Origin of the sequence: Enterobacter sp. LM3, assembly GCF_046622475.1 — a bacterium.
In the GTDB taxonomy this organism is placed as follows: domain Bacteria; phylum Pseudomonadota; class Gammaproteobacteria; order Enterobacterales; family Enterobacteriaceae; genus Enterobacter; species Enterobacter cloacae_P.
The window spans coordinates 1-105,935 of sequence record NZ_JBJURN010000007.1 but is presented as its reverse complement, the minus strand read 5'-3'; the positions used below and the strand labels follow the sequence as shown (position 1 = coordinate 105,935).

Genomic DNA, 105,935 nt, shown 5'->3' with positions numbered 1-105,935 from the left:
GCGTATTGTCAACCCTTGATTTCAGAATTTCGCGGCAAATCGTTATCATAGAGTTTTCGGATGTTTTCAACCTGTGATGGGAAGTGCTTTGAGCGATACCACTTACGCCGTAATTTACGATTTACACAGCCACACTCAGGCTTCTGATGGTCTGCTGACGCCTGAAGCGTTAGTCCATCGTGCCGTTGAAATGCGTGTTGGCACGCTGGCGATAACCGATCACGATACGACAGATGCCATTCCGGCGGCGCGCGCTGAGATCGCCCGCAGTGGGTTAGCGCTGAATCTGATCTCCGGTGTCGAAATCTCGACCGTCTGGGAAAACCACGAAATTCATATCGTTGGCCTGAACATCGATATAGAACATCCGGCAATGTGCGCATTTTTGCAAGAACAAAAAACACGTCGTCACCAGCGCGCGGAGATGATTGGCGATCGACTGGAAAAGGCGCATATTCCGGGCGCGCTGGAGGGTGCGCAAAAACTGGCGAACGGCGGGGCGGTGACGCGTGGTCACTTTGCCCGTTTTCTGGTTGAGGCGGGCAAGGCGACGACGATGGCGGATGTCTTTAAAAAGTATCTGGCACGCGGGAAAACCGGATACGTTCCTCCACAGTGGTGTACAATAAAACAAGCTATTGATGTGATTCATCATTCTGGCGGTAAGGCCGTGCTGGCCCATCCTGGGCGGTATAATCTTTCTGCTAAATGGCTGAAAAGACTGTTGGCACACTTTGCCGAGTGCGGCGGTGAGGCGATGGAAGTCGCTCAGTGCCAGCAGGCTCCCAATGAGCGAGCACAGCTCGCGACTTACGCCCGTCAGTATGGTCTGCTTGCGTCGCAGGGGTCTGATTTCCATCAGCCTTGTGCATGGATTGAACTGGGGCGTAAGCTCTGGTTGCCCGCAGGCGTTGAACCGGTCTGGCAGCTCTGGGAACAGCCACAGCAAATTGAAGAGAGGGAAGTATGAGTCAGTTTTTCTATATCCATCCGGATAACCCGCAGCCGCGCTTGATCAATCAGGCCGTGGAGATCGTCCGTAAAGGTGGCGTTATTGTCTACCCGACCGATTCCGGCTACGCGCTGGGCTGTAAAATTGAAGATAAAGGGGCAATGGAGCGTATTTGCCGCATTCGCCAGCTGCCGGACGGACACAACTTTACCCTGATGTGCCGCGACCTTTCCGAACTGTCCACCTATGCTTATGTCGACAACGTGGCGTTCCGACTTATCAAGAACAACACGCCGGGCAACTACACGTTCATCCTGAAAGGGACGAAAGAGGTGCCGCGTCGCCTGTTACAGGAAAAGCGTAAAACTATCGGGATGCGCGTGCCGTCTAACCCGATTGCACAAGCACTACTGGAAACCCTCGGCGAGCCAATGCTTTCTACCTCGTTGATGCTACCCGGCAGTGAATTTACTGAGTCTGATCCGGAAGAGATCAAAGATCGCCTGGAGAAGGTGGTCGAGCTGATTATCCACGGCGGTTATCTCGGTCAGCAGCCAACAACCGTGGTCGACCTGACCGAAGATGCTCCGGAAGTGATTCGTGAAGGCGTGGGCGATGTTAAGCCTTTCTTGTAAAGGTGTAAGCAGATATACTACGCGGCCATCAAAGCAGGGCTGAGCCCTCTTTTGACCTGATTCGACGCCTGTGAAGGCGTACAGGGAAAAATTAATATCATTATAAATCAATGTATTGCTCTGTTAGCATAAAGGGCAATCATCGTTTTGTGTGACAGCTTTAATTGCACTCAGAATCCCATTTTTTATGCACATCGTTTTCCCCCTTGCTCCATTCAGATTTAACTTAAATGGAGATATACATATACTCGTGCATACACCGGTATCTTTGCCTAATAATCATTATTGTCTCAAAGATTATTTGAGAACAATTCTCAATTGAGAGGTTTTATGATAAAATATTATTCTTGATAAATTGACTCAAAGAGAGTGAATATTGCTTACAGGGTCCATTTTGCCTTCGTTTACCCCCCCATTAAGTGATGAGTATAACCGGATGGCTATTATCCTGAAGTCAGCAGGATTAACACTGACAACTTCACGTATAAATATTTCGCACCACCTTACTCAAACGTCTATTCCTAGCTCAGCATTAGAACTTTCAAAGCTCCTGAACATCCCGCTTTCAACAACACACCGTAATCTTTCATCCTTGGCCTATGCTGGTTTAGCCAATAACATCATTGACCGCTCAGGGATATCTCGTTGGTTTTGGTTAGTTGCGGGAAAGGTCAATTTTTGTCCATGCTGCAATCAGGAATTCACGACCTACAGTTAGAAAATCTTGCTGAACACAAAAGACAGTGGTAAGCTGATAGAGAACCTGGTTTTTTACCAGAAACTTTTCTAAGTGAAAATTTTCAATCATGCCTGTATTCCAATGCCAGAAGTGGTGTGGGTCTGCTGGGCTTTTTGTGCTTCAGTTTTCTACTGGTTTTTATTAATACCTATACACTGCATGAGGAACTATCTAACACTACTGAAGGAGGCGTATGCAGCAATCTAGCTTATCTGTAGAACAAATTGATTTACTGACATCTCACCGTGACAACGGTCATTACACCCTGATCCATTCCTCAACCTATCTTCACAATGGTTTGACCTATGAGCTTAACCATAATCCGTTAAGTAAGGGTAGCAGTCCAATACGAAAAGAAATCATCGACAGATTTATAGAACAGCTTCGCGCTATGCTGTCGCACTATAACGAACTGTATGGGTTCCGCTTTGATTTATCTGTCCCGGAAGGGATGTCTGTTAGTGAAAGTAATAAACTGATCAGCGAGTTGTTTACTCGTCTGCGAGGTCAGTTCACCGCAAAAGCCTGGAACAATCAGCCAATCAAAAAATTCGCATATGGCTGGGTTCGGGAGAAAGAAAGGGCTAAACAAGTTCATTACCACTGCTGGATAGCTTTACCATATTTCCAGGTAAACACTGCTGGCTTTGAAGACAAAGGGATTATCGGAAGAGTAAACCGTATCTGGTCAGAACTTACTAATGGGGTTTCCCGTGTCCATCTTCCCGATGATGGATATAGAATCAAAAGAGGTGATCACGATTCACTTGCTAAGATGGTCAAACGGATTTCATATCTTGCCAAGAATCGCGGTAAGTATTCTAATGGCAAAGGGCAGCAAACATTCTCTGCGTCGAGGGTAAAATTTAAGACGTCTAATACGCTGCATTAAAATCCTTCGTAGGAAGCCCCGTATCCAATTTTACTTAGCAAGTAATCCCATCGTATTACCTGTATGCCAAAAAACTCTCAGGGAGCGATACAGGCCACCTAGCAGGGAGCTCTATTCTCTGTCTCTTCTAGAAATTTATTGTTGAGTGTAATTCTCGATTTTGCTTGATAAACAATCAAAGGGCTACCGCTTTCATCAGCGTAGCCCTTTTTTGTTTTCTCAATTCTATTGGCGTTTAAAAACTCTGGGGTTCAAGAAAACTATGTTGGACTAATTGACAGTATGAAACCTATAACTATGGGTTTAAATTATTCGGAACTCTCAAATTTATGACTGATTAGTCATTTCATTTGATAGCGCCATTTCTTAACAACTAAATCGATTTGTTCCAAACTCATCGCTTGTTGTTGCCACCCTTGGTCGAAGTTGACATCGTTAGAGCGAGGTAGTTGCTCTGCTTGCAAATCACGAATCATAACTCTTGTTGGTAGTGTAGCAGCTTGGCCAACAAAAATAGCTTCTTGTCGTCGAAGGCCTGAGAGCATTTTGGTAAGACCTGACATTGAATCTGGCAACACACTTCTAACATGCTCTCGGTCAGCATCATTGGTGATTCTTAGCACAATCCATGAGTTGCATTGAGATAAAACTGTAGCTTCAACTTCACTTGGTCTTTGTGAGACTAGTAGCAAGCCAACACCATATTTTCGACCCTCTTTTGCAATCCGGCGAATAGCGGATTGTGCAGCTTCATATTGTGCATCTCCTCGATTCGGCACATATCGATGCGCTTCTTCACAGACTAACAATACTGGGCTGTTTTGACGTTCGTCTTCTGTTTGCCAAATTTTAAGTTGGAATACAATTCTCGCAATTGCCGCACTTGCAACTCCAGCAACCTCATTTGGCACACCCGAGAGGTCAACTATCTGTATGGTTGTTTTTTGAGTCAAAAATTGATTAACGATAACTGATAGAGGATCTTGCTCCCCGTCCCAGTTCTCCATCATAAATTTAAGTCGCCCATCTTTTAATAAAGAGTCGATCTTTCTAATGACTTTACTAAAATCTTCATGCTTATTTTTGTCTTTGCCTTCTGGTCTTTGAAGGTTGATGGCTCCAATTAAACCTTCAGTATACAATGCGCCATCTTTATAACCAAAGTGATCTAAACCTTCAGCATTCCCTAAAACATATGGTATTGGTGAGTCGACAGTTAATCTTCTTTTATCAAGATCGAGTTTTTCTGCTGTTTTCTCTCGTACATAAATTAAGGCATTCTTAATAATGTTAGATTGGGAAGTCGCTGCGAACTCTGTTTTGCCAATGAATAAACCTAATGATTCTTCAAGATCAAGTAACCAGTAAGGTAATTTTAAAGTCCCTTCATCTGTAGATAAGCGTTGATGATTTGGAAATGCTTTTCCGTACTCATTGTGTGGATCGAGAATGATAATCTGTGGATGCCAATGTTTGTGATCAGCAATTTCGCCACGCTCAAGAATACTATGAATTACAGCTGCAACTGTTCCTGATTTACCTGCGCCAGTTGATCCTAAAATCGCAGTGTGTTTTCCAACTAACTCATTAAGATCCGCATAACATGGAGCACCACCCGAACCAACATGTTCACCAAGTTGAATTACTGCGCCTTTAGCATCTCCATATATAAATCTAAGCTCTAACTTCGGTGTAAGATAAATAGTTTGCTGTGGTAGCGGATAAGTGGCAACACCGCGTTCAAATTCGAGTGCTAACGCTCCTTCAGACTTTAATCGCCATTCCCCTTCACCAAATAGATCGGCTTCAATTATTCTCTCATCTGAGGCAACTACAGGTATTCCTTTTTCTAATTGGTAATCTGCTTTCATACGTAAGCGACTAACCAAACCGTAGATGGAGCGTCGGCCAAAATGGATTTTAATGATTGAACCAAACTGACCTATGGGGTAGTTCTCCCCTGCAAATACTCTAGATAAATCCGAAATAGAAGCATCAAGCTCTGCAATTATGCGTGAACCATCAACTTCTATAATCTTACCTATTGCCAAATTCTCAATTGGTTTTGTGTATTTGTTATCCATGTTAAACTCCACCTTCAAGAATTTGTGTTAGGTTCTCAAATTTCCACCACTCAATGCTGTTTGGTGATGTCAAAACATGTGCTGCGTGAAAAAAACCTTTATCGGCAAATATTAATACTTGTTCATTTATGGTGCTATCTTCATGCCATTTTTTCAGCACACCGTTTGGCACTGTATCGCTAGTGAAAGCTACAAGCGTCAAATTACCTTTTGAGGATTTTAATCCCCGCTCAATTTCTAGATTAATATGAGAATCACCAAAGCTATAGCCAGCAACTAACAAAACTTTTTGGTCACCGTTTGTAGGGTTTAAAACAAACCGAGCACGTTGTAACAGATTTGCATATGGATCAAGTTGAGTTTCTCGATACTTTGTTGATGCTGGCCAAATCATGATTTTCGCGGTTTGTTTCTTATTGCGTTTAAGATGTGGGGCGATACGTAAAGGTGTAGTAGATGAAGGATGTTCGGCCCAATTTATTGAACCATGTAATTTGAATACTCGAGCATCTAAGGACTTCTTATCGAAGGTGGTTGGGGACCACCATCCAGAAACTCCCCCCTCTAAACCGTCGGCATATCTTAATTCAGACAATGCTAAAGCATCCTCGATCAGGGTGTCATAATTCATGACTAAGTAATCGACGCTTCCTGCATGGCTTTCTTTCCCTGGTCTCATCGGGCGATGAAGCGCTTTCACAAATCTCTCATGAATTTCAGAATCAACTTCGATGTTGATTACGTCAAAAATAGCCAACTTAATTTCATCAATTGCCGCTATCAATTGCTTGTGGTCATACTCTACATCACCGATTTTTACGTTACTGGAATCAATACCTCGGTTGATGCGACGTGAAGTAATAGCTAGCCAATCGACCAGTTCACTTAAATAATCTTCGATATGTGATGTAGGGTTTGCACCGGTAAATGAAGATTGAATAGAATGAAGTATTTTCTTCGAATCCATCGAAAGCTTATCGCTTTCCAATGCCTTGTTAGTCAATTGGTTAGTTAAGGGTAGCCCCGCGCAGGCACTACTACCCGCTCCTAGTAAAACAGCTTTGGAATGCGACAGTAGCTCCTCAAGTTTGTTTAAAGCACCTCTAAATTCCTTTTCCTCAAAAATAGTAGTGTCAAAAGCCATGCTCTCTCCATAAATGCTATTCGTAAACATAATCAAGAAGTAAAGACTCTGAAGCATTTTAAGTCATCTGGTTTATTTTTAACTGGTTCAGATCACACTTAACGTTTGATTTTTGTTAGAAATATTGAAGTCTGAATTGGAGCTAGTTAACTATTCCAGTGTCGTTTTACAGTGGCAATCCCCAATCCCAGCGCAGAGGCAGCCTTAGCTTGGCTTAGTCCAATAGCTTTGGACTCTTGTACACGCTTGTATGTGTCCGTTGCCACAGGACGGCCTAATTTTTTACCTTCTTTCTTCGCTCGATCCAAACCTTCTTTAGTGCGCTCAGTGATACGCGATTTTTCAAACTCAGCAAAAGCGGAGAACATTTGCAGCATCAGTTTTCCTTCTGCACTGGCAAGGTTACTCACAGGGAGATCTAAAGAAACAACATCAACTCCTTTGTCTAACAGCATTGAGATTGTTTGTTGCACATCGATGTTGTCACGTCCTAAGCGATCCAACTTGAGTACAACTAACTTATCCCCGGCTTCCAGTTTATGGTTAACGAGCTCGGAGAAGGCTTTACGCTTCATTGCCTGTACCCCACCGGAAACAACTTCCGACACTACGCGGCTATCGAGTACATCATAACCCGCCTGACGGATCGCCATGATTTGGTTTTCGGTCGTTTGCTCGCTGGTGGACACACGGCAGTATGCAAAAGTGCGGCTCATAACATCCTCTCAAGTGGTATCAATTAACGGTATCATAATTAATCATTGGTATCTTTATGTCAATAGGGTAATTTTTTGATACCAGTTTGAAGGGGGATAGATTGGTATCGTAAAATGTACGATTGTTGATACCAAGTGATTTGCACCATGAACCAAGCCAGTGATATTTGACAAACATGATCAAGACCCACCCCCGGCCCTGTTAGTGGTGCCTGGCTGCAATATCCAAACTCCCAGATATTTTCCCACCCAACTGGAAGGAATCCGCCCCAATTTTCTGTTCGTGTATAAGTTAGGCTGAGGGAGGCTTGCCAGTGTACACCCCTGGATTTGGTGATATGTTAAGTTATTGATTTTGATCGATTTTAGATCAATCATCCGTTGCCGGGATTACCCCCACTCAGACGGATGGCTCGCAATGAATAACGATAAGTCAAACCACCCTAAACACTTCCAATACTTGGGCCGCATGGTCACTGTTTACCCTACATACATCATTATTGACGGTATCAAGATCAGCCGATCCCGCCTGTCTTTCGCTTTTCAGTTGGAGTTAGCGAAAGCGCTTAAAATTTATGAAGAAAATCAGAAGTGAGTGGCATAAATGACTTGAGTTTTCATCCAGTATGCATTCTCATGCGTACACACACTGCAATAAAACCTATGGAGAGATGTCGAAAATGGGGAATGAAGTTTACGAGAGTCAAAAGTGTATCTTAAAATTTTCAAAAACCCTTATTGATAAATCAGCTCAAAATATCCGACACGGTTGTGATGGTGAAGAGAAAGAACTTGCAATTGCAATGATTCAAAATTTCCGTGAATTGCATCTTTATCCGTTGATGCTAATGAAAAACCATCTTGCCCGAACGGCAGTCAAGGTTGATAGGAAAACAATTGTAGCAAGACGATTAAAACGGCTTTCTACAATCATCGACAAATTAGAGCGACCAAGTTTAGATAATGGAAAAACACAAAATGCTATAAGGGTTACTCGGATGCAAGATATCGGTGGTTGCCGTGCTATCGTTAAAAATCTTGAGCAACTAAAAGCATTAAGAGAAAAATTGTTAAAAAGCCGCTCCGTACATAAAATCATTAAAGAATCCGACTATTTAACACCGAAGGAAAGCGGTTATGGGGGTATCCATTTAGTATATAGCTGCTTTGATGGTCTTGATGATAAATTTCCCTGGAAAAAAACTAAGATAGAGGTTCAATTACGAACAGAGCTTCAGCACGCATGGGCAACAAGTCTTGAAATAATAGATACATTAGAAGATATAAAATTAAAAACTTCGAGTGAAGGGCATGATGATTGGCGGCGCTTCTTCTATCTCACAGGTTGTTTGGTCGCGCATGATGAAAGAGCTTGCCCTTTAAAACCTGAAACTGTATCTGTATATGAAGATGAACTAAAAGTCCTTGAGGAAACTTTAGCAGTTAGGCGCAAGCTTGGAACATACGCCTTAGCAATAAATATGACTATCCATGACAAGATAAAAGCAAGGCTACCCAGAAATCATAAAGGACATTATTTAGTTACAATGCGTGTCGTAGACCTTGAGCAAAGAAAGATGGCTGTAAGTGTTAAAGCCTATCGAGTAAGCGAAGCAGATGCTGCGCTGGCCGCGCTAAAAGAAAGTGATTCAGATCCAAACATACATATTGCGGTTTTGCTTGCAACTGATAACGTGAAATCTCTGAAAAAAGCATATCCTAACTTCTTTGGATCGACGAATCAGTTTACTCGTTTCTTGAATCGACATATAAAATAATTTATTCATGCAGAGTGTATACACTCTGCATCGATTATTTTCAAAGTGCATCAACCACAGGGATAAGATCTTTCAAGTCTGGGGTGTGCGTATACCTGGCTGTGATACCTAATGACTGCGTTCTGCTGTGACCCACGACAAACTGCACCAGTGAGGAGTTTCCAACGGATGCTATAGCATTGCTTATAAATGTATGCCGCAATGAATGCACGCGCCGTTTTAATCCAAACTCATTGTAATCAGGTATATCTAGGACTCTTAGCAACTCCACCCAATCATATGTGATTGTTGTATAGTTCGGAAGATTACCAAATACATGCTCGGAATCCTTAATGTTTTTTATACAAGACAAAAGCCCTGCCTCTATGACCTTATGGATTGGAACCTGTCGCCGGGCGTGTTCGGTTTTCCCACCTTCAATAAAGATATACCCGCGCTCGGTCTCCTCATCTTTCCGTATGTGGTGCTTAAGGATATCCGCTATTTCACCACGTCTAGCACCTGTATAAATCAGGGTCAGGAAGTACCATTTACGATAATCACTGTCTGGTAGTGCGAAGAGATGCTCTTTGATTCGACTCAGTTCACTGGCTGTGTAGCTCCCACCTCGGTTAGGCTTCACCTCGTAGGTGATCCCATCGGTTGGAGACTTGGTAAGAATATCTTTCTGATCGACTAGATATGTTTTGAACAAGGAACGCCAAAGCTTTAAATGTTTGTGGACATGCTCACTGGCGATCAAATCATCCTCAGGGACATCGTAATCAATGCACTCGGCAAGACTCATTCTGGAGTAGGGTAGTTTAGTTCGAGTAGGCAGATTCTCTGCCACCTTGAGAGAATCCCTTATATGCTGTTTCTTAACGCTATCAACAGGGATATCACCCACAACATGATAGAGGACATCAAAGAAACGCTGATTCTCATTTGCTGTTTGCTTGCGCCACTTTTGACCCTTATCGTTTATATAGACATTCCACGCTTCCAACAATCTTGGGATGTGTGCTGGTTCAGTCTCTGCAATTTTCGCAGTATTTTGCTGCACTGGTGCGGGGATAACTGCCGGAGCTGCATTTTGTAAAGCTGATCCCATCGAATCAATGATCTGCTGGTATCGTGTCAAATCACCAGAATAGAATGCTTCATAAGCCTGTGACATAAGGGCCTGATTCATATCTATCTGGCTGGCGATATGATGAACCTGATCAAGGTCGGATTCATTGACATCTAACTTTTTCATTTTCAGCGCTGCGACCATCATTTGGGCCGTCATATCTTCGCCACTGTACATCTTGCCCAAATAGTGGTTTGCGTAGCCTCGCGCTTCGTTTGCTGTATCTGGCGGGGATACAGGATCACCAGTGATTTCTTTATGATACCGTCCTAACTCTGGCAATCGTTTAGCCTCTTCGAGACCACCCCTAAGCCAGTTCAGTAGGTACTCGTCGAAATCCTTTTTTGTGGCGTTCCGGTAACCCTGCATTTTTTGTTTGAACTCTTCGAGGCTCATCGTTCCATTCTGCACAAGGGGAATGAAAGGACGGATCTGATTCATGATCACTTCCGCTTGCTTTCGGCTATCAGTACCGAGACTTAAGCGCAGAAAACTTGTTGAATCATTTAGTCTAAAGTTAGTGTAGTATGTGCGCCCACGAATCATTGTGTGTGACAGCTTGTGTGACATATTGTTTGCCATGCTGTGTACCATGAAATAGTTACATATCAGTGAGTTAAGTTGTTATTGATGCTAACTCGTTGTTTTTGAAAGTATACCAGACGCCTGTGAAGGCGACACCTGAGGAAGCTCAATGAGCGAGAAGTTACAGAAAGTGCTGGCGCGCGCCGGCCACGGCTCACGTCGTGAAATCGAAGCCATTATTGAAGCAGGTCGCGTGAGTGTGGACGGTAAAATCGCCACGCTGGGTGACCGCGTAGAAATCGTACCGGGGTTGAAGATCCGTATCGACGGTCATCTAATCTCGGTCAAAGAGTCCGCTGAACAGATCTGCCGTGTGCTGGCTTACTACAAGCCGGAAGGCGAGTTGTGTACCCGTAATGACCCGGAAGGTCGTCCGACAGTGTTTGACCGTCTGCCTAAGCTGCGCGGTGCTCGCTGGATTGCCGTCGGTCGTCTTGACGTAAACACCTGCGGTCTACTGCTGTTTACCACCGATGGTGAACTGGCAAACCGTCTGATGCACCCAAGCCGTGAAGTTGAACGTGAATACGCCGTGCGTGTATTCGGCCAGGTTGATGAAAATAAACTGCGCGACCTGTCGCGTGGCGTTCAGCTGGAAGACGGCCCTGCGGCGTTCAAAACCATCAAATTTACCGGTGGTGAAGGCATTAACCAGTGGTACAACGTGACCCTGACAGAAGGCCGTAATCGCGAGGTTCGTCGTCTGTGGGAAGCGGTTGGCGTGCAGGTTAGCCGCCTGATCCGCGTACGTTATGGCGACATTCTGCTGCCAAAAGGTCTGCCGCGTGGCGGCTATACCGAACTGGACCTCACCCAGACCAACTACCTGCGAGAGCTGGTTGAACTGACGGCGGAAACCACCTCTAAAGTGGCGGTGGAGAAAGATCGTCGTCGAATGAAGGCGAATCAGATCCGTCGTGCGGTGAAACGCCACAGCCAGGTGAGCAGCAATCGCCGTTCTGGCAGCCGTAACAACAACGGTTAAGCATAAAAGCCCGGTTAAGTAACCGGGCTTTTTTTTAGTAATCAATGCCAGCTTGCGCTTTGATTCCTGCATCGAACGCATGTTTAACCGGACGCAATTCGCTGACGGTATCCGCTAACTCCAGAATATCCCGATGACATCCGCGCCCTGTGACGATTACCGTCTGATGCGCAGGACGGTTCTTCAGCGCGTCCAGTACGGCCTCCAGCGGCAGATAGTCATAGGCCACCATATAGGTTATTTCATCCAGCAACACCATGTTAAGTGCGGGGTCGGCCAGCATTCTTTTGGCGTGCTCCCAGACGGCGAGGCAGGCAGCGGTGTCGGTCTCCCGGTTCTGGGTATCCCACGTAAACCCGGTCGCCATCACCTGAAATTCAACGCCATGCGGTTCCAGTAAGTTACGCTCACCGTTGGGCCATTCGCCTTTAATAAACTGGATCACCCCCACTTTTTGTCCGTGCCCGACGGCGCGTGTGGCAGTGCCAAACGCGGCGGTAGTTTTGCCTTTGCCGTTGCCGGTAAAGACGATGATGATCCCACGCTCGTCCTGGGCGGCAGCGACGCGGGCATCGACCTGTTCTTTCAGGCGCTGTTGGCGTTGCTGATGACGTTCTTCACTCATTGCGAAATCCCCGGTTTACGGCCTGGCTGGGCATCAAAGGTCATCCCTGTTTTGCGGCGGCTGTCGTCACCCATCAGCCAGAGATAGAGCGGCATAATATCTGCCGGGGTCTTCAGTTTCTGCGGATCTTCCGTGGGGAAGGCGTTAGCCCGCATCTTCGTTCGTGTTCCACCCGGGTTAATGCAGTTTACGCGCAGATGACGGCTCTGATACTCCTCCGCCAGCACCTGCATCATCCCTTCAGTGGCAAATTTTGAGACAGCATAAGCCCCCCAGTTTGCGCGTCCCTCGCGCCCGACGCTGGAGGAGGTGAAGACCAGTGAGCCGGATTCGGAACGGAGTAATAAAGGAAGCAATGCCTGGGTCAGGAAAAATGTGCCGTTGATGTTGACCTGCATCACCTGCTGCCATATATCAGGATCTTGTTCATCCATTGGGCGTACCTCTCCCAACAGACCGGCGTTGTGCAGCACCCCGTCCAGACGTGGATAGTGTGCGCTGATACGTTGCGCCAGTTCCTGACACGTTGCTGGCGTACAGGTCAGTAAATCGAGCGTGTACCAGCGGGCAGGAATGCCACCTGCAGCGGTAATGTCTTGCGCTACACCTTTTAGTTTTTCTTCGTTACGGCCAATCAGAATGACGCTCGCGCCATACTCAGCGTACGTCAGGGCAGCCTCGCGACCAATACCGTCACTGGCACCAGTGACAAGAATGATCCGGTTCTGCAGCAGATTTTTTTGCGGTTGATAATGCACGGTGACTCCTCTGGCGCACTGAGCGGCGATTGCGCCTTCTTTTATGACTTTTCGGCTTTATGCCCGAATTAGCATGAGAATTCAATCAGTCTACAGGACGCATTACTGTGAAATTAACAATTTGCAAATATTTAAACCAGAATCAGGGGATTCCTGAAGGCGGCTCGCAGAGGTAATGTCACGAGCGAGACGCATGAGCAGGGCTGTTGTACACTGCCGTGAAAGAATCGTGGTTAAATCAAGGTGAAACGCGTGGAATTACTTTCTCAATATGGGCTGTTTTTGGCAAAAATCGTGACGGTGGTGATTGCCATCGCGGCGATCGCCGCTCTGATTGTCAACCTGACACAGCGCAAGCGTCAGCGTGGTGAGTTACGCATTACTCGCCTGAGCGAACAATATAAAGAGATGCAGGAAGATATGTCACTGGCGTTGCTCGACAGCCATCAGCAGAAATTGTGGCATAAGGTGCAGAAGAAAAAGCACAAACAGGAAGCTAAAGTCGCTAAGGCGAAAGCAAAGCTTAACGCCCCGCAGGGCGAGGCAAAACCCCGCGTTTATGTGCTCGACTTTAAAGGCAGTATGGATGCACATGAAGTGTCATCCCTGCGCGAAGAAGTCACGGCCGTGCTTGCCGTGGCCAAACCTCAGGATCAGGTGGTTGTGCGTCTTGAAAGCCCTGGTGGTGTGGTTCACGGCTACGGGCTGGCGGCCTCGCAACTCCAGCGCCTGCGTGAAAAACAGATCCCGCTGACCATTGCGGTGGATAAAGTTGCGGCGAGCGGTGGCTATATGATGGCCTGTGTGGCGGACAAAATTGTGGCGGCACCGTTCTCCATTATTGGCTCCATCGGCGTCGTCGCGCAAATTCCGAACTTCAACCGCTTCCTGAAGAGTAAGGAAATTGACATTGAGCTGCACACGGCGGGTCAGTACAAGCGCACTCTGACGCTGCTGGGTGAAAATACGGAAGAGGGGCGTCAAAAATTCCGCGAAGACCTTAACGAAACACACCATCTCTTTAAAGATTTTGTGCACCAGATGCGTCCGGCGCTCGATATTGAGCAGGTAGCAACGGGTGAACACTGGTACGGCACTCAGGCGCAGGAGAAAGGGCTGGTGGATGAGGTTGGCACCAGTGACGATCTGCTGCTGAACCTGATGGAAGGCCGTGAGCTTATTGGTGTACGCTTTACCCAGCGTAAACGACTGCTTGACCGCTTTACCAATAGCGCGGCAGAGAGCGCGGATCGCCTTCTGTTACGCTGGTTGCAACGCGGACAAAAACCGCTGCTGTAAACAAAAACGCGAGGCATTTGCCTCGCGTTTTGCATTAATCGACCAGGTGATACTTCTCTGAAAGCGTATGTGCCAGGTATTTAAACATGTTAAACACGGCGGTGCTTTTCGGGGTAGGCAAACCCTGTTCATCAAGGAAGTATTCGCCGCTGAAAACCAGCACGCCATTACGTTGTTCCACGCCAGTGGCTTCAATGCCCGCCAGGGTGTCCTCATGGTTGCGAATCAGTTTGTTTGCTTCGATAAGCAGAGAGGCTCGGTCAATCGGTTGGGTCGTATTCTGCATAATCCACTCCTTAAACAGTGACGATAGTCTACGCCGAGGGCGCTTTGGGGGCAAATTTTCCCTGTAATGTGAGGGGGTAAGGAGCAGGGGCCAGGCTGGCAGGATTTGCTTTTGCATGCTAATAAAGTTGCGTAACGAATTTTATCAGGTACAGTGTGCGCTTTCGTCATTCTGGCAACAGAATTGCTTGACATTCGACCGGGAATTCGTCACGAATTATATTTGCTGTAAAAAAATACCCGATAACTCAATCACCTGGGCGTTAATTGTGTGACGTCTGGTAAGACAAAGGGGTTGATATCCCCTGGCACAGCCGCTATATCAATGGCTCGTCGTCAGCGGAAGGGAAATCAACATGCGGCGTATTCCTGGAAGAATTAAATTAGGTAAAGGTGAACATGGGTAAAGCTCTCGTCATCGTTGAGTCCCCGGCAAAAGCCAAAACGATCAATAAGTATCTGGGTAATGACTACGTGGTTAAGTCCAGCGTGGGTCATATCCGCGATTTGCCGACCAGTGGCTCAGCCAGCAAAAAGAGCGCAGACTCTACCTCCACCAAAGGGGCTAAAAAGCCTAAAAAGGATGAACGTAGCGCGCTTGTCAACCGCATGGGTGTAAACCCGTGGCATGACTGGGATGCACAATATGAAGTGCTGCCAGGGAAAGAAAAAGTCGTTAACGAGCTGAAACAGCTTGCTGAAAAAGCAGACCATATCTATCTCGCAACCGACCTTGACCGCGAAGGGGAAGCCATTGCATGGCACCTGCGGGAAGTGATCGGGGGTGACGACAAACGCTACAGCCGCGTAGTGTTTAACGAAATTACGAAGAATGCAATTCGTCAGGCATTTGAGAAGCCAGGTGAACTGAATATTGACCGTGTAAACGCACAGCAGGCACGTCGCTTTATGGACCGTGTTGTGGGTTATATGGTTTCTCCACTGCTGTGGAAAAAGATTGCCCGTGGCTTGTCTGCCGGGCGTGTGCAGTCTGTTGCCGTACGCCTTGTGGTTGAGCGTGAGCGTGAAATTAAAGCATTTGTCCCGGAAGAGTTCTGGGAAGTGGATGCCAATGTCACCACGCCGGGCGGCGATGCTTTACCGCTGCAGGTAAGCCATCAGAACGACAAGCCTTTCCGTCCTGAAAACCGCGACCAGACGATGGCCGCAGTGGCGTTGCTGGAAAAAGCGCGTTATCAGGTACTGGAGCGTGAAGACAAACCGACCAGCAGCAAACCTGGCGCACCGTTTATTACCTCTACGCTGCAACAGGCGGCAAGCACGCGTCTGGGTTATGGCGTGAAGAAAACCATGATGATGGCGCAGCGCTTGTATGAAGCGGGTTACATCACCTATATGCGTACTGACTCCACAAACCTGAGCCAGGACGCGGTCAACATGGTGCGCGGTTATATCAGCGATAATTTCGGTAAGAAATACCTGCCGGAAAACGCAAATCAGTTCGCCAGTAAAGAGAACTCTCAGGAAGCGCACGAAGCGATTCGTCCTTCTGACGTTTCCGTACTGGCTGAATCACTGAAGGATATGGAAGCCGACGCGCAGAAACTGTACCAGCTGATCTGGCGTCAGTTTGTGGCGTGCCAGATGACGCCTGCGCAGTATGACTCCACCACCCTGACCGTTGGCGCGGGGGATTTCCGCCTGAAAGCGCGTGGCCGTATTCTGCGTTTCGACGGCTGGACGAAAGTTATGCCTGCGCTGCGTAAAGGCGACGAAGACAGAACGCTGCCTGCGGTAAACAAAGGTGATGAACTGTCTCTGGTTGACCTGATCCCGGCACAGCACTTCACCAAACCACCTGCGCGCTTCAGCGAAGCATCACTGGTTAAAGAGCTGGAAAAACGCGGTATTGGCCGTCCATCTACCTATGCGTCGATTATTTCGACCATTCAGGATCGTGGTTACGTCCGGGTTGAAAACCGTCGTTTCTATGCTGAAAAAATGGGTGAAATCGTCACCGACCGTCTGGAAGCGAACTTCCGTGAGTTGATGAACTACGATTTCACCGCGCAAATGGAAGACAGCCTCGACCAGGTTGCCAGCCACCAGGCGGAATGGAAAAAGGTACTCGACAGCTTCTTCAGCGACTTTACCAATCAGCTTGATAAAGCTGAGAAAGATCCTGAAGAGGGTGGAATGCTGCCAAACCAGATGGTATTGACCAGCATCGATTGCCCAACCTGTGGCCGTAAGATGGGGATCCGTACCGCAACAACGGGGGTATTCCTGGGCTGCTCCGGCTATGCACTTTCACCGAAAGAGCGTTGCAAAACCACCATTAACCTGGTACCCGAGAACGAAGTTCTTAACGTGCTGGAAGGCGACGATGCGGAAACCAACGCGCTGCGCGCCAAGCGTCGCTGCCAGAAATGTGGCACGGCAATGGACAGCTACCTGATCGATCCAAAACGTAAATTGCACGTATGTGGTAATAACCCGACGTGTGATGGATATGAGATTGAAGAGGGCGAGTTCCGCATTAAAGGCTATGACGGCCCGATTGTTGAGTGCGAGAAGTGTGGTTCCGAAATGCACCTGAAAATGGGGCGGTTCGGTAAATACATGGCGTGTACCAACGACGAGTGTAAGAACACGCGTAAGATCCTGCGTAATGGCGAAGTTGCTCCGCCGAAGGAAGATCCGGTTCCGTTGCCAGAGCTGCCGTGCGAGAAGTCAGACGCGTATTTCGTATTGCGTGATGGCGCTGCCGGGGTCTTCCTCGCCGCTAACACCTTCCCGAAATCGCGTGAAACCCGCGCACCGCTGGTCGAGGAGCTGCATCGCTTCCGCGATCGCCTGCCGGAGAAACTGCGTTATCTGGCCGATGCGCCACAGCAGGATCCTGAAGGTAATAAGACCGTTGTGCGTTTTAGCCGTAAAACGAAGCAGCAGTATGTCGCTGCGGAGAAAGAGGGCAAGGCGACCGGCTGGTCAGCGTTCTTTGTTGACGGTAAATGGGTGGAAGGTAAAAAATAACCTTCACTTACCGTAACTTACCTGTAAAAGGGCCGGACTTCCGGCCCTTTTTTATTACGTTGTTATTATTTTTGGTTCCGTACTATACAGTCAGGCTATAAATGATATAGTGGTTATAGTTAACCCATTTCTTATTATCAAATCGTCTTAAGCGATTGACCGCATGCGCTAAATCGGATGGTCTGGCATGAAACTACAGCAGCTTCGTTATATCGTTGAGGTGGTGAATCACAACCTTAACGTCTCTTCTACCGCCGAGGGGCTTTATACCTCGCAGCCCGGCATCAGCAAGCAGGTTCGCATGCTGGAGGACGAGTTAGGTATTCAGATTTTTGCCCGTAGCGGTAAGCACCTCACGCAGGTGACTCCGGCAGGGCAGGAAATTATTCGGATCGCACGGGAAGTCCTTTCCAAAGTTGATGCGATTAAGTCTGTTGCGGGCGAACATACCTGGCCGGATAAAGGTTCTCTGTATATTGCCACTACCCATACTCAGGCCCGTTATGCGCTACCTGGTGTGATTAAGGGCTTTATTGAGCGTTATCCGCGCGTGTCGTTGCATATGCATCAGGGGTCTCCGACGCAAATCGCAGAAGCTGTTTCAAAGGGCAATGCGGATTTCGCCATCGCGACAGAAGCGCTCCACCTGTATGACGATCTGGTTATGCTGCCGTGCTACCACTGGAACCGTTCTATTGTGGTGACGCCCGATCACCCGCTGGCGGGTAAAGGGGCGGTCACTATTGAAGAGCTGGCGCAATATCCGTTAGTCACCTATACCTTCGGTTTTACCGGACGCTCTGAGCTTGATACGGCATTTAATCGGGCAGGGTTAACGCCGCGTATCGTCTTTACCGCAACGGATGCTGACGTCATTAAGACATATGTGCGGCTTGGGTTGGGCGTGGGCGTTATTGCCAGCATGGCGGTTGATCCTGTCTCTGATCCGGACCTGGTGCGTCTTGATGCGCATGATATTTTCAGCCATAGCACCACCAAGATTGGTTTCCGCCGCAGCACGTTCCTGCGTAGCTATATGTATGATTTTATTCAGCGCTTTGCACCGCATTTAACGCGTGACGTGGTCGATACGGCCGTGGCATTGCGTTCCAATGAAGATATCGAAGAAATGTTTAAAGACATTAAGCTTCCGGCTAAATAATCACTCCCGGTATCTTTCCCCCACGCAAAGATACCGAAATAACTTTTTAATGCTAATCAGAATTATCATCATCTGTAACCCACTGCCATATAATGTCATAACCCATTTTATTTTTAAGGTTATACTGTCGCAAATTTGCGACAAAAGTAGAAAGTAAATTGGGGGTTCGCAAATAATTCTTTTCAATTATTTATTTCTGGTCAAAAGATTGAATATTTCCTCCGATCGGATACGTAAATTCACTGGCTTTTCGGCTAAAGTTTCTTTAGGATTTATCTCAACAGATGATTACTTATACCAATTATTTGGTCTCTAAATGATAAGCGATGTCGATTGTATGAGGTCAGCACCATCTTCAGAAAGTAAAGGGCCGCAAAGGGATCCTGCGCTCAAGCGTAAAGCCTGGCTGGCGACTTTCCTTCTCTCTGCCCTGTTTTGGGTGGTGGTTGCTCTCATGGCCTGGAAATATTGGGGTTGAATATGGCAGTGACTGTACGTGCAGAAACGGTAAAGCAAATGCGTCAGCATCGTGACAATGGTCGCAAAACTCGCAAGACACCTGCGACCACTGTACCCGAGTCCTGGACACTGACGCCGCAGCAGCAAGCCTTTATTGATGTGTTCGCGGAAGACGAGCCCAAAAAACAATAATTTAGTTTATTGCGTAACGATGCAAATAGTTTGAATAATGTCTCTGTGCTTTTGTACTCTTTAATAAATACACATCAGCAATATAGAACTGAGGGCAGACCTCAGAACCTTTAATAAATAAAGTCTGGTGTCCCTGCGATGAATAACATGACAACGCTCAAATACTGGTCGTGGATCGGTGTGTTCTCAGTGTCGATTCTCTTCTGGTGTCAGCTTCTCTGGCTGGCCTTCCACTAAATTGTAAAACCTCGCTACGGCGGGGTTTTTTGTTTTATACCCACTTTGAGCCACTCCAAAATTTGTCCATTTGGGTTGTTATCAAAACGTTACGACATCTTTGTGTTATCTTTAATTACGGCCCTGATGATTGTCAGGGTATCCCTGTAATTATGGAGGAGCTTATGTCGTTAACCCTACGCGAAGCCAGTAAGGACACGTTGCAGGCCGAAAATAAAACCTGGCACTACTATAGCCTGTCGCGGGCAGCCCAAACGCTTGGAGACATTTCGCGTTTACCCAAGTCTTTGAAAGTTCTGCTGGAAAACCTCTTACGCTGGCAGGATGGTGACTCCGTCACCGCCGAGGATATTCACGCTCTGGCAGGGTGGCTAAAGGATGCTCATGCTGACAGAGAAATTGCCTATCGCCCGGCAAGGGTATTGATGCAGGACTTTACCGGTGTTCCTGCCGTTGTTGATTTAGCCGCGATGCGTGAAGCGGTTAAGCGCCTGGGCGGCGATACGGCGAAAGTTAACCCGCTATCCCCCGTTGATCTCGTGATTGACCACTCCGTGACTGTGGATCGCTTTGGCGACGACGATGCTTTTGATGAGAACGTTCGCCTGGAGATGGAACGTAACCACGAGCGCTACGTCTTCCTCAAGTGGGGGCAACAGGCATTCAGCCGTTTCCGCGTTGTTCCACCTGGCACCGGGATTTGTCATCAGGTGAACCTCGAATATCTGGGCAAAGCCGTCTGGAGTGAGCTGCAGGATAAAGAGTGGGTAGCCTATCCTGATACGCTGGTAGGCACTGATTCACATACCACCATGATCAACGGCCTGGGCGTTTTAGGCTGGGGCGTCGGAGGAATTGAGGCCGAAGCGGCGATGCTGGGGCAACCGGTATCGATGCTCATTCCCGATGTGGTGGGCTTTAAGCTCACAGGCAAACTCTCTGAAGGGATCACCGCAACCGATCTGGTGCTGACCGTGACCCAGATGCTGCGCCAGCACGGCGTCGTGGGTAAGTTCGTTGAATTCTATGGCGACGGACTTGATTCGCTCCCGCTGGCGGATCGGGCCACCATCGCGAATATGTCGCCGGAATACGGTGCAACCTGCGGCTTTTTCCCGATTGATGGCGTAACGCTGGAGTACCTGCGCCTGAGTGGCCGCAGTGAAGAACAGGTGGCACTGGTAGAGGCTTACACCAAAGCGCAGGGTATGTGGCGCAATCCTGGCGATGAACCGGTATTCACCAGCACCCTTGAGCTGGACATGGGGACGGTAGAGGCAAGTCTGGCCGGGCCAAAACGTCCGCAGGATCGCGTTGCGTTGAACAATGTGCCGAATGCATTTGCGGCCAGTAACGAACTGGAAGTGAACGCCGCGCAAAAAGACCACCGTCCGGTCGACTATGTCATGAACGGACATCAGTACCAGCTCCCTGAAGGAGCCGTTGTGATTGCGGCCATTACCTCCTGTACCAACACGTCGAACCCCAGCGTACTCATGGCCGCCGGGTTGCTGGCAAAAAAAGCGGTGGAGCTGGGGCTGAAACCACAGCCGTGGGTCAAAGCCTCTCTGGCTCCGGGGTCGAAAGTGGTGTCCGATTACCTGGCGAAGGCCAAACTCACGCCATATCTCGATGAGCTGGGGTTTAACCTGGTCGGGTACGGTTGTACCACCTGCATCGGTAACTCTGGCCCGCTACCAGAACCCATTGAAGCGGCAATTAAGCAAGGTGATCTCACCGTCGGTGCCGTGCTTTCCGGAAACCGAAATTTTGAAGGACGTATCCATCCGCTGGTGAAAACCAACTGGCTGGCGTCGCCACCGCTGGTTGTGGCCTACGCTCTGGCCGGGAACATGAATATCAACCTGGTGACCGATCCGATTGGTCACGACCGCAATAATGACCCCGTCTATCTCAAGGATATCTGGCCGTCTTCCCGGGAGATCGCCCGCGCCGTTGAGCAGGTATCTACCGCGATGTTCCATAAAGAGTACGCAGAGGTGTTTGAAGGTACGCCGGAGTGGAAAGTCATTAACGTGGCCGGTTCCGATACCTACGACTGGCAGGACGATTCAACCTATATCCGCCTGTCGCCGTTCTTTGATGAAATGCAGGTGCAGCCTGAGCCTCTTAAGGATATTCACGGTGCGCGCATTCTGGCGATGCTGGGGGATTCCGTCACCACGGATCATATTTCACCGGCGGGGAGTATCAAAGCCGACAGTCCGGCAGGCCGCTACCTGCAAAGCCATGGCGTGGAACGGCGGGACTTTAACTCCTACGGTTCACGCCGTGGTAACCACGAAGTGATGATGCGCGGGACGTTTGCCAATATCCGTATCCGTAACGAAATGGTACCGGGGGTGGAAGGTGGTATGACGCGTCATTTACCGGGGACGGAGGTCGTTGCGATTTACGATGCTGCAGTCAGGTATCAACAGGAAGGCACGCCGCTGGCCGTCATCGCCGGGAAGGAGTACGGTTCAGGCTCCAGCCGTGACTGGGCTGCGAAAGGACCCCGGTTGTTGGGGGTACGGGTGGTTATTGCTGAATCTTTTGAACGTATTCACCGTTCAAACCTGATCGGGATGGGGATCCTGCCGCTTGAGTTCCCGCAGGGTGTCAGCCGTAAAACACTGGGGCTGACCGGAGAAGAACAGATTGATATTAGCGGTCTGCAGAACCTGCAGCCAGGTAAAACGGTTCCTGTGACGCTCACGCGCGTCGGGGGGAAAACGGAGGTGCTGGAGTGTCGGTGCCGCATCGATACGGCAACAGAGCTGACCTATTACCAGAATGACGGCATTTTACATTATGTGATTCGTAACATGCTGAATTAACAGGATATGCCCGGCGCGCAACGGCGTGGCCGGGCATTAACAAGGATTACTCGCTCAGCAGGTGACCCATTTTGGCGGCTTTGGTATCGAGGTAGTGCGCATTTTTCGGATTACGTCCGACAATCAGCGGTACGCGCTCAACGATATTGATACCGGCTTCTGTCAGGATCTCCACTTTGCGCGGGTTGTTCGTCAGCAGGCGGACTTCATCCACGCCGAGCAGCTTGAACATATCTGCACACAGGGTGAAATCACGCTCGTCAGCGGCAAAACCAAGCTGGTGGTTAGCCTCAACGGTATCGTAACCCTGATCCTGCAACGCGTAGGCGCGAATTTTATTCAGCAGGCCAATGTTACGGCCTTCCTGACGATGATAAAGCAACACCCCACGGCCTTCCTCAGCAATATGCGACAGCGCGGCTTCAAGCTGGAAACCGCAGTCACAGCGCAGGCTGAACAGGGCGTCACCGGTCAGACATTCCGAGTGAACGCGGGACAGAACCGGCGTTTGTCCTGAAATGTCACCAAACACCAGGGCGACGTGATCCTGCCCGGTTGCCAGTTCTTCAAAACCCACCATCAGGAAATCGCCCCAGGGGGTTGGCAGTTTGGCTTCTGCCACACGTTTAAGCTGCATGTGATTCTCCAGAGTAGGCTGACACGTTTCGTGCCTTTCGCCTGTTTGGCTTTTTGTATCTGTTCATTTTGCCACAAGCTCAGCGTGTTCGCCTAATTGCCGCCATGCTATACGAACGTTAAACGCACGATCCGACATCTCCACGCATCCAGTGAAATTCAGTTATGATTGTGACGCTTAGCGAAAAAGGAGAAGACATGCTTTCAATCGCCAGACGAACGGCAGCGGGCGCGGCCATCTTACTTATTATGCCTCTGGCTGTGTGGATATCAGGCTGGATGTGGCAGCCCGGGCAAAATGCCTTGTGGCTTAAATCATTGTACTGGGTCACCGAAACGGTCACGCAACCGTGGGGGATTATCACCCATGTGCTGCTCTGTGTCTGGTTTCTGTGGTGTCTGCGTTTTCGACTACGCCCGGCGTTGATGCTTTTTGTCATTCTCGGCGTGGCTATCCTGGTTGGCCAGGGCGTGAAATCCTGGGTGAAAGATCACGTTCAGGAACCGCGTCCTTTTGTTGTCTGGCTGGAAAAAGCACACGATATCCCGGTTGATGCGTTCTACAATTTAAAGCGTAAAGATCGCGCGGATCTGGTCAAAGAGCAGCTTGCAGAACAACACGACATTCCGAAATTTTTACGTAAGCACTGGCAAAAAGAAACCGGATTTGCGTTTCCTTCCGGACATACCATGTTTGCAGCCAGTTGGGCATTGCTTGGGGTTGGGCTACTGTGGCCGCGTCGTCGGACGCTAACCATCGCGGTGTTACTGGCCTGGGCAACGGCAGTGATGGGAAGCCGCTTACTGTTGGGGATGCACTGGCCGCGTGATCTGATCGTGGCGACGCTCATCTCCTGGGTGCTGGTGACGTTTGCGACGTGGCTTGCTGAACGGCTCTGCGGGCCACTGACTCCACCTCCGGAAGAGAAGCAAGAAATCGCCGAAAGGGAACAAACCGGGGTGTGAAGGTTGATATTACGTCTTTTGCCCATAAATCCATGACTGGCGTGTCACTTTTTCCGTTTCGCGCCCGTCACTAAAATGGTAGTTTATAAGACTGATTACGGTGAGTTGAACACACTTTATTCGCTTGAACCACATAACGGGAAGTAATGTGAAATATTTACTCATTTTCTTACTGGTGTTGGCGATTTTTGTCATTTCAGTCACGCTGGGCGCACAAAACGATCAACTGGTGACGTTTAATTATCTGCTGGCGCAGGGCGAGTATCGGGTGTCGAGCCTGCTTGCTGTCTTATTCGCGGCGGGTTTTGCCATCGGCTGGCTGGTTTGTGGCCTGTTCTGGCTGAAAACCCGTGTTTCTCTTGTACGCGCTGAACGTAAAATTAAACGACTCGAACATCACATTGCGCCTGCGTCCGACGTTCCGGAAAGCTCTGGTGTACCGGTAGTCAAGGAATAATCGAATATGCTCGAGTTGTTGTTTCTGCTTCTGCCTGTAGCTGCAGCCTATGGCTGGTATATGGGTCGCAGAAGTGCGCAACAAACAAAACAGGATGAAGCCAACCGGCTCTCCCGCGACTATGTTGCGGGGGTGAACTTCCTCCTGAGCAATCAACAGGACAAAGCGGTAGACCTGTTCCTCGACATGCTGAAAGAGGACACCGGCACCGTTGAAGCGCATCTCACCCTGGGAAACCTGTTCCGCTCTCGCGGAGAAGTTGACCGCGCCATCCGCATTCACCAGACCCTCATGGAAAGTGCCTCGTTAACCTACGAACAGCGTCTGCTGGCGGTGCAACAGCTGGGCCGGGACTACATGGCAGCGGGGTTGTACGATCGTGCTGAAGACATGTTCTCACAGCTGGTGGATGAAACTGATTTCCGCATCAGCGCTCTGCAGCAATTGCTGCAGATTTATCAGGCCACCAGTGACTGGCAGAAAGCCATTGATACCGCCGAGCGGCTGGTGAAGCTGGGGAAAGACAAGCAGCGCGTTGAGATAGCGCATTTCTACTGTGAGCTTGCTCTGCAGCAAATGGGCAACGACGACATGGATAAAGCCATGACGTTGCTGAAGAAAGGGGCCGCCGCAGATCGCAATAGCGCGCGCATCTCCATTATGATGGGGCGCGTCTTTATGGCGAAAGGCGAGTTTGCCAAAGCCGTTGAAAACCTGTTACGGGTCATCGACCAGGATAAAGAGCTGGTCAGTGAAACACTGGAAATGCTGCAAACCTGCTATCAACAGCTGGATAAACAGGATGAGTGGGTCACGTTCCTGCGTCGTTGTGTGGAAGAAAATACCGGTGCAACGGCCGAACTGATGCTCTCTGACGTGGTTGAGCAGCATGAAGGCAGTGACACTGCGCAGGTCTACATCACCCGTCAGCTGCAGCGCCATCCAACCATGCGGGTCTTCCATAAGCTGATGGATTACCACCTGAACGACGCAGAAGAAGGGCGCGCCAAAGAGAGCCTGATGGTACTGCGTGACATGGTCGGCGAGCAGGTACGCAGCAAACCACGATACCGCTGCCAGAAGTGCGGTTTTACTGCCTATACGCTGTACTGGCACTGTCCGTCATGCCGGGCATGGTCGACGATTAAGCCAATACGCGGCCTCGACGGGCAATAGTTTTTAAAAACACTTTATTTTAGTTACAACATACTGATGGTTTTTTAAAGACCGTTCGGTTCCGTGCGGAACTCAGCCTGGCAGGAAAGAAAATCGATTCTGTCAATTTGCGGCGTTGGCAGGTAGAATGCTGGCCGTTTATCTGTTCCGCGCCGCTGCGCGCCCATAGACGAAAAGGGCTGGTCATGACGTCTGTTACTTCCTCCGCTTCCCGCGTAGTTACCGATTCTCCTGTTGTTGTTGCTCTCGATTACAATAAGCGTGACGCCGCGCTGGCCTTCGTCGACGGTATTGATCCTCGCGACTGCCGCCTGAAAGTGGGCAAAGAAATGTTCACGCTATTTGGTCCGCAAATCGTTCGCGATCTGCAACAGCGCGGTTTTGACGTTTTCCTCGACCTGAAATTCCATGATATCCCGAACACAACGGCGCACGCCGTTGCCGCTGCCGCTGAGCTGGGCGTATGGATGGTGAACGTTCATGCATCGGGTGGGGCGAGAATGATGACGGCCGCCCGTGAGGCGCTTGTACCGTTTGGCAACGATGCACCTTTACTGATTGCGGTGACCGTGCTGACCAGTATGGATGAAAGTGATTTACGCGATCTGGGTGTGACGTTGTCACCTGCTGAGCATGCAGAACGTCTGGCGCGTCTGGCGCAAAATTGCGGTCTTGATGGTGTCGTCTGTTCGGCACAGGAAGCAGTGCGCTTCAAAAAAGAGCTGGGCCAGGATTTCAAACTGGTGACGCCGGGGATCCGTCCCGCGGGCAGCGAAATTGGCGATCAGCGCCGTATTATGACGCCTGAGCAGGCAATGGCTGCAGGCGTAGACTATATGGTGATTGGGCGTCCGGTGACGCAATCAGCAAACCCGGCAGAGACGCTTAAGGCTATCAACGCCTCACTGAAAAAGGGGGCGTAATGACCGATTCTAACAGCCGTCTGGTCTATTCAACCGAAACCGGACGCATTGATGAGCCGAAAGCGAAAACGGAACGCCCGAAGGGGGATGGCATCGTTCGCATTCAGCGCCAAACCAGCGGCCGAAAAGGAAAGGGCGTGTGTCTGCTCTCCGGTCTTGATCTGGATGACGCGGAACTGGCAAAGCTGGCGGCAGAGCTGAAGAAGAAATGCGGATGCGGCGGTGCCGTGAAAGACGGTATTATCGAAATACAGGGTGATAAGCGTGATTTAATTAAATCGTTGCTTGAAGCCAAAGGTATGAAAGTAAAACTGGCAGGTGGTTAAAATAAATGAGCCCCGGTTAATACCGAGGCTCTTTTTTTTACGTGCGTAAGTCAGACCTGCAATGTGCTCAATATATATCTTTATGCCGGTGGAGGCGTTTTAGTGGTTATTTGCCCACCTGGTGACCGATAATACCACCGACAGCTGCACCACCTAATGTGCCCAGCGTACTACCATCTGTTAATATTGCGCCACCGAGAGCGCCCGCGCCGGCACCAAGGGCGGTGTTACGATCGCGTTTAGACCAGTTAGAGCACGCGCTCAGGGACATTGCTACGGTGATGGCCAGAACAGCGGCGGCTAATTTTTTGCTGGTTAAAGACATAATACGTTCTCCTGAATTATCGATTCACAGAAAGGAGTACCCTTTAAGTATAGACAAGCTGCATACTTAAAATCCGTTCCCGTGAAAGCTGGTCGCGCAGGTGTACATAATCACGCAGGTGATAGTCACTTCCTGTTATATCGCTAATAATAATTCTACGTCTTTGAGGTAGATTAAACAGGTAAAAACTCTTAAAGGAGGGATGAGAATTATCTCAGACGAGGGGGAGGGTGCGCCCGGAATTCAGGCGCAAAAGAGCTTCAGGACGATTTCTTAATAATGTCGACAATAAGGCCATCACGTTCGAGTTGATGACGGTGGTCATTGCTCAGGCGATCGTCGGTAATGACGCGACTAAAGCGAGATATCGGCCCCATCATGTAGGGATGAACCGCACCAAATTTTGAACTGTCGGTAAGCACAATGGCTTCACACTCTTTTTCCAGCACGGCGTTAACCACATCCGAGCGCATCATATCCCGGCCGGTGAAACCTGTTTCTGGTTGCCAGCCGTCAATGCCGATGAAGGCCTTACTGAAATGTACCTGCTGTACATACTGACGAGTGAGTGGGCCAACCATGCTCTCGCTTTTTTTCTGGTAGATCCCACCCAACAGAATCACTTCGCAGTGCGTCTCCTTGAGCAAATGCGCAATATAACTACTGACGGTGATAATAGTGACGTTTTTTTGATCGGCAAGTGTGCGCGCCAGAAGAGCGTTGCAGCTGCCATTCTCAATAAAGACCGTTTCGCCATTGCTCACTAAAGACGCAGCAAACTCTGCCAGTTCTCGCTTCAGGGCATAGTTGTTCATCATGCGCGTTTCAACGTCCTCACTGTCGAGTGGGACGGCATAGCCATGCGCACGACGCAGGTAGCTCTGTTTTTCCAGAAGATTGAGATCCTGACGGATTGTGACTTCAGAAACACCTGTTGTTTTGGCGAGATCGACCACGCTCACGCGTCCCTGATCGATGACCATCTGCAAAATAATTTGTTGTCGGGAATTCATAGCATCCATTTAATAAAGCGAAACGAGGTCGGAAACGGTGTGATTACACTTCCCACGGGGCTTTGGGCTGTGTGTTTTCAGCTGTAATTTCGCTGCCATTTTGCGCCAGAAGCTCTGATTTCAGGATCTCAAGGTTACGGATCGCAGAGTGATAATCACCTGCAACCAGTATATCCAGCACCGTATCAATACGTTGTGCCACGGTTAGTGTATCAATGTTAGCCATAATCTCACCTCAGGCGCGAAAAGTTAATATTTTCAATGATGCAGAAAATGGATTCAAAAGAGAAGGGAAAAAAATGCAATAACTAAATTACATAAATGAAAGTGATAATTTTATCTCCTCTCATGCAGCGGGCTTAATGAGTGGATTAGTCTAAAACTGCGCGCAAGGCGCTTTTTTATATGAGGAATTAGACTATGACAGTTATTAACCAATCTACCTGTACGCTGTTTACCGATGCTGAACGTTTCACTCAGCTGGCAGGCTATTATGAGGCGGAACGTCGCACGGTCTGGATGATGTTGCGGGCGGAGCCACGACCTTGTTTTAACCATGCATTGATTGAGGAGATCATGAACCTCTCCTGGCTGGTACGGCAATCCGGTTTTGTTGTCGATTTTTGGGTAACCGGGTCGCTCGTACCGGATATGTACAATGCAGGTGGAGACTTGCAGTTTTTCGTGGACTGCATTCAGAACGGGCGTCGGGAAGCGTTACGTGCGTATGCCCGAGCCTGTGTCGATTGCGTACATGCGGCTTCACGGGGGTTTGATACGGGTGCTATCACACTGGCGATGGTCGAAGGAAGTGCGTTAGGCGGTGGGTTTGAGGCCGCTCTGGCGCACCATTTTGTTCTGGCCCAGCGCGATGCCCGCTTAGGCTTCCCTGAAATTGCCTTTAACCTGTTCCCGGGCATGGGGGGGTATTCGCTGGTTGCACGTCGTTCAGGCATGAAGTTGGCAGAGGAACTCATCTATAAAGGGGAGTCTCATACGGCAGAATGGTACGAACAGCATGGGTTAGTGGATGTGCTGTTTGAACCTGGGCAGGGCTATGTCTCCGTACGTACGTTTATTGATACGCTGCTGCCGAAACTGAACGGTGTAAGGGCAATGTTGCGTGCCCGTACTCGCGTTCTGCAACTGCCTCGCAGCGAATTGATGGATATTACGGAAGACTGGGTCGATGCCGCGTTCTGCCTCGAACCTAAAGACATCGCCTATATGGAGCGCCTCGTTATGCTGCAAAACCGCCATCATGCGGCGGGATTACGCAAAGCCAGCTAACGCATCTTTCGCGACTGATAACGTTTTAGCCATCGCTCGAATGCGGCAGCGGGCATTGGCTTAGCAAACAAGAAACCCTGTCGTTCGTTGACGCCGTTCTTCGTCAGAAAGGCGTCTTCTTTTGCACTTTCCACACCTTCGGCAATAACCTGCAGGTTTAACGCCTGCGCAACGGCCACAATGGCCCGCACCAAAGATTGCGAGATCGATTGCTTATGAATATCCCGGACAAAAGACTGGTCGAGCTTGATGGCATCAATGGGGAACCGCGCCAGCTGTGAAAGGGAGGAATACCCGGTACCAAAATCGTCCAGATGAATTTGTGCGCCAAGCTGGCTGAATTGCTGGATCACAGAGAGCGCCAGCTCCTCGTTTTCGATCAGACAACTTTCGGTCAACTCAACGTCGACAGGGCAGTATTCAAAATTCAGATCCTTAAGCGCCTGCTTTAAATCGCTGAAAATGGTTTGATCGGCCAACTGCCGCGCAGAGACGTTCACCGCCACGCGCAGGTTAATGCCCTTGTCACGCCATTTAGCCACCTGCCGAACCACGTCAAGCATGACCCAACGACCAAGCGGCACAATCAGGCCGGACTCTTCGGCATACGAGATAAATTCCAGCGGAGGGATCAGCCCACGCTCTGGTGACTGCCAGCGCACCAATGCTTCAAGACTTCTGACTTCACCGCGCCAGGTCACTTTAGGCTGGTAGTGGATCAGGAGCTGATCGTTATCCAGTGCCTTACGCAGGTTGGTATCCAGCCAGAGATATTCAAAAACGCGCTGGTTCATTTCTGGTGAGAAAACGCAGAACTTGCCCCGACCATTCTCTTTTGCGGTATACATGGCGGTATCCGCATTACGGATAACGCTTTCCCGATCGTTACCGTGCTGTGGAGCCAGGGCGATACCCAGCGAACAGCCCGTGTAAATTTCAATCAGACCGATTCTGAACGGCTGACGCAGACGGGTCAGAATACGCGACGCCATCGCTTCCAGAGAGCTCTGTGACGTTTCTGTCGCCATGACAATAAACTCATCGCCGCCGAGTCGCGCCAGTACCTGGCCTTCATCCAGACAGCTGAGGATGGCGAGGGCAACAGCCTGCAACAACTGGTCGCCAAACATATGCCCGTAGGCATCGTTGACCTTCTTGAAGTTATCCAGATCGAGGTACACCACGCCGACCTGATTTTCCCCACGGGCGTCGATGGCATCAGAAATCAGTTCGTGAATGGCATTCCGGTTTGGCAACCCGGTAATGGTATCAGTGTTGGCCAGCACGCGCAGGCGCTCCTGGGCACGGCGTTCTTCCGTAATGTCGGTACCTGAACAGATAAGGAAAATTTCATTTTTACCGCTGCCGCTGTGCACAAATTTGTTTCTGAACAGAAACAATCTTTGCCCTTTGCGCGTTTTGATCCAGCGCTCAACTTCGTAGGAACTGCCGTTACGAAAGAAACCGGTAATATTACGTTTAGACGCAGCCGCTTCGCTGCGGCTCATGAACAGCTTAAACACGTTCTGACCAATGACTTCTTGCTCTTTCAGACCGGTGTACTCTTCACTCAGACGGTTGAAACGCTGAATATTGCCATGCTGATCGAGGATAACAATGACGGAGTTGGCTTCTGATACAACCTGTTCGGCAAATGAGAGGCCCTGCACCAGATCGCGGGCGACAGAAGGGGTGTCATTCCAGGCGGAGGCCGTGCCAGCCCACTCTTTTTTACTGATTTTACGGCCAACGAGATGCACAGGGACATCTGCCCCGTACAGAGAAAGTGACATTGTGATACTGGAAGTAATAACCGTCAGCTGGCGAATAAGATCCGCTTGCTCATCAGTGAGTGCGACCACCTGAATGACATCGGTATTTTCGCTGGCGGCCAGATGCAGAGCATTGCTGTCCGCTGTCAGTCGCCACCAGGGGCTGTGAGTGCCCATGTAACGAAACAGCAAATTCTGCTCCAGATCGTCCATCATATTCTCTCCTGCGGCTGCTCGTTAGCGCAAAAAATATTCATCGGCAGTCGACTTTTCCGTAGTAAAAGAGCGGCAAAACCGAAGTGAACTTATTGTTTTTCCCTATTTTCTTATATTAAAACGACTCGGGTAAAAAAGGATACTCAACGTATAAAAATTCACGTAAACGAACATTACGACACTCTTTTACTGTAGATAACTCTGGCGATTTTGGGTGACTGGAGATTGAAAATAGTAAGAAAAAATGATGTTTTCGTTGTGCGGGGGAAAAACAGAAAATGTTGGCCCAATCTTAATGGAAAGGGCCAACATTTTAACAGGTTATCAGGCGACAGGGCGCGCGATAATACTGCGGGTTTCCATGCGGACTTCGGCAATGTTTACGTCAATCACGTCAGTGACTTTATAAACCGTTTCACCTTTGATTTGCACGGTACCGTTTTCCTGGCTACAGGTCAGTTCATCGCGGACAGCATGCAGGAACGGTGCAGGGATAAAGGCAACAGCACCGTTATCCACCAGGCGTACACGCATGCCACCACGGCTGATATCAATGATCTCAGCAGGGAAGCGGGTCTCGGTACCGGCTTTGTCATTCAGGAAGCGGGCATACAACCAGTCACCAACGTCACGTTCTGCCATACGGTTCAGGCGGCGGCGATCGGCCATCTGCAGGGTGGTGTCATCCTGAGGACGCGCAACGGTTTCACCTTTGATAATCGCTTTCAGCAGGCGGTGGTTAACCATATCGCCATACTTACGGATCGGGGAGGTCCAGGTTGCGTAGGCATCCAGACCCAGGCCGAAGTGCGGGCCAGGTTCCGTGCTGATTTCAGCAAAGGACTGGAACCGACGAATGCGGCTATCCAGGAAACCGGACGGCTGAGCGTCGAGCTCACGGCGCAGTTTGCAGAAGCCCTGCAGCGTCAGAACTTCTTCCGGGTCAACATGCACATCGTGGTTTTTCAGCAGGGTGGCCAGTGCTTCGGTATTCGCCGGATCGAAGCCCGTGTGGACGTTATAAATGCCGAAGCCCAGTTTGTCGCGCAGTACCCGTGCGGCGCAGATGTTGGCAGAAATCATGGCTTCTTCAACGATGCGGTTCGCAATGCGACGCGGTTCGGCCACGATATCCAGCACTTCACCTTTTTCACCCAGAACAAAGCGATAATCCGGACGGTCGCGGAAGACCAGCGCATGGGTTTTACGCCATTCGCCACGGTTCAGGCAGATGCGATGCAGCAGACGGATCTGTGCAGCGATGGCGTCTGAGTCCGGCTTCCAACTGCCGGTGTTCTCCAGCCAGTCTGATACGTCGTCATAAGCCAGTTTGGCTTTCGATTCGATGGTTGCGGCAAAGAATTCGATATCGTCTTCAATCGTACCATCAGCGGCGATGGTCATACGGCAGGCAAGCACCGGACGCACTTCATTCGCCCGCAGCGAGCAGAGGTCGTCAGACAGTTCGCGCGGCAACATCGGGATGTTAAAGCCAGGCAGATAGTTGGTGAACGCGCGAATTTTTGCCGCATCGTCCAGCTTACTGCCTTCGACAATCCACGCGGTAGGGTCAGCAATGGCAACGGTCAAATGCAGCTTGCCATCGGCGCTCTCTTCAGCAAACAGCGCATCGTCCATATCTTCGGTGCTGGCGCTGTCAATGGTGACGAACTCCAGTGCGGTCAGATCGCGACGTGCCAGACCTTCGTCCTGCATCTCTGTCGCGACGCCATTTGGCGCTTCTTTTTCAAGATTATGGCGTGCCAGCGTCACCCACCACGGCACGAAATGGTCGTCGCCAAAGGTGATGAACTGCGTGAGTTCGGCATAGAAACCGCGATCGCCTTTCAGAGGATGACGGCGCATTTCTGCTACGGCCCAGTCACCCTCTTTAAAATCATGCTCAACACCACGCGCGGCGCGGCAAGGAACGGCATCTTTCAGCAGGGGATGGTCTGGAACGATAGAAAGACGATCGTCTTTTCTGTGGATCTTGCCGACGAAACGGGTCAGGAACGGTTCGATCAATGTTTCCGGCTCGGCGGATTCACGTTCCTTCTCGGTATGAATAACGGCAGTGATGCGGTCGCCGTGCATCACTTTCTTCATCTGCGGTGGCGGAATGAAGTAGCTTTTCTGCGCGTCAACTTCAAGGAAGCCAAAGCCCTTTTCCGTGGCTTTTACGACCCCTTCTGCACGCGGCGTCTGGGAATGCAGTTGCTGTTTAAGCTGCGCTAGCAGCGGGTTGTCCTGAAACATAATGTTCTATTTTCGTAGCCATTGAGCGGCTGACAGTTTTACGCGATTCTCACTGTCACAGCAAGGGATCTTTGGGTAATTAGTACGGTTATTCCTCTTTGCCAAGGGCGATGCTAAGGCGTTCGAGCCAGCCTCCAAATGCGCTTTGGGCCAGCAGGTTTATCGCCCGTACAGCAGGGAGCCCTTCGTCCGTCAGCGGAGTAAACTGCGCGGCACTGAAACGGTCTGGTGAATGTGTCAATAACGCTACAGCGGCGGAAAGCGCCAGAAGAGTCGGAGATTCATCTTCGCGGCTGTTTATCAGGATTTCACCCGTCAGATCGAGCAGCGCTGGCTCATGACAAAGCACCGGCGTCAGCACCTGAAGTGCAGGCTCTGGCTGCCAGCGGGAAAGGGAATCCAACTGATGAGCGTTGGCATAGCGCAGTTCAACAACAGGCAGAATAGACACCCACGTGCGGGCATGGACGGGCAGCGTATGGGGCTGGATATGATGTCCCGGTAACCAGCGTACGGGGTGTCCGAGTAACGCCTGGAAGACGGCGACAACGCGCGCCTGAAAACCGATAAAGCCGATGATCTGGTTAATAAGTACAATGTCATACGTTGTCAAACCTACCTCATCAAGCTGGTTCTGGGCTTTATCGCCGATGACGTCAGGTGAGCTGGCAAGCTGGCGGGCGTACTGAGTAATTTGCGCCAGGCGACGATTGCTTTCGCGTGAGGAATCGGGACCAGGAAGCGGGGTAAGCAGGGCGGCGTAATGGTTACATAGCCTCTGAACGCCGCAGACCTGGGCCACCGTTAATGCAGTGCTTAGCCTGTCGTAGGCGCTTAACGTATGCAGACGGTTCACTGGGGTATCGCGCGGAAACAGCAGGTGGCATAAAGCTCTGGCAGGGGTAAGCCAGCCAGAACACGCGGCGACAATCTCTTCAGGCAGGGTTAAATCGAGCAAAAAACGGTCGTCGACATTAGCGGCTTCGGGCACCAGCGGCAGGACATCCGACTGTGAGCGATTTGACTGGGTTTCATGATACCAGTGACCTTTGCCGGAAAAACGGCGTTGTTCCATGTGCGTTCCTTGATCTCAAATGGCGATCAATATCCTGGCGTAAGGTGAGCAAGGGGAAAAATATTGTTAGGTGATAACAAATAGCAGAACGGAATAACGAAGGGACGGCGGGGAAGGGAGAACTCTCTTCCCCGACGGGAAGAGAGTGACAGCTTATTTAATTTCCAGCTCGTTCATTGCAGCGATGTTGAAGCCGCCATCAACGTGAACCACTTCGCCGGAGATACCTGCGGAAAGGTCAGAGCACAGGAATGCTGCAGAGTTACCCACGTCTTCGATGGTAACGGTACGGCGAATCGGGGTAACCGCTTCGCAGTGTGCCAGCATTTTACGGAAATCTTTGATGCCGGAAGCCGCCAGGGTGCGGATTGGGCCAGCAGAGATACCGTTAACACGTACGCCTTCCGGACCCATTGCGTTCGCCATGTAGCGTACGTTCGCTTCCAGAGACGCTTTAGCCAGGCCCATAACGTTGTAGTTAGGGATTGCGCGCTCTGCGCCCAGGTAGGACAGGGTCAGCAGGGCAGCACCTGGGTTCAGCATGGTGCGGCAAGATTTAGCCATCGCCACGAAGCTGTAAGAGCTGATGTCGTGCGCGATTTTGAAGCCTTCACGGGTTACCGCGTTCACATAGTCACCGTCCAGCTGATCGCCTGGAGCGAAGCCGATGGAGTGAACGAAGCCGTCGAATTTCGGCCATGCTTTTGCCAGTTCAGCAAACATGCCATCGATGCTTTCGTCTTGCGCAACGTCGCATTCCAGAACAATGCTGGAACCCAGCTGCGCGGCAAACTCTTCAACACGGCCTTTCAGCTTGTCGTTCTGGTAGGTGAACGCCAGCTCAGCGCCTTCGCGGTGCATAGCCTGTGCGATGCCATATGCGATGGACAGTTTGCTGGCAACGCCGGTTACCAGAATGCGCTTACCGGAAAGAAAACCCATAGCTTTGATCCTTATATTCATTGTTGTGGCGATCGTCATCTCAATGGGACAATCGTCGTTAAAACGCGGCGATAATATCACGTGTCGCGTGCTTAGTTAATCCGACCACTCTTTTGACGCACGGTTAACGGTCTTTTCGCCATGCATCAGCGGTTAATGCTTCACCAAAATGTCCGGCAATCAGTCGTTTGGTGAGATCATGAAGCGGGGAGGCCATGACATCTGCGGTACTTCCACGCTCGACAACTTCACCCTGATGCATGACCAGAACCTGGTCGCTGATGTGTTTCATCATGCCAAGATGCTGGGTGACGTAAATATAAGAGATCCCCTGTTTTTCCTGCAATTCCAGCATCAGGTTAATCAACTGTGAACGCATCGACATATCCAGCGACGCAAGCGCCTCGTCGGCGATGATCACTTTCGGGCGCAGGATTAACGCGCGCGCCAGCCCCAGACGCTGCTTCTGGCCGGGAGCCAGCATATGCGGGTAGTAACTTTCGTGATCGGGCAGCAGCCCAACCATACGCAGGGTTTCAAATATCCGTTTACGACGTGCCTCAGGATCCAGGTTGGTATTCAGCCGCAGCGGAAAGTCCAGGATCTGCGAAATCCGCTGGCGTGGGTTGAGCGATGTCGACGGGTCCTGAAATATCATGCGGATACGCTGGCTGCGGAAAGAGTAATCTCCGAATGTCAGGGGATGGTCGTCAATCAGCACTTCGCCAGCGGTGGGTTCTACCATTCCCGCAAGCATTTTCGCCAGCGTGGATTTCCCCGAACCGTTCTCGCCGATGATTGCCAGGGTCTGTTTTTCGCGCAGCATAAAGCTCAGTGGTTTCACTGCTTCAACGGTCTGGCGGTGAAACAGCCCCGTACGGTAGCGAAAGGTCTTACTCAGGTTGCGGACTTCCAGCAAAGTTTCGACCATTTCACTCTCTCTCCATGTTCAGCGGGAAATGACAGGCGTAAAGATGATTTTTGGCACCTGTCAGACGCGGCGTCTCAATACATTTACGCTGAGCGTACGGACAGCGTGGCCCCAGACGGCAGCCAATTGGCAGCGACTCCAGCAGCGGGATCGCGCCCGGTAGCGTGTTCAGGCGGCTTTTGTGCGGCATGGCACTGCCAAAATCCGGGATCGCACGGATCAACGCCTGCGTATAGGGGTGGTGCGGCGTGTTGACCAGGTCTTCACTGATGGCGGTTTCAACCGTCTGCCCGCAATACATCACATCAATTTTATCTGCCCATTTGCTGAGCATCTGCAGGTCATGACTGATCAGCAAAATGGTGGTGTTATTGTTCTGGTTCAGACGTGAAAGCAGGCGGAAAATCTGCGCCTGTGTGGTCGGTTCCATCGCATTCGTTGGTTCATCAGCAATCAGTAAACGCGGCTGGTTAGCCAGCGCAATGGCAATCATCACCTTCTGACACTCACCGTCCGTCAGCTCGTAGGGGAAACTGCGCATCGCGTCTTTGTGATCTTTGATCCCGACGCGGTGAAGCAGCTCAATGGCGCGACGTTTGCGCCAGCCGAAACGCTGCCACCAGCGGCCTTTGTACGTCCAGCCGGGAATGTTCTGCATCAGCTGTTTGCCCACGCGCTCCGACGGGTCGAGACAGGATTGTGGCTCCTGGAAAATCATAGAGACGTTATGACCCACCAGCTTGCGGCGCTCGCGCGGAGAGAGGCGCTGCAGGTCGATATCATCAAAACGCATGCGGTCAGCGGTGACGCGCCAGTTGTCTTTCGCCACGCCGCAAATGGCTTTGGCGATCAGGCTCTTTCCTGATCCAGACTCGCCCACCAGACCGCGAATTTCGCCTTCTGCAAGGGTAATGCTGATGCGATCGACGGCCTTGACCCAGCCTTCACCGGTTTTGAATTCGATAGTGAGATTGCGGATATCAAGAAGTGGCATTATTGCACCCCCGCATTAATTGCACGGCGAATACCGTCACCCAGCAGGTTGACAAGCAGCACGCTCACCATAATGGCTGCTCCCGGCAACATGACCGTCCACGGTGCAACGTAGATAAGCTCCAGTGCATCGCCGAGCATTGCGCCCCATTCAGGTGACGGCAGTTGTGCACCCAAATCGAGGAAACCGAGTGCGGCGATGTCCAGAATTGCCATCGACAGCGCCCGGGTGATCTCGGTGACCAGACCTGACGCGATATTCGGCAGCACGGCAAACCATAAAATATTGGACGTTGTCGCCCCGTCCAGACGGGCTGCGACAACATACTCTTTTTCCAGTTCGTCGTGCACCATGCTGTACACCGAGCGAACGATGCGGGGCAGGATGGCCAGCCAGACGGCGAACATGGCATGCGTCAGGTGCGGCCCGGCGAAGGCCACAACAATAATGGCCAGCAGCAGAGACGGAATAGAGAGCAGGGTGTCCAGAATATGGTTCAGCACCGCCGAGCGCAGGCCATGTGTCGACCCGGCAAAAATGCCAAGCGCCAGACCACAAACCGTTGCCCCAAGCGTCACCACAAATGCGCCACCGACCGTCGGAGCTGCGCCGCTCAGCAGGCGGCTTAACACATCGCGGCCAAGATCGTCGGTTCCCAGGAAGAAGGAGACTTCACCGTAGCGCGACCACGACGGAGGCAACAGCTGATAGCCGAGGAACTGCTGATCAATACCATACGGTGCAAACCACGAGCCAAAGATGCAAAGCACAACCAGACCCGCACAGCCATACAGGCCGATCATTGCCGTGGTGTCACCATAGAATTTACGCCACACTGTACGTAACGCACCAGGCGTGCGTTTTTCGCTGTATACGCTATCGTAGGGCATACCATTCCTTATGCTTCAACGGGTTAGCCATTGCACCCAAAATATCGGAAATCACGTTAACAATAATAACCAGTGAGCCGATCACCATCACGCCCGCAGAGAGGGCGGCGTAATCCTGCTGGCGGATGGCGTTAATCATCCAGCGTCCCAAGCCTGGCCAGCTAAAGACCATCTCGGTGATCATCGCCAGGGTCAGCATGGTTGAGAACTGTAGCCCCAGGCGTGGGATAACGGGTGGCAACGCATTGTGCAGCACATGGCGGCGCAAAATGGTCAGACGCGATAACCCGCGCGTGGCGGCGGCTTTGACGTAGTTTTGATCGAACACCTCAATGGTGCTGATCCGCATCAGGCGGATCACTTCGGTTGTCGGGGCCACAGCCAGCGTCAGCACGGGTAATACCATATGACGCAGGGCGCTGACGATCATTTCATGACGCCAGACGGAATCAGACAGCCACGCGTCAACAATCGCAAACCCGGTCACCGTTTTTACTGTATAAAGCAGGTCAAAACGGCCAGAAACCGGCAGCCAGCCCATCGTCAGTGAGAAGAAAAGCGTCAGCAGCAGCGCCAGCCAGAAGATCGGGATTGAGAAGCCGAGCAGAGCGAGGGCGCTGATGAATTTATCCTGCCATTTGTTGCGATAAATCCCCGCCAGCATCCCCACCGGAATGCCCACCATCAGCGCAAAGCCGAAAGCCAGAATGCACAGTTCCATCGTGGCCGGGAACACCACTTTCAGCTGCTCTGAAATAAGCTGACCGTTGATACTGGATACGCCAAAATCCCAGTGCAGCAGGCCGTTAAACCAGAACAGCCACGCGTCCCACAGCGACGAGCCATGAAGCGGGGCGTGTGGGGTGAAATAGCTCAGACTAAAGCCGACAAATGTCAGGAAAAAGAGCGTCACCAGCAGCAGCAAGAGTCGACGCAAGGTAAAAATAATCATGGTTTTTTCACCTCTTGTTCTTTTTCGCGAGAGACGCCCGCGAAGGAGGCGTTACCAAACGGACTCAGTACCAGCCCTTTAATATCGTAACGATAGGCCTGGAGACGCAGGGAAGAGGCGAGTGGTAGCACAGGCAGTTCACGGGCGAGAATGTTTTGCGCTTCGTCATAGGCGTCGATGCGTGAGGCAAGCTGTTGCGACGCGAGCGCTTTTTGCAGTACGGCGTCAAACTCGCGGTTACACCAGTGAGCATAGTTTGTTTGCGAGTTAATGGCTGCACAGCTCAACAGCGGACGGAAGAAGCTGTCCGGGTCATTACTGTCGGTGGCCCAGCCCGTTAACGTCAGGTCATGATTCATATCCATCAGGCGCGCCTCCTGGAAACGACCCTCGACCGGTACGATGACCACTTTGACGCCGACTTGCGCCATATCGGCCTGCAGCAGCTCGGCAGTTTTGAGTGGGCTTGGGTTCCACGCCTGTGAACTGGTCGGTACCCACAGCTGGAGCGTCAGGTTTTCTGCGCCCAGTGCTTTAAGCTGTTCGCGCGCTTTCGCCGGATTGTATTCAGTAATTTTAGCTTCACCGTCATACGCCCAGGAGGCGCGCGGTAAAATAGAGGCAGCCGTTTCAGCCGTACCGTAATAGATAGACTGCATCAGTCGCTGGTTGTTAATGGCCAGGGCCAGTGCATGACGCACGGCAGGGTTATTCAGCGGTGGTTTATCGGTATTAAACGCCAGATATGCGATGTTCATGCCGGGACGTAACGTCAGACGCAGGCGTGGATCGTCGCGCAGAATGGTCAACTGGCTGGCAGCCGGCCAGGCGAGTACGTCGCATTCGCCGGTCAGCAGTTTCGAAAGACGTCCCGTTCCGCCGGAACCGAGATCAACCACCACCTGTGGCATCAGCGGGGTGCCGCGCCAGAAATGTTCATGGCGCTGCAGGCGAATATATTGCCCGGAGCGGTATTCGGCCACCTGGAACGGACCTGTACCGACAGGCTGACGGTCAAGTAACTCCTGATGATCGTTTTTGGTCAACTGAGCCGCGTATTCGGCAGACATGACGGATGCATAGTGTGTAGCCAGATGCCACAGGAAAGAGGCATCCGGGCGCGCCAGGGTAAACTCAACCGTCCGGTTATCCAGCTTGCGTACGCTTTTAACGGTGTCGGCAAACTGCAGACTGTCAAAATAAGGGAAGCTTCCCCCGTTAACGTTATGCCACGGATGGTTACGGTTAAAGATACGCTGGAAGGTAAAGACCACATCATCTGCGTTTAGCTTGCGCGTAGGGGTAAACCACGGCGTGTGCTGGAAAGCGACATCATCGCGAAGGCGGAAACGGTAAGTCGCGCCGTTATCCAGCACTTCCCAGCTTTCGGCAAGCTCAGGAACCAGACGATAGGTATACGGGTCAACATCAAGCAGACGATCGTAAAGCTGGGCGGCGAGTGTATCAACAATCAGCCCGCTTCCCGCTTTTTGCGGGTTAAAGGTATCAACCTGGCCGCTGACGCAATAGACGAAGCCGCTATCGCGAATATCAGGAAGCGCAGCCCGCTCGGGCGCAGCAAAGGCCATGTTACTGAACAGGCCAAGTGCAAACAGGGACGATAAAACCAGACGCATAATTTTTAAGGTATTACTTATAAAGTGGTTATCTTATTAATATTAAACGACGTTTTCCAGCGCCGTTTGCTCCTGAGGGCACCCTGGGGGCAATAGCGTTTGCAGTCGCTCATTCAGCATTACGACCTGATCGGCGTTCATACCCGCTATCCACTTTGAATATACCTCATAAACCATCTTAGCATTTTCATGCCCCATCTGACTTGCAATAAACGACGGATTTGCCCCGGAAGACAGCAACCAGCACGCATATGTGTGGCGTGACTGATAGGGTGGACGCCGCCGAATGCCAGAGCGTTTCACTGCTCTCTTCCAACTGCCGCCAATGCTTCCTCGTGCAAAATATAGGCTCTTATGTAAGCATCCCGGGAAGAACACAAACCGAATGCTCAGTCAGTCCGTGCTCTCTGTGATAAAAGGTTATTTCTGTTTTCTCTCTGCTCCCCGTAAGCAAAAACTGCTCTCTAATTGCTTCCAGGGCGGGCTGAAGTAACGTCACTGTACGTTCACCGCCGCTGTTTTGGGCGCAACAAACAGACCTTTATTCGTGATATTCCGGCTTATATGTACTTCACCTTTTTCCAGGTCAACATCATCCCATGCCAGAGCGCAAATCTCCCCGTGATGTAATCCTGTATGCGCCGCAAAGATCCACATCAGACTTTGTGGTTTAGGTAACGCAGCAATCAGTGCCTGGTATTCGTGAAAAAGCAGGGGGGGCTGGTGCTTTTTTGGATACCGTCAGCATTTTTACATTCTCGTGTGGAACGTGGGTAATGATTTGATCTCTTTGTGCAAGCCTGAGGATCGCACACAAGACTTTCATTATGTTGTTTACTGTTGAAGGTGTCCTGACCTGCTCCCCGTTGATTAACACACCCCGATGTTAGTAATGTCTTCATAAGCCACATGAGGACATCCACATGAAGAAGCGTTTTTCCGACGAACAGATCATCAGTATTCTCCGCGAAGCGGAAGCCGGGGTTTCTGCCCGGGAGCTCTGTCGTAAGCACGCCATTTCCGATGCCACTTTCTACACCTGGTGCAAGAAGTTTGGCGGCATGGAAGTTCCTGAGGTGAAGCGACTTAAGTCCCTTGAAGAGGAGAACGCCCGCCTCAAGAAGCTGCTTGCCGAAGCCATACTGGATAAGGAGGCGCTTCAGGTGGCTCTTGGGCGAAAGTACTGACGACAGACCAGAAGCGGGAAGCCGTGGTGTTGATGTGTGATGCGACCGGTCTGTCGCAACGTCGTGCCTGCAGGCTTACAGGTTTGTCCCTGTCGACCTGCCGTTATGACACCCAGCGTCCATCTGCTGATGCACATTTATCAGGGCGTATCACTGAGCTGGTGCTTGAACGCAGGCGCTTTGGTTATCGGCGCATCTGGCAGCTACTGCGTCGGGAGGGTCTTCACGTCAATCACAAGCGGGTATACCGTATTTACCACCTTAATGGGCTGAGCGTAAAGCGCAGACGACACCGTAAAGGGCTGGCGACCGAACGGTTTCCGCTTCTGCGTCCGGATGCGCCGAACCTGACCTGGTCGATGGATTTCGTTATGGACGCACTGGCCAACGGTCGCAGGATCAAGTGCCTGACCTGCGTGGATGATTTCACGAAGGAGTGTCTGACAGTTACCGTCGCATTCGGGATATCAGGCGTACAGGTCACGCGTATTCTGGACAGTATCGCGCTGTTTCGCGGTTATCCGGCTACGATAAGAACCGATCAGGGACCTGAATTCACCTGTCGCGCACTGGATCAATGGGCCTTTGAGCATGGTGTGGAACTGCGTCTTATCCAGCCAGGCAAGCCGACTCAGAACGGATTTATTGAGAGTTTTAACGGACGATTTAGAGATGAGTGCCTGAATGAGCACTGGTTCAGCAATATTGTTTATGCCAGGAAAACGATTAATGACTGGCGGCAGGATTATAACGAGTGCCGTCCACATTCATCCCTGGATTACCAGACTCCAGCTGAATTTGCAGCGGACTGGCGAAATGGGAAATATGAAGCAAAACCAACCGACATTACTAACTGAAGGTTGTATCTAATCCTGGGGGCAGGTCAGGAAATCTCAAAAAGTGCGTGGAACTAAAACAGGTGTGCTTACACTTCAATTTTAAACTCTTCGGGATAACGCTTACCGCTCATGGGCACCTCTCTTTTAAGTCATCTTAAATGACTCTGAGGTGTCTGTTAAACCTGTGGCTATTCAGTTGTTTCTCCCGGAGAGTTTATCTCATTTGTCAAAAACGGATTTAGCGGGACAACGAAAGAAGTATCAAGAAGCTTCTGATACAATTAGTCGGTCGAACAGGCCGGCTAAGCTCAGGATAAGCATGAATAGAAGATCGTTTTTGAAAGTAGGGATGGGTTTTTCGGCCCTGGCCTGCGTTGGTGGGTATGGTGTATTCCGTCTGATAACTAAGCCTAACATATCTTTATGGGGACACTCTTTCTTTGGTAACAACCAGACATTCTCTGCAAAGTTGATTGAAGAAACTGGATGCAGAGTCTTCAATTTTGGCCTTTCCGGGGCGACATCAGAAAGTATAGCTCTAAGGAATGGTGCATATTTCATCAATTATGCTCCAGCAGATGGAGTAATAAATCCTGCAATTAAGAACCCACTTACACCAAATGTACCTGGGCCTTTGAGTTTGTGGAGAAATGCTTCAGCAGACTGGTTCCATCTCCCTTGCAAAATTGCCGGGCAGAGTGGGGTTCTTGACTGGGACGGTAAAACGGTGACTTTCACTGGGTATCATGGAAGCACTGCTGCTTTTCTCAAAGAACCAGTACCCCTTTATGTCTATCCAATGACCACCGTTGCTACAGCTAACGTGACGGGACATACCATCTATCCAGAGCATCCTGAATCAATCTATCTGCTTTGGCTTGGGAGAAATAACTCAACCCAGCCAGAAGAGATTATGCGTGATGCGAAAGCTATTGTGGGAAGGATGACGAAGGGAAATAATCGCTTTGTTATCCTTCCTGAGTTTCCAGGTGATTATGAGCCAAAAGGAACGAAGGGAGCCGAGGAGATTGCTTTGATCAATAGCTCCTACAAGGAAGCATTCCCGGAAAACTACTGCGAAATAGATGGTATTGATCTGCTTCAAAACTTCTTAAATCACCACAATCCGCAAAGCCAGCAAGATCTGGCAGATATCAAAGCTGGTCTTACACCTTCTTCTCTGAGGCTTGATGAGCTGCATCCATCAATAACAAAAAAGGATGGGGCTTTATATGCAGGGACAGAGGTTAATGCCGAATTTGTTGCTAAATTCCTGAAGTATAAAGGTTGGGTGTAGTCACTAAATCCAACCAAACTTTATGGCGAGAGAAGCCATAAGAGAAAAGACTACTACAACATTAAGAGCGACAACAAAGCGGCTGGATACGTTCATCTTAGAGCCCGGATAGATAAGAGAGCGTAAATTTAGTCGCTGAGCGCTAAATCGTCAACAAACTTAAATAACAGCCCCCGGGCTCAACTTTTTCTGCGGTCGACAGCAGTATGCATTATGGGCCGATGAAGCACTAATTACTGACGATGGTGAAACAATCGAGGGGTCGATGATGTTCGTCTTGTTGGTGTTGTTACTCATACCGTCCATCATCTATCTACCGATGACAATCCCCTCATATAGTATCAAACAGATCGCTCATCCCTAAAATTTACAAACCCCACAAACTCAACAACGATAAATGTTTAGAAGCGAAGCGGCTATGAAGTAGCAACGGTAAACAAGCCAGCCATCTTGATCAGCGTCTCAGTTAAAGTAACTGTATATAAAAACAGTGCGCGCCGGGAGGCCGGTAGAGATCAAGGGGTGAAAGTCCCCGACCACTGAAGGGCCAGCAATCCACAGGGTCCCCGAGTCATGCGTTGCATACCGTGAGGTATGGGGAGACGCGTTGACAGGGGTGTTGACAGGCCAGCCATTGAGCCACGAAATGTATATTAAATTCCCGGGTGCCGACGTTGTACCGGCCAATCGGTTCCGGGTCATACGCGATATCACGTTCAGCTTCATCGGCCATATTCTTCACGGGCTTGTGCAAAACGTCCACACATAGGAACCTCCAGTATTCAGACTAAAAGTATAGGGTAGGGAGAAAAATAGGTGAGCACTGAAACTTTATGATTTAAAGTCCGGTCAAGATGACTGAAGTCAGCGAGGCGGTAAAGTGGTGTGTTACTGAACGGGAAGGATCTACGCAAAACGGGGGCAAATTTGGGGGCGAAACCATACTTGGGGGTACTTTTTGGGACAGCAAGATGTACATTATTGTCTGTTATTCTCCGATATCCAGTTTAAGCAACCCTTTGATATTAATGCAAATACATTTTTTTAAAATGTTTTAAATTAGAACTACATAATTTTTAAGGTTTTTAGATTCGATCTGCAAAGTGTATCGCACTTACGCCTGCTTCGTAAAAATGTCTGCGGGTAAGTGCTGATATTGTCAGCGCATTTGATGCTTTTTGAGCAATGCCCTTAATTGATGGTAGGTCAGGCCCAGCAGTTCAGCCGCTCGTTTCTGGTTATATTTCGCCTGCTTCAGGCTCTGCTCAAGCAGCTGTTGTTCCTGTTCGTGCTGGAACTGCCGTAAATCGAGCGGTAACGCTAGGGCGTCGCCAGGTGTTGCTGTTGCTGACATCGGCTGAACATTGCGCTGGAAAGGGTCGAGAATAATGTTGTCCAGCTCCATTTCGCTGTTACCGTGACGGTAGACCGAACGCTCGACCACGTTTTTCAGTTCACGAATGTTCCCCGGCCAGTGGTAAGCAAGCAGCGTCTCCTGAGCATAGTCGCTGAACCCGGGAAAGAGCGGAAGGCCGAGTTCGCGACACATCTGAATCGCAAACTGTTCTGCCAGCAACATGATGTCGCTGCGTCGTTCGCGCAGCGGTGGAAGCTGGACAACGTCAAACGCCAGGCGGTCGAGCAGGTCGGCGCGGAATTTATCTTCAGCGACCATTTCCGGCAGATTGGCATTGGTAGCGCAGACCAGACGAACGTTAACCTGCAGCGGCTGGCTACCGCCGACGCGTTCCAGCTCACCATACTCAATCACGCGCAGCAGTTTTTCCTGCACCAGCATGGGCGCAGTTGCCAGCTCATCCAGGAACAAGGTGCCGCCGTCTGCGCGTTCGAAACGGCCCGGGTGGCGTTTCTGTGCCCCGGTAAAAGCTCCGGCTTCATGGCCGAAGAGTTCGGTATCCAGCAGGTTTTCATTCAGCGCCGCGCAGTTAAGCGAAATGAAGGGCCCGTCCCAGCGTCCGGATAAATAGTGAAGACGGTTGGCAATTAATTCCTTACCGGTACCGCGCTCACCGATGATCAGCACTGGTTTATTAAGCGGGGCGAGGCGGGAAACCTGTTCCAGCACTTCGAGAAAACTGTTTGCCTCGCCGAGTAAATTGTCTTTGTATCCAGCCATGATGAAATTCACCACTCATTAGCGATATTCACCAGGTGAATGTAGTGTGGTGGCGATGAAAAATCAACCATAACCATAAAAAACAACAAGATAAAAAGTTGGCATGCAAATTGTATTATCTGTTCAGCAGGGCATTGCCCGATAACAGAAATGTGAGGATTGAATTATGGGTATTTTTTCTCGTTTTGCCGACATCGTGAACGCCAACATCAACTCACTGCTTGAGAAAGCGGAAGATCCGCAGAAGCTGGTACGTCTGATGATTCAGGAAATGGAAGATACGCTGGTTGAAGTGCGTTCAACCTCCGCCCGTGCGCTGGCTGAGAAAAAACAGTTAACGCGCCGCATTGAGCAGGCCACCACCCAGCTTAACGAGTGGCAGGAAAAGGCCGAACTGGCGCTGCGTAAAGATAAAGAAGACCTGGCTCGCGCTGCACTGATTGAAAAACAGAAGCTTGCGGATATGGTCGCCGCGCTGGAACATGAAGTGACGCTGGTGGATGATACGCTGACGCGGATGAAGAAAGAGATTGGCGAGCTTGAGAACAAGCTGAGCGAAACCCGTGCACGCCAACAGGCACTGGCACTTCGCCACCAGGCTGCCAGTTCCTCCCGCGATGTTCGCCGTCAGCTGGACAGCGGCAAGCTGGATGAAGCAATGGCGCGTTTTGAATCATTTGAACGCCGTATCGACCAGATGGAAGCGGAAGCAGAAAGCCACAGTATTGGTAAGCAAAAATCGCTGGATCAGCAGTTTGCCGACCTGAAAGCTGACGACGAAATCAGCGAGCAACTGGCGGCACTGAAAGCCAAAATGAAACAAGACAACCAATAATATTTCGTGCGGCACCCGAGTGTGCCGCCACACATGGTAAGACAAGGAGTACACATGAGCGCGCTTTTTCTGGCTATTCCCCTGACCATTTTCGTGCTGTTTGTTCTGCCGATTTGGTTATGGCTGCACTACAGCAACCGTTCTTCACGCGGCGACCTTTCCCAGAGTGAGCAACAACGTCTGGTGCAGTTGTCCGATCAGGCGAATAAGATGCGCGACCGTATTCAGGCGCTGGAAGCAATCCTGGATGCGGAACACCCGAACTGGAGGGATCGTTAATGTCTGGACTGAACCTGAATAAGAAACTGTGGCGGATCCCTCAGCTTGGCATGGTTCGCGGTGTTTGCGCCGGGCTGGCGCATTATCTCGACGTCCCGGTGAAACTGGTGCGGGTGGTCGCGGTGTTATCCATTTTCTTTGGTCTGGGGTTCATCACCCTGGTGGCGTACATCATTCTGGCGTTTGTGCTCGACCCGATGCCGGAAGGGGAGCTGGCGGCTGAAGGTGCGCCAACCAGTAATGACATTCTGAATGAAGTGGACGCTGAACTGGCCGCAGGCGAGAAGCGTTTACGTGAAATGGAACGTTATGTCACGTCAGATACCTTTACGCTGAGAAGCCGTTTTCGTCAGCTTTAAGAGAGAGCATTAATGAATCGAAACTGGCAACAGGCTGGTCAGAAGATAAAACCCGGCCTGAAAATCGCAGGTAAACTGGTTCTGCTGACGGCATTACGTTTCGGCCCGGCAGGTGTGGCGGGCTGGGCGGTCAAATCTGTTGCGCGTAAGCCGGTCAGAATGTTGCTGGCGGTGGCGCTGGAGCCGCTGTTGAGAACGCTGGCCGGACGCCTCTCGGGAAAACTGAAATAACGTTCATACGGTACGCTGATGCGCGTGCCGTTTTGCTGCAAGGTTTTATTCCTTTCATGTTGCCCCCATATCATATTTTTAAGAATACAAACGCCTTCAGGCAAAAAGGACGGCGATGAAGCGACTTAAAAACGAACTCAATTCACTGGTGAACCGTGGCGTTGACCGTCATCTGCGTCTGGCCGTGACGGGGCTGAGCCGTAGCGGTAAAACGGCGTTCATCACCGCAATGGTGAACCAGTTACTTAACCTGCACACCGGGGCGCGATTACCGCTGTTGAGCGCCGTGCGGGAAGAACGTCTGCTGGGCGTTAAGCGTGTACCACAGCGTGATTTTGGTATTCCACGTTTTACCTATGACGAAGGGCTGGCGCAGCTGTACGGTGAACCACCGACCTGGCCGACGCCTACCCGTGGGGTGAGTGAAATTCGTCTGGCGCTGCGTTTTCGCTCCAGTGAATCGCTGATACGCCATTTTAAAGACACTTCTACGCTGTATCTTGAAATCGTGGATTACCCCGGCGAATGGCTGCTCGATTTACCTATGCTGGCACAGGATTACCTCACCTGGTCCCGACAGATGACCGGTTTGTTACAGGGTCACCGTGCCGAGTGGTCGGCGAAATGGCGGACGCTGTGCGAAGGCTTAGATCCGCTTGCTCCTGCGGATGAAAACCGGCTGGCAGCCATTGCCGAAGCCTGGACGGATTATTTGCACCAGTGTAAGCAGGAAGGGTTGCATTTCATCCAGCCGGGGCGTTTTGTCCTGCCAGGGGATCTGGCGGGTGCGCCTGCACTCCAGTTTTTCCCGTGGCCGGACGTGGATGCCATCGGAGAATCAAAGCAGGCACAGGCGGATAAGCACACTAACGCCGGAATGCTGCGCGAGCGTTACAATTATTACTGTGAAAAAGTGGTGAAGGGGTTCTATAAAAATTACTTTTTACGTTTCGATCGTCAGATTGTGCTGGTGGACTGCCTACAGCCGCTCAACAGCGGGCCGCAGGCGTTCAACGATATGCGCCTGGCGCTGACACAGCTGATGCAAAGTTTTCACTACGGGCAGCGCACGTTGTTCCGCCGCCTGTTTTCACCGGTGATCGACAAACTGCTGTTTGCGGCGACTAAAGCTGACCACGTGACGGTCGATCAACATGCCAATATGGTGTCGCTGTTGCAGCAACTGGTGCAGGATGCGTGGCAAAACGCGGCATTCGAAGGGATCAGTATGGACTGCCTCGGGCTGGCTTCCGTACAGGCAACGCAGGGGGGGCTGATTGACCTCAACGGCGAGAAAATTCCGGCATTGCGGGGTAACCGACTGAGTGATGGTGAACCGCTCACCGTCTATCCGGGTGAAGTGCCCGCGCGCCTGCCGGGACAGGCATTCTGGCAAAACCAGGGTTTCCAGTTTGAAGCATTCCGCCCGCAGGCCATGAACGTTGACCAGCCGTTGCCGCACATTCGTCTGGATGCGGCGCTGGAGTTTTTGATTGGAGATAAATTGCGATGACGGAACCGTTAAAACCGCGCATTGACTTTACCGGGACGCTTGAACAGGAGCAGCAAGAGGCGTTTAAAACGGCGCAGACGTTCAGCGGCCCGCAGGCGGATAATTTTGCACCGGCACTGACCGAAGAACGGGGTGTCGAGGAAGGTCAGGCAGAAGCTGTCATTGAAGCTGCGCTGCGCCCAAAACGCAGTCTCTGGCGCAAGATGGTGGGCGCAGGGCTGGCGCTGTTTGGTGTTAGCGTGATTGGACAGGGCGTGCAGTGGACTATCAACGCCTGGCAAACTCAGGACTGGGTGGCGATGGGCGGTTGTGCCGCGGGGGCGCTGATTGTGGGGGCTGGTGTCGGGTCGGTTGCCACCGAGTGGCGTCGCCTGTGGCGTTTGCGACAACGCGCGCATGAACGTGATGAAGCCCGGGATCTGCTGCACAGCCACGGCACGGGAAAAGGCCGTGCTTTCTGTGAAAAACTGGCCACTCAGGCCGGGATAGACCAGTCACATCCGGCGCTTCAGCGCTGGTATGCCGCCATCCATGAAACCCAGAATGACCGGGAAGTGGTGACGCTTTATTCCCACATGGTACAACCCGTGCTGGATGCGCAGGCGCGACGTGAAATTAGCCGTTCGGCGGCAGAATCCACGTTGATGATTGCCGTCAGCCCGCTGGCGCTGGTGGACATGGCGTTTATCGCCTGGCGTAACCTGCGCCTGATTAACCGCATCGCGAATCTTTACGGTATTGAGCTGGGTTATTACAGCCGCCTGAGGTTGTTTAAGCTGGTCTTACTGAATATCGCCTTTGCCGGTGCCAGCGAACTGGTACGCGAAGTGGGGATGGACTGGATGTCGCAGGATCTGGCCGCGCGGCTTTCGGCACGCGCTGCACAGGGGATTGGTGCCGGTTTACTGACTGCGCGCCTGGGTATTAAAGCGATGGAAGTCTGCCGTCCGCTACCGTGGATTGACGACGATAAGCCACGGTTGGGCGATTTCCGCCGTGAGTTAATCGGCCAGCTTAAAGAAACGCTCAATAAAAAACCCACTCAGTAAGAGGTTTGTTCACTATTCGTGCTGGCTGTCAATATTTGTTGACAGCCATCTTCCGGATCACCGTGATCTGACATATCATTTTAATGTTATTGGCTTAAACGGTGAATTTCCCATGCGTCTGGAAGTCTTTTGTGAAGACCGTCTCGGTCTGACCCGCGAGTTACTCGATCTTCTTGTTTTGCGTAGCATTGATTTACGTGGCATTGAGATCGATCCTGTCGGGCGAATTTACCTCAATTTTGCCGAAATTGAATTTAATACCTTCAGTAGCCTGATGGCGGAAATCCGCCGTATCGCTGGCGTTACGGATGTACGCACCATTCCCTGGATGCCATCAGAGCGTGAGCATCTGGCGCTGAGTGCCTTACTGGAAGCGATGCCGGAGCCTTTCCTGTCTCTGGATCTGAAAAGTAAAGTTGAGCGCGTCAACCAGGCCAGTTGCCAGCTCTTCGCGCAGGGCCAGGAGAAGCTCAGCAACCATCACGCCTCACAGTTGATCCCAGGTTTTAACTTCCTGCGCTGGCTGGAGAGCAGCCCGCAGAACACGCATAGCGAACATGTGGTCATAAACGGACAGAATTTCCTGATGGAGATAACGCCGGTGTACCTGAAAGGGGAAAATAATACCCTCGTTCTGACCGGGGCGGTGATCATGCTGCGTTCTACCGTTCGTATGGGTCGCCAGCTGCAAAATCTCTCCAGCCAGGATGTCGGTGCGTTCAGCCAGATTATTGCGGTTAGCCCGAAAATGCGCCATGTGGTCGATCAGGCACGCAAGCTCGCCAACTTAACCGCGCCTCTACTGATTACCGGCGATACGGGCACCGGGAAAGACCTGCTGGCTCACGCCGTGCATCTTGCCAGCCCGCGAGCGGCGAAACCGTATCTGGCACTCAACTGTGCGTCCATCCCTGAAGATGCCGTTGAAAGCGAACTGTTCGGCCATGCGCCAGAAGGTAAAAAAGGATTCTTCGAGCAGGCGAACGGTGGTTCGGTACTGCTGGACGAAATTGGCGAAATGTCGCCACGTATGCAGGCCAAACTGCTGCGCTTCCTGAACGACGGGACATTCCGCCGCGTAGGGGAAGACCATGAGGTACATGTGGATGTGCGCGTGATCTGCGTCACCCAGAAAAATCTGGTGGAGCTGGTGCAAAAGGGCGTGTTCCGCGAGGATCTCTATTATCGCCTGAACGTACTGACGCTGAATATCCCGCCGCTGCGCGATTGTCCGCAGGACATCATGCCGCTGACAGAGCTGTTTGTGGCCCGTTTCGCCGATGAACAGGGCGTACCGCGTCCGAAGCTCTCTGCGGACCTGGGCACGGTGCTGACGCGCTACGGCTGGCCGGGCAATATTCGTCAGCTGAAAAACGCCGTTTATCGTGCATTGACTCAGTTGGAAGGGTACGAACTGCGGCCGCAGGACATCCTGTTACCGGATTACGACACCGGGACGGTGTCGGTGGGGGAAGAGGCGATGGAAGGCTCGCTGGATGATATCACCAGCCGTTTTGAACGTTCGGTGCTGACGCAGCTTTATCGTAGCTATCCAAGTACCCGCAAGCTGGCTAAACGTCTTGGGGTATCGCATACCGCGATTGCAAATAAATTGCGTGAGTATGGTCTGAACCAGAAGAAGGGTGACGAATAACGATAAAAAGCCTCTGTAAAGAGGCTTTTACTTTTGCTTCTATAGCGTGCTGTCGTCCTGACAGCACTTATTCCTTCGCCAGAGGCGTTGCACTGACGTCGACCTTTGTTTCTCCCTGAATCTTCGCAATCCTGTTCTCCACTTCTTTCACCTGGTCATGATTTGAGAGCAGGGTGTAGGTCAGATCAAACTGGGTACTGGCCCCGGGCTGCAGCTGCTTAACGCGCTTCTGCTCGCGTTCTATGGTGACGGGGTAGGCATAGCTGGTGCCAGGCTCAATACCCGTGACATAACCCTGTTTCAGCGTGTCGGTATTTTTCCATAAGGTCAGTACCGGGAGCTGGCGAGTATCGAACTGGATTGATGCACCTTTATCACCTGCCTTATTGACCACTGCTGCGAGGGTTTCATGGTTTTCATCAGCCAGCGGTTTGATATTGAAGACCATTTCATCGAAGCCTTTGGTCGGGCCGGCGTAGGTTTGCCAGGTGTCCAGGCCAGCTTTGGCGTAGTCGTTGAACGGACTGATGCTTGCCGCTGGAGCCAGGAAGCGTGCGCCGGCTTCAAGGATTGGTGTACCAAAGTTGCTGTGGTAGATAATTTGATAATCATGGGGATAATCTGCATGGTTAGTTAAAACATCATGCAGGCTGAAACGGTTGCTGCCGGGCACGTAGCGCAGTTCGGTCATCGTCTGCAAATCTGCTTTCTTAAACGTGCTCTCTTTGATCAAGCCGCGAATGCGAATTTCGTGCGGTGCGGTATCAGCAACGTCCACCTCCACCAGTGACACTGGCGTATTTCCCGCCTTACCGTGCAGCGTATAAATTTGCCCATCAGCCGTGACAGGGTGGCCCGTCCATTCATAGCCACAGCGAACCATCATCTCGTTGAAACCTTCCAGCCAGCCGAGTCCATTGCGGCTTTCCAGGTTAATGAAGGCCGGATTAACCACCTCTTTCACCGGAGAATCCCACCCCATTTTTGTGCCAAAACCTTCAACACGTAGAAGATTCATCCCACGCGTCGGGCTTAACGTAATAGTCAGGCCATTTTTACTGCTAATGACGATGATTTTGCTGCCTTCCTGCTTACCACCGTGCAGCACTTTTTGCTCAATGCTGAAATGCTGATCTTTAACCTTCAGCTGATCGCTTGAAATCTGCCAGTTTCCTTTGTCTACGCTATCTTCAGCACTTGTCAGCACCCAGGTTTTAGCTGCCACATTGCCTGAAATCAGCACCGCAAGTACCGTCAAAGCCAGTTTTATTTTCATTTTTTATCCTTTTTGCTGAAACGATTATTTTCTTTCGTAAAGAAATCTAATGATTAGACGTAAAAGGAAATGTGATGCGGCTCACCTGAAGAGAAATTTCGATTTTTTAACCTTTTTTATGAGGTTTTGATCTCAATTTATTTAACAGTTAGATCAATTCTTGCACGAAGAATGTGAAATAAAACAAATTGCGCTTTAACGATTCAGCTTTGAGGCAATAAAAAACCCCGCCATGCGAGGTTTTTAAAAAACAAACGTGCTGTAGAGCGTAAGCAGAAATAAGTCCTTTTATTTCATGATATTGCTAAGCTATACATAACGGCTGTACAGTTACGCTTTCAGCACGTCCAGCGCTGCGGTGTAGTCTGGCTCGGTGGTGATTTCGTTCACCAGCTCGCTGAATACCACGTTGTCGTTTTCATCAATAACCAGAACCGCGCGAGCGGCCAGGCCTTTCAGCGCACCTTCTGCAATGCCAACGCCGTATTTCTCAAGGAAATCCGCATTGCGCAGCGTGGAAAGGGTAATGACGTTGCTCAGACCTTCCGCACCGCAGAAGCGAGACTGGGCAAACGGCAGGTCAGCAGAAATGCACAGCACAACGGTGTTGTCCATTTCAGTCGCCAGCTGGTTGAATTTACGCACGGATGCGGCACAAACGCCGGTATCGATGCTTGGGAAAATGTTCAGGACTTTGCGCTTGCCAGCAAACTGGCCCAGCGTGACGTCAGACAGATCTTTAGCCACCAGAGTGAAAGGCTGCGCTTTGCTACCAGACTGCGGAATGGAACCTGCGACAGCAACAGGGTTGCCCTGGAAATGAACGAGTTGTGACATAGATATCTTCCTGTTTACATATAGTTAACGTCGGGGCTAGTGTATGCCATCAGCGGATAACACGGCAAACCAATTTTTTTGCCTTTCGGCGTTGCAAGGAGTCAGTGATGAGAAGCGTTAAGGTCTATGAAGAAGCCTGGCCATTGCATACCCCGTTTGTGATCTCCCGAGGCAGTCGAAGCGAAGCCTGCGTGGTGGTGGTCGAGATAGAAGAAGAGGGCATCAAAGGTGTGGGTGAATGCACCCCATACCCCCGGTACGGAGAGAGTCTTGCATCGGTGATGGCGCATATCATGACGCTGGTGCCAGACCTGCAAAAAGGGCTTTCTCGCGAGGCGTTACAGCAGCGGTTACCCGCGGGCGCAGCGCGTAACGCTATCGACTGCGCTTTATGGAGCCTGGAGGCGGCTAAACAACGGGTATCGTTGCCTGCATTACTGGGCGTTACGCTGCCGGAGACGATTATCACTGCACAAACGGTGGTGATTGGTGAGCCTGAACAAATGGCGGCCAGTGCGAAGGCACTGTATGCGTCTGGCGCGACGTTGCTAAAAGTTAAACTCGACGACCGCTTAATCAGTGAACGGATGGTTGCCATTCGCGCGGCTGTGCCAGAGGCCACGCTCATTGTCGATGCCAACGAGTCATGGCACAGCGAGGGACTGGCGGCGCGCTGCCAGCTGTTGGCCGATCTGAACGTTGCCATGCTGGAGCAGCCTTTACCGGCAAATGACGATGCCGCGCTGGAGAATTTCATCCATCCTCTGCCCATTTGTGCGGATGAAAGCTGTCACACCCGCGACAGTCTGGCACAACTCAAGGGGCGTTATGAGATGGTGAATATTAAGCTCGACAAAACCGGTGGCTTAACAGAAGCGCTGGCGCTGGCTAAAGAGGCACAGGTGCAGGGGTTTGGTTTAATGCTGGGCTGTATGTTGTGTACATCCAGGGCGATCGGGGCCGCATTACCCCTCGCGCCACAGGTGCGTTTTGCCGATCTGGATGGCCCAACCTGGCTGGCGGTTGACGTCTCGCCAGCCCTGAGCTTTACCTCCGGGCAGCTTCATCTCTGAGGCTGCCAGCGCAGCAGCTCCACCATTGCTTTCAGGTATTTTTCGCTGGCTTCATCGGATGAGATCGGCGGGAATTCCGCAGTGATGCAGTGTAAATTCAGGTCGGCGCACCAGCTACCAAATGAACCGGGTGTTTCATAGCCGACGCTGGTGACAAGTGGAAGGGCGAATGCGTTCGCCAGCCACTGGCCCAGTACGGTGTGGCGCGGATCTTCAATACAGGCCAACGGGTCGTGGAAGGAGACAACCCAGGCCGGGTGGATCCGATGAATTAACTGGCAGAGCGCTTGTGTCTCAGGTTCAGAACCAGGCTTATCTCCCGTCAGTAACACGACGTCGCGCTCTTCCGCTGAGCTGTTCCAGCGGTACACGGTTTCTCCGGCACGCCAGTTCGCCGCCGGGAAATTACGGTTTAAGTCGATCCCCCTCGCATTTGCCCGTAGCCCAAGCTGGCAGCCATCCGGGTTCACGGTCAAAATAACGTGGTGTCGACGTAACGCTGGTGCGAGCGTTCGTAGTGCGCAGGAAAGGGTGACGATGGATGAGTTCTCGTCTCCGTGGGTTCCGGCTATGATCAATCCACTGTTGCGATCGGCCTCCGGGGCCGGAAACCAGATCAGCGGCGCGCCTAAAAATGAGCGTCCATAATGTTCAGTGCCTGGCGGGAAAGCGCCACGTTCCATCCTGGGTCGGGTGAAAGCCATAGGAGATCCTGATAAAGAAGTTACTACTGGCAGTGTTGTGCAAAACACGCGGTTAATCAAATAGTTTCCGTGTCAGCAGAACATTGCCAGATATCCGCTTTACGGTTTAAGGTATTTGCATTCCGCTGTTTCAAAACAAATAATTACGCATCTGCGTATTACCGATTTTTTAAAGGGGATCTTATGAAGCATCCTGTTTCGCTGCTCTTCTCTGCGCTATGCCTGTGCGGGCTATCTTCACTGTCTTACGCCGCTGACGTGCCATCGGGCACGATCCTGGCGCAAAAACAGGAGCTGGTAAGACACATCAAAGATGAACCGGCTTCGCTCGATCCGGCAAAAGCCGTGGGGTTGCCAGAGATTCAGGTGATTCGCGACCTTTATGAAGGGCTGGTCAATCAGAATGATAAAGGGGAGCTAACCCCGGGCGTGGCAACACGCTGGCAGAGTAACGATAACCGAATCTGGACGTTCACCTTACGTGACAACGCGAAATGGTCTGACGGTACTCCTGTCACCGCTCAGGATTTTGTCTACAGCTGGCAGCGTCTGGTTGACCCAAAAACCACCTCACCGTTTGCCTGGTTTGCTGCGCTGGCAGGCATCAATAACGCTCAGGCAATTATTGACGGAAAAGCAGCACCGGATACGCTTGGCGTGACGGCTGTTGATAGCAGAACGCTACGTGTCCAGCTGGATAAACCGCTGCCGTGGTTCAGCAACCTGACGGCAAACTTTGCGTTTTATCCGGTTCAGAAAGCCAACGTTGAGAGCGGTAAAGAGTGGACGCGCCCGGGCGCGCTGGTCGGTAACGGTGCGTACGTTCTGAAAGATCGCGTGGTGAATGAAAAACTGGTGGTGGAACCCAATACCCACTACTGGGATAACGCCAAAACCGTACTGCAAAAAGTGACCTTCATACCGATTAACCAGGAATCTTCAGCAACCAAACGCTATCTGGCGGGTGATATTGATATTACCGAATCGTTCCCGAAAAACATGTACCAAAAGTTACTTAAAGACATTCCTGGGCAGGTGTATACGCCACCACAGCTGGGTACCTATTACTATGCGTTCAACACGCAAAAAGGCCCAACGGCTGATGCCCGCGTGCGTCTGGCGTTGAGTATGACTATCGATCGCCGGATTATGGCGGAGAAGGTGTTGGGCACGGGCGAAAAACCGGCATGGCACTTTACGCCTGACGTGACGGCGGGCTTCACGCCAGAGGCTTCTCCGTTTGAACAGATGTCGCAGCAAGAGCTCAATGCACAAGCCAAAATGTTGTTACAGGCCGCCGGTTACGGTCCTCAGCGCCCGCTGACGCTGACCCTGTTGTATAACACCTCGGAAAACCACCAGAAAATTGCTATCGCCGTGGCATCCATGTGGAAGAAAAACCTGGGCGTTGACGTCAAACTGCAAAACCAGGAGTGGAAAACCTACATTGATAGCCGCAACACCGGCAATTTTGACGTGATCCGTGCGTCATGGGTGGGCGATTACAATGAGCCGTCGACTTTCCTGTCGCTGTTGACCTCAACCCACAGCGGTAATATTTCCCGTTTCAACGACCCGGCGTACGATAAGATTATCAACCAGGCAACGCTTGAAACTACGGAAAAAGCGCGCAATGCAGACTACAACAAGGCCGAGAAAATTCTGGCTGAGAAAGCACCGATTGCCCCTATTTATCAGTACACCAATGGCCGTCTGATTAAACCGTGGGTCAAAGGCTACCCGATTACTAACCCGGAAGATGTGGCGTATAGCCGTACGATGTATATAGAGAAGCACTGATACCGTTAAACCCAGTGCTGGCGCAATGTTAGCGCCAGCATTGTTTTTCTACCGTAACAGTTCGGCAAATTTTGCTAACCATTGCGGGTGTGCAGGCCAGGCGGGGGCGGTGACCAGGTTGCCGTCAACATGTGCCTGATCGATACCAACACTGGCGTAGTGTCCGCCGCTGAGCCGGACTTCTGGCGCACAGGCCGGGTAGGCACTACAGGTGCGACCTTTGAGTACACCGGCGGCGGCTAACAGTTGAGGGCCGTGGCAAACGGCGGCAATGGGTTTACGCACCGCGTCAAAGGCCCGTACCAGTTTCAGCACGTCATCATTCAACCGCAGATATTCAGGCGCTCGTCCTCCCGGGATGAGCAGTGCGTCATAGTCCTGTTCTTTAACTGCGGAAAAATCGGCGTTGAGCGTAAAACGGTGACCGGGCTTTTCGCTGTAGGTCTGGGCTCCGTCAAAGTCATGGATCGCCGTCATGATGTAGTCGCCTTTGTGTTTATCAGGACAGACGGCATCAACCTGATGACCAATCATCTGCAATGCCTGAAACGGCACCATTGTTTCGTAATCTTCAGCGTAATCGCCAACCAACATCAGGATTTTCTTACCCATCATTATTATTCCTTTATGAATAGTGGTGTTTAAGATATAGCCTGGTGTAGCGAGGTTGCCGAAAATAAAAAAAGCCCGTCAGAGAACGGGCGAAATAAGCAAATGATATATTGATTCGTTACCCGCCATGACGGCGGCTAACGGCGCACATTTTACGCATCCGTCGCAGGGACAGACACCTGACAAATTCGGTAGGTGAAACAAGGTATTAAACGTGCGTCAGGGTGCATCTATGGTGGGGTATATGCTGTTCTCGAGGTATTCAACAAGGTACCAAATCTCACCGCTAAAGATAACCCAAAAGCCAAATATAATAAGGCTTAAAATAATTAAGATGAGTATTATTTCTGTTTTTCCCATTGCAGGTCTACCCACCTGAAAGCTGTTTCTTTGAGGTGGGCATTGTAGCGGGGCTTTGTCTGATACTCCAGCATCACGCAGCCAGCACTTTATTGCGGCCATCATTCTTGGCGCGGTAAAGAGCATCATCCACGCGTTTAAACAACTCGTCGATACTTTCGCCCTGGTTGTGCCGCGCAACGCCGATACTGACCGTAAATCGCGGTAAACCCGGAATGGTTATGCGAGCCACGGCGGCACGGATCGTTTCGGCGATTTGCATGGCGGTTTCGAGTGATGTCCGCGGCAACAGGATCACGAACTCTTCGCCGCCCCAGCGAAACACCAGATCGTCTTTACGACTGCAGGATTCCAGCATACGGGAGAGCGAGATAAGCACTTCGTCGCCCTTGAGGTGACCAAAGACGTCGTTGATATTTTTAAAATGATCGGTGTCGACCAGCAGCAGGCTAAATTGTTGCTGCGCGGGGAGATGATCAGGATTGGTTTGCTCCGTGATCATGTAGAACTGACGACGATTGAGCAGCCCCGTCATTGAATCCCGTAACGCGGCGTGTTGCAGCTCCTGCTCCAGCCGTTTTTGCTCTGTAATATCATGAATAATGCACAACATCAGTTTGTCACCGTAGATCTCAATAGGCCCGGCGTAGGTCTGTACATGACGGGTTGTCCCATCGGCGAGGCGGTGGATAAAATTGAGCGGCTTATGCCCCCCGGGCAGAGAGGCGATCTCAGTCATGATCGGCAAAACATCGCGGCCCAGTGAGTTTATTTCCCAGGTATGTTTGCTGCACATTTCATCGTGGGAATAGCCATAAAAGCTGAGGGCGGCCAGATTGGCATCGACGATTTGACCATCGCGTGCCGGGTCAATTAAGAGCATCGGTGCGCTATTGGTGAGAAAAAAACGGGCGTAAAAACCCTGTTTTTTACGCTGGTAGGTCGCGGAGCGGCTGGCCTTAAGCCCTGTCGCTACCGGGTGAGCGATCCCCTCAATAACAATTACTTCACCATAGGGGAGAAGATGAGTCAGCGACAGGCGGCAACTGAGTGTGGTTTCATGTTGATCGCGCCAGACTGTCCAGACTTCGACGATGTCCTGCTCTGTTTTCAGCTCAGGAACATACATTGACAATACGGGTTGCGCGTTTGCGGAATAGATACCTTTGCGCATATCCTCCAGAGTCTTATCCTGCATTACGCCAGTGGCGGCTGCGTTTGCAAAAATAATGTGTTCTGAAGCAGGTGAAACCAACCAGACAGGTGTTTTAATGAAATTCAGCGCGTCAAAGTAATGTTGTGACATAGATAATTCCTATTCATCGGCACTGGGTGCCTGACGATCACGGCGGAATTGACTCACGTGGACTTCTTTGAAACATACCTTACTTAATCACATCAGGCATGATTTTTTTGTGAAATAAAGGGGGATTCCGCGTGAATTTTACCAATTGGTATAATCTGTTTGTCTGAATTCTTTTGTAACAGCAGCCAGGGAACCTGTTCGGCGGGTAACGGGCGGGAGAAAAGGAACCCTTGCAGATAGTCACAACCGAGGTCTGTCAGGACACTCTGTTGCTCTTCTGTTTCGATCCCTTCGGCAACGACATTCATCTCCATTGTCCGGGCGATATTAATAATCGTTTCCACTAACTTTCGACTTTTTTCATTTTCCAGCATTGAGCTAACAAAGCTTTTGTCGATTTTAAGTTCTTTTGCCGGAAGAACACTCAACATCAGCAGGTTGGAGTAGCCAGTACCAAAATCATCAATAGAAACGGTTATCCCGGCCCGATTGAAAGTATTGAGTAACTCAATGCTGCGATCGAGATTTTTGAGCGCGGTACTCTCCGTCACTTCAAGGATAAGGCGGGAAGGGGACAGATTATATTTTTGCAGCATGGACGAGATAACATGGAATATATCGGGTTGCTCAAACTGTATCGGGGATAAGTTAAAGGACAATGTCCACTGACTGAAGCCTTGTTCGGTCCAGAAGTGAAGCTGTCGGCAGGCTGCCTCAATTGCCCAGTTTCCAACCGGAATAATTAAACCCGTTTGCTCCAGTGACGGTAAAAAGAGATTGGGTAGTAGAACGCCTTGCTCAGGATGTCGCCAGCGCAGAAGCGCCTCAAAACCGTGGATAGTATTGTGTTCAGCAAGCCAGGTCGGCTGATACCACAGCTCAAACTGGTCGCGTTCAAGCGCCTGAGAAAGCTCCTGTAAAAAACCGGGTTTTGCCGGCGCTTCCGTCGACATTTCTGACCGATAGATAGCCCAGCCGTTACGGCCTTCCTCCTTAATGTGACGCATTGCCGCATCAGCTTTCAGCTTCAGCTCATGCAGCGTTTCACCATGCTGGGGATAGAGGCTTACCCCTGCGCTGAGCGTGCTGTTCAGCGTGTGGCCACAGAGGGAAAGAGGTCGGCGCATATCGTCGAGTAACGCCGAGAGCAGAGCGTTGAGTTTATCGTCATCGCACTCAGGAACCAGTAAAATGAAGGCATCGCCTCCCAGTCTTGCCAGCGTCATTTCGCGGGTGAGTCGCGCAGTGATGCGTTGTGCAACGTTGATTAACAGCTCATCCCCGACGTGGTGGCCCCAGGTATCATTGACGCGTTTGAAATGATCAACGTCGAGGAAAATCACGGCAAATTGCTTCTTACTGAGCAGCGCGCTGTGCAGGCAGTCCTGCAGGCGAAGATCCATCTGGTGACGGTTAGCAAGACCGGTGAGCGCATCAAAACGGGCCTGTAGCTCCAGTTGACGGTTGAGCTGGCGGAGATTATCCGTCAGCCGGTTGGTACGCCAGTGGGAGTCAATGAGCGACATAATTAACATGACGCCGAGCAGGCATAGCGTGGTTACCGAAACCCAGATGGATAATCCCAACTCACTGATACCGCCTGGCAGGGTATGTTCCATTTCATGAAAATGAGCAGCATTCATGCCGGTATAGTGCATCGCGCTAATTGCCGCGCCCATCACCAGGGCGGCAAGAAGACGATTCACAAAGATCCCTTTACGCTTATCCCGCAGATGGAAGGCCAGCCACAGCGCCGCGCCGGATGCGATGACAGCAATCAACACCGACAAGCCGACAATGTTCCAGTCCCAGATAATGCCTCCGTTCAGCATCAACGCGGCCATGCCAATATAGTGCATCGACACCACACCAGCACTGAGGATCAGCGTGGCAAGTATCAGCCGTAAGGAGGACAGGGAATTGCCCGGAATGACAATATGAATCGCGAGAGTGGAAGTCAGTACCGCGACACCCAGCGAGAGAAGCGTTAACCAAAGGTGGTAGCTCATGATCATCGGCATTTTCATCGCCAGCATGCCGATGAAATGCATCGACCAGATCCCAATGCCCAGCGTTATCCCTCCGGCAACACGCCAGAACATGGCGACCTTCCGGCTGGAAAGGGAAATTTTTCCTGCGCTGTCTAATGCCACAAACGAGGCGATAAACGCCACCAGATAAGAGATGGCTATTAACACTGGGTCCCACGATACATTGAGCATTATGCAATCCCACGCCAAAAAAGGTTACCGATTTCACCTGCCGGGCATGTCCTGTATCGGGTAAGGTACACGCTCGTCCAGACAATATTAGTTATTAAATGACCAGTCATATTAAAATTTTAACAGGCAATTAAAATATAAAATATATCCTCTCCTTTAACCTGTTAAGCAATGCTACACAAAGGCGAAAAATTACAGCAATGCTCCTTAAATATGAGGGTGAACATACCGTCTCACCGGTGGTGATGGTATCCCTTAAGGCGGTCGGAAACCAGTATGACAGCACTCCTGTGGCAACATTTCCACTAATACACGCTTTTTCTCTGACTTAAGTGAAATCTTCAACGACTAACGGCGAAACACAAAACTCGCAGGGATCATGAGGAAAAAATGCAAGGTGAATGCTATAAACCTTAATGCCGACAAAAATATAAAACCTCAGGAATAAACATGCTAAAAAATATGAGCGTCAGGACATTCATCTCCTGTTTTCTTTTATGTGTGTTTTTGATGGATACAGTGTTAATTTTTTTATTATCACAAGGCAGGATGCTATTTATTTCAGTCGCAGGGATAAATTTTTTTGCTTTATTTTTACTCTGGTGCTACATGACAAAATATCTTGTGGTACCGATCAATACCGTGAAAAAAAGTATTGAAGAGGTGACTTCGGGTAATCTTGGTGTGTCGATCCCTGAATTTGGTAATAACTGTGCGGGCCGTTTGATCCCCGGTATTAATGCCTTATCAAGCAATATCGCTACGCTGGTACGGGAAATCAGAGCGTCGTCGCAAACCGCCATGACGCTATCAGAGCAACTCTCTACCCGAAGCGCACAGCTGTCCGTGAAAACAGAGCAGCAGTCCGCGTCATTGGTGCAAACGGCTGCCAGCATGGAACAGATGGCGGCGAGCACAAAAAATAATGCCGATAATACCCGTCAGGCCAGTGAACAGGCAAACGTGGCAACGATGCAGGCGCGCAAAGGGGGAGAACTGATGGGGCAAGTCGCCACCAACATGGCGTCGATTACCGAGTGCGCGCAACAAATGACAGAAATTATCACGCTTATTGACGGGATTGCCTTTCAGACGAATATCCTGGCGCTTAATGCGGCCGTAGAGGCGGCGAGGGCGGGTGACCACGGAAAAGGGTTCTCCGTGGTGGCGGAGGAGGTCAGAAACCTGGCACACCGCAGCGCTGAAGCCGCAAAGAACATTAAAACGCTGATTGAAGTCACCAGCAATAACGTGACTCAGGGGGTTACCGTTGTGTCAGAAGCGGAAAAAAACATGCATGAAATAGTGGCCGGTTCAGGCAACGTCAGCCGGTTGATGGATGATATTTCTGCATCGACATCAGAACAGGAAAAAGGTATTTCGCAAATTACGCTGGCGTTGTCTGAACTGGAACGGGTCACGCAGAGCAATGTTGCGATGGCGGAAGAGCTTAACGGATCGTCTGATGTGTTGCGTAATCAGGTGATTGAGCTGCAGACGCGGACACGTAATTTCAGACTTGATAATGGTTATCAGACAGAGGGTCCCTCGTCTTCTCTGCCTGGCTCGCTGTCGTTCCAGCATCGACCCCGACACACAGCGTGACGGTAAAATAACGCCTGGCATGCCAGGCGTTATTTTTATATCACCTCCCGGCGGGTTGCACCGTTCACCTCGTTGTCTTTACCTGTCTTCTGAAATATGAATAAAAATGTACAATTCCCGAGCTAATTCAGCGCGATGCGGTACATATTTGTTGCTTAAGCCTCGACGAAGGCTAGACTGACAGCGTAAGAGATTAAAAAGGTGGAGGCGTTGTGGAGAGCATTAAAGGGTCTGAACTTAACGTTCCTGACGCAGTTTTTGCGTGGGTGTTCGATGGTCGTGGCGGCGCGCGGCCGCTGGAGGATAACGATGAGATTGATAGTGAACATCCTTGCTGGCTACATCTGAACTATACCCATATGGATAGCGCTGAATGGCTGGCGTCGACCCCGCTCTTGCCGAATAGCGTCCGCGATGCACTGGCGGGTGATAGCCTGCGACCCCGCGTGAGCAGGATGGGGGAGGGTACGCTTCTCACGCTTCGCTGCATTAACGGCAGTACGGATGAGCGCCCGGATCAACTGGTCGCGATGCGTGTCTATATGGACGAAAGACTGATTGTCTCCACACGTCAGCGTAAAGTTCTGGCGCTGGATGATGTCGTGAATGATTTAAAAGATGGCACCGGGCCGATCGATTGCGGTAGCTGGCTGGTGGATGTCTGCGATGCTCTTACCGATCATGCAAGTGAGTTTATTGAAGAGCTACACGATAAAATTATCGATCTGGAAGATAACCTGCTCGATCAGCAGATCCCGCCGCGCGGCTTTCTGGCATTACTGCGCAAACAGCTGATTGTGATGCGTCGCTATATGACCCCGCAACGTGACGTCTATGCCCGCCTGGCCAGTGAGCGGCTTGGCTGGATGAACGACGATCAGCGTCGCAGAATGCAGGATATTGCTGACAGGCTGGGGCGCGGGCTGGATGAGATTGATTCCTGTATTGCCAGAACGGCGGTGATGGCAGATGAGATAGCGCAGGTGATGCAGGAGTCGCTGTCGAGAAGAACGTATACGATGTCGCTGATGGCGATGGTGTTTCTCCCCAGCACCTTCTTAACCGGGCTGTTTGGTGTGAATCTGGGAGGCATTCCCGGCGGCGGATACCATTATGGCTTCACCGCTTTTTGCATCATGTTAGTTGTTTTGATTGGAGGTGTTGCATGGTGGTTGCGTCGTAGTAAATGGCTGTAAAATTACGCTTTTTCGACGTTTTTCCAGTGTCAAAACGTTCTTTTACTTGAGCGAAGTCAATAAACACAGACCCCGTAAGGTGCATTATTACTCCCGCAGGTGAATGCAACGTCAAGCGATGGGCGTTGCGCTCCATATTGTCTTACTTCCTTTTTTGAATTACTGCATAGCACAATTGATTCGTACGACGCCGACTTAATAGTCGGCTTTTTTTTGCCTCCCGTATTCCAGCGTCTACCCTAAAAGTATCACCCTAAAAACTGGAGGGTAAGATGACCTGTCATTTCATACACCTGTCGCAACCCGACGTTATGCCTGTCGATCCTGTCCCACTTCCGGACCCTATCCCGCGTCCGCAGCCGATGCCCGATCCGCCACCAGATGAAGAACCGATTAAAATGTCGCATCAAACTCCGAGATCTGCGAGGATACGCGCCTGCTGACCGTAAGCCTTTTGACCACGAGATAATACTGTGACCGCTTTTTCTACCCTGAATCGTTTACCTGCCGCCCAACTCGATAATCTTAACGAGTTGGGTTACCTCACCATGACCCCAGTGCAAGCCGCCGCGCTGCCTGCCATTCTCGAAGGGCGCGATGTGCGCGTGCAGGCTAAAACAGGCAGTGGTAAAACGGCTGCATTCGGTCTTGGGTTGTTGCAGCATATTGATGTCGCACTGTTTCAGACCCAGTCTCTGGTGCTGTGTCCAACCCGTGAACTGGCAGACCAGGTTGCGGGTGAATTGCGTCGACTGGCCCGTTTTTTGCCTAACACGAAAATCCTGACGCTTTGTGGCGGCCAGCCTTTTGGCGCACAGCGTGACTCCTTACAGCATGCCCCCCACATTATTGTGGCGACGCCTGGCCGTCTGCTGGATCACCTGCAAAAAGGCACCGTATCGCTGGATGCGCTGCAAACGCTGGTGATGGATGAGGCGGATCGTATGCTGGATATGGGCTTTAGCGATGCTATTGATGAAGTGATCCGCTTCGCACCGGCAGACCGTCAGACATTGTTGTTCTCTGCAACCTGGCCGGAAGCCATCGCGGCGATCAGTGGCCGTGTGCAGAAAGACCCGCTCACCATCGAAATTGATAGCGTCGATGCGCTGCCTGCAATCGAACAGCAGTTCTTTGAAACCTCGCAGCAGGGAAAAATCCCGCTTCTGCAAAAGCTGCTGAGCCAACATCAGCCTGCGTCCTGCGTGGTGTTTTGTAATACTAAAAAAGATTGTCAGGCGGTATGTGATGCCCTGAATGCGGCGGGGCAGAGCGCATTGTCATTGCATGGCGATCTGGAGCAGCGCGATCGTGACCAGACGCTGGTGCGTTTCGCCAACGGCAGTGCCCGTGTGCTGGTTGCCACTGACGTTGCGGCGCGTGGTCTGGATATTAAATCGCTGGAGCTGGTCGTTAACTTCGAGCTGGCGTGGGATCCTGAAGTGCATGTACACCGTATTGGACGTACCGCACGCGCCGGGAACAGCGGTCTGGCCATTAGCTTCTGCGCACCAGAAGAGGCGCAGCGCGCGAATATTCTGTCTGAAATGCTGCAGATTAAGCTGAACTGGGTGAATGCGCCGGGTAATGTCAGCATTGTCCCACTGGATGCGGAAATGGCGACGCTGTGTATTGATGGCGGTAAAAAAGCCAAGATGCGTCCCGGCGATGTATTAGGTGCGCTGACCGGGGATATCGGTCTGGATGGGGCTGATATTGGCAAGATTGCGGTACATCCGGCGCATGTTTATGTGGCGGTCCGCCAGTCGGTTGCACATAAGGCCTGGAAGCAGCTGCAAAACGGGAAAATCAAAGGGAAAGCCTGTCGCGTTCGTCTGCTGAAGTAAGGACAGGAAAGCGTCTCAGAAACCCTTTCTGAGACGCTATTTGATTATTTCACTTCAAGTACATTCAGACGCAACTCTTCGAACTGCGTGTCATCTTCTTCCGGCTGCCAGCCCGCAGGCTGCATCGGGAGCTCTTCACGGTCAAACGCCAGATCGCCACCGTTCACTACTTCTGAGCCGTGGTTGATACCTTTGAAGTCGAACAGTTCAACATCCGCCAGGTGCGAAGGCACGACGTTCTGCATTGCGCTGAACATGGTTTCGATACGGCCAGGGTAGCGTTTATCCCAGTCACGCAGCATGTCGCCAATGACCTGACGCTGCAGGTTCGGTTGCGAGCCACACAGGTTGCACGGAATGATCGGGAAAGCTTTGGCCTGTGAGAAACGCTCAATGTCTTTCTCACGGCAGTAGGCGAGTGGGCGGATCACGATATGTTTACCGTCATCGCTCATCAGTTTTGGCGGCATGCCTTTCATCTTGCCACCGTAGAACATGTTCAGGAACAGCGTTTGCAGGATATCGTCACGGTGATGGCCCAGGGCAATCTTGGTTGCGCCCAGCTCCGTGGCGGTACGATAAAGAATGCCGCGACGCAAACGAGAGCAGAGAGAGCAGGTGGTTTTCCCTTCAGGGATTTTTTCTTTCACAATCCCGTAGGTATTCTCTTCAACGATTTTATACTCAACGCCCAGCGTCTCCAGATACTCCGGCAGAATATGTTCCGGGAAACCTGGCTGTTTCTGGTCGAGGTTGACCGCCACCAGGGAAAAATTCACAGGTGCGCTTTGCTGAAGATTGCGCAGGATCTCCAGCATGGTATAGCTGTCTTTACCCCCTGACAGGCAAACCATAATGCGGTCGCCTTCTTCAATCATGTTGAAGTCTGCAATGGCTTCGCCCACGTTACGGCGCAGTCGCTTTTGCAGTTTGTTCAGGTTGTATTGCTCTTTTTTTGTAGTTTCTTGATTTTGCGACATTTATTCGTTACTCAAATTTCAAATGGGGCACCAGTGGGACAAAACCATTTTAATGCGCCTGCCGATAGCAACCAGTATGCGAAAGTGTGCCGTGTATGGTACGGATTACGGCGGCGAATTCCAGCACGTTTTACTGCGGCGTTGAATCTGGCACCTATGCCCGATAAGAGTAGTTGGCTTTTTGCTTTCCCTTACCGGGCTGGCGGCTGAGTCATTCAGCCAGTGATACCCAGATAGCCGTGGATCCCCATATATATCCCCACGAGTCCAATCAGGGTACCGGAAAAATAGGGGGCTTTTCGGGCAATGGCATTAAATCCATCCCAGCGTTTGGCCACCTGGCGGACGCTGATCGCCGCCCCCACACCGACAGTGACCAGCGTCAGTGCCAGCCCGATGCTGAAGCTGATCACCAGCGTAGCTCCCAGTGACAATGCTTTAAGCTGTAGACAGATCAACAATACGGTGATTGCGGCAGGGCAAGGAATAAGTCCTCCCGTCAGACCAAACAGCAGGATTTGACCGTTGGTTGCACTTTTACCGCTGAAGCGTCGCTTAATGTCGTTTGCATGTGCCCGCTCATGTGCGTCCTGATACTCCTGCGAGTGTTTATCCAGCCCTTCAGTACCCGGGTGATGATGGTCATGTTCACGGAATTCAAGATCGTAATCATGAACATGTCCGCGGTGGCCTAATGTGAGACGGACATCAAACTGATGCGGCTCAGGTATCGGCCGTGTTGATTCAAGGTAGTCACCCTTATCAGTGAAATCAAACACCTGGGAAAATGTTCCTTTGCCGCGGTGGGTAACCAGAGACACATCGGAGGCCTGCCATTTTCGGCCAGTGAGCGTTCGTAAACGCCAGTGCGGTGGCTGGTCTTCCTCAAAAATGGACAGTTCGGCCTGACCATGACCGGTATCGAACAGGCGGATGTCATCATGCTGATGATGTGCGTCATCACCCTGTTGCATCCCGTCCAGCCAGTTCTTTTCCCCTTTCCAGGTGCGCCATATCATCCAGATGGCGGTACCCAGAATAATGATGGCGGAAACCAGCTGTAACCAGGGTTCTGCCGTCTCCGCGGTAAATTTATGACTGACGTACATACCACCAAGGGCAATAAGCCAGACGATAGCCGTGTGCGAAACCGTGGCCGCCAGGCCAAGCATAACCGCCTGCCGGACGGTTCCCCTGATTGCAATGATAAATGCGGCCATCATGGTCTTAGAGTGACCCGGTTCCAGGCCGTGCAGTGCGCCAAGCAAAATGGCGCTGGGGATAAAGAACCAGGCATTACCCTGCTGAAGCAGTGCTGTAAATTCGTTCATGAAAATCATTTCCGCCGGAGATGTAATGCCCCGGATGCTACTCCCCCTCAGTATAAAATACTACCCCCCAGTAGAATGTGAATGTTACTATCAGGCAGGTTTTCTGAACGATGAGGATATGTATGTCGCATACCATCCGGGATAAACAAAAACTGAAAGCACGCACCAACAAAATCCAGGGGCAGGTGACCGCGCTGAAAAAAATGTTGGATGAGCCGCATGAATGCGCAGCGGTGCTACAACAAATCGCCGCTATCCGTGGTGCGGTAAATGGGCTAATGCGTGAAGTTATCAAAGGCCATCTGACAGAGCATATTGTTCATGAAGCCAGTGAATTAAGACGCGAAGAAGATCTTGAGGTTGTCCTGAAAGTGCTGGACTCCTATATCAAATAATATAGCGCCGGACGACGCAGATGTTCTGCGACCTGAAATGGGGGACGCTGGGTTGTACGCGCCCAGGGGTTCCTGGCGCGGATACGTCATATCTTAAGGCAATCCTCTTTCTGTAAAGAGGCCGGCTAGTCATTTTCCAGCAGGTTTAACAACTCACCAAGGTGGTGAACGGCACCACCAAAATCAAAGAGTAGCGTAATCCAGATACAACTCAACAGGGCAAGCAGGACTAATGATACTCTGGGGAACACGCAGATATCCTTATGTAGTAAAACTCCGTTTTTACTGTACGCTGATTTTCTTAAATTTTCCCTTAACGATGCCGTCACAGGCGCATTTTATTTGAGATAGGTCTCATAAACCAGAAAATCTGCAGGCAGGAACATGCTGGTACTGAGATGTGGCGGGGAGCGAGAAAGTGGATTTCAGACGTGGTGCGGCAAGCTGAAAGGAGTATGGCGTAGGAGTATAAAAAGTTAGCCCGCAAAAATATGCGGGCTATTGGCATTAGAACTGATAAACCAGACCTAACGCTACGATATCATCCGTACCGATACCGTTGTTTTTGTAGAACGCGTCATCTTCGTCCAGCAAGTTGATTTTATAATCAACATAGGTAGACATGTTTTTGTTGAAGTAATAGGTTGCACCGACATCCGCGTATTTAACCAGGTCTTTATCACCTTCGCCGTTACCCAGGTCTTTGCCTTTTGACTGCAGGTAAGAAATTGCCGGACGCAGACCAAAGTCGAACTGATATTGAGCGGTAATTTCAAAGTTCTGTGTTTTGTTTGCCACGGCATCTTCGTTGTCACCGTAAGGTGTCATATTGCGGGTTTCAGAATACATTGTTGCCAGGTAGATATTATTGGCATCATATTTCAGACCTGCAGTCCATGCATCGGCTTTATCGCCGCCCGCTGTGGTGTTACGCACCTGGTCATTACTACGATCGGAGGAGGTATATGCCGCACCTGCACTGATACCCATACCGAAATCATACGTGGTGGAAATACCGAAACCGTCACCGTTCTCATGACGCGTGTCGCGACCGTTGTTAGTACCTTCCTGGTTGTTGCTGGCGTCTTCGTTCTTACCCTGATACTGCAGGGCAAAGTTCAGACCCTGAACCAGACCGTAGAAATCGGTGTTACGGTAGGTTGCCACGCCGTTGGCACGGCCGGTCATGAAGTTATCGGCTTTGGTGTAGGAATCGCCACCGAATTCAGGCAGCATATCGGTCCAGCCTTCCACGTCGTACAGCACGCCGTAGTTACGGCCATAATCGAAGGAACCGTAGTCGCCCACCTTCACACCTGCGAAGGCCAGACGGGTCCAGGACTGGTTATCCGAGCCTTCGGTATTGTTAGCCTGAATGTTGTATTCCCACTGCGCGTAGCCGGTCATCATGTTGTTGATCTGGGTTTCACCCTTGAAACCCAGACGCATGTAAGTCTGATCGCCATCAGCACCTTTGTCGTCGGAGAAGTAATGCAGACCATCTACTTTTCCGTACAGGTCTAATTTGTTGCCGTCTTTGTTATAGATTTCTGCCGCATGTGCAGCGCCAGCCATTAAAAGAGCTGGAATAATCAGAGCCAGTACTTTTCTTTGCATTGTGGTATTCCTTTGCAGTTGTTTTTATTTAATTACGTATTGAACTTTCTGAATGAGAAAGTTGTCCCATGCTAAATCACTCCCGCAAAGAGTAATAAAATATAATTGTTACTGATTAAGTAAAATCTAAACGGAATAATTCTGCGGTAATAGTAATTGGTTTCGTGAATGATTGACTGAGATTTATACAAAAATAAAATTATTATTTCTCACGGGAAGACGGTAATCTCTGTGCTGTTATATGCCTTAAGATTGTTCATCCATAATTCATATGAATACTATTTAATAATTTAAATAGTTTATCTTTGATAATCTGGATTAGCCCGATGTAAATACATCGGGCATTTTTTTGCGTAAAAAAATGCCCGGACAAGCCGGGCAGAGAGATTATTCACCGGTTGACTTTTCCGCTTTACCGGCCATTTGTGCCAGGAAGTCATAGCGTTTCTGCAGGTCGGCTGCCGCATCTTTCCACAACTGCTCAGCCACTTCAGGCTGTTGCGCATTGAGGCGACGGAAGCGTTGTTCCTGCATTAACGTCTCGGCCAGGGCATCTGACGGCGGACGTGAATCCAGTGCCAGCGGCAATTTGCCTTCATCGGCACGACGTGGGTCGAAGCGATACAACGGCCAGAAGCCGGTTGCCGTAAGCTGACGCATCTGATCGTGGCTAAGCGCCAGATCGTAGCCATGCTCCTCGCAAGGGCTGTAGGCGATAATCAGCGACGGACCGGGGTAAGATTCCGCTTCCTGAATCGCTTTCACCGTCTGGTTAAGCTGGGCACCCAGCGAGATTTGTGCGACGTAAACGTGCCCGTACATCATCATACTGACACCGAGATCTTTACGCGCCTTGCGCTTGCCGTGTTCACCAAATTTGGTGACAGCACCCAGCGGTGTCGCTTTCGAGGCCTGACCGCCGGTATTGGAATAACACTGGGTATCCAGCACCAGAATGTTGACGTTTTCGGTCAGGCTCAGCACGTGATCCAGCCCGCCAAACCCGATGTCATAGGCCCAGCCGTCGCCGCCAATCAACCAGATAGATTTCTCAACCAGGGCGTCAGCGTCGGTCAGCAGTTGTTCTGCGCCGTCCACGCCCTGAAGGGCTTTGCGCAGCTCTGCTACCTGCTCACGGCGAACCTCTGGAGTCGCTTCGGCGTGCAGTGCCTCGTTCAACTCAGCGGGGAGCTTATCAGCAAACTGTGCCAGTAAACGCATCACGCGTGCGCGGTGCTGGTCAACGGTAAGGCGGAAACCCAGACCAAATTCGGCGTTATCCTCAAACAACGAGTTAGCCCATGCCGGGCCGCGGCCGTGTGCGTCGGTGGTGTAGGGAGTGGAAGGCAGATTACCACCATAGATTGACGAACAACCCGTGGCGTTGGCGATCAGCATCCGATCGCCATACAACTGCGTGAGCAGTTTAATGTACGGTGTTTCACCACAGCCGGAGCAGGCACCGGAATACTCAAACAGCGGAGTGATCAACTGCGAGGTTCGAATATCAATGCGTTCCAGTTTGCTACGATCGATTTCCGGCAGGTTCAGGAAGAAGTCATAATTCACTTTCTCTTCTTCAACGTGTTCCAGACGCGACATCATATTGATGGCTTTGATTTCCGGGTTCTGGCGATCTTTCGCCGGGCACACCTCGACGCACAGGTTACAGCCGGTGCAATCTTCAGGTGCAACCTGAAGGACATATTTCTGCCCACGCATATCGCGGGATTTCACATCCAGCGAATGCAGACTGGCCGGCGCGGCTTCCATATCTTCGGGAGAAACCACTTTGGCACGAATGGCCGAGTGCGGACAGGCGGCCACGCAGTGGTTGCACTGGGTACACAGCGCCTCTTTCCAGATAGGGATCTCTTCGGCAATATTGCGTTTTTCCCAGCGAGTGGTGCCCATCGGCCAGGTTCCATCCGGCGGCAGTGCAGAGACGGGAAGGGCATCGCCAAGCCCGGCCAGCATGGCTGCCGTGACGGTTTTGACGAAATCAGGTGCAGCATCAGACACCACCGGAGGACGGTTCGGGCTGGCGGCATTGACCTGCTGCAGTGGTACTTCGAACAGCGATTCACGGGCCAGCGCCAGCGCCTGCCAGTTACGCTCAACCAGCTCCTGCCCTTTGCTGCTGTAACTTTTGGCAATGGCACCCTGCAGTTCAGCCAGCGCGCTGTCCCCCGGGAGAATTTGGGTCAGATGGAAGAAGGCCATCTGCATGACGGTGTTGATACGCGCAGCCAGACCGCATTCGCGGGCAATTTTTGCCGCGTTAATCACGAAGAGGCGGGCTTTTTTCTGGTTCAGTACCGCCTGCACTTCCTGCGGCAGGCGTGCCCATACCTCATCCGCGCTGTACGGCGTATTGAGCAGGAAAATACCACCGGGTTTCAGACGTTCTGCCATCTGGTATTTGTCGATAAACTGCAGCTGGTGACACCCCACAAAATCGGCCTGCGAAATCAGATAGGCCGAGCGGATCGGGTGTTCGCTGACGCGCAGGTGGGAAACGGTCAGCCCGCCGGCTTTTTTGGAATCATAGACGAAGTAGCCCTGGGCATACCACGGTGTCGAGTTCCCGATGATCTTGATGTTGTTCTTGGTTGCCGAGACACTGCCGTCACTGCCTAAGCCATAAAATAGTGCTTCGAGTTTGGCCGTCGAGGGCAGGGTGTTTTCCGGTAAGACCAGGGAGAGATTAGTCACATCATCATAAATGCCGACGGTAAAGCGTGGCTTCGGTTTTGCTTCGTTCAGTTCGTTAAACACCGCAAGCACGCAGTCGGGGCCAAACTCTTTTGATGACAAGCCATAACGGCCGCCAGTTACGCGCGGCAGTGTTTCGCGTTCACCATTATTGAACGCTTCTGCCAGCGCGGTCATGACGTCCAGATAAAGTGGTTCCGCGTGAGCGCCGGGTTCTTTTGTTCGGTCGAGCACTGCCACGGTTCGCGCACTTTCTGGTAGTGCAGAGAGCAGATGCCTGGCTGAGAACGGGCGATAGAGACGCACTTTTAGCACGCCAACTTTTTCGCCACGCGCCAGCAGCTCATCCACCACCTCTTCACAGGTACCAATGGCGGAGCCCATCAGCACAATCACGCGTTCCGCCTGCGGGTGGCCGTAGTATTCAAACGGTTTGTATTCACGACCGGTAGCCGCGGCAAAGTCATTCATCGCCTGCTCAACATGGTCATATACGGCGTTGTACCACGGATTTGTCGCCTCGCGGGACTGGAAGTAGGTATCCGGGTTTGCGGATGTCCCGCGGATCACCGGATGCTCCGGATTGAGCGCGCGGGCACGATGGGCATCGATCTCCGCCTGTGGCAGAAGATTCAGGATCGTGTCGTCCGCCAGCGGAACGATTTTGTTGATTTCGTGAGAGGTGCGGAAACCATCAAAGAAATGAATAAACGGCACGCGGCTTTTCAGCGTCGCAATATGTGAAATCAGCGCGAAGTCCTGAGCTTCCTGTACGCTGCTGGCGCAAAGCATGGCGCAACCCGTCTGACGCACGGCCATCACATCTGAGTGATCGCCAAAAATGGAGAGTGCGTGGGTCGCAATGGTTCGGGCGGCGACGTGCAGGACAAACGGTGTCAGCTGACCGGCCAGTTTGTACAGCGTCGGGATCATCAACAGCAATCCCTGAGATGACGTAAACGACGTGGACAAGGCTCCCGTCTGCAACGCGCCATGTACCGCAGCAATTGCACCGGCTTCGGACTGCATTTCAACCACGCGTGGGACATCACCCCAGACGTTTTTTAACCCGTTCCCGGCCCAGGCATCTGCCTGTTCGGCCATCGTAGAGCTTGGCGTAATCGGGTAGATGGCGATAACTTCACTGGTGCGAAACGCGACTGACGCGACTGCACCATTACCGTCAATAGTTTGCATAGGACGACACCCTTACATTGCGCAAAAAAGAGGGGTCTGTCATACCTCAACAGACCCTGAATATTATCTCTTCATTTTAGCAAAGCCCGGGTTTTGCGATTTTCGCTTTTGTGTCCTTGGCATTGTCGGCATCAATGAGTAGATCAATTTTTTGGCAGAAAATGCGCTCTTATGCCCGTGTGATGTGTCGTGGTCAGTTCCAGTATTCGTATTTCGTCGTCAACACGGCTTTGTGTTTTTCCACATACTGTTTACCCGTCCGGGAGACGGGTGTGATCGTGATATCCATATTGGCGCGTGTGCATTCTCCATGCGAATTCCACTCCTCGCAGGTGGTCAGATTTTTTTCGATAGTGAAATATGTCTGGGTCTTGCTGAGGGATAACTCACGGCCCTCGTTATCATAGGAATATTCTACGATGGTTGAGGGTGATTGAGTTTTGAGCAGACGATTATTGTCATCATAGCTGTATTCAGTCGTATTATTATCTATCGCCAGCGTTCCTTTGCTTGCTGCACTTGTCAGCAATCCTGATGAATTGAAGGTGTAGTCTATTTTGCTCACGGTGTTAATGTCTTTATCTCCCGGCCTTGTGGCCGCAATAACTGCACGGTTAACCGCGTGGCTGATAACGCCTTTATCGTTAAGCAGGAACTGTCCCTCCAGCGTCTGGCGATAGATCTGTGTGGTCTTCCGGCTGTTGTTATCGGTTGCTACCCCATTCGCGTTCAGCTGAATGCTCCAGCCAAACTCCTTTTTATTCAACTGAATATCATTAGTTGCCGTGAATACGGATTTCGGGCCTGTCGAGATTTTAACCTCTTTTACACTGCTGCTAATGAGCTCTCCGCATTGACTGAAGTGGCTTTGTGCCAGTGCGCGGATATACCCATCAGGACTCTCAATCGACATTTCAACAGATTTGGGGATACCTGCTTTATTCTGCTGAGTCTGGAGGATGAAATTGTTCAGATTGTTTTTAGAGATGGTTTCCGCTGTGCATTGTGCTGCATAAGTCTGGAAGGTGCAGAGGGATAAGAGAGTAATAATCAGGTTCTTATTATTGAACGACATTATTTGTTGTCCTCAGAAATCCGGTAGTTATCTAAATGTAAGAAAGCAGGGGGCAATATACTGCAACCATAATGGTCTGGAACGAAACCCCCTAAAAATTGTGAGAAAACGTGAATGGAGCGCATAAATACGCACTTCCGCTCTCGACGACATGGTGCGTGATGCCTATGATGCATAGGTTTCGCTTTATTTATGGGGGAGAGAACATGCGTTCAGCGTTTTGGGTTGGGTGTGCCGCGTTATTGTTGTCGGCATGTAGCAGTGAACCTGTTCAGCAGGCAACGGCGGCGCACGTGACGCCAGGCATGAGAGCGGCTATGTCCAGCTCAGGACAAGCCAACTGCGCAATGGTTGGGGGTTCGCTTTCTGTCGCCCGTCAGCTCGACGGTTCCGCGGTTGGAATGTGCGCGTTGCCAAATGGCAAACGCTGCAGTGAACAGTCGCTTGCCGTTGGAACTTGCGGTAACTACTGATTACTCCGCGCGCTTAAACGTCAGCGTTTTTTCGGCTGTGGCCAGCGTTAACTGGTCTTCCGTCAGGTCGACCTGCGCGCCTTTGCGCAACATATCGCCGATGGCCTGATCCAGTGCATTAAGCTGTGGGTCGGTACATAATTTTCGGGTCATTGCCAGCGTTTTGACCTTCAGCTCGCCTTCGGACAATTTCCCCTGGCCGTTGAAGCGGTTGCACATTGCGCCGGAGACGGTGATGTTGTTCAGCAGGCTGATCTCTGGCAGGGCGCTGAAGCTGATCTCAGGTTGCGTTGTCGTGGTCTTCACGGCTTTACCGTCCACATTTTCCAGAACAAAACGGTGGTTCTGGAGTTGCTTAGGCTGAACGGACGCTTTGCCTGGATTAACGCAGCCAGCAAGGACAAGACTGATAACACTTAACGCAACAAGCTTTTTCATTTTTCTTCTCAAACTATAAATACCGTAAATCAATTTTAGTGTAACGATACTCCGTGGCGTGTTAATGGGGTTTATCTGAAAGTGCGGGGCGTTACCGGGCAACACCGTGGCTGCCCGGGGTGTAAGTTAGTGAGATTTAAACCCCGCCGCCGTCATCAACATTCGAAAAAGCATACTCACGCAGGCCAGTGCCAGTACGCTTCCCCCCCAGATAATGACCAGCCATATCAGACGTTTCCAGACAGGTTGTTGCATCAGTGATACCCCTCGCCATGCTGAACTTTCCCGCGAAATACGTAATAACTCCAGAAGGTGTAGACCAGGATAACGGGAATGATCAGCAGCGCGCCCACCAGCATAAAGCCCTGGCTTTGTACCGGTGCCGCAGCCTGCCAGAGGGTAATCGATGGTGGAATAATATGCGGCCAGATGCTGATCCCAAGCCCGCTAAACCCGAGGAAAATTAGCCCCAGCGTCAGAATAAACGGCAGGTTATGGCTATCAGGATTGTTCAGACTGCGCCACTGACACAGGCTCAGGATAACAACCAGAGCCGGGACGGGCAGCAGGAAGAACAGATTGGGCAGTGTAAACCAGCGTGCGGCAATGGCCGGTTGCGCCAGCGGTGTCCAGAGGCTGATTACTGCAATGAAAGCCAGAAGCACGATTAACAACATTTTCGATACCCGGCGCATACGCTGCTGTAGGGTATTTTCACTTTTCATCACCAGCCACGTAGCCCCCAGCAGCGCGTAGGCTGCCACCAGGCCTGCGCCGCAGAACAGGTTAAACGGGGTTAACCAGTCAAATGGCCCACCGCTATACGCACGTTCTGTAACAGAGAACCCATTGATTACTGCCCCAACCGTAATACCCTGGGTAAACGTTGCCAGAATCGACCCGCCAATAAAGGCTTTATCCCAGAAGGGACGGTGTGCCGGGGTTGCTTTAAAGCGAAACTCAAAGGCCACGCCGCGGAAAATAAGTCCGATCAGCATTAATGTTAGCGGGATGGTGAGGGCGTCGATGATCACCGCGTAGGCCAGCGGAAATGCGCCGAACAGGTCCGCCCCGCCAAGCACCAGCCAGGTTTCGTTACCGTCCCAGACGGGGGCGACGCTGTTCACCATCACATCGCGATCGTCGGCGTTTTGTGTGGTCGGGAACAGAATACCTATCCCCAGATCAAAACCATCCATCACGATATACATCAGGGTGGCGAAGACGATGATGACAAACCAGATAATGGAAAGATCGATACCCATTATGGCTTCTCCTTATAGTCAGTGGTGACAGCAGAAAGTGGGCGTGCCGGACGTCCGTCGGACTCGGTGGCGAACGATTCATGAGGCTGAGGCCCTTTCCTGATAAGGCGCACCATGTAGCTGTAACCCACGCCAAATACTGAGGTATAGACGACGAAGAAGGCCAGCAAACTCACGCTCATATGCAGATCGCCATGCGCAGAGACGGCATCTTTGGTTCGCTGTAGCCCGTAGACGACCCACGGCTGGCGGCCCACTTCGGTTGTCACCCATCCCGCCAGAATGGCAATCAGCCCGGACGGTCCCATCACCAGGGCAAACCACAGGAAGGGACGCGAAGAGTAGACGCGTTTTTTATAACGTAACCAGAGCGCCACCACGCCCAGCAGCAGCATCAACATGCCTAACCCCGCCATAATGCGAAATGACCAGAAGACGATGGTGGAATTTGGACGGTCTTCCTTCGGGAACTCCTTAAGCGCCGGAACCTGCTTTTCCAGGCTGTGCGTCAGGATCAGGCTACCGAGTGCCGGGATTTCCAGACCAAAACGGGTGCGCTCCTGTTCCATATCCGGCCAGCCAAACAGCAGCAGTGGCGTCGGCTCACCCGGCGGGTTTTCCCAGTGACCTTCAATGGCGGCAATTTTTGCGGGCTGGTGTTTTAAGGTATTAAGCCCATGCATATCACCCACCATTGCCTGAATGGGGGCCACAATCAGGGTCATCCACAATGCCATTGAGAACATGGCACGAATGGCGGGGGTATTATTGCCACGTAGCAGGTGCCAGGCTGCCGATGCTCCGACAAACAGCGCGCTACTGAGGAAAGCCGCTATCGACATGTGCAGGAGACGATAGGGGAAGGAAGGGTTAAAGACCACGGCAAACCAGTCCACCGGCACAACCTGTCCATTGACGATCTCATAACCCTGCGGGGTCTGCATCCAGCTGTTGGAGGAGAGGATCCAGAAGGTTGAGATGATCGTCCCCAGCGCGACCATGCAGGTGGCAAAAAAGTGCAGTCCCGGCCCGACTTTATTCCAGCCAAACAACATCACGCCGAGGAACCCGGCCTCAAGGAAGAAGGCGGTGAGCACTTCATAAGTGAGCAGCGGGCCGGTAATACTGCCCGCGAACTGGGAGAATCCGCTCCAGTTGGTACCAAACTGGTAGGCCATCACCAGCCCGGAGACCACGCCCATGCCAAAGTTAACAGCGAAGATCTTCGACCAGAAATGGTACAGCGAACGCCAGACCGGATTTTTGGATTTCAGCCATAAGCCTTCCAGCACGGCAAGATAGCTCGCCAGGCCGATGGTGATCGCCGGGAAAATAATGTGAAAGGATACGGTAAAGGCAAACTGTATCCGTGCAAGGTGAAAAGCATCTAAACCAAACATGCACAGCCTCAATGTCAAACGGTGTGCTGTTATGGTATAGGGTCGAAAAGGTAACTATCAGACGCAGAAAAGTGAAATTTATGTATAACAGTTACTTGAATCACCGCATTTTAGTCATCTGATATATATGATGTTCAGTGAATAAGAAATTTATTGTTATGAATTTTACGCATTAAACCGCTTGCCTTGTCGTCAACGACGTGCGTTAATGGTCTTCTGGTTTTGAGTCCAAATAAATATCTGACGTAGTTTTATAAAGCAGTTCTCATCACGTTGTGCCTCTCCGCAGCCTCTCTTGGGTCTTTATCTACATTCCGATTAGTTTTGTTTCAAACCACTATTGCCTGATCGGCCCATTAGTAATTTACGTGTTTTACGTTTACAGGAGAATCCTATGACTTCTTATATCCATTTCCGCTGCCCATGCTGTCATGGCTCGCAGTACCGTACCTCAGTTTTTGATGTGTCTGAGAAAAACCCTCATGGCGCGAAATGCATCTTTTGCAAATCGCCAATGATTACGCTCGACCACCTGGCCGCAGCGCGTATCGCACAACGTCACGTCACTGAGTTTCGTAAGTAATTAGCACCGCTTTCCATAACAGTTAGCAAAATCTTCTCTTTTTCTCCTGCTGATATACACTGTCGGCAATAAGGAGAATCTGATGAAAAAATACCAGCGTCTGGCGCAACAAATTATCTCGCAGATTGAGCTTGGCGTATGGTTGCCGGGCGATAAGCTGCCTTCGCTGCGAGAGCAGGTGGCGAGCAGCGGCATGAGTTTCATGACCGTTGGCCACGCGTATCAGATGCTGGAAAGTCAGGGGCGCATTGTCGCCAGACCGCAGTCGGGCTATTACGTTGCCTCGCGCCCGACCGCACAACAGCCTGCACCGCCTGCCCAGGTGATGCGCGACGAAGTGGTGGATATCAACACCTATATCTTCGACGTGCTACAGGCCAGCCGCGATCCGTCTGTTGTTCCTTTTGCTTCCGCGTTTCCTGACCCCCGACTTTTCCCGCTTCAGCAACTCAACCGTTCGCTGGCTAACGTCAGCAAAACCGCCACGGCGATGAGCGTGATTGAAAACCTGCCGCCGGGTAACGTTGATCTACGCCACGCCATTGCCCGTCGCTATGCGCAGCAGGGGATGAATATCTCACCGGAAGAGATTGTTATCACTGCCGGGGCACTCGAAGCGCTCAACCTGAGTTTGCAGGCAGTGACCGAACCGGGCGACTGGGTGATCGTCGAAAACCCCTGTTTCTACGGCGCATTGCAGGCGCTGGAACGCCTGAAACTAAAGGCGTTGTCGATTGCGACGGACGTTCGTGAAGGGATCGACCTGAATGCGCTTGAACAGGCGCTGAATGACTACCCGGTGAAAGCCTGCTGGTTGATGACCAACAGTCAAAACCCGTTGGGCTTTACGCTCAGCGCGGAGAAAAAAGTGCAACTGGTCGCGCTGCTAACAAAGCACCACGTCACGCTGATTGAAGATGATGTCTACAGCGAACTCTATTTTGGCCGGGAAAAGCCATTGCCGGCAAAAGCCTGGGATCGCCAGGACATGACGCTGCACTGCTCGTCATTTTCGAAATGTCTGGTGGCGGGATTTCGCATCGGCTGGGTGGCAGCGGGGAAACATGCGCGGCGTATTCAGCAGTTACAGCTGATGAGCACGCTTTCCACCAGTTCTCCCATGCAGCTTGCTCTGGTGGATTATCTGGCAACCAAACGTTATGACGCCCACCTTCGTCGCCTGCGACGCACGCTGGCCGAGCGCAAGCAACAGGCCTGGCAGTCACTTTTGCGCCATATGCCTGCAGGTGTCAAAATTCACCATAACGACAGCGGCTACTTTTTATGGCTGGAGCTTCCGGCACAACTTGATGCCGGGTTATTAAGCGAGAAAGCGTTAACCCACCATATCAGCATTGCGCCAGGTAAGATGTTTTCAACTTCGGATGCCTGGGTACCGTTCTTCCGTTTTAATACCTCCTGGACGTGGGGGGAGCGGGAAGAACAGGCCGTTATACAGTTAGGAAAATTAATTAGCGAGATGCTGGAATAATAAAGATTACCCGCTTATTTAAATAATCCTGTTTTATCTTTACGACGGCGTTGCAAATACCGCTCAGCGCCGTATCTCAGGCATTCTGCCTGCGCCCTCGCACTGCTAACCCCTTGTCTATAATCCAGTTAACGGGGAATGCGTCCTCGGTCACAACCTGATGAAATTTCCTTAAGCCGAACGGTGCGGCGCATTTGCGCGGTCTACGTTTAATAAGGGAGATATTTTTACGGCACGGCTGCCGCCAAATTTCATTGCGACAGGAGTAAATCTAATGAGCAAAAAATTTGCCCGCAGCAGCCTGTGTGCGCTCGGCATGGCTATCATGACAGCGCAAGCCGCTGAGCCACCCAAGGCTATCGGCGACGGGGAAGGACGGCTGGATATTATTGCCTGGCCTGGATACATCGAACGGGGTCAGACCGATAAAAACTATGACTGGGTCACGCAGTTTGAAAAAGAGACCGGTTGTGCAGTCAATGTGAAAACCGCAGCAACCTCTGATGAGATGGTCAGCCTGATGGCGAAAGGGGGCTATGACCTGGTCACCGCGTCGGGTGATGCTTCGCTGCGTCTGATCATGGGAAAACGCGTTCAGGCCATTAATCCCGACCTGATCCCAAACTGGAAAACCCTCGATCCGCGCATCGTCAAAGGCGAGTGGTTCAACGTGGGAGGCAAGGTCTACGGCACGCCGTATCAGTGGGGACCGAACCTGCTGATGTACAACACCAAAACATTCCCAACCCCACCGGATAGCTGGAAGGTCGTCTTCGTGCAACAAGACCTGCCGGACGGTAAAACCAATCAGGGGCGCGTGCAGGCCTATGACGGCCCGATTTACATTGCCGATGCGGCACTGTTCGTCAAAGCCACTCAGCCCGCGCTGGGCATTACTGACCCGTACCAGTTGACGGAAAAACAGTATGCCGCCGTTCTGAAGGTGCTGCGCGAGCAGCATGCCCTGATCCACCGCTACTGGCATGACACCACGGTGCAGATGAGCGACTTTAAAAATGAAGGCGTCGTGGCCTCCAGCGCCTGGCCATATCAGGCGAATGCCCTGAAAGCGGAAAACCAGCCTATCGCCACCGTGTTCCCGAAAGAGGGGGTAACAGGCTGGGCAGACACCACCATGCTTCACGCGCAGGCAAAACACCCGATGTGTGCCTACAAATGGATGAACTGGTCACTGACGCCAAAAGTGCAGGGCGATCTGGCCGCATGGTTTGGCTCACTACCGGTTGTGCCGCAAGGGTGTAAGGCCAGCACGCTGCTGGGTGACAAAGGTTGTGAAACCAACGGGTATAACGACTTCGACAAAATTATGTTCTGGAAAACACCGATTGCAGAAGGGGGCAAATTTGTACCGTACAGCCGCTGGACGCAGGATTACATCGCCATCATGGGCGGCCGTTAATCGACCGGGAGCAGAACATGACGTACGCGGTAGAGTTTAATGACGTTTCCCGTCTGTACGGCGACGTGCGGGCGGTGGATGGGGTCACCATTGGTATTCGCGACGGAGAATTCTTCTCCATGCTGGGGCCTTCGGGCTCCGGCAAAACCACCTGCCTGCGCCTGATAGCCGGTTTTGAGCAGCTATCCGGAGGGGCAATTAGCATCTTCGGCAAAGAGGCGAGCGAACTGCCTCCCTGGGAGCGGGATGTGAACACCGTTTTCCAGGATTACGCGTTGTTCCCGCATATGTCGATCCTCGACAACGTCGCTTACGGGCTGATGGTGAAAGGTGTCGACAAGAAAAAGCGCCATGCACAGGCGCGTGATGCGCTGGACAAAGTCGGGTTAAGCTTTGCTGTTGCGCGCAAGCCCTCGCAGCTTTCGGGTGGACAGCGTCAGCGTGTCGCCATCGCGCGGGCGTTGGTCAACGAACCCCGCGTATTACTGCTGGATGAACCGTTAGGCGCACTCGATCTCAAACTGCGTGAGCAGATGCAGTTTGAGCTGAAGAAACTTCAGCAGGAACTCGGTATTACCTTCATTTTTGTCACTCACGATCAGGGTGAAGCCCTCTCAATGTCTGACCGGGTGGCGGTATTCAACAATGGACGCATTGAGCAGGTTGATACCCCGCGCGAGCTTTACATGCGCCCGCGTACACCGTTTGTGGCAAGTTTTGTCGGCACCTCGAACGTTTTTGACGCCAGTCTTGCTCAGCGGGTGTGCGGAATGGAAGGGATGTACTCCCTGCGCCCGGAACATATTCGCCTTAACGAAGGCGGCGAGATTCAGGTGCAGGGCGTGGTGCAGGCGGTGCAGTATCAGGGGGCGGCTACGCGGTTTGAACTCAAACTCGCCGATGGCGCGAAACTGCTGGTGAGTCAGGCCAATCTTAGTGGTACAACGCTGCAGACTGGCGTTGAGCCTGGGCAGCCGGTGCTGGCATCGTGGTCGCGCGACGCCATGATCCGGCTGCATGAGGAGAGGTGACATGGATATGAGCGCTTCACACCCTCCCACACCGCGCAGCACCTTAAGCCGCCTTACCGCACTGTTCTGGCGCAAGCCGTCGCTTGGGCTGTTCCTGCTTCTGCTCGCGCCCCTGATGTGGTTTGGTATCGTCTATTTAGGCTCGCTCCTGACCTTACTGTGGCAGGGGTTCTATACCTTTGACGACTTTACCATGTCGGTCACACCGGATCTGACCTTTGCGAACATTCAGGCGCTTTTCAACCCGGCAAACTATGACATCATCATCCGCACCCTGGTGATGGCGATTGCCGTCACAATAGCCAGTGCAATTCTGGCGTTCCCGATGGCGTGGTACATGGCGCGCTATACCAGCGGCAAGTGGAAAGCCTTCTTCTATATCGCCGTTATGCTGCCGATGTGGGCAAGCTATATTGTTAAGGCCTATGCGTGGACGTTGCTGCTGGCGAAAGACGGCGTGGCGCAGTGGTTCCTTAGCCATATGGGGCTGGAGCCGATTCTGGCATCTCTTCTTACACTGCCTGCGATTGGTGGAAACACACTGTCGACGTCAGGTCTGGGGCGCTTTCTGGTGTTCGTCTACATCTGGCTGCCGTTTATGATCCTGCCCGTGCAGGCGGCGCTGGAACGACTGCCAGTCTCTTTATTGCAGGCATCCGCTGACCTCGGCGCTCGTCCTCGCCAGACCTTCCGTTACGTCGTCCTGCCGCTGGCGATCCCGGGCATTGCGGCCGGGTCGATATTTACGTTCTCGCTGACGCTGGGGGATTTTATTGTTCCTCAGCTGGTAGGGCCGCCGGGTTATTTCATCGGTAACATGGTCTATTCCCAGCAGGGGGCTATCGGGAACATGCCAATGGCCGCCGCGTTCACGCTGGTTCCGATAATACTTATCTCTCTCTATCTGGCGTTCGTGAAACGTCTGGGAGCGTTCGATGCACTCTGAACGCGCACCGTTGTTCCTGAAAGTGGCAGCGTGGGGAGGGGTTATCTTCCTGCATTTCCCACTGCTGATTATCGCCACCTATGCGTTTAATACCGAAGATGCAGCCTTCAGTTTCCCGCCACAGGGGCTCACGCTGAAGTGGTTTAGCGTGGCAGCAGGACGCGGGGATATCATTGATTCAGTGACGTTGTCACTTCAGATCGCTGCCTTATCGACCGGCGTTGCGTTAATACTTGGCACGCTTGCTGCAGCGGCGCTATGGCGAAGCGAGTTTTTTGGCAAAAACGCTATCTCGCTGTTGCTGCTGCTACCGATTGCGCTGCCGGGGATCATCACCGGTCTGGCGCTGCTGACGGCATTCAAAACCATCAACCTTGAACCCGGCTTTTTCACGATCGTCATTGGTCACGCCACCTTCTGCGTGGTGGTGGTGTTTAACAACGTGATTGCCCGGTTCAGACGCACCTCCTGGAACCTGGTGGAAGCGTCGATGGATTTAGGGGCAGACGGCTGGCAAACCTTCCGCTATGTGGTGCTACCCAATCTGGGATCGGCACTGCTGGCCGGTGGCATGCTGGCGTTTGCGCTGTCGTTTGACGAAATTATCGTCACAACATTTACGGCGGGACACGAGCGCACGTTACCGCTGTGGTTGCTTAACCAGCTCGGACGTCCGCGTGACGTACCGGTCACCAACGTGGTTGCACTGCTGGTGATGCTGGTCACAACCATCCCCATTCTGGGAGCCTGGTGGCTAACCCGCGACGGCGAAAACATTGCCGGTAGCGGGAAATAACTTTGATTTCAACAGGACAATGCTATGCAAAATCAACTGCTGATTAATGGTGAACTGGTGACCGGAGAAGGGGAAAAACAGCCGGTGTATAACCCCGCCACCGGAGAAGTCTTGCTGGAGATTGCCGAAGCCTCGGCGGCACAGGTTGATGCTGCCGTATTATCCGCCGATCGGGCATTTACTGAGTGGGGGCAAACAACCCCCAAAACGCGCGCTGAGTGTTTGCTGAAACTGGCTGACGTCATTGAAGCGCATGCAGACGAGTTCGCACATCTTGAGTCCCTTAACTGTGGCAAACCGCTGCATTGTGCGCGGGGAGATGAAATTCCGGCGGTGGTTGACGTCTTTCGTTTCTTCGCCGGAGCGGCACGCTGTCTGAACGGGCTGGCCGCCGGGGAGTATCTTGATGGCCACACGTCGATGATCCGCCGCGATCCGGTCGGCGTTGTCGCATCGATTGCACCGTGGAACTATCCGCTGATGATGGCCGCCTGGAAGCTGGCCCCGGCACTGGCGGCAGGAAACTGCGTGGTGATCAAACCGTCTGAAATTACCCCACTGACGGCCTTAAAACTGGCTGAGCTGGCGAAAGATATCTTCCCGGCTGGCGTGCTGAACGTGCTGTTTGGTCGCGGTAAAACAGTGGGTGACCCGCTGACCGGACACGAAAAAGTCCGCATGGTGTCGCTAACCGGTTCGATTGCCACCGGGGAACATATCATCGGGCATACGGCCTCATCCATTAAACGTACGCATATGGAGCTGGGTGGCAAAGCGCCGGTTATCGTCTTTGATGACGCGGATCTCGATGCGGTTGTCGAAGGTGTACGTACTTTTGGTTTCTACAACGCCGGACAGGACTGTACGGCGGCCTGCCGTATTTATGCCCAGAAGGGCATTTATGCCGCGCTGGTGGAAAAACTGGGTGCGGCGGTCGCCAGCCTGAAGATGGGCGCACCGGAGAACGGTTCGACTGAGCTCGGGCCGCTCAGTTCCGCAGCGCACCTGTCACGTGTCTGTCAGGCCGTGGATGAGGCAAAAGCGCTCAGCCACATTCGCGTTGTGACGGGCGGAAGTAAAAAAGAAGGGGCGGGGTACTACTTCCAGCCAACCCTGCTGGCAGGGGCAAAACAGGACGATGCCATTGTTCAGCGCGAGGTTTTTGGCCCGGTGGTGAGCATCACCGAATTCGATGACGAAGCGCAGGTACTTTGCTGGGCTAACGATTCGCAATATGGTCTGGCTTCGTCTGTCTGGACAAAAGATGTGGGGTGTGCCCACCGCATGAGTGCGCGTCTGCAATATGGCTGCACCTGGGTTAATACCCACTTTATGCTGGTCAGCGAAATGCCGCACGGCGGAATGAAGTTATCGGGCTACGGGAAAGATATGTCGGTGTATGGTCTTGAAGATTATACGGTTGTACGGCATGTGATGATAAAACACTAACGGGCAATAGAAGTGGCTGAAATACCAGTTTATTGTATTTCGGCCACATTCTCGCAAGGCTCGAAATTTGATACCGTTTCCCCGATTCAAACCCTCTGCGTATTTTTGGGACGCTCTCTAAAAAAGAAGAACCGTGACCGTCACGGCGACAAATGCCATCAACAGTAGCACCATCACGGCTATCGCAAATGTCGTTGAATCCTGCACATATGTCTTTTCCTCCCCCTTCATTGGGCCGATAAGCATGATCCAGATGAAAATGAAGGTGATTGAGGCAATAAAAACTGAAACGAAAAACAGACTTTCTCTCAATGAATTACCTCAACGGGAATCTGTCAGGAATCAACAGGGTTCCCTGCAGCGACAATAATGACTCATTAAACCATCTCAATGGTTTCTGTGCCAGATTATAACGTCACGGCGCGTTCGGTAATAATAAAAGAAAGGGGTAGTGTAGCCCGACAGTACACCTGCCGGGCAGGCTGATTACCAGCCGCAGACCTCGTGTTCATTTTCCGTATCGTAGGCACGAACGGTATTTATCAGGTCTTTCACTACATCAGCAGCGATATCCGGAATTAAAAGCTCCATTGGGGCTTCTGTTTCATAATCCACCGAAACGCCATTGCTATTATTAGTGATGGTCACGGTGTAGGTCGCTTTACCCATGATATTACTCCTTATGTGTATTAACCACTTTACCTATGCCTGCACCGCTGAGCGTAATGTCGGGATCGGCAAAAAAATCGATATTAAACAAGGTATCGTCGGTTAACAGTTCAATGCGGTGCCATTTTTGCGGTGGGGAGATCCCAAACGAACCGGCTTCAATCACCCGTGCCATATCCGGTTCGGTCGCGTCGCCATCAGCAAAGCCAAAGTAGCGCACTGCGCCCTGCATTACGGACAGACGGCCATACACGCCTGCTTTGGTATTGTGATGGGTGAGGAGAGCCTGGGGTACTGTCTCTTTGTTCCAGAATGGCGTCGCGCGGGTATGAACAAAATTTTCAGGAATACGTAGCATAATAGTTTCCTTATTAGTCTCTTAAAGAGATTTCAGCACTTCCGCTTCAACAAAGAAATCGATGTTAAACACGGCATCATCGGTCATGGCCTCAATGTGGTGCCATTTCTCCGGTGGAAAAACGCCGAAATGCCCCGCCTCAATAATCAGCTCGCTGTCATGTTCAGGCGTAAATTCATCGGCATAGCCTAAATAGCGCACCACGCCTTGCATAACAGAAAGGCGAGGGTAAACGCCTGGGCGGGTACCTTTATCGAGATGGCGTTGAAAGATCCCCGCAGGGGCGGTCTCTTTGTTCCAGAAAGGGGTCGAACGGGTATGAATACAACTCTGTGGAATGCGTAACATATTTTCTCCCTCGAATGTCTGGCTTTATTAGACTGCGTTCTGCGAGCGAGAATTTATCAAAAAGTGCATTTATAATGCGTCTTATCTTTAATGATAAGACCACCTCCTCCCATGTTGTAACGCACAATACTCAAATGTTATTACCCATGGTATTTAAGTGGTTATTATGTAATGAAAAAACTTGATCTGTATCAACATATGACGCATATTGCGTGCGGTTATTTTTAACAGTTTGGGTTAGCAGGATGACGCTGTATCAAAAGATGTTAGTTTTTTACGCAATCATGGCGTCTGTCTGTGCACTAATTACCTGGTTCCTTTCTAAAGATCGCAAACGCATTCGCCTGTTGAGTGCTTTTCTGGTGGGATCGACCTGGCCGATGAGCTTTCCCGTTGCACTGCTGATCTCACTTTTCTGAAGCACGCTTCCACTTTTAAATACTGAATATAGCATTCCAGGTACAATAACTGTATAAAAACACAGTACATCGTAAAAGGAATGCTTATGAACAGTTTTTACTCGCAATACGCTGGTTGCACCGTGCGCTGGCAAGACCTACCCGGTTCTGGTGAGCCTGTCGTATTTATTCACGGCCTGGGCTGCGCCTCTTCTTATGAATATCCCCGTATTGTCTGTGATGCACGGTTTGGTGCGCGCAGGGCCATTCTTATCGACCTCCCTGGTAGCGGTTATAGTGATAAACCCACGCATTATGGTTATCGAACCAGCGAACAGGCACAGGTTGTCGCTGAACTGTTGAATCACCTTAAACTCGATACCTTCTGGCTGTATGGCCACAGCATGGGGGGCAGCATTGCAATTGAAACGGCGGTTTTAATGCAGACTCGCGTCAGAGGTCTGATGGTCTCGGAACCCAATTTTCATCGCGGTGGTGGGGTGTTCAGCCGGTCTATTGCGGCACAAACAGAAAAGCAGTTTCTGGAACAAGGGTATGATGCGTTGCTTAGCGCGGAAACCACCGCGTGGGCGGGGAGTTTACAGAGCAATGCGCCCTGTGCCGTATGGCGTGGCGCGTCGAGCCTGGTGGCAGGCGTCGAACCTGAATGGGCAGAGCAATTTTTATCGCTAACCTGTCCGGTTACCCTTATTTTCGGGGCGTTATCGCTGCCTGATGCCGATGTTGATGCCCTTCAGCAGAAAGGTGTTGAGGTGAAAATCATTCCTGCCGCCGGGCATTCGATGTCCTGGGAAAACCCGTCCGCACTGGCACAGACGTTAGCGGATTGTATCGCGAAATCATGACAGCCCGCATTGCTGCGGGCTGGAACATACTAGCGCAATAGCGCCTGCAATGCCTGGCGCGCAGCAGGCTGAACATCATGCGGGTGCTGGTAATCAATGTTCTCAATCGCCCGGCTATAAAGTGCAACCAGCCAGTCATAAACGTACGCGGTGGCCGCGTGTACGGGTTGTTCCCCCAGACGCGTCAGGCGTGGTGTTGCGCTGCTGACCACAGGCGTCACAAAAATGGCCTGACCTTTACGGATGCGGCTTGCAGGACGCTGCACGGCAGGCGTCTGGTCGTAACCCAGCCAGCCGATGAAATTACCCATCACGGCATGCAGTTGCGCGGCACTGCTTTTGTCTGTTTCGACAATGCCCTGCAGCTGCTGAGGCAGGTTAAGACGGTAACTGGCTACCACCAGAACATCCGCAATATGCTGTAAGACCGCCGGCTCCAGCCCCAGGCGAGCGGCGGCTGCGTCATTACGGCTCCACTGGCGCAGATGGTTAATCCACACTTTATGCGCCAGACGCGCTTTGTCTTTTGTCTGGAACACACCGACAGTGTCCTGCGAATTATCGGCAAACAGATCGATGGTATCCGTAAACAGTCCGTTCACCTGCTCCTCGCGCGGTTGCTGGACGGCCAGAAGTGTTTCAAAGGCTTTTAGTGGCGGCAGGAGTCCTTCGAGCAGTTCACCATGGCGGGCGGCACTGCTTTGCAGCGTTCGCACCATGCTTTCGGCCTGAGCGCGTCTCGCGCCGGGTTCCTGAACCAGCGGGGCCAGATAGCTGTGCATCAGAGCCGAAAGCTCTTGCTGCAGCATCGTTTTCAGCGTAAGGAGACGTTTCTGCCGTTGCGCGGGCAGCGTGGCCTGCGACAGCCACTCGATCACGCGCTGCATGCTGTGGCTGTCCAGCGCTTGCAGCGTTCCCCAGCGCTGTCCAGGTTTGCCCAGCAGATGTTGTACGGCTTCATCAAGATTCTGCCGGGTGGTAAAGCGTGCATCGTGAGGCGTAATCGCCCACACCAGGCCTGGCAGGGCTGACTCTTCCGCAGGTTGTGTCTCTTTGACCCAGTTCAGCAGAACCTTCGCGTTTTTTGCCGTTTGTTCGTGCTGTGCTGTGGCATTGCAGATAACCAGAACATCCGGCTGCAGTTGCTGACGATAATGCTCCAGCAGCCACTGGTATTTGGCCTGGCTTAACAGGTCGGTGCTGTGGTCTGAAAAAACAGGAATGTCAATAATATCAACGTTATCCAGCGTGCTGTTTTCCACGGGCATGACCAGTTCCCGGGTCAGAAACGCCAGTACGTCGACGGGGATGCTAATGGCGTTAAGCATCTCACCGTTGTTGAGCGGGTGGAGCAGCGTTTCCTGGGCTTCCGGAACGGCAAATGCACCGTGGGTGAGAAACCCTTCGCCCGGCAGGCCAAAGTTATCCACCAACAGGCTGAGCGGTGCGGCAAGCTCTCTGGCGTGGCTGGTCTGGTGCAGAACATGCGCTAGCTTTAACCACTGTTGGGTTAATTCCTGCTGCTCACCCCACAGCAGAGACCAGACGCTGGCACGCGTGCTGAGATCAAGTGAAGGGACAAGGAGCGCAAACTGATGCCACAGTGCATCATCGATTTGCTGTTTTGCCCCCGGGACCGTGCTCTGCCAGAAGCGGGCAATGGCACCCACTTCCTGAGCGGTGATCCCCGGTACCCCCTGGGGCTGGCGGAGTCCGCGCCACTTCTCAAGGCGCGTCTCAATAACCGCTTTATCCACCGCGCGGATCTGCGGGTGCAACGTCGTGCGGGCAATAAACAGCTGCACCAGTTCGGCTTCCGTCACCAGGCTCAGGCGTAGCGGAAACGCCTCATCAACGGTCTCCACATTTTCTCTGGTGAACCGGAGTGCCATGTTGGTCAGGGCATGCCCCGGGTTGATATGCGAAAAATAGTCGAACGTGCGTTGGCCGGGCGTAACGTTCAGTCGGCCATTACCACTGCCACACAGGGATAAAAGCAGGTGTGCTTTTGCTCCCTGGGAATGACCATACAGCCCAATGCTGCTCTGTCGGGTAAGGGCACGCGCAATGGCCTGTTCCCGCGCCTGCGCCGAGTTAACGCGGGCAAGCAGTGCATCGGCGTCGTTATCCAGCATCGGGGCGTTCAGGCGCGTCTCGTTAATCCACCCAATTAAGGCCTGAGTGGTGGTCGTCGTCGCAGTCATTTCAGGTATACGCTCCCGCTGTCGATCCAGTAGTGGCTGCCGCTATGACGGCGATCGGCCAGAGTATTCAGTTTAAAGGTCAATGCGTCCGGCGGAACCGGCGTGCCGTCCTGCAGCCAGGCCTCGCTCAGCTCAAAGGATTCCGGCCCTTCATGTTTGCTGCCCCCGCACAGTTTCAGTCGTACGTTCAGCACGCCGTCGCCTGCAATCGCTTTTGCCAGTTCAGCCGAGTTGATGCTCAGGGTATACAGCGGCGTCGCTGGCCAGCGTGCATTCGCCAGTTGGCGGAAGCCGAGCGTTACATTACCGCGCAGCGGGAAATGCAGACGGGCGTCCAGCTTAGCGCCTGGCTTATCAAGGTCGATGTCCTGATACCAGACGTTCTCCTCACGCAGCGTATTGACCGTGTTATCCAACACGCCCAGATAACGCACGGTAGAGTAGGCACCAATGTCGGCGGCCTTAAAGTTAAAACGCGGCAGACGCAGGTCGAGCGCCAGGCTGCACAGCATGGCCCCCACGGCGGCGGTTGATTTCGGGTTGCCAATGCGTCCTTGCTGACTGAAGGGATACCACTCATGTACCCGATACTTGTCCAGCCAGACGATGCGGTTGACCGGCACAGGCTGAAGGTGGCGAATTAACGCCTGGACGCCAGGCAGGCAGCCAGGACGACCGGTAATCAGCAAAATATCGCAGCCATAGTGGGAAATTGCCTCGCACACCGCATGGAGCGGGGCGGCCAGCGTGAACTGGCCGCCCAGCATCGCATCCTGCATTTCACGGAAATTCACATGCAGCGGAACGGCGAACAGGTCAAAGGCTTCTGAACCGGCAGGCAAGGCATGATCGATCGCCTGCTGCAGGTAATTCATGACGTTACGGGTTGGTTTCTGCGGGAGCAAGTCACCAATAGTGGCATGTAAACCGGCCAGCGGATCGTCAATATCGCTCGATTCCCATGCGGCAAGAATGGCATGACCAATCGGCATAAAGAGCTGAAGCGCCGTTTGCTGGCGCAATACCGCCTGGGTATCAATGCGCCCGGAGTCACCGAACAGCGATGCCATCAACAGAGACGCATCCGCCATGCCGGATTTTTGCAGTTGAGTTTGCAGGGCTGGCAACACATAGCGCTGGATCACATCCAGCAGGGTGTCGTCCCCTGCCACTTTAAACCCTTCGCGGAACAGGAGTTGTGGGGTGATCTTAACGTTATTACCGGAGCCATCATCAAGCTGATAGTGCGTAATCGCCATATCCGTTGTGCCCCCACCGATATCAATAGAGGCAACGCGCAGTGAACGTCCTGGCTGAGCACCCGGTTCAGATTCACGATCCGGGCGGGCGAGGGAGGCGAAGAATGCTTCCGTCTGGCCGCCGAAATGGGAGATGGCTTCGTTGTACAGCCAGACCAGTTGACCGCAGCTGGCTTCATCCCACTCCATTTGAATTTCAGGCACCGGCACCACGCTTTTTTCCTGCTGTTTGCGGCTGGCAAAATCTTCATCCTGCGGGTGCCAGCCCATCGCTTTCCAGACGATGGCAATCGCTTCAAACATGCGGCGACGGAAGATCTCGCGCTCCTGTTTCGGCATGGCCGATGGCAGGGTGAGGATCAGCGTACGTATCTGGCGCGGAGATGCCGGGAAACCCAGCCGTAAGCGCGTAGCCACGCTGTTGATCTGCCCCAGCGCTTGCGCCAGCAGTTCACACAACATGTGCGTCATCAGTGTGCTACGGCTGTACTGCGGTGAGAACACCGGCAGCCGCTCATCCTGCGGCAGCGTGAAGAGCGGCTCACCGTCGTCGTTCATCAGGTTCATCAGCGGGAACGCGGTTGCCAGCGGTTCTCGCTGGGTCTTACTGTTCATCTGGCTAAAGCGCCAGTCCTGCACCACCGGGGTTTCATCCCACAGGTAACGACGCGGGCTGGAGATGCCGCTGTTGCCTTCAGTTCCCAGACGCTGCATCGCCAGTTTGCGCGCTTCGTCGCCCACGCGAACAATAGACGGCCAGACGAACGCATCTTCACGGCCACTTTCCACTGAGAAATGCTGCTTGCCAAAACGCGCTTCTGAAAATTCCAGACGGCTGGTGAACAGCGGTTCATTCAGGAATTGCGGCTCACTTAACGAGCGCACCTGCAGCTCGGCGGTCTGGCGCAGGCCATCGTTGGCATCGCCGTGATCTTCAATGATCACGCCGCAGGTATGGGTGTTCCCCACGTCGAGGATCAGGTCAACCGGAATAGCTGGCGTACTGAGCGTGTGGGTGACGAATTTCACTTCCGGTACGGTGAGCTGTTCACCCAGCATGGTCAGCAGGTTGAGCCAGTGTGCCTGATACTCAAAACTGCGCAGCGCCTGGTGCAGGTCACGTTCGGCGCGGTTTTCAACGCCTGCTGCAAACTGGGTAAACGCCTCGCGCAACCAGCCATCAATCCAGGTCTGATCGAGGAAACTTTCCACTTCGTCGTCTCGCCAGGCCAGTGCGAAGCGGGTACCGTTCAGAATATCGTTTTCGACCGGGGACAATGCAGAGGTGGCATGAGCCGCAATCTGGCTATCGAGTGCGAGGGTGACGCGGTGCGTATTGCCTGCCGCGTCGGGTGCATCCAGCTTACGCACCTGAACGCGTGCCCAGTTATCCGGGCCGTCAACAAAGGTGCGCGGCGGGTTGAAACGCAGGAATGGCACAGGGAGCCAGATGCCATCCAGCACCGTGAGCGACTGATGCAGTGCAATGGTCGTCTCGGGTTTCACCACTTCAGGCTGACCGCCGCCTGTCACCGGGAGCGTATAACGACCGTTGACCAGGTCGAAATCGAGACGCAGGAGTGGGCCATTGGCGGTTTTACGTACGAAACGCCCGTTGCTGGCGGTGTCCTGCGGCGTCAGGCCGAAATCGAGGAATTGCACGCCGCTGTTGGCAATAAGCGTGACGCTCTGTTTATAGTCGCAAAGATTTACCAGCATAGGGTCAGGCACCTGCTTTCTTGAACGTCAGTGGAACGACGGTTTTTGCATCATAACGGGCATTACATGTGGCGACATCGCTGGTACCTGCTTTGCAGGCGATTTCCGGCATCGGGTAGCGAGAACCGTCTGTGCAGCGTGCAGTGCCGCGGCTTTTAATCATCAGCTCACCATTGCTGTGCAGCCCGGAGAACACCTCCACACGGCAGACAACATTATCGCCATGCACGACACGGGCGAGGCCCTTATTGTTCTGGATCTGGTAGCGCAGTGACGGCGGTTTGCCGGTCACCGGATCTTTCACATCCAGGATCGCGCGCCAGGTTCCATTCAGGAAGCGCGTCGACCCCGCTTTAACCTGGTTTGACTCCATTACCAGCGCATCTTTAGGGATAGCGGTAATCACCACCGGTGCAGGCTCTGGTGTGGGTGCAGGTTCTTTCACTTTACTCGCCAGCACTTCAGCCTGATGAAGGGGTAATTTCATTGCCAGCGGCTCCACCGCTTTAATCGGTTTTGGTGCAATCTCAACAGGAACAAGGGCCGGTGCAGGTGTGGGTTCTGCAGATGGAACCTGTTTTGGCCACAGCAGCGGTGCAGCAATTGCAGCAACAATCACGGCAGCAACCGGCAGTGACCAAAGGGGGACACGGCGTTTTTGGGCTACGACCACAGAAGCGGGGACTGGTTCTTCAACCGGTGGCACAACGACCGGGACAGGCTCTGGTTCATACAGATCTTCCGGCGTGATGCGTACAACGGTTGTCGGTGAGACAAGTGGCTCATCGGCCTGTTCAAAGGTGATGATCGGAGCCGGTTCTGGTTCTGGCTCAGGGTCTTCAATGACAACGGGAGCAGGCTCAGGGATCAGCGATTCACGCAGGCATGCGAGCACATCGTCGCGCGCATTTTCGTTCAGATTAACAAAACCCCAGAAGCAAATGACCGGCTTCCCCTCAACCAGGTACAGGAAGTTTTCGTTCGGGAACTGGAAGGTTTTTGACAGCAGGGAACCGAAAAGTTGCTGTGCCGTTTTAGGCGACTGGAGGCATTTTTTACTCAGCGATTCGACGCTGGCAAGGGTATTTTCCAGATAGCGCAGGGCGCGAAAACGGGCGTCCTCGTCGGCGGCTTTCCAGCTGCTTACGGTGCCATCAACAGGTGAATACCAGTCAACACGATCGCCACCATCGTTTACCTGTGGAATGGCCAGACAATCAACAATGGCCTGTTGTTTGCGCAACCGGAGCGCTTCACGAATTTGCAACGCTGATTCAAAAACGGCCTGTCCGCCGCCGCCAACGGCCTGAAAATCATCCAGATTACCGCTGCGTAAAAGAGTTTTTGCCACGATTTGTTCCCATTTACTTCTTCACACCGTTACTTTAACGAAATCGGGGGGCAAGCAAACGGAGGAGGAGACGCCAAAAGCGCCGATTTCTTGTGGCATTGATCGTGACGGTTGTGCTTGACGGATAATGACACTTAAGGCAAATCGATGTTCATGTGCTGACTGCAAAAACAGCGAAAAACGAGATTTTAGAATAACACTGATAGTGTTTTGTTATTTGTCAGGCCATAACGGCTATGCTGTTATTACTGTCCGATATAATAAAACTGAAAGGGTTATAATCATGTCTACAGGGAAAACGCTGCTCGCCCTTGCGCTGAGCACTCTTTTACCGGCAGGTGCCGCATGGGCGGCGAACAATGACACCATTATTTACTGCTCTGAAGCTTCACCGGAGTCGTTTAACCCGCAGATCGCCAGTTCTGGCCCTTCGTTCGTGGCCAGCTCTCAGGTGCTGTATAACCGCCTGATCAATTTCGACCCGGTGAAAAATACCCCGGTTCCGTCCCTGGCGGAGTCATGGACTATTTCACCTGATGGTAAGACCTATACCTTTACGCTGCGTAAAGGGGTCAAATTCAACAGCAACAAATACTTCAAACCAACCCGCGATTTTAATGCCGATGACGTTATTTTCTCCGTCATGCGTCAGAAAGACCCTAAGCACCCGTATCACAATGTTTCACAGGGCAACTACGAGTACTTTAACGATGTAGGCCTGGATAAACTGATTCAGGATGTCAAAAAGGTCGATGATTATCACGTCCAGTTCACCCTGAGCGAACCGAACGCCGCTTTCCTGGCCGACTGGGGGATGGATTTTGCCTCTATTCTGTCAGCCGAATATGCCGACGCGATGCTGAAAAAAGGGACGCCTGAGAACGTCGACACCTGGCCAATTGGCACCGGGCCTTATGTCCTGCAACAGTACAAAGTGGATTCGCTTATCCGCTACGTTGCTAACCCGAACTACTGGGATGGTGCGGTACCGACTAAACACCTGATCTTCTCCATCACGCCAAATGTGGAAACGCGTCTGGCGAAACTGCAAACTAATGAATGTCAGATCATTCCTGCGCCGTCGCCAGTGCAGTTTGATGTGATTAAGAGCAATAAAAACCTGACGCTGCATTCTGTGGATGCACTGAACGTGGGTTACCTGGCGTTTAATACCGAGAAAAAACCGTTTGATAACGTGCTGGTTCGCCAGGCACTTAACTACGCAACGGACAAAAAGGCCATCGTAAACGCGGTCTTTATGGGCTCCGGTACGGTAGCAAAATCGCCGATCCCACCGAATATGTTGGGCTTTAATAAAGAACTGAAGGATTACAGCTACGATCCTGAAAAAGCAAAGGTATTATTGAAACAGGCCGGGCTGGAGAAGGGCGCGGAAGTGACATTGTGGTCAATGCCGGTGCAGCGCCCGTATAACCCGAATTCACGCCGTATTGCGGAGATGATCCAGGCCGACTGGGCAAAAGTGGGCGTGAAGGCCAAAATTGTCTCTTACGAATGGGGCGAGTACCTTTCCGGTATGCGTAAAGGTGAACATGACTCCGCCCTGTTTGGCTGGATGTCTGACAACGGTGACCCGGATAACTTTGCTGACGTGCTGCTGGGTTGTAACAGCATCAAAACCGGATCAAATGCCGCACGCTGGTGCGATAAAGGTTATGATTCCCTGGTGCAGAAAGCCAAACTGACCAGTAACCCGGGTGAACGTGCGAAGCTCTACAGCCAGGCGCAGGAAATTTTCTACCAGCAAGCGCCGTGGATTGCGCTGGCAAACGGGAAAACGTTCTATGCCACCCGCAGCAACATCACGGGGTACAGCGTGAGTCTGATGGGCAGTGATTTCTCGAAAGCGAAATTAAACTAAGTGCATCAAATGCCCGGTAAGCGCAGTGCCGCCGGGCAATTACAAGGAGTGACAATGTCACATTTAAATGAAGTCATCGCCCGTGTGGATGCGGCTATCGAAGAGTGTGTGATTACCCACATGAATGAATTGCTTATTGTATTAAGCGAGGATGCTGAGCTGAGCCGCGAAGATCGCTATACCCAGCAACAGCGTCTGCGTACCACGATTGCGCATCACGGTAAGCAGCATAAAGAAGAGATGGAAGCACGCCACGAGAATCTGACCAAAGGTGGTACCATCCTGTAACGGTCAAAACTGGCGTCGTGCCACCAGCCATGCCCCGATGACCAGCATCACTGCGCCACAAACAGGGCCGACCAGTGCGCGCAGCGGAATGCCATTGCTTTTTAGCACATCCATCACCAGGCCGCCAATCAGCTGGCTTGCCACCAGCACGGCGATGGTTGTCGCTGCACCAACGTTCTGATAGCCGCTGATGCTGGCAAAAACGAAAAACGACCCTAGCAGCCCAGGGATCAGCGTCCACCAGCGTACCGCCGAGGCCAGCTCGCTGAAGCCGGCGATACCTTGTCTGAGCAGCAAAATGCTGACAAACAGCACAATACCCACCAGTGAATTCAACAGCATCGCGATAAGGATGGTGGAGGAGGACTGTGTGATGCGCACCATCAGGGTGTTTTGCACCACCAGGCCAATACCCGCCGCCACCAGAAAAGCCAGCGTCAGTGATTGATTCATTAAATAGCATCCGGATCGCTGCGCTCATCAAGCTGCAGCTGCATGAAGGTTAAATCCAGCCAGCGACCAAACTTGGTGCCCACCTGCGGCATTTGGCCTGTTGTCACAAAACCGAGCGTCTCATGGAGATGGATCGAGGCATGGTTTTGCGCTTCAATGCCGGCCACCATAACGTGTTTGCCGATCTTGCGGGCTTCGATAATCAACGCTTTCATTAACGTCCGGCCAATCCCTTTCCCCTGATGGCCAGGGTGGACGTAGACTGAGTGCTCTACCGTATGACGAAAGCCGTCAAAGGCTCGCCAGTCACCGAAGGAGGCATACCCGGTAATTGTGCCATCCTCTTCACTCACCAGTACCGGATATCCTGCGAAAGTCCGCGCCTCGAACCATGCGATACGGTTATCGGTATCGACGGTTTTATCGTTCCAGATAGCGGCAGTATGCAACACCGCGTGGTTGTAGATTTCACCAATCGCGGCGCAATCTTCTTTGCTGGCATGACGAACGATCATGGTTGAACCTCAGAATGTGTTGTTCACTATAGTATTACGATGTGGCTACGATATTACACAATAGTGTCGCCAGCGTGCTATGGCTTAAGTCATATTTTTTTGTGATGGGACGCCATTGAAATACCGTTCATACACTATAGTATGACGTCATGAACATGATGACAGATACGATGAATCAACGGATTAGCGCCCGAATTCGCATTGAACGTGAATCGCGCGGATGGTCGCTGAGCGAGCTTGCTGAGCGGGCAAGCGTGTCTCGCGCGATGATCCATAAAATTGAACGTGGGGACAGTAGCCCGACGGCGACCTTGCTTGCCCGGCTATCGGGTGCTTTTGGCATCAGCATGTCCACCCTGATCGCGAGAGCCGAGATGCAGGAAGGGAAGTTGCTGCGCCTGGCAAATCAGCCCGTCTGGCGTGACCCGCAAACGCACTATCTGCGCCGCCACGTTTCACCGCGTACTGACCTGCCTATTGATCTTGTCCAGGTTGAGCTGCCCGCGGGTAGCGATGTCCCGATGCCAGCCTCTTCCTATGCACTGGCACGCCAGCTTATCTGGCTCCAGTCCGGTGAGCTGGTGTTTCTGGAGGGCGATACCCGCCACGAAATGAAAGCGGGTGATTGCCTGGAGCTAGGGCCGCCAAATGACTGCCGGTTTATCAACGAAACAAACGAGTCCTGCGTTTATCTGGTTGTGCGACTTAACCAGTCTGGCTCGTGATCGCAGGTCCGGATTATGGCTACCGGATAACCAATAATAAGAGGAGGGTGGAATTTCCCGCCATAATAATTTGTGAAGATACGATGTATTGTCTTTAATTAAACCAGCATCGCTTTTTACGCCATCAGCATAGATGAGCCAGAAGCGACAAAAATGATGGTTTCCAGTATTTGGTTTTTTATATGCACTTCCCAGCACCAGGCAGGCATAACGATACAGGATATATCGAACCGGCGTCATTTTTTAAGCTGACGCTGAAAATAGCATTTTGTTTTGGCTACGGGAATTGAACATGCATAACTTAGAAAATTTAGAAAAAGCTCAGCGAATTAGTCTGACCATGCAAGTTGAGATCAGTTTGAAAGGGGCGTTAATTACGGGTTCACTAAAGCCTGGCGCGCGACTGATTACCAAAGAAATTGCCAATAAATTAGGCACCAGCATCACACCTGTCCGTGAGGCGCTTTTGCGCCTGGTTTCAGCAGGAGCGCTGCATGCCACACCGGCGCAGGCGTTTCTGGTGCCTGAAGTGACGCTGGATCGCTATAACGAAATTAACGCCATCAGAAAACAGCTTGAACCGATGGCGGTTGCTGCAGCCTGTCGGCATATGTCAGACAGTAAGCTGAGAACGCTGCGTGAACTGTCGGATGTGTTCCATGAAGCGATGCAAATGGGAAATATTCAGAAAATGCTGCACGCTAACCACGTTTTTCGTTTTACGCTCTATCAGTATGCAGAAATGCCCACGCTTAGTACATTAATTGAGCAATTATGGGTGCGCATTGGCCCATGTATTAACTTTTTACACCGGGAGCAAAGTAACATAATTGATTCTCCTTATCATTATGCTGATTTACTTTCAGCCCTCGAACGCAGAGATGCTGATGCCAGCCAGACGGCAATAAATAATCTGATTGACGAAGGGCATTCTCTTATACAACGGCAATATTTTGGTTAGGGAATGATTTAATCCAGGTTATATCTTTTCATTAAAATACCCACACCAGAAATAAGCCATTTTTTATATTTCAGAATGATAATTATTAACCAGCGATGGCGAAATATAAAAACACCCGGCAGCAATCCGCTACCGGGTGTTTTTACTTACTCGAAGCGATAAGAAACTGACAGGCCCACGCCGTAGTTGCGACCGGGTGCTGGCTCGTAATAGCGCCCGTTGGATTCGTTCACAATCACCGAGCCAACATACTCTTTGTCGAACAGGTTATCGACGCGCCCAAAGACATCCATGCCCCAGCTGCCGTAGTTGAATTTATACCCGGTATTCAGCCCGACCACCGTATAGGACGGAGCCTTCGCTGTGTTCTCGTCGTCGGCCATGATATCGCTCATATAGCGCACATCACTTCCCGCGTACCAGCCTTCTTCTGGCTGCCAGCCAAACGAAGCGTAACCCATGTTACGGGCAATGCCTGGCATCCGGTTACCGTTGCAGTCTGCATCGCTGCAGACGTTGGTACGGTAGGTGGCATCCAGGTAAGTCCACGCCATCTTCAGCTTCCAGTTTTCGGCAAACTGCTGATCAAGGGACACTTCCACGCCCTGACGACGGGTTTTACCGGCATTTTTATAGCTGGTGCGGCCACCGGAGCTGGTATCCACCACAATTTCGTCATCGGTATCGGTGCGGAACAGCGCCGCCGTCAGCAAGCCGTTACCGAGGCGAGTTTTGCTACCCACTTCATACGTATTATTGGTGGACGGCTTCAGGCCAAAGTTCAGCCCGCCCTGGTCATCGGAACGGTAGGAAAGTTCGTTGATGGTTGGGGTTTCAAACCCGCGTCCCGCTGCGGCATACAAATTCCAGCTGTCGGTCACGGCATATTTCACCGAACCTGCCGGGAGCCATTTATGGTAGTTCGCGTCGCCGCTGTCATCACCGTTGCCTGGCGTAATGTAATGATCGTTGGAGTCAAACCAGACTGAGCTGTAGCGGACACCTGCATCAACGGACAATTTTTGCGTTAACTGCCAGCGGGTTTGCAGGTAGGGATCAACGTTCCACATCAGATTGCGTTCATCGCGGCGTTTATTACCCTTCACGCCATAATCCGGTACGCCGTTGTCCATCACGAAGTTTTCATACCCGCGACGATCTTCGCTCATATTTTCGTAGTTCAGCCCGGAGGTAAAGGTCACCGGAACCAGCAGTTCACCACGGTGTGTCCAGCGGGTATCAATGCCCTGATAATGACGCTGCATATCAATCACGCCGCCGGAGTGGGTGGCGGGTTTCTGATACTTAGCCATGATCGACTGGTACTGCGTCATTTCGCGCTCACCGGCGTACGTCATCACGCTGAGATCGTCCTGCGTACTGAGCTGACGGTCGTAACGCAGCCCGGCCTGCGTCTGCTTGATGGTCTTGCGGGTATTGAACTGATCGCCGCGAGGAGACTGGCGCGGATTATCCCGCCACTCCTGATAATCCAGTCCACCCGGATCGTTGGCTTTCATGTCCACGCTGTTAACAATCAACGTCAGCTTGCTGACATCATCAATACGGACGCCAAGCTTAGCGTTGGCGAGATTTTTACGCGCACCGCTGTGATCGCGGTAACCTTTGGTGGTGAAGCGGGTAGTCGATACGGTGTAATCCACATCGCCCGCGTGCGTCCCGTCGCCCATTGCTCCGGTGGCTTTCATGCCGTAACGCCATGTTCCGTAACTGCCGTAATAACTGCTGGCTTCAATGGTTGGCGGTTGTTGCCCGGTTTGCGTGTTGATGTTGATCACGCCACCAGAGGCGTTGCCGTAAAGGGCGGAGAAGGGGCCGCGCAGCACTTCAACGCTATCCACACTGGAGAGATCAATGTTGGAGGTCTGCCCTTGTCCGTCTGGCATGGTCGCCGGAATACCGTCCACATACATTCTAATACCGCGCACGCCGAAGGTGGAGCGGGCACCAAATCCGCGCATGGAGAGCTGGAGATCCTGGGCATAGTTCTGACGGTTCTGGATCTGCAGGCCAGGGACGCTGCCGAGCGATTCAGACAGGTTAATACGCGGAGTGGCCTGACGCATATCGTCACCACTCACGACGCTGACGGCTGCTGGCGTATCCAGCTCCGAGACGGTTTGCGGTGTGGCGCTAACGATCATGGGGGATTCTTCTGCACCCATCGTCGTGAGGGGGGATGAAATGAGCGGAACTAACAGTAGCGGGAGCGTTGCCTTACGGGCAGAAAAGATTTTCATGAATAAAACCGGTTGTAGATTAAGACGAACCAAACGAAACATATGTATGCATGTTAAATCTTTTGTAAATGTTTTGAAAATATTAAGCGCACATTGCGTTAAGGAAGAGGGCGAAAGGAAAGAAAAACTCCACATTTAGTTAATTAATGATTACTATTCTCATTAACAACGAGGCGACGCCATGACGTTGCCCGCCGGAAGCGATGTCAGCGGTACACCCCCTCTTTTAAAAAGGAATTGTTATGTCTTTACGTCATCTGTGCTCGCCGCGCCTGTGTGGTTCTCTGTTGTCAAGTGTTTTACTGTTTGCCGGAACGTTCCAGGTTCATGCCGCTGAAGAAATGCTGCGTAAAGCAGTGGGGAAAGGCGCTTATGAAATGGCCGTGAGCCAGCAGGAGAACGCGCTGTGGGTTGCGACGTCACAAAGCCGAAAAACCGATAAGGGCGGCATTGTTTATCGCCTTGATCCGGTCACGCTGGAGGTGACGCAGGCCATTCATAACGATCTTAAGCCGTTTGGTGCCACTATTGATAACGCCACTCAGACGCTGTGGTTTGGTAACACCACCAACAGCGCAGTGACGGCCATTGACGCCAAAACGGGGGATGTCAAAGGGCGTCTGGTGCTGGATGACCGCAAACGTAGCGAAACGGTCAAACCGCTGCAGCCTCGCCAGCTGGTAGCCGATGACGCCACCAATACCGTTTACATCACCGGTATCGGGAAAGAGAGTGTTGTCTGGGTGGTTGATGGCGCGACGCTGAAGTTAAAAGACACGATCGCCAATACTGGCACGTTCAGTACCGGTCTGGCGCTGGATGCGCAGGCAAAACGCCTGTACACCACCAGTGCTGATGGTGAGCTGGTGACGATTGATACGGCAACAAACAAAATCCTCAGCCGTAAAAAAGTACAGGATGACGGGAAAGAACACTTTTATCTGAACCTGAGCCTGGACACCGCCGGTCAGCGCGCCTTCCTGACAGATTCAAAACAGCCGGAAGTGCTGGTGGTAAGCCTGAAAGATGGTAGTGTGATCGAAAAAATCGCCGCGCCTGAATCTCTGGCTGTGCTGTTTAACCCGACACGGAATGAAGCGTACGTCACGCACCGTGAAGCGGGAAAGGTGAGCGTAATTGATGCAAAAACCTACAAGGTAACCAAAACCTTTGATACACCTGTCTACCCGAACAGCCTGGCGCTGTCTGCGGATGGCAAAACGCTGTATGTGACGGTGAAACAGAAGTCCACCCGTCAGCAGGAAGCAACCCAGCCTGACGACGTGATTCGTATCGTGCTGTGATGCAAGGGAAGGCCGCTTGTCAGTTAAGCGGTATTAAGCCACTCTGTTATTTTAGTGGCATCGTTCCGTTCACTCAGACTTTCCTGCTACCTGCATAATCCGCTGCGGTGAACGTGTTAAGGGGGCTATCGCGCCCCCTTAACAATCCCGTCTCCCGGCAAAGAAAATCGCCGCTGCGCGGTACCCTCAGCTTATTCCTTCCGGCTTTTCGGGGACGGTGAAGTGGTTTAATAGTTTTAGACACGTTCAGAGGTTATAAATTAAATAACTGATGAGGTGCAAAAAATGAATTCAC

Annotated in this window: 98 protein-coding genes and 2 pseudogenes; 49 read left to right on the top strand and 51 right to left on the bottom strand. The window is 51.7% G+C overall.

Annotation, left to right across the window (positions count from 1 at the left end; translation table 11 throughout):
- Positions 1-88: 88 nt before the first annotated feature.
- The 3 genes from rnm to ACJ9N4_RS10540 all read left to right on the top strand — a co-directional run bounded on the left by rnm (position 89) and on the right by ACJ9N4_RS10540 (position 3,218).
- Entirely contained in the window at positions 89-970 is an 882-nt protein-coding gene (gene rnm / locus ACJ9N4_RS10550; protein WP_182271658.1) for an RNase RNM, read from the top strand.
- The gene (locus ACJ9N4_RS10545) at positions 967-1,587 is read left to right on the top strand and encodes an L-threonylcarbamoyladenylate synthase (protein ID WP_003856793.1); all 621 of its coding nucleotides are present in this window, start codon (positions 967-969) and stop codon (positions 1,585-1,587) included. The genes rnm and ACJ9N4_RS10545 overlap by 4 nt, the downstream gene beginning before the upstream one ends.
- A gap of 932 nt (positions 1,588-2,519) precedes the next feature.
- A complete protein-coding gene (locus ACJ9N4_RS10540) occupies positions 2,520-3,218 on the top strand; it encodes an inovirus-type Gp2 protein (protein WP_411500460.1) in 699 nt (232 codons plus the stop codon).
- 341 nt (positions 3,219-3,559) lie between these two features.
- Here the strand turns inward: ACJ9N4_RS10540 and ACJ9N4_RS10535 are convergent, their stop codons facing one another.
- The 3 genes from ACJ9N4_RS10535 to ACJ9N4_RS10525 all read right to left on the bottom strand — a co-directional run bounded on the left by ACJ9N4_RS10535 (position 3,560) and on the right by ACJ9N4_RS10525 (position 7,162).
- On the bottom strand, positions 3,560-5,302 hold the full coding sequence (locus tag ACJ9N4_RS10535; RefSeq protein ID WP_411500459.1) for an ATP-binding protein: 1,743 nt from the start codon (positions 5,300-5,302) through the stop codon (positions 3,560-3,562).
- Position 5,303: 1 nt separating this feature from the next.
- Positions 5,304-6,446 (bottom strand): SIR2 family protein, encoded by a 1,143-nt coding sequence (locus tag ACJ9N4_RS10530; protein ID WP_411500458.1) that lies wholly within the window; start codon positions 6,444-6,446, stop codon positions 5,304-5,306.
- A gap of 146 nt (positions 6,447-6,592) precedes the next feature.
- Positions 6,593-7,162, bottom strand: coding sequence for a recombinase family protein (locus ACJ9N4_RS10525; protein ID WP_411500457.1), 570 nt, complete (start codon positions 7,160-7,162; stop codon positions 6,593-6,595).
- Positions 7,163-7,833: 671 nt separating this feature from the next.
- Here ACJ9N4_RS10525 and ACJ9N4_RS10520 point away from each other — a divergent pair.
- Positions 7,834-8,940: a RelA/SpoT domain-containing protein gene (locus ACJ9N4_RS10520; protein WP_411500456.1), complete on the top strand. Its 1,107-nt coding sequence runs from the start codon at positions 7,834-7,836 to the stop codon at positions 8,938-8,940.
- Between the two features lie 40 nt (positions 8,941-8,980).
- Here ACJ9N4_RS10520 and ACJ9N4_RS10515 read toward each other — a convergent pair whose 3' ends face one another.
- Positions 8,981-10,495: a tyrosine-type recombinase/integrase gene (locus tag ACJ9N4_RS10515; protein WP_411500455.1), complete on the bottom strand. Its 1,515-nt coding sequence runs from the start codon at positions 10,493-10,495 to the stop codon at positions 8,981-8,983.
- 253 nt (positions 10,496-10,748) lie between these two features.
- Between ACJ9N4_RS10515 and rluB the strand changes: the two genes are divergently transcribed.
- Entirely contained in the window at positions 10,749-11,624 is an 876-nt protein-coding gene (gene rluB / locus ACJ9N4_RS10510; RefSeq protein WP_182271657.1) for a 23S rRNA pseudouridine(2605) synthase RluB, read from the top strand.
- Between the two features lie 34 nt (positions 11,625-11,658).
- Here rluB and cobO read toward each other — a convergent pair whose 3' ends face one another.
- Both cobO and ACJ9N4_RS10500 read right to left on the bottom strand, forming a co-directional pair.
- Positions 11,659-12,249, bottom strand: a complete 591-nt coding sequence (gene cobO / locus ACJ9N4_RS10505) for a cob(I)yrinic acid a,c-diamide adenosyltransferase (RefSeq protein WP_182271656.1) — start codon at positions 12,247-12,249, stop codon at positions 11,659-11,661.
- Positions 12,246-13,007 (bottom strand): YciK family oxidoreductase, encoded by a 762-nt coding sequence (locus tag ACJ9N4_RS10500; RefSeq protein WP_182271655.1) that lies wholly within the window; start codon positions 13,005-13,007, stop codon positions 12,246-12,248. Before ACJ9N4_RS10500 ends, cobO begins: the two co-directional genes overlap by 4 nt.
- Before the next feature lie 252 nt (positions 13,008-13,259).
- Between ACJ9N4_RS10500 and sohB the strand changes: the two genes are divergently transcribed.
- Entirely contained in the window at positions 13,260-14,306 is a 1,047-nt protein-coding gene (sohB, locus tag ACJ9N4_RS10495; RefSeq protein ID WP_182271654.1) for a protease SohB, read from the top strand.
- Between the two features lie 34 nt (positions 14,307-14,340).
- On the opposite strand, the gene ACJ9N4_RS10490 is transcribed toward sohB, so the two are convergent.
- Positions 14,341-14,592, bottom strand: coding sequence for a YciN family protein (locus ACJ9N4_RS10490; protein ID WP_014070502.1), 252 nt, complete (start codon positions 14,590-14,592; stop codon positions 14,341-14,343).
- A gap of 398 nt (positions 14,593-14,990) precedes the next feature.
- Between ACJ9N4_RS10490 and topA the strand changes: the two genes are divergently transcribed.
- The 6 genes from topA (at position 14,991) to acnA (ending at position 22,478) form a co-directional block, all read left to right on the top strand.
- Positions 14,991-17,588: a type I DNA topoisomerase gene (topA, locus tag ACJ9N4_RS10485; protein WP_182271653.1), complete on the top strand. Its 2,598-nt coding sequence runs from the start codon at positions 14,991-14,993 to the stop codon at positions 17,586-17,588.
- Positions 17,589-17,775: 187 nt separating this feature from the next.
- Positions 17,776-18,750 (top strand): HTH-type transcriptional regulator CysB, encoded by a 975-nt coding sequence (gene cysB, locus ACJ9N4_RS10480; RefSeq protein ID WP_014170373.1) that lies wholly within the window; start codon positions 17,776-17,778, stop codon positions 18,748-18,750.
- A gap of 316 nt (positions 18,751-19,066) precedes the next feature.
- Positions 19,067-19,228, top strand: a complete 162-nt coding sequence (locus tag ACJ9N4_RS10475; RefSeq protein WP_182271652.1) for a YmiA family putative membrane protein — start codon at positions 19,067-19,069, stop codon at positions 19,226-19,228.
- Positions 19,229-19,230: 2 nt separating this feature from the next.
- The gene (locus ACJ9N4_RS10470) at positions 19,231-19,401 is read left to right on the top strand and encodes a hypothetical protein (protein ID WP_182271651.1); all 171 of its coding nucleotides are present in this window, start codon (positions 19,231-19,233) and stop codon (positions 19,399-19,401) included.
- Positions 19,402-19,539: 138 nt separating this feature from the next.
- A complete protein-coding gene (ymiC, locus tag ACJ9N4_RS10465) occupies positions 19,540-19,638 on the top strand; it encodes a small membrane protein YmiC (protein ID WP_230857801.1) in 99 nt (32 codons plus the stop codon).
- A gap of 164 nt (positions 19,639-19,802) precedes the next feature.
- Positions 19,803-22,478, top strand: coding sequence for an aconitate hydratase AcnA (acnA, locus tag ACJ9N4_RS10460; protein ID WP_395121490.1), 2,676 nt, complete (start codon positions 19,803-19,805; stop codon positions 22,476-22,478).
- Between the two features lie 46 nt (positions 22,479-22,524).
- On the opposite strand, the gene ribA is transcribed toward acnA, so the two are convergent.
- On the bottom strand, positions 22,525-23,115 hold the full coding sequence (gene ribA / locus ACJ9N4_RS10455; protein ID WP_182271649.1) for a GTP cyclohydrolase II: 591 nt from the start codon (positions 23,113-23,115) through the stop codon (positions 22,525-22,527).
- A 197-nt stretch (positions 23,116-23,312) separates the two neighbouring features.
- Here ribA and pgpB point away from each other — a divergent pair, with 197 nt between their 5' ends.
- The 5 genes from pgpB (at position 23,313) to yciH (ending at position 26,962) form a co-directional block, all read left to right on the top strand.
- Entirely contained in the window at positions 23,313-24,080 is a 768-nt protein-coding gene (pgpB, locus tag ACJ9N4_RS10450; RefSeq protein WP_182271648.1) for a phosphatidylglycerophosphatase B, read from the top strand.
- A 148-nt stretch (positions 24,081-24,228) separates the two neighbouring features.
- Entirely contained in the window at positions 24,229-24,537 is a 309-nt protein-coding gene (locus ACJ9N4_RS10445; RefSeq protein WP_182271647.1) for a LapA family protein, read from the top strand.
- A gap of 6 nt (positions 24,538-24,543) precedes the next feature.
- Complete coding sequence (gene lapB, locus ACJ9N4_RS10440; RefSeq protein WP_182271646.1) at positions 24,544-25,713, top strand: lipopolysaccharide assembly protein LapB; 1,170 nt, start codon at positions 24,544-24,546, stop codon at positions 25,711-25,713.
- Between the two features lie 185 nt (positions 25,714-25,898).
- Complete coding sequence (gene pyrF / locus ACJ9N4_RS10435) at positions 25,899-26,636, top strand: orotidine-5'-phosphate decarboxylase (RefSeq protein WP_182271645.1); 738 nt, start codon at positions 25,899-25,901, stop codon at positions 26,634-26,636.
- A complete protein-coding gene (gene yciH / locus ACJ9N4_RS10430; RefSeq protein ID WP_182271644.1) occupies positions 26,636-26,962 on the top strand; it encodes a stress response translation initiation inhibitor YciH in 327 nt (108 codons plus the stop codon). Before pyrF ends, yciH begins: the two co-directional genes overlap by 1 nt.
- 106 nt (positions 26,963-27,068) lie before the next feature.
- Here the strand turns inward: yciH and osmB are convergent, their stop codons facing one another.
- The 3 genes from osmB to ACJ9N4_RS10415 form a co-directional block, all read right to left on the bottom strand.
- Positions 27,069-27,287 carry an osmotically-inducible lipoprotein OsmB gene (gene osmB, locus ACJ9N4_RS10425; protein ID WP_182271643.1) on the bottom strand — a complete coding sequence of 73 codons (219 nt, stop codon included), beginning with the start codon at positions 27,285-27,287 and terminating at the stop codon, positions 27,069-27,071.
- 260 nt (positions 27,288-27,547) lie between these two features.
- Positions 27,548-28,300 carry a DNA-binding transcriptional regulator YciT gene (locus ACJ9N4_RS10420; RefSeq protein WP_182271642.1) on the bottom strand — a complete coding sequence of 251 codons (753 nt, stop codon included), beginning with the start codon at positions 28,298-28,300 and terminating at the stop codon, positions 27,548-27,550.
- A gap of 43 nt (positions 28,301-28,343) precedes the next feature.
- Complete coding sequence (locus ACJ9N4_RS10415) at positions 28,344-28,526, bottom strand: hypothetical protein (protein WP_182271641.1); 183 nt, start codon at positions 28,524-28,526, stop codon at positions 28,344-28,346.
- A 194-nt stretch (positions 28,527-28,720) separates the two neighbouring features.
- Here ACJ9N4_RS10415 and ACJ9N4_RS10410 point away from each other — a divergent pair, with 194 nt between their 5' ends.
- Positions 28,721-29,590, top strand: coding sequence for a crotonase/enoyl-CoA hydratase family protein (locus ACJ9N4_RS10410; RefSeq protein WP_182271640.1), 870 nt, complete (start codon positions 28,721-28,723; stop codon positions 29,588-29,590).
- Here ACJ9N4_RS10410 and pdeR read toward each other — a convergent pair.
- From pdeR to ACJ9N4_RS10355, 11 genes are all read right to left on the bottom strand, one after another.
- Positions 29,587-31,578, bottom strand: a complete 1,992-nt coding sequence (pdeR, locus tag ACJ9N4_RS10405) for a cyclic di-GMP phosphodiesterase (RefSeq protein ID WP_182271639.1) — start codon at positions 31,576-31,578, stop codon at positions 29,587-29,589. The genes ACJ9N4_RS10410 and pdeR overlap by 4 nt on opposite strands.
- 324 nt (positions 31,579-31,902) lie before the next feature.
- Positions 31,903-33,837, bottom strand: coding sequence for an exoribonuclease II (locus tag ACJ9N4_RS10400; protein WP_411500454.1), 1,935 nt, complete (start codon positions 33,835-33,837; stop codon positions 31,903-31,905).
- A gap of 88 nt (positions 33,838-33,925) precedes the next feature.
- Complete coding sequence (locus ACJ9N4_RS10395) at positions 33,926-34,912, bottom strand: CMD domain-containing protein (RefSeq protein WP_411500453.1); 987 nt, start codon at positions 34,910-34,912, stop codon at positions 33,926-33,928.
- Between the two features lie 153 nt (positions 34,913-35,065).
- On the bottom strand, positions 35,066-35,854 hold the full coding sequence (fabI, locus tag ACJ9N4_RS10390; RefSeq protein ID WP_182271636.1) for an enoyl-ACP reductase FabI: 789 nt from the start codon (positions 35,852-35,854) through the stop codon (positions 35,066-35,068).
- A 124-nt stretch (positions 35,855-35,978) separates the two neighbouring features.
- Positions 35,979-36,785: a putrescine export ABC transporter ATP-binding protein SapF gene (sapF, locus tag ACJ9N4_RS10385; protein ID WP_182919962.1), complete on the bottom strand. Its 807-nt coding sequence runs from the start codon at positions 36,783-36,785 to the stop codon at positions 35,979-35,981.
- A 1-nt stretch (position 36,786) separates the two neighbouring features.
- Positions 36,787-37,779 carry a putrescine export ABC transporter ATP-binding protein SapD gene (gene sapD, locus ACJ9N4_RS10380; RefSeq protein ID WP_182271634.1) on the bottom strand — a complete coding sequence of 331 codons (993 nt, stop codon included), beginning with the start codon at positions 37,777-37,779 and terminating at the stop codon, positions 36,787-36,789.
- Complete coding sequence (sapC, locus tag ACJ9N4_RS10375) at positions 37,779-38,669, bottom strand: putrescine export ABC transporter permease SapC (protein ID WP_182271633.1); 891 nt, start codon at positions 38,667-38,669, stop codon at positions 37,779-37,781. Before sapC ends, sapD begins: the two co-directional genes overlap by 1 nt.
- Positions 38,656-39,621: a putrescine export ABC transporter permease SapB gene (sapB, locus tag ACJ9N4_RS10370; RefSeq protein WP_182919963.1), complete on the bottom strand. Its 966-nt coding sequence runs from the start codon at positions 39,619-39,621 to the stop codon at positions 38,656-38,658. The genes sapC and sapB overlap by 14 nt, the downstream gene beginning before the upstream one ends.
- Positions 39,618-41,258 carry an ABC transporter substrate-binding protein SapA gene (sapA, locus tag ACJ9N4_RS10365; RefSeq protein ID WP_411500452.1) on the bottom strand — a complete coding sequence of 547 codons (1,641 nt, stop codon included), beginning with the start codon at positions 41,256-41,258 and terminating at the stop codon, positions 39,618-39,620. Before sapA ends, sapB begins: the two co-directional genes overlap by 4 nt.
- A 42-nt stretch (positions 41,259-41,300) precedes the next feature.
- Complete coding sequence (locus ACJ9N4_RS10360) at positions 41,301-41,561, bottom strand: tyrosine-type recombinase/integrase (RefSeq protein ID WP_411500451.1); 261 nt, start codon at positions 41,559-41,561, stop codon at positions 41,301-41,303.
- Positions 41,562-41,753: 192 nt separating this feature from the next.
- Complete coding sequence (locus ACJ9N4_RS10355; RefSeq protein ID WP_411500450.1) at positions 41,754-41,915, bottom strand: hypothetical protein; 162 nt, start codon at positions 41,913-41,915, stop codon at positions 41,754-41,756.
- A gap of 266 nt (positions 41,916-42,181) precedes the next feature.
- Between ACJ9N4_RS10355 and ACJ9N4_RS10350 the strand changes: the two genes are divergently transcribed.
- Both ACJ9N4_RS10350 and ACJ9N4_RS10345 read left to right on the top strand, forming a co-directional pair.
- Positions 42,182-43,302 (top strand): IS3 family transposase gene (locus tag ACJ9N4_RS10350; protein ID WP_411500449.1). Its coding sequence is split into 2 segments (ribosomal slippage): positions 42,182-42,440 and positions 42,440-43,302, totalling 1,122 coding nucleotides; the frame shifts between segments, so codons are not numbered across the junction.
- 301 nt (positions 43,303-43,603) lie between these two features.
- Complete coding sequence (locus ACJ9N4_RS10345) at positions 43,604-44,581, top strand: hypothetical protein (protein WP_411500448.1); 978 nt, start codon at positions 43,604-43,606, stop codon at positions 44,579-44,581.
- Between the two features lie 670 nt (positions 44,582-45,251).
- On the opposite strand, the pseudogene ACJ9N4_RS10340 reads toward ACJ9N4_RS10345, so the two are convergent.
- A pseudogene (locus ACJ9N4_RS10340) lies at positions 45,252-45,348 on the bottom strand (SOS response-associated peptidase); the annotation flags it as partial.
- 392 nt (positions 45,349-45,740) lie between these two features.
- Positions 45,741-46,718, bottom strand: a complete 978-nt coding sequence (gene pspF / locus ACJ9N4_RS10335; RefSeq protein WP_411500447.1) for a phage shock protein operon transcriptional activator — start codon at positions 46,716-46,718, stop codon at positions 45,741-45,743.
- Between the two features lie 166 nt (positions 46,719-46,884).
- Here pspF and pspA point away from each other — a divergent pair, with 166 nt between their 5' ends.
- The 7 genes from pspA to tyrR all read left to right on the top strand — a co-directional run bounded on the left by pspA (position 46,885) and on the right by tyrR (position 52,638).
- Positions 46,885-47,553 carry a phage shock protein PspA gene (gene pspA, locus ACJ9N4_RS10330; protein WP_182271568.1) on the top strand — a complete coding sequence of 223 codons (669 nt, stop codon included), beginning with the start codon at positions 46,885-46,887 and terminating at the stop codon, positions 47,551-47,553.
- 54 nt (positions 47,554-47,607) lie between these two features.
- On the top strand, positions 47,608-47,832 hold the full coding sequence (gene pspB / locus ACJ9N4_RS10325) for an envelope stress response membrane protein PspB (protein WP_131632444.1): 225 nt from the start codon (positions 47,608-47,610) through the stop codon (positions 47,830-47,832).
- Positions 47,832-48,191 carry an envelope stress response membrane protein PspC gene (gene pspC / locus ACJ9N4_RS10320; protein ID WP_196390051.1) on the top strand — a complete coding sequence of 120 codons (360 nt, stop codon included), beginning with the start codon at positions 47,832-47,834 and terminating at the stop codon, positions 48,189-48,191. Before pspB ends, pspC begins: the two co-directional genes overlap by 1 nt.
- 12 nt (positions 48,192-48,203) lie before the next feature.
- Positions 48,204-48,422, top strand: coding sequence for a phage shock protein PspD (gene pspD, locus ACJ9N4_RS10315; RefSeq protein ID WP_182919966.1), 219 nt, complete (start codon positions 48,204-48,206; stop codon positions 48,420-48,422).
- Between the two features lie 115 nt (positions 48,423-48,537).
- Complete coding sequence (locus ACJ9N4_RS10310) at positions 48,538-49,935, top strand: YcjX family protein (RefSeq protein ID WP_411500446.1); 1,398 nt, start codon at positions 48,538-48,540, stop codon at positions 49,933-49,935.
- On the top strand, positions 49,932-50,984 hold the full coding sequence (locus ACJ9N4_RS10305; RefSeq protein ID WP_182271564.1) for a YcjF family protein: 1,053 nt from the start codon (positions 49,932-49,934) through the stop codon (positions 50,982-50,984). Before ACJ9N4_RS10310 ends, ACJ9N4_RS10305 begins: the two co-directional genes overlap by 4 nt.
- Positions 50,985-51,096: 112 nt before the next feature.
- Complete coding sequence (gene tyrR / locus ACJ9N4_RS10300; protein ID WP_182271563.1) at positions 51,097-52,638, top strand: transcriptional regulator TyrR; 1,542 nt, start codon at positions 51,097-51,099, stop codon at positions 52,636-52,638.
- Between the two features lie 67 nt (positions 52,639-52,705).
- Here the strand turns inward: tyrR and ACJ9N4_RS10295 are convergent, their stop codons facing one another.
- Together ACJ9N4_RS10295 and tpx are read right to left on the bottom strand one after the other, a co-directional pair.
- The gene (locus tag ACJ9N4_RS10295; protein ID WP_411500445.1) at positions 52,706-53,914 is read right to left on the bottom strand and encodes an aldose 1-epimerase family protein; all 1,209 of its coding nucleotides are present in this window, start codon (positions 53,912-53,914) and stop codon (positions 52,706-52,708) included.
- A 330-nt stretch (positions 53,915-54,244) separates the two neighbouring features.
- A complete protein-coding gene (gene tpx / locus ACJ9N4_RS10290; RefSeq protein ID WP_182271561.1) occupies positions 54,245-54,751 on the bottom strand; it encodes a thiol peroxidase in 507 nt (168 codons plus the stop codon).
- Positions 54,752-54,858: 107 nt separating this feature from the next.
- Between tpx and ycjG the strand changes: the two genes are divergently transcribed.
- Positions 54,859-55,824, top strand: coding sequence for an L-Ala-D/L-Glu epimerase (gene ycjG, locus ACJ9N4_RS10285; protein WP_182271560.1), 966 nt, complete (start codon positions 54,859-54,861; stop codon positions 55,822-55,824).
- Here ycjG and mpaA read toward each other — a convergent pair.
- A complete protein-coding gene (mpaA, locus tag ACJ9N4_RS10280) occupies positions 55,815-56,528 on the bottom strand; it encodes a murein tripeptide amidase MpaA (protein ID WP_182271559.1) in 714 nt (237 codons plus the stop codon). The genes ycjG and mpaA overlap by 10 nt on opposite strands.
- 183 nt (positions 56,529-56,711) lie before the next feature.
- Here mpaA and ACJ9N4_RS10275 point away from each other — a divergent pair, with 183 nt between their 5' ends.
- A complete protein-coding gene (locus ACJ9N4_RS10275) occupies positions 56,712-58,328 on the top strand; it encodes an ABC transporter substrate-binding protein (protein WP_182271558.1) in 1,617 nt (538 codons plus the stop codon).
- 48 nt (positions 58,329-58,376) lie between these two features.
- Here the strand turns inward: ACJ9N4_RS10275 and ACJ9N4_RS10270 are convergent, their stop codons facing one another.
- From ACJ9N4_RS10270 to ACJ9N4_RS10255, 4 genes are all read right to left on the bottom strand, one after another.
- Positions 58,377-58,940: a DJ-1/PfpI family protein gene (locus ACJ9N4_RS10270; protein WP_411500474.1), complete on the bottom strand. Its 564-nt coding sequence runs from the start codon at positions 58,938-58,940 to the stop codon at positions 58,377-58,379.
- A 219-nt stretch (positions 58,941-59,159) separates the two neighbouring features.
- Complete coding sequence (locus ACJ9N4_RS10265; protein ID WP_182271557.1) at positions 59,160-59,300, bottom strand: Ecr family regulatory small membrane protein; 141 nt, start codon at positions 59,298-59,300, stop codon at positions 59,160-59,162.
- Positions 59,301-59,373: 73 nt separating this feature from the next.
- Positions 59,374-60,606 (bottom strand): diguanylate cyclase domain-containing protein, encoded by a 1,233-nt coding sequence (locus tag ACJ9N4_RS10260; RefSeq protein WP_395121472.1) that lies wholly within the window; start codon positions 60,604-60,606, stop codon positions 59,374-59,376.
- A 92-nt stretch (positions 60,607-60,698) separates the two neighbouring features.
- Complete coding sequence (locus tag ACJ9N4_RS10255; RefSeq protein WP_182271555.1) at positions 60,699-62,828, bottom strand: putative bifunctional diguanylate cyclase/phosphodiesterase; 2,130 nt, start codon at positions 62,826-62,828, stop codon at positions 60,699-60,701.
- A 450-nt stretch (positions 62,829-63,278) separates the two neighbouring features.
- On the opposite strand from ACJ9N4_RS10255, the gene ACJ9N4_RS10250 reads away from it, so the two are divergent.
- The 4 genes from ACJ9N4_RS10250 to dbpA all read left to right on the top strand — a co-directional run bounded on the left by ACJ9N4_RS10250 (position 63,279) and on the right by dbpA (position 67,476).
- Positions 63,279-64,433, top strand: coding sequence for a methyl-accepting chemotaxis protein (locus ACJ9N4_RS10250; protein WP_182919970.1), 1,155 nt, complete (start codon positions 63,279-63,281; stop codon positions 64,431-64,433).
- Positions 64,434-64,645: 212 nt separating this feature from the next.
- On the top strand, positions 64,646-65,629 hold the full coding sequence (zntB, locus tag ACJ9N4_RS10245) for a zinc transporter ZntB (RefSeq protein WP_182271553.1): 984 nt from the start codon (positions 64,646-64,648) through the stop codon (positions 65,627-65,629).
- Positions 65,630-65,901: 272 nt separating this feature from the next.
- Positions 65,902-66,072 carry a hypothetical protein gene (locus ACJ9N4_RS10240; protein WP_395121469.1) on the top strand — a complete coding sequence of 57 codons (171 nt, stop codon included), beginning with the start codon at positions 65,902-65,904 and terminating at the stop codon, positions 66,070-66,072.
- A gap of 30 nt (positions 66,073-66,102) precedes the next feature.
- Positions 66,103-67,476, top strand: coding sequence for an ATP-dependent RNA helicase DbpA (gene dbpA / locus ACJ9N4_RS10235; RefSeq protein WP_182271552.1), 1,374 nt, complete (start codon positions 66,103-66,105; stop codon positions 67,474-67,476).
- 44 nt (positions 67,477-67,520) lie between these two features.
- On the opposite strand, the gene ttcA is transcribed toward dbpA, so the two are convergent.
- From ttcA to ACJ9N4_RS10220, 3 genes and pseudogenes are all read right to left on the bottom strand, one after another.
- Positions 67,521-68,456 carry a tRNA 2-thiocytidine(32) synthetase TtcA gene (ttcA, locus tag ACJ9N4_RS10230; RefSeq protein ID WP_182271551.1) on the bottom strand — a complete coding sequence of 312 codons (936 nt, stop codon included), beginning with the start codon at positions 68,454-68,456 and terminating at the stop codon, positions 67,521-67,523.
- A 53-nt stretch (positions 68,457-68,509) separates the two neighbouring features.
- Positions 68,510-68,620: pseudogene (locus tag ACJ9N4_RS10225) on the bottom strand (site-specific integrase); the annotation flags it as partial.
- 51 nt (positions 68,621-68,671) lie between these two features.
- Entirely contained in the window at positions 68,672-69,787 is a 1,116-nt protein-coding gene (locus ACJ9N4_RS10220; protein WP_182271550.1) for a nickel/cobalt efflux protein RcnA, read from the bottom strand.
- A gap of 122 nt (positions 69,788-69,909) precedes the next feature.
- Here ACJ9N4_RS10220 and rcnR point away from each other — a divergent pair, with 122 nt between their 5' ends.
- Entirely contained in the window at positions 69,910-70,182 is a 273-nt protein-coding gene (rcnR, locus tag ACJ9N4_RS10215) for a Ni(II)/Co(II)-binding transcriptional repressor RcnR (RefSeq protein WP_182271549.1), read from the top strand.
- A gap of 125 nt (positions 70,183-70,307) precedes the next feature.
- Here rcnR and ACJ9N4_RS10210 read toward each other — a convergent pair whose 3' ends face one another.
- The 4 genes from ACJ9N4_RS10210 to ACJ9N4_RS10195 all read right to left on the bottom strand — a co-directional run bounded on the left by ACJ9N4_RS10210 (position 70,308) and on the right by ACJ9N4_RS10195 (position 76,786).
- Positions 70,308-70,433, bottom strand: coding sequence for a hypothetical protein (locus tag ACJ9N4_RS10210; RefSeq protein WP_269062462.1), 126 nt, complete (start codon positions 70,431-70,433; stop codon positions 70,308-70,310).
- A gap of 256 nt (positions 70,434-70,689) precedes the next feature.
- A complete protein-coding gene (gene ompC, locus ACJ9N4_RS10205) occupies positions 70,690-71,799 on the bottom strand; it encodes a porin OmpC (protein ID WP_182271548.1) in 1,110 nt (369 codons plus the stop codon).
- Positions 71,800-72,186: 387 nt separating this feature from the next.
- On the bottom strand, positions 72,187-75,711 hold the full coding sequence (gene nifJ, locus ACJ9N4_RS10200) for a pyruvate:ferredoxin (flavodoxin) oxidoreductase (protein ID WP_182271547.1): 3,525 nt from the start codon (positions 75,709-75,711) through the stop codon (positions 72,187-72,189).
- A gap of 193 nt (positions 75,712-75,904) precedes the next feature.
- Positions 75,905-76,786, bottom strand: coding sequence for a hypothetical protein (locus tag ACJ9N4_RS10195; RefSeq protein WP_182271546.1), 882 nt, complete (start codon positions 76,784-76,786; stop codon positions 75,905-75,907).
- 206 nt (positions 76,787-76,992) lie between these two features.
- On the opposite strand from ACJ9N4_RS10195, the gene ACJ9N4_RS10190 reads away from it, so the two are divergent.
- Positions 76,993-77,259 carry a DUF333 domain-containing protein gene (locus ACJ9N4_RS10190; protein ID WP_182271545.1) on the top strand — a complete coding sequence of 89 codons (267 nt, stop codon included), beginning with the start codon at positions 76,993-76,995 and terminating at the stop codon, positions 77,257-77,259.
- Here ACJ9N4_RS10190 and hslJ read toward each other — a convergent pair whose 3' ends face one another.
- The 4 genes from hslJ to ACJ9N4_RS10170 form a co-directional block, all read right to left on the bottom strand.
- Positions 77,260-77,697 (bottom strand): heat shock protein HslJ, encoded by a 438-nt coding sequence (hslJ, locus tag ACJ9N4_RS10185; protein WP_182271544.1) that lies wholly within the window; start codon positions 77,695-77,697, stop codon positions 77,260-77,262.
- 126 nt (positions 77,698-77,823) lie between these two features.
- Positions 77,824-77,952: a DUF2474 domain-containing protein gene (locus ACJ9N4_RS10180; protein ID WP_182271543.1), complete on the bottom strand. Its 129-nt coding sequence runs from the start codon at positions 77,950-77,952 to the stop codon at positions 77,824-77,826.
- On the bottom strand, positions 77,952-78,962 hold the full coding sequence (gene cydB / locus ACJ9N4_RS10175) for a cytochrome d ubiquinol oxidase subunit II (protein WP_411500444.1): 1,011 nt from the start codon (positions 78,960-78,962) through the stop codon (positions 77,952-77,954). The genes ACJ9N4_RS10180 and cydB overlap by 1 nt, the downstream gene beginning before the upstream one ends.
- A complete protein-coding gene (locus tag ACJ9N4_RS10170) occupies positions 78,962-80,362 on the bottom strand; it encodes a cytochrome ubiquinol oxidase subunit I (protein ID WP_196390043.1) in 1,401 nt (466 codons plus the stop codon). Before ACJ9N4_RS10170 ends, cydB begins: the two co-directional genes overlap by 1 nt.
- A 394-nt stretch (positions 80,363-80,756) precedes the next feature.
- Between ACJ9N4_RS10170 and ACJ9N4_RS10165 the strand changes: the two genes are divergently transcribed.
- From ACJ9N4_RS10165 to patD, 7 genes are all read left to right on the top strand, one after another.
- On the top strand, positions 80,757-80,945 hold the full coding sequence (locus tag ACJ9N4_RS10165) for a cold-shock protein (protein WP_182271540.1): 189 nt from the start codon (positions 80,757-80,759) through the stop codon (positions 80,943-80,945).
- An 82-nt stretch (positions 80,946-81,027) separates the two neighbouring features.
- Positions 81,028-82,437, top strand: a complete 1,410-nt coding sequence (locus tag ACJ9N4_RS10160) for a PLP-dependent aminotransferase family protein (RefSeq protein ID WP_411500443.1) — start codon at positions 81,028-81,030, stop codon at positions 82,435-82,437.
- A 274-nt stretch (positions 82,438-82,711) separates the two neighbouring features.
- Complete coding sequence (gene ydcS, locus ACJ9N4_RS10155; RefSeq protein WP_182271538.1) at positions 82,712-83,857, top strand: putative ABC transporter substrate-binding protein YdcS; 1,146 nt, start codon at positions 82,712-82,714, stop codon at positions 83,855-83,857.
- Positions 83,858-83,874: 17 nt separating this feature from the next.
- The gene (locus ACJ9N4_RS10150; RefSeq protein ID WP_411500442.1) at positions 83,875-84,888 is read left to right on the top strand and encodes an ABC transporter ATP-binding protein; all 1,014 of its coding nucleotides are present in this window, start codon (positions 83,875-83,877) and stop codon (positions 84,886-84,888) included.
- Between the two features lie 7 nt (positions 84,889-84,895).
- Positions 84,896-85,834 (top strand): ABC transporter permease, encoded by a 939-nt coding sequence (locus ACJ9N4_RS10145; RefSeq protein ID WP_182274520.1) that lies wholly within the window; start codon positions 84,896-84,898, stop codon positions 85,832-85,834.
- A complete protein-coding gene (locus tag ACJ9N4_RS10140; RefSeq protein ID WP_182271536.1) occupies positions 85,824-86,630 on the top strand; it encodes an ABC transporter permease in 807 nt (268 codons plus the stop codon). The genes ACJ9N4_RS10145 and ACJ9N4_RS10140 overlap by 11 nt, the downstream gene beginning before the upstream one ends.
- Before the next feature lie 24 nt (positions 86,631-86,654).
- On the top strand, positions 86,655-88,079 hold the full coding sequence (gene patD / locus ACJ9N4_RS10135; protein WP_196390042.1) for an aminobutyraldehyde dehydrogenase: 1,425 nt from the start codon (positions 86,655-86,657) through the stop codon (positions 88,077-88,079).
- Between the two features lie 486 nt (positions 88,080-88,565).
- Here the strand turns inward: patD and ACJ9N4_RS10130 are convergent, their stop codons facing one another.
- From ACJ9N4_RS10130 to ACJ9N4_RS10120, 3 genes are read right to left on the bottom strand one after another with little or no spacing between them, the layout of a single operon-like run.
- On the bottom strand, positions 88,566-88,748 hold the full coding sequence (locus tag ACJ9N4_RS10130; RefSeq protein WP_182271534.1) for a DUF1869 domain-containing protein: 183 nt from the start codon (positions 88,746-88,748) through the stop codon (positions 88,566-88,568).
- 4 nt (positions 88,749-88,752) lie between these two features.
- A complete protein-coding gene (locus ACJ9N4_RS10125) occupies positions 88,753-89,106 on the bottom strand; it encodes a DUF1971 domain-containing protein (protein WP_182271533.1) in 354 nt (117 codons plus the stop codon).
- Positions 89,107-89,127: 21 nt separating this feature from the next.
- Entirely contained in the window at positions 89,128-89,454 is a 327-nt protein-coding gene (locus ACJ9N4_RS10120; protein WP_182271532.1) for a DUF1971 domain-containing protein, read from the bottom strand.
- Positions 89,455-89,699: 245 nt separating this feature from the next.
- Between ACJ9N4_RS10120 and ACJ9N4_RS10115 the strand changes: the two genes are divergently transcribed.
- Positions 89,700-89,873, top strand: coding sequence for a GhoT/OrtT family toxin (locus tag ACJ9N4_RS10115; protein WP_032670341.1), 174 nt, complete (start codon positions 89,700-89,702; stop codon positions 89,871-89,873).
- 86 nt (positions 89,874-89,959) lie between these two features.
- Positions 89,960-90,718 (top strand): alpha/beta fold hydrolase, encoded by a 759-nt coding sequence (locus ACJ9N4_RS10110; RefSeq protein ID WP_411500441.1) that lies wholly within the window; start codon positions 89,960-89,962, stop codon positions 90,716-90,718.
- Between the two features lie 29 nt (positions 90,719-90,747).
- Here the strand turns inward: ACJ9N4_RS10110 and ACJ9N4_RS10105 are convergent, their stop codons facing one another.
- From ACJ9N4_RS10105 to ACJ9N4_RS10095, 3 genes are read right to left on the bottom strand one after another with little or no spacing between them, the layout of a single operon-like run.
- The gene (locus tag ACJ9N4_RS10105; RefSeq protein ID WP_182271530.1) at positions 90,748-92,922 is read right to left on the bottom strand and encodes a virulence factor SrfC family protein; all 2,175 of its coding nucleotides are present in this window, start codon (positions 92,920-92,922) and stop codon (positions 90,748-90,750) included.
- Positions 92,919-95,900: a virulence factor SrfB gene (locus tag ACJ9N4_RS10100; RefSeq protein WP_411500440.1), complete on the bottom strand. Its 2,982-nt coding sequence runs from the start codon at positions 95,898-95,900 to the stop codon at positions 92,919-92,921. The genes ACJ9N4_RS10105 and ACJ9N4_RS10100 overlap by 4 nt, the downstream gene beginning before the upstream one ends.
- 4 nt (positions 95,901-95,904) lie before the next feature.
- The gene (locus ACJ9N4_RS10095) at positions 95,905-97,251 is read right to left on the bottom strand and encodes an SrfA family protein (protein ID WP_411500439.1); all 1,347 of its coding nucleotides are present in this window, start codon (positions 97,249-97,251) and stop codon (positions 95,905-95,907) included.
- Positions 97,252-97,534: 283 nt separating this feature from the next.
- Here ACJ9N4_RS10095 and ACJ9N4_RS10090 point away from each other — a divergent pair, with 283 nt between their 5' ends.
- Positions 97,535-99,133, top strand: coding sequence for an ABC transporter substrate-binding protein (locus tag ACJ9N4_RS10090; protein ID WP_196390040.1), 1,599 nt, complete (start codon positions 97,535-97,537; stop codon positions 99,131-99,133).
- A 54-nt stretch (positions 99,134-99,187) separates the two neighbouring features.
- Positions 99,188-99,421: a YdcY family protein gene (locus ACJ9N4_RS10085; RefSeq protein WP_182271526.1), complete on the top strand. Its 234-nt coding sequence runs from the start codon at positions 99,188-99,190 to the stop codon at positions 99,419-99,421.
- A 3-nt stretch (positions 99,422-99,424) separates the two neighbouring features.
- Here the strand turns inward: ACJ9N4_RS10085 and ACJ9N4_RS10080 are convergent, their stop codons facing one another.
- Together ACJ9N4_RS10080 and ACJ9N4_RS10075 are read right to left on the bottom strand one after the other, a co-directional pair.
- Positions 99,425-99,874 (bottom strand): DMT family transporter, encoded by a 450-nt coding sequence (locus ACJ9N4_RS10080; protein WP_182271525.1) that lies wholly within the window; start codon positions 99,872-99,874, stop codon positions 99,425-99,427.
- On the bottom strand, positions 99,874-100,389 hold the full coding sequence (locus ACJ9N4_RS10075) for a GNAT family N-acetyltransferase (protein ID WP_182919982.1): 516 nt from the start codon (positions 100,387-100,389) through the stop codon (positions 99,874-99,876). The genes ACJ9N4_RS10080 and ACJ9N4_RS10075 overlap by 1 nt, the downstream gene beginning before the upstream one ends.
- A 149-nt stretch (positions 100,390-100,538) precedes the next feature.
- Between ACJ9N4_RS10075 and ACJ9N4_RS10070 the strand changes: the two genes are divergently transcribed.
- Complete coding sequence (locus ACJ9N4_RS10070; protein WP_182271523.1) at positions 100,539-101,114, top strand: helix-turn-helix domain-containing protein; 576 nt, start codon at positions 100,539-100,541, stop codon at positions 101,112-101,114.
- 292 nt (positions 101,115-101,406) lie between these two features.
- Entirely contained in the window at positions 101,407-102,075 is a 669-nt protein-coding gene (locus tag ACJ9N4_RS10065) for a GntR family transcriptional regulator (RefSeq protein WP_182271522.1), read from the top strand.
- A 146-nt stretch (positions 102,076-102,221) separates the two neighbouring features.
- Here ACJ9N4_RS10065 and pqqU read toward each other — a convergent pair whose 3' ends face one another.
- A complete protein-coding gene (gene pqqU / locus ACJ9N4_RS10060; protein ID WP_182919983.1) occupies positions 102,222-104,336 on the bottom strand; it encodes a TonB-dependent receptor PqqU in 2,115 nt (704 codons plus the stop codon).
- Positions 104,337-104,578: 242 nt separating this feature from the next.
- Between pqqU and ACJ9N4_RS10055 the strand changes: the two genes are divergently transcribed.
- Positions 104,579-105,640: a YncE family protein gene (locus ACJ9N4_RS10055; RefSeq protein ID WP_182919984.1), complete on the top strand. Its 1,062-nt coding sequence runs from the start codon at positions 104,579-104,581 to the stop codon at positions 105,638-105,640.
- Positions 105,641-105,935 lie beyond the last annotated feature (295 nt).

Bases quoted from the DNA above. Each gene is read 5' to 3' on its own strand.
- ACJ9N4_RS10545 (WP_003856793.1), top strand. From the start codon at position 967: ATGAGTCAGTTTTTCTATATCCATCCGGATAACCCGCAGCCGCGCTTG.
- ACJ9N4_RS10540 (WP_411500460.1), top strand. From the start codon at position 2,520: ATGCAGCAATCTAGCTTATCTGTAGAACAAATTGATTTACTGACATCT.
- ACJ9N4_RS10535 (WP_411500459.1), bottom strand. From the start codon at position 5,302: ATGGATAACAAATACACAAAACCAATTGAGAATTTGGCAATAGGTAAG.
- ACJ9N4_RS10530 (WP_411500458.1), bottom strand. From the start codon at position 6,446: ATGGCTTTTGACACTACTATTTTTGAGGAAAAGGAATTTAGAGGTGCT.
- ACJ9N4_RS10525 (WP_411500457.1), bottom strand. From the start codon at position 7,162: ATGAGCCGCACTTTTGCATACTGCCGTGTGTCCACCAGCGAGCAAACG.
- ACJ9N4_RS10520 (WP_411500456.1), top strand. From the start codon at position 7,834: ATGTCGAAAATGGGGAATGAAGTTTACGAGAGTCAAAAGTGTATCTTA.
- ACJ9N4_RS10515 (WP_411500455.1), bottom strand. From the start codon at position 10,495: ATGAATCAGATCCGTCCTTTCATTCCCCTTGTGCAGAATGGAACGATG.
- rluB (WP_182271657.1), top strand. From the start codon at position 10,749: ATGAGCGAGAAGTTACAGAAAGTGCTGGCGCGCGCCGGCCACGGCTCA.
- cobO (WP_182271656.1), bottom strand. From the start codon at position 12,249: ATGAGTGAAGAACGTCATCAGCAACGCCAACAGCGCCTGAAAGAACAG.
- ACJ9N4_RS10490 (WP_014070502.1), bottom strand. From the start codon at position 14,592: ATGCAGAATACGACCCAACCGATTGACCGAGCCTCTCTGCTTATCGAA.
- topA (WP_182271653.1), top strand. From the start codon at position 14,991: ATGGGTAAAGCTCTCGTCATCGTTGAGTCCCCGGCAAAAGCCAAAACG.
- cysB (WP_014170373.1), top strand. From the start codon at position 17,776: ATGAAACTACAGCAGCTTCGTTATATCGTTGAGGTGGTGAATCACAAC.
- ACJ9N4_RS10475 (WP_182271652.1), top strand. From the start codon at position 19,067: ATGATAAGCGATGTCGATTGTATGAGGTCAGCACCATCTTCAGAAAGT.
- ACJ9N4_RS10470 (WP_182271651.1), top strand. From the start codon at position 19,231: ATGGCAGTGACTGTACGTGCAGAAACGGTAAAGCAAATGCGTCAGCAT.
- ymiC (WP_230857801.1), top strand. From the start codon at position 19,540: ATGAATAACATGACAACGCTCAAATACTGGTCGTGGATCGGTGTGTTC.
- acnA (WP_395121490.1), top strand. From the start codon at position 19,803: ATGTCGTTAACCCTACGCGAAGCCAGTAAGGACACGTTGCAGGCCGAA.
- ribA (WP_182271649.1), bottom strand. From the start codon at position 23,115: ATGCAGCTTAAACGTGTGGCAGAAGCCAAACTGCCAACCCCCTGGGGC.
- pgpB (WP_182271648.1), top strand. From the start codon at position 23,313: ATGCTTTCAATCGCCAGACGAACGGCAGCGGGCGCGGCCATCTTACTT.
- lapB (WP_182271646.1), top strand. From the start codon at position 24,544: ATGCTCGAGTTGTTGTTTCTGCTTCTGCCTGTAGCTGCAGCCTATGGC.
- pyrF (WP_182271645.1), top strand. From the start codon at position 25,899: ATGACGTCTGTTACTTCCTCCGCTTCCCGCGTAGTTACCGATTCTCCT.
- yciH (WP_182271644.1), top strand. From the start codon at position 26,636: ATGACCGATTCTAACAGCCGTCTGGTCTATTCAACCGAAACCGGACGC.
- osmB (WP_182271643.1), bottom strand. From the start codon at position 27,287: ATGTCTTTAACCAGCAAAAAATTAGCCGCCGCTGTTCTGGCCATCACC.
- ACJ9N4_RS10420 (WP_182271642.1), bottom strand. From the start codon at position 28,300: ATGAATTCCCGACAACAAATTATTTTGCAGATGGTCATCGATCAGGGA.
- ACJ9N4_RS10415 (WP_182271641.1), bottom strand. From the start codon at position 28,526: ATGGCTAACATTGATACACTAACCGTGGCACAACGTATTGATACGGTG.
- ACJ9N4_RS10410 (WP_182271640.1), top strand. From the start codon at position 28,721: ATGACAGTTATTAACCAATCTACCTGTACGCTGTTTACCGATGCTGAA.
- pdeR (WP_182271639.1), bottom strand. From the start codon at position 31,578: ATGATGGACGATCTGGAGCAGAATTTGCTGTTTCGTTACATGGGCACT.
- ACJ9N4_RS10400 (WP_411500454.1), bottom strand. From the start codon at position 33,837: ATGTTTCAGGACAACCCGCTGCTAGCGCAGCTTAAACAGCAACTGCAT.
- ACJ9N4_RS10395 (WP_411500453.1), bottom strand. From the start codon at position 34,912: ATGGAACAACGCCGTTTTTCCGGCAAAGGTCACTGGTATCATGAAACC.
- fabI (WP_182271636.1), bottom strand. From the start codon at position 35,854: ATGGGTTTTCTTTCCGGTAAGCGCATTCTGGTAACCGGCGTTGCCAGC.
- sapF (WP_182919962.1), bottom strand. From the start codon at position 36,785: ATGGTCGAAACTTTGCTGGAAGTCCGCAACCTGAGTAAGACCTTTCGC.
- sapD (WP_182271634.1), bottom strand. From the start codon at position 37,779: ATGCCACTTCTTGATATCCGCAATCTCACTATCGAATTCAAAACCGGT.
- sapC (WP_182271633.1), bottom strand. From the start codon at position 38,669: ATGCCCTACGATAGCGTATACAGCGAAAAACGCACGCCTGGTGCGTTA.
- sapB (WP_182919963.1), bottom strand. From the start codon at position 39,621: ATGATTATTTTTACCTTGCGTCGACTCTTGCTGCTGCTGGTGACGCTC.
- sapA (WP_411500452.1), bottom strand. From the start codon at position 41,258: ATGCGTCTGGTTTTATCGTCCCTGTTTGCACTTGGCCTGTTCAGTAAC.
- ACJ9N4_RS10355 (WP_411500450.1), bottom strand. From the start codon at position 41,915: ATGTGGATCTTTGCGGCGCATACAGGATTACATCACGGGGAGATTTGC.
- ACJ9N4_RS10345 (WP_411500448.1), top strand. From the start codon at position 43,604: ATGAATAGAAGATCGTTTTTGAAAGTAGGGATGGGTTTTTCGGCCCTG.
- pspF (WP_411500447.1), bottom strand. From the start codon at position 46,718: ATGGCTGGATACAAAGACAATTTACTCGGCGAGGCAAACAGTTTTCTC.
- pspA (WP_182271568.1), top strand. From the start codon at position 46,885: ATGGGTATTTTTTCTCGTTTTGCCGACATCGTGAACGCCAACATCAAC.
- pspB (WP_131632444.1), top strand. From the start codon at position 47,608: ATGAGCGCGCTTTTTCTGGCTATTCCCCTGACCATTTTCGTGCTGTTT.
- pspC (WP_196390051.1), top strand. From the start codon at position 47,832: ATGTCTGGACTGAACCTGAATAAGAAACTGTGGCGGATCCCTCAGCTT.
- pspD (WP_182919966.1), top strand. From the start codon at position 48,204: ATGAATCGAAACTGGCAACAGGCTGGTCAGAAGATAAAACCCGGCCTG.
- ACJ9N4_RS10310 (WP_411500446.1), top strand. From the start codon at position 48,538: ATGAAGCGACTTAAAAACGAACTCAATTCACTGGTGAACCGTGGCGTT.
- ACJ9N4_RS10305 (WP_182271564.1), top strand. From the start codon at position 49,932: ATGACGGAACCGTTAAAACCGCGCATTGACTTTACCGGGACGCTTGAA.
- tyrR (WP_182271563.1), top strand. From the start codon at position 51,097: ATGCGTCTGGAAGTCTTTTGTGAAGACCGTCTCGGTCTGACCCGCGAG.
- ACJ9N4_RS10295 (WP_411500445.1), bottom strand. From the start codon at position 53,914: ATGAAAATAAAACTGGCTTTGACGGTACTTGCGGTGCTGATTTCAGGC.
- tpx (WP_182271561.1), bottom strand. From the start codon at position 54,751: ATGTCACAACTCGTTCATTTCCAGGGCAACCCTGTTGCTGTCGCAGGT.
- ycjG (WP_182271560.1), top strand. From the start codon at position 54,859: ATGAGAAGCGTTAAGGTCTATGAAGAAGCCTGGCCATTGCATACCCCG.
- mpaA (WP_182271559.1), bottom strand. From the start codon at position 56,528: ATGGCTTTCACCCGACCCAGGATGGAACGTGGCGCTTTCCCGCCAGGC.
- ACJ9N4_RS10275 (WP_182271558.1), top strand. From the start codon at position 56,712: ATGAAGCATCCTGTTTCGCTGCTCTTCTCTGCGCTATGCCTGTGCGGG.
- ACJ9N4_RS10270 (WP_411500474.1), bottom strand. From the start codon at position 58,940: ATGGGTAAGAAAATCCTGATGTTGGTTGGCGATTACGCTGAAGATTAC.
- ACJ9N4_RS10265 (WP_182271557.1), bottom strand. From the start codon at position 59,300: ATGGGAAAAACAGAAATAATACTCATCTTAATTATTTTAAGCCTTATT.
- ACJ9N4_RS10260 (WP_395121472.1), bottom strand. From the start codon at position 60,606: ATGTCACAACATTACTTTGACGCGCTGAATTTCATTAAAACACCTGTC.
- ACJ9N4_RS10255 (WP_182271555.1), bottom strand. From the start codon at position 62,828: ATGCTCAATGTATCGTGGGACCCAGTGTTAATAGCCATCTCTTATCTG.
- ACJ9N4_RS10250 (WP_182919970.1), top strand. From the start codon at position 63,279: ATGCTAAAAAATATGAGCGTCAGGACATTCATCTCCTGTTTTCTTTTA.
- ACJ9N4_RS10240 (WP_395121469.1), top strand. From the start codon at position 65,902: ATGACCTGTCATTTCATACACCTGTCGCAACCCGACGTTATGCCTGTC.
- ttcA (WP_182271551.1), bottom strand. From the start codon at position 68,456: ATGTCGCAAAATCAAGAAACTACAAAAAAAGAGCAATACAACCTGAAC.
- ACJ9N4_RS10220 (WP_182271550.1), bottom strand. From the start codon at position 69,787: ATGAACGAATTTACAGCACTGCTTCAGCAGGGTAATGCCTGGTTCTTT.
- rcnR (WP_182271549.1), top strand. From the start codon at position 69,910: ATGTCGCATACCATCCGGGATAAACAAAAACTGAAAGCACGCACCAAC.
- ompC (WP_182271548.1), bottom strand. From the start codon at position 71,799: ATGCAAAGAAAAGTACTGGCTCTGATTATTCCAGCTCTTTTAATGGCT.
- nifJ (WP_182271547.1), bottom strand. From the start codon at position 75,711: ATGCAAACTATTGACGGTAATGGTGCAGTCGCGTCAGTCGCGTTTCGC.
- ACJ9N4_RS10195 (WP_182271546.1), bottom strand. From the start codon at position 76,786: ATGTCGTTCAATAATAAGAACCTGATTATTACTCTCTTATCCCTCTGC.
- ACJ9N4_RS10190 (WP_182271545.1), top strand. From the start codon at position 76,993: ATGCGTTCAGCGTTTTGGGTTGGGTGTGCCGCGTTATTGTTGTCGGCA.
- hslJ (WP_182271544.1), bottom strand. From the start codon at position 77,697: ATGAAAAAGCTTGTTGCGTTAAGTGTTATCAGTCTTGTCCTTGCTGGC.
- ACJ9N4_RS10180 (WP_182271543.1), bottom strand. From the start codon at position 77,952: ATGCAACAACCTGTCTGGAAACGTCTGATATGGCTGGTCATTATCTGG.
- cydB (WP_411500444.1), bottom strand. From the start codon at position 78,962: ATGGGTATCGATCTTTCCATTATCTGGTTTGTCATCATCGTCTTCGCC.
- ACJ9N4_RS10170 (WP_196390043.1), bottom strand. From the start codon at position 80,362: ATGTTTGGTTTAGATGCTTTTCACCTTGCACGGATACAGTTTGCCTTT.
- ACJ9N4_RS10165 (WP_182271540.1), top strand. From the start codon at position 80,757: ATGACTTCTTATATCCATTTCCGCTGCCCATGCTGTCATGGCTCGCAG.
- ACJ9N4_RS10160 (WP_411500443.1), top strand. From the start codon at position 81,028: ATGAAAAAATACCAGCGTCTGGCGCAACAAATTATCTCGCAGATTGAG.
- ydcS (WP_182271538.1), top strand. From the start codon at position 82,712: ATGAGCAAAAAATTTGCCCGCAGCAGCCTGTGTGCGCTCGGCATGGCT.
- ACJ9N4_RS10150 (WP_411500442.1), top strand. From the start codon at position 83,875: ATGACGTACGCGGTAGAGTTTAATGACGTTTCCCGTCTGTACGGCGAC.
- ACJ9N4_RS10145 (WP_182274520.1), top strand. From the start codon at position 84,896: ATGAGCGCTTCACACCCTCCCACACCGCGCAGCACCTTAAGCCGCCTT.
- ACJ9N4_RS10140 (WP_182271536.1), top strand. From the start codon at position 85,824: ATGCACTCTGAACGCGCACCGTTGTTCCTGAAAGTGGCAGCGTGGGGA.
- patD (WP_196390042.1), top strand. From the start codon at position 86,655: ATGCAAAATCAACTGCTGATTAATGGTGAACTGGTGACCGGAGAAGGG.
- ACJ9N4_RS10130 (WP_182271534.1), bottom strand. From the start codon at position 88,748: ATGGGTAAAGCGACCTACACCGTGACCATCACTAATAATAGCAATGGC.
- ACJ9N4_RS10125 (WP_182271533.1), bottom strand. From the start codon at position 89,106: ATGCTACGTATTCCTGAAAATTTTGTTCATACCCGCGCGACGCCATTC.
- ACJ9N4_RS10120 (WP_182271532.1), bottom strand. From the start codon at position 89,454: ATGTTACGCATTCCACAGAGTTGTATTCATACCCGTTCGACCCCTTTC.
- ACJ9N4_RS10115 (WP_032670341.1), top strand. From the start codon at position 89,700: ATGACGCTGTATCAAAAGATGTTAGTTTTTTACGCAATCATGGCGTCT.
- ACJ9N4_RS10110 (WP_411500441.1), top strand. From the start codon at position 89,960: ATGAACAGTTTTTACTCGCAATACGCTGGTTGCACCGTGCGCTGGCAA.
- ACJ9N4_RS10105 (WP_182271530.1), bottom strand. From the start codon at position 92,922: ATGACTGCGACGACGACCACCACTCAGGCCTTAATTGGGTGGATTAAC.
- ACJ9N4_RS10100 (WP_411500440.1), bottom strand. From the start codon at position 95,900: ATGCTGGTAAATCTTTGCGACTATAAACAGAGCGTCACGCTTATTGCC.
- ACJ9N4_RS10090 (WP_196390040.1), top strand. From the start codon at position 97,535: ATGTCTACAGGGAAAACGCTGCTCGCCCTTGCGCTGAGCACTCTTTTA.
- ACJ9N4_RS10085 (WP_182271526.1), top strand. From the start codon at position 99,188: ATGTCACATTTAAATGAAGTCATCGCCCGTGTGGATGCGGCTATCGAA.
- ACJ9N4_RS10080 (WP_182271525.1), bottom strand. From the start codon at position 99,874: ATGAATCAATCACTGACGCTGGCTTTTCTGGTGGCGGCGGGTATTGGC.
- ACJ9N4_RS10075 (WP_182919982.1), bottom strand. From the start codon at position 100,389: ATGATCGTTCGTCATGCCAGCAAAGAAGATTGCGCCGCGATTGGTGAA.
- ACJ9N4_RS10070 (WP_182271523.1), top strand. From the start codon at position 100,539: ATGAACATGATGACAGATACGATGAATCAACGGATTAGCGCCCGAATT.
- ACJ9N4_RS10065 (WP_182271522.1), top strand. From the start codon at position 101,407: ATGCATAACTTAGAAAATTTAGAAAAAGCTCAGCGAATTAGTCTGACC.
- pqqU (WP_182919983.1), bottom strand. From the start codon at position 104,336: ATGAAAATCTTTTCTGCCCGTAAGGCAACGCTCCCGCTACTGTTAGTT.
- ACJ9N4_RS10055 (WP_182919984.1), top strand. From the start codon at position 104,579: ATGTCTTTACGTCATCTGTGCTCGCCGCGCCTGTGTGGTTCTCTGTTG.